This window comes from Rhizobium sp. BR 314 (assembly GCF_047445805.1).
Lineage (GTDB): Bacteria > Pseudomonadota > Alphaproteobacteria > Rhizobiales > Rhizobiaceae > Rhizobium > Rhizobium lusitanum_B.
In genome coordinates this window covers 1-115343 of sequence record NZ_JARWLA010000003.1, presented here as the reverse complement: position 1 = coordinate 115343, position 115343 = coordinate 1, and the positions used below count along the sequence as shown (strand labels likewise).

Below are 115343 nucleotides of genomic sequence, written 5' to 3'. Positions count from 1 at the left end.
TTTTTTCCCTTATGCGGAATAATTCAGCGGAGCTTTGGCGAAATGTCAACCGCCACATCCAAATTTTTGGCAGATTGACTGCAAAATGGCTTGACATTGGGCAACGACCATAGGTTATTTAATTCGCATTCCGATAAAAATACCAGGCCGCAGCCGAGCGGGTTCGTCATTCGGCACCAATCTCATGAAAACAGCAGATCCCGAGCTTATGCGGGCGATAAACCGCTTCAATGTGCTGGATACCATCCGGCGAGCGGGCTCCATCGCACGTATCGAAATCAGCGACCGCACCCAGCTTTCGACCACCACAGTGTCGGCTATCACAGCTTCGCTGCTGGACGACGGGCTGATACTGGCCCGCACCGAAGGCGACCTGCGTGAAGCGGCGACCCGCGGCCGCCCCCGCGTCATGCTGGAGCTTAATCCCGATGCCGCGCGCGTCGTCGGCGCGAAAATCGCCGCCAACCGCATGGTCTTCGTCGTGACGGACTTTTGCGGCGAGGTTCTGTCCACGCTGACGCTGGCACTGCGCGTCGACCGGCAACCGATCGGCGTCATTGCCGATCTTATCGAGGATGGCGTGCGCCGCTGCGTCGTCGATGCCAACCTAGCTCTCGACGAGATCGATTCCGTCTGTCTCGGCCTGCCCGGCGTCATCGAACACCGCACCGGCCATATCCGCACCAGCCCGATCTTCCGCGAGACAGGCATCGATTTCGCCAAGGAAATGTCGGAGCGGCTCGGCGTCACCACCATCGTCGAAAGCGACGCACACGCGATCACGCTCGCGCATCATTGGTTCGGTCAGGCCAGAGACCTCGACGACATGGTGCTGGTGTCGCTGGAGCAGACTCTGGGGCTTGGCGTGCTGCATGGCGGCCAGCTCTTTCGCGGTGCCGGTGGCCTCAGCCACAATCTCGGCGATCTCGTGCTCGGCATGGGTCCGCAGGGCATCATCCGACTGGCGAGTCTCGCCGGCGAAAGCGCCATTCTTGGCGACCAGCCGAGCGGCCGCTTCGCCGAAGCCATCCGCCTCGGCCGCGGAATGGCCCACGCCAAGACGCTGATCGATGCCGAAGACAACACATTGATCGGCTCGGCCATCCGCGCCGGCGAGGCCTGCGGCATGGCACTTGCCAATATCGTCACGCTGTTTGCCCCGCCGCGCGTAATTCTAGTGGGCTCGAGCCTGGCGCTCGGCCAGCCCTTCCTCGACAGCCTGCGGGAGGCCTATTCGCTAGCCATCCCGCCATCGATCAAGGGCGTGACGGAACTGGTGTTCGACCAGTCGACCGACGAGACCTGGGCACAGGGCGCCGCGGTCGTCGCGCTGCGCGAACTCTACGAATCGCCGTGGGGAACGACGGGGCCAGCGCCGGCCCTTTGATCCCCGGAGCAATGCCAGGAAAACTGCGCAGCGGTTTTCCGTTCGGAATTGCGTCGAAACAACAGGATGGAGCAGCTCAGCGTTTCCGTGAGGCACTGAACCGCTCCGGTACAGCAAAGACAATGCATTCGGAGGAAATCTATGAACAAGGTCGGCATCGGCATTATCGGCTGCGGAAACATTTCCGGCGCCTATCTCACCGCCATGAAATCCTTTCCCATTCTCGACATCAAAGGTGTCGCCGACCTCAATCGCGAACTCGCTGAGGCGAAAGCCGCCGAATTCGGCCTGGAAGCGGTTGATATAGTCTCCCTGTTGGCCGATCCCTCGATCGAGATCATCGTCAACCTCACCATTCCGAAGGCGCACGTCGCCGTCGGTCTTCAGGCATTGGACGCCGGCAAACACACCTATTCGGAAAAGCCGCTCGGCATCAATTTCGCCGAAGGCAAGAAGCTTGCCGATGCGGCAGCCGCCAAGGGTCTGCGCATCGGCGCAGCACCCGATACTTTCCTCGGCGGCGGCCACCAGACAGCCCGCGCCCTCATCGACGAAGGCGCGATTGGCATCCCGGTCGGCGGCACAGCTACCTTTATGTGCCCCGGCCACGAGCGCTGGCATCCGAATCCGGCTTTCTATTACGAAGTCGGCGGCGGCCCGATGCTCGATATGGGTCCCTACTACATCACCGACCTCGTCAATCTGCTCGGCCCCGTCTCCCAGGTCGCCGGCTTTGCGGTGACGCCGCGCAAGGAGCGCATCATCACCAGCGAGCCGCGCAACGGCGAGCACATTCCCGTGCATGTGCCGACGCATGTTGCCGGCGTCATGGCCTTTGCCAATGGCGCCGTCGTCCAGATCGGCATGAGTTTCGATGTCGCCGGCCACAAGCATGTGCCGCTCGAAGTCTACGGCACTGAAGGCACGCTGATCGTGCCCGACCCCAACCGGTTCGGCGGCCCGGTGGAGTTCCTCAAGAAGGGTGGCGAATTTGCCGAGCGTGAGATCACCGCCCCCTATGCCGACGGCAATTACCGCTCGCTCGGCGTCGCCGACATGGCGCACGCCATCCGCTCCAACCGTCCGCACCGCGCCAACGGCAGCCTCGCGCTGCATGTGCTCGAAGTCATGGAAGCCTTCCAGACCGCCTCCGACAGCGGGCGCACGGTCACCATCACGACGCAAACCGAGCGTCCCGCCCCTCTGTCCGAATCCCTAGTGGATGGGCAGATCGGCCGCTAACAAAGTAATTTCAGGAGGATCATCATGCGTGAAGCACTTATCGTCTGGGGCGGCTGGAGCGGCCACGAGCCGCAGGAATGCGCCCATATCATCCGCGACATGCTGGAGGAGGACGGCTTCAAGGTCTACCTCGAAAACAGCACCGAGGCCTTCGCCGATCCTTCGATCCACGACCTCAGCCTGATCGTGCCGATCGTCACCATGTCGAAGATCGAGAAGGAAGAGGTGAAGAACCTTGCCGATGCGATCGAAAGCGGCGTCGGCATCGCCGGCTATCACGGCGGCGCGGGCGACTCGTTCCGCGAAAGCGTCGAATATCAGTTCATCATCGGCGGCCAGTGGGTCGCCCATCCCGGCAATATCATCGACTACAAGGTCAAAATCACGCGGCCGGACGACCCGATCATGGAGGGGATCACCGATTTCCCCTACACGTCGGAGCAATATTACATGCATGTCGACCCGTCGAACGAGGTGCTGGCCACCACGACCTTCACCGGCGACCATGCCTACTGGATCGACGGCGTCGTCATGCCGGTTGCCTGGAAGCGCAAATACGGCAAGGGCCGCGTCTTCTATTCATCGCTCGGCCACCAGGCCAAGGAATTCGCCGTGCCGCAGATGAAGACCATCTTCCGCCGCGGCGCCAACTGGGCCGCGCGGTAAAGATTGAGAAGCTGACGGCGCAATTTAAGAGGGGGCGCTAGTGCCCCCTCAAGTGAGAAAACTGGATCGACTCCCACTCAGCTCTTCTTGAGCTTCAGCTTCGCCTTACCTTCATCCACCAGCTTCTGCGCGGCTTCCGCGACGGTGATCTTGCCGAAGGCAAGCTGATCGGCAACGGGCCGCATCACATTGCCGTCGAATTCCTGAGACCCCATCGGGGCAGGCGGCGGATAATCGCCCACCTGGTCTTTCAGCAGCTCGACATATTTCACCGTCAATTGCTCCGTCGGATTGAGCTGCGGCAGGATCGCTGCGCGTACGCTCGGAGACATCGGCACGCCACGCTCGACGCCGAGAATCTTGCCGGCCTCGATGTCATTGACGAAGAAATCGATGAATTTCGCCGCCGCTTCGCCGTTCTTGCTCGTGGCGCCGACGCTCCAGATCAATGCCGGACGATAGTAGTGACCGGAAGGGCCATCCTTCTTTTCGCGCGGCAACATGGTGATCGCCAGCTTGCTCTTGACCACGAGCTGATAGCCGACGAGCTGGTTGGAATAGGCCATGCCCATGGCGGACTTGCCGAGCGCCAGGCAGTTGCTTTCGATGACGTTTTGATCGAGCGTCTGCACATCCGGCGGCACCGTGCCGCCGCGCTTGCGCAGCTCTTCCCAGTAGGAATACCATTCCTTGGCGTCATCGACGCCGAAGCCGAGCTCACCTTCCTTGGTGAAGAGGCTTTTGCCACGCTGGCGCATCCACGCGTCGAGCACATAGTTATAACGCGCGCCGTAGGGACCGCCCCAATAGGCCCGCTTGCCGGCGGCCTTGGTCATCTCGACGGCGAGATCGGCATATTCAGCCCAGGTCGTCGTCGGACCGGGCGGCGTCAGCCCCGTTTTCTTGAAGATCTCCTCGTCGTAAAGGAGCGTGAATGAGTTGAGGCCGAGGCCGACGCCATAGAGCTTGTCGTTGACCGTCGTCAGCTTCAGCATGTCCTTGCCGAACGTATTGACCTTCAACGTCGAGGGCACGAACTGATCGAGCGGAAGGCAGGCGCCGCGCTGCGAATAATCCGAAATGGTGCTCGGCTCGAGCTGGAAGATATCGGCAATATTCTGGCTTGCCATACTTGTCGCGAGCTTGGCCCAATAGCCGTCGCCGCCGAGACTTTCACCGACGACGGAAAGATCGGGATTCTTGCTGTGAAACAGTTCGGCAACCGCGACAGTGCGCTTGCCGCGATCGGGCGAGCCCCACCACATGGCGCGTAGCTGCGTGGCATCAGCAAATGCCGGCAACGCTCCTCCCCCGAAGGCGAGGCCAGCCGCGGTTCCCGCAGCTCCAATCATGAATGAACGGCGATTCATGCGCATGAGATTCCTCCTTCTCTTGCGTTGTCATCCACGGCGATCTCCCCGACGCCTCTGCGGATGTAGTGCGGCGAAGATATGCAACTTCATTGCATCATGCAATAAAAAATCTTTCTATTGCAAATTTGCATGATTTTGCATAACCTTTGCACATGAACGATTTTCGCACCAAACGCATCAGACAGGCCGATATTGCCACCGCGGCCGGCGTCTCCGTCTCGACAGTGTCGCGGGTCCTCACCAATGAGCCCGGCATCAGCGAGACGATCCGCCAGCATATCTTCAAGGTGGCGAGCGACCTCGGTTATCCGTTGAAAACCGCGGCGGAGACAACAACCGGCAGCCTGGCGCTGATTGCCAGCGACAGCGTCACCGGCGGCTTGAGCGTCTTCTACGAGGGCATACTGGAAGGCTTGCGGGCCGGTGCTGCCGAGCGCGGCATGCGCTTCGATATCCGCCTCGTGCGTGAGGCAAGGACGGAGCCGGAGCTGGTGAAGGAATATCTGCAAACCGCCGGCGCCGAAGGCCTCTTTCTCGTCGGCATAGACCCTTCTGAAGACTTATGCCGGTGGCTCGATGCAAGCCGCACACCGACCGTGCTCGTCAACGGCACAGACCCGAAGCTACGTTTCGATGGTGTTTCGCCCTCGAATTTCTTCGGCGCTTATAACGCGACCCGACGCCTGCTCGATGCCGGCCACCGCCGCATCCTGCATCTGACCGGCTCGCATCGTCAGACGATCCGCGAGCGCATCCGCGGTTTCGAGGCAGCGATCGCGTCGGTCGAAGGCGCAGAAGGCCGCATCGTGCCGATGAATTTCCGTGGCAGTTCCAGCCAGGAAGCCCATGACACGACCGCGGCGATCCTGGATGCCGGCGAAGGCTACACCGCGGCCTTCTGCATGAACGATTTCATCGCCGTCGGCGTGCTCGACGCGGCGATCGAGGCGGGCCTGCGTGTACCGGAAGATTTCGCCATCGTTGGCTTCGACGACCTGCCGTGCGCCCTGATGACCAATCCCCGGCTGGCAACGATGCGCGTCGACCGCGCCGCTCTCGGCCGCGAAGCGATCGGCCTGATGATCGCCCGCTTCCGCGATCGCGAGGCGCCGGCCCGCCAGATCTGCCACGGCGTCCTACCGATCGTCGGCGGCACATTACCACCCGAAACCTGAAGCCCAATCCCGCCGCGGAAACGATCGAGAAAGCCGAAACGATGATCTATGCCCCCGTCAGTTCCAATCCGCTCGCCGGCAACCCACTTGCAAATCTCGCCGATATGCGGCGCGCGCTGACCGACCTTTTCGACCCGTTGCTGCCCTATTTTTCCGAAGGCAATGCCCGCGTTCGCATTGATGGCGCCGGGGCGCATTTCGATCGGGCGGCGGCCGACCTCGAGGGCTTCGCCCGCCCGCTATGGGGCCTTGCGCCGCTCGGAGCTGGCGGCGGCGACTTCCAGCATTGGAACCGCTATGCCGAAGGCCTCGCCAGCGGCGTCGACCCCAAGCACCCGGAATATTGGGGAACGGTGAACGGCCGCGACCAGCGCATGGTCGAACTCGCAGCCCTCGGCTTCGCGCTCGCCCTCGTACCGGAAAAGATCTGGGAGCCGCTCGATCAGCGCGCGCGCGACAATCTCATCACCTATCTCAAGCACGCCCGCACCTTCGATTACGCCGATAACAACTGGAAATTCTTCCGCATCTTCGTCGATATCGCGCTCGACCGGCTCGGCGCCTCCTTCGACCGCAGCCTGACGGAAAGATACCTGAACGAACTCGACGGCTTCTACATCGCCGACGGCTGGTATCGCGACGGCGATGTTCGACGCATCGACCATTACATTCCCTTCGCCATGCATTTTTACGGGCTGATCTATTCGAAGCTCGTAGATGACGACCGCGCCAAACGCTATCGCGAACGCGCAATGTTGTTCGCGAGGGATTTCCGCCATTGGTTTGCGCCCGATGGCGCTACCATCCCCTTCGGCCGCAGCCTGACCTACCGTTTCGCCTGCGCCGGCTTCTGGTCGGCGCTTGCCTTTGCCGATGTCGAGGCGCTGCCATGGGGTGAGGTCAAGGGGCTGTGCCTCCGACACTTGCGCTGGTGGGCTGACAAGCCGATTGCCCATCGCGATGGCACCCTGCCGATCGGTTTTGCCTATCCCAATCTGCTGATGTCGGAGAACTACAATTCCGCCGGCTCGCCCTATTGGGCCTTCAAGGCATTCCTGCCGCTGGCAATCCCGGAAACACATCCATTCTGGACGGCAAAAGAGAAGTCACCGGAAAATGAGCCGGCTATCATCCCGCAAAAGCATCCCGGCATGGTGCTGATGCGCAGCAAGGCCGATATCGTCGCGCTTTCTTCCGGCCAGGAAAACCAGCAGATGCGCTTCGGCGCCGAGAAGTATTCGAAATTCGCCTATTCCGCCCGCTACGGCTTCAGTGTCGAAAGCGATGAACGCATCTTCGCCGGCGGCGCCTTCGACAGCATGCTCGCCTTCAGCGACGACGGCCTGCATTACCGTGTGCGCGAAACCAACGAGGAAGCCAAGCTCGCCGGCGATACGCTCTATGCCAAGTGGTCGCCCTATCCGGATGTGACCGTGGAGACATGGCTCGTCCCCGCCGCTCCGTGGCACATTCGCCTGCATCGAATCGGCACGCCGCGGCCGCTGCAGACTGCGGAAGGCGGCTTTGCCATTGCGCGACGCGATCTCGAAGCCGATACGCTCTCATCCGTAACCGGCTCTGCTTACGCCATCGGCGAAGAGGACTTCACCGGCATTATCGACCTCGGCTCGACGATCAGGCGCGAGGGCTTGGCGCAGAAGGCTCCGCCGAACACCAACCTCATCGCTTCCAAGACGCTTGTGCCGCAGCTGCGCGGCACCATTCCGGCAGGAGAGACCATTCTCGTCTCCGCAGTGCTTGCGGAGAAGGATCCCGCAACTTTCGATCACGCCTGGACCAGACCACCGGCCAAACCCGACATCGATGCCCTGCGCGCCCTTATTCAGAATAAGGGCATCTCAGTCAGCGCCATCGAGGCCCCCGGGCGCCTGCCATGACGCAACTTGCCTCCGGTCGTCCGGCCATCGCCCTTGCCATGCAGCCATCGCGCACGCAGCATGTCCTCCCGGATACGCTCATTCAGCGCCTCGATACTGTCGGCCGCGTGCTCGATGCGGCGCCGATGCAACGCTTCGACGACGAGCGCGCGACGAAGCTTCTGGCAGAAACCGAGATCCTGATCACCGGCTGGGGCGCTCCGACGATAGAGGTTGCCGCACTGGCTCGCGCACCGCGCCTGAAGCTGGTCGTCCATGCCGCCGGCACGGTGAAGGGTCTGCTCGGGGAAAGCCTGTTCGATCGGGGCATATTGGTCAGCCATGCGGCGCAAGCCAATGCGCTGCCGGTTGCCGAATTTACGCTTGCCGCCATCATCTTCGCCGGCAAGAAAGTCTTTCAGTTCCGTGACTTTTACGTTGCCGACCGCAATCGCGCGCGGACATTGGCGATGCAGGCGGACGCCATCGGCAACTATCGCCGCACGGTGGGCATCATCGGCGCCTCGCGGATCGGTCGCCGGGTGATTGAGCTTCTGTCGCCCTTCAACTATCGCGTCCTGCTTTACGACCCCATGGTCAGCGACGCAGAAGCCGCCCAAATGGGTGTCGAGAAGACCGAACTGGACGGCTTGATGGCATCGGCCGACATCGTTTCGCTGCATGCGCCCTCCTTGCCCGCAACACGACACATGATCGACGCGTACCGCCTTTCGCTAATGAAGCAAGGAGCGACGTTCATAAATACGGCACGCGGCGCTTTGGTCGATGAAACGGCCCTGATCGCGATATTGCAAACCGGCCGTATCGACGCGATCATCGACGTTACCGATCCGGAAATTCCGGAGGCGGCTTCGGCCTTCTATGACCTGCCGAACGTCTTCCTGACGCCGCATATTGCCGGCGCCGTCGGATTGGAACGGACCCGCCTCGGCGAGATGGCGGTCGACGAAGCCATTCGCTTCATTGAAGGCAAACCGCTGCTCTACGAAATCCGCCGCGAGGACATGGCGCGCATGGCATGACGCGCCGCAGCAGATCCACGAAAACTCCCTGAAATCGCCCCATTTCGGCACAGGCGAACAACCCGTTTTTAATCATTCCGCGCTAGCAATCTCCATGCGCATGACCGCAAAAGTTCGGCTTCGAATTTTTCGCAAAGGATCATGCGCCAACAAAGTTGTTGCTGCGTCCTTTGCGCGCCCGGAAGACGCGCGGCGCAGCAATGAAGAGGTTCTAGTAATGCGTACCCGCGTCCTTTCCATTCTGGCCGTAATGCTGCTCGGCGTGCTCGCGGGCTGTGCGACCGCACCCCATCATACCCGCAACATCTGCGCGATCTTCGATCAGCGCGACGGCTGGTTCAACAACTGGCAGCGAGCCGCGGACCGCACGCAGCGCAAATACGGCGTGCCCGTACCCATCCTGATGGCAACCATCTACACCGAATCCGGCTTCCGGCCGCGCGCCCGCCCGCCGAGGCGCTACCTGCTCGGCTTCATTCCCTGGAAGCGCCCGACGACGGCCTATGGCTATTCGCAGGCGCTCGACGGCACCTGGGACAAATACAAGCGTGAAACGGGCAACTGGGGCGCAAGCCGCACCGATTTCGCCGATGCCATCGATTTCGTCGGCTGGTATCACTACCAGACGCACCTGCAGACCGGCATTCCCCTGAACGATTCCTACGACCTCTACCTCGCCTATTATTCGGGCGCCAAGGGCTACCTTCAGGGATCGTGGCGCGGCAATTCAACCGCGCTGGCCGGCGCCAAGCGCTTCAACGGCATGACGAGAATCTATGCGCAGCAGCTTCCCCGCTGCAGCTGATCCCGACGCCTTCAGGACAAAGCTCCCCTGAGATCGATGAGCCGCGACCTTAAGGCCGCGACTCCAGCAGATTGAGGCCACCATCCGCGCCCCATATGTCGGCGACGGATACTTGCTGGCCCGTGCGGCTGCTCTGCAAGGCAGCGATGCCACACAAGACTGACAGTGCCCCCGCCCGCGATCCCGCACGCTGCTTGAGCTCATCGTTCGGCCCCGAGCGTAGCAGCATGTCGCGCAGCCGGTCGTCGCCGCCATAATGGCCGCCGGACGAATGCGGCACCCAAATGCGCTCGACATCGCCGAAGTTCTTCATGACGACGATCTCGTCGGCAGGCGGCGTCGTCCACTTCTGCTTCTCGTATTGGCGCAGCTCGATGCGCCCCTTATGGCCATTGAAGGCGATATGATGTCCCTCGATCGGCATATAGGTATTGAGGGAATAGGAGACGTTGACGCCGTTGCGATAGCGGATCGAGGCGACCATCGTATCGGGGATATCGATATCCTCGCGGAAGACGCAGGCGTCGCGCACATAGCCGTCGACGGTCGACGGATCCTCGTAGAGGCTTTCGAGCAGCGGCGTGGCGCTGATGTCGAGATAATAGTTGCACTCGCCCTTATACCGACAGGTACGACAGCGCTCGCCGCGGAACGGTCCCTTGCGGCCGTAATGCTTGAGATCGGCAAAGGCGGCGACCGTTTCCGGGTCGGAATCCAGATACCAGTTCAAAAGATCGAAATGGTGTGTCGCCTTGTGAACGAAGAGGCTGCCTGAATTTTCCGTGAAGGCATGCCAGCGGCGGAAATAGTCGGCGCCGTGGCTGGTGTCGAGATACCAATGGAAATCGACTGACGTGACGTCGCCGATGACGCCGGAATTGATCAACTCCTTGATTTTCGCCGAGGTCGGCGCAAAACGGTAGTTGAAAGAAATATCCAGCCGCTTTCCCGTGCGCGCCTCGGCATCGAGGATGCGCTTGATCTTGTCGACGGTCGTCGTCATCGGCTTCTCGCTGATGACATTGGCCCCCGCTTCCATCGCCTTGACGATCAGATCGTCATGGGTGGAATCGCGGGTGCAGACGATGACGAGATCCGGCTTTTCCGTCCGCAACAGCGCGTCGAATTCGGTATAAACAGGCACCGATGCGCCGATATATTCCAGCGCTCGCTTCGCGCGCATGGCATTGAGATCGCAGACGGCGACAAGCTCGACCTCATCACTCCAGCCCTCGACCAGCTCCTTGCCCCACATGGTCGCCCCGCGATTGCCTGTGCCGACCAGGACGTAACGTTTCTTCGATGACTGCATCTGCTCCTCCAGAATCTGCAAACAGCGATGATGAGGCCTTGGCGGCCTGAATTTATCTCAGCGAGGCGCCTATAACTTTGATCAAAGCTCTAAGTCGGCGACCTCTCCATCGCCTCCCAGTCCGGCGAGACCGAAGAGCCGAGACCGACGGCGCCGATGACGGAGCCGATGGCAAGCTGCCCGGCCTCGATCCGCAGCCGCGTGCGGCCATTGCTGACGCGATAGAGATCGGAATGAGCCTTGGCAAAAGCCTCCTGCTCGGCTTCAGGCGCGCCGGCCATGCCGTCGACATAGTGATGCCCGTTGCGCTCGATGTGCGTCATGCCGATTAGCGAGGCGAGCGCCAGATCCTGCTGCACGGCAAGGCCACCCTGCGTGGTCAGGTCCTCAGCCGACATGAAATAGGGAATGCCATCCTCAGCACTCCATTTGGCAACGCGCGCCCGGTTCAATAGCGAGCGATAGAACCCTTTGCACGATTTCGAGGAGATCCCGGTATAGCCGAGCGCCCTTGCCGTAACGAAAGCATCGATATCGGCGTCGGATTCGTCGATTTCCACCGGCTTGAAACCGGCAAGCGCCTTGACCGGCCTCCCGAAGGCATAGGCGCGGGCAATCGGCTGCTCGACGAACAGGATAGAACCGGCAAAGCGTGCCAATCTCGGCTCCTCTTTCACCCGGGCCAGCAGATCGGCAACCGCCTCGGCGGATGAAAACTGCTCATTGCCGTCAAGCGTCACGGAGTAGGCCGGGACCTTGGCGTCTATGACGGCAGAGACGCGGCAGAGACGATCGATATCGGCGTCGGCAACGCCGGAAACCTTGACCTTGAAGAACGTCAGGCGATAGGCGTCGATCGCCTCCTCGAAGCTCTCCGGCAGCCCGTCATTCAGGCGCTCGCTTGCCGGAATATCGCCGGACACGATGGCATCGACAAGTCCAACCGTATGGCGGGCAGCAAGGCTCGCCGCCGGCTCCAAACCCGCCAGGAAGCCGGAGAGGTCGAAGCCTGTGAGGTCACGTGCCGTTGACGCGTCGATGCCGGGGCGGTTGGCCTTGATCGCCTGCGCAACCGCCAAGCCTTCCAGCCGGCAGAGCGCATCGAGGATGGCCCGGTTTGCAAGCGCCAGGCCGAAAGATGCGACCAGGCCGTTCAGCTTCTCAGCCGCTGCCCGCGCATGATGCGAGGTTTCGACGGCCGAGTGCAGGCCGAAAGCCGTTCCCGCCCCCGCTCCGCTTAACGCATCGAGTGCCAGCGCCAACGAACGGCGCAGCTGGTTTTCATTGTCGGCATTGGAAAGCTCGGGCGATTTGTCGAACCACTTCGGCACCATCAGCTCGGCCGCCATCCCCTCCGCAGAGCATCCCTGCGCATCTTCGATGCGCACGCGCAGAAAAATCTGCCGTGCCTCGCGCAAGGTCGCCGCCCCGAAGCGGAAGGGCAGCCGCAGCTTGACCGGGCGCTCGAACGCTTCAGCCTCGACAAGCCTGATTTTCAATGGATCGGTCATGATGCTAGTCGGCTCCCGTGATTGTCAGGCAAGTCTGTTCGCATAGGTGTGAAGGGTCGTTCGTTGCAGAAGCGGTTCTTCAAATCTCCAGCCGGCTCGCATTGCAGCCAACGGATTTCACGCTATCTCCTCCATGCCCGATTCCCTTCAGAATCAGGAAAAGCAAATGCTTGGCCAGTCAAGCAATGTAACCATATAGTTACAAGATCGCGCGTTACCTCCGGCCTTGTCAATCGCCTTTCGGAAATTTCTCGGAAGTCCGGTATTTCGAGCAGTCTATGTGCGAATGGAAGCGAGCGTCACGGCAACAATATGCTCGCCCCAGGCATTCAGCGCATCCGGCGCCGTCAGCTTGCGAGCAAAAATCGTCGACAGCGTATGACGGTTCGACAGATAGAAATAACCAAGCGCCGCGATTGTGAGGTAGACGGAGATCGGATCGACCGCCGGCCGGAAAATGCCGAGCGCCTCGCCACGGCGCAGCACGTCCGCAAGTTCGTCGATAAGATGCGAATGCATGGCGGAGACTTTTTCCGATCGCTGCAGATAATGCGCTTTACGCAGGTTTTCGGTGGCAAGCAGGCTTAGAAACTCGGGGTGTGCGAGGAAGTGCCGCCAGGTGAACAAGGCGAGCTCCCGCATTCCCTCTTCGGGGTCACGGCGCGCGAGATCGAGGTGCTTTTCCGCGTTGCGGATCGTCGCATAGGTCGCCTCCAGCACGGCGAGATAGAGCCCCTCCTTGTCGCCGAAATAGTGATAGAGCATACGCTTGTTGGTCTGTGCACGAGCCGCGATTGCATCTACCCGGGCACCGCCGAAACCATGTGCGGCAAATTCTTCCGTCGCCGCGTCAAGGATCGTCTCCTGGGTCCGCTGCGGATTGCGCGACACCTTCTTCGGTCGTTTCTCCGCCCCCTTGTCAGCATCCATTTGCACTTTATTTTCAGTCTGTTGTCTCGCCCTGCCTGCCATGGACGATCTCCTTCCTGACCGGTGCTTTCAACGACGGATGCCATCGGCTCTCGCATGCCCCGTTTTGACTGCAATGCGATTGGCGCTTGACAGCGGTCGCGTTTCTATCCAACTTGTAACCAAATAGTTATATCATGCAAAGCAGTTCGTAAATCATCGGTTCGCTGGGGAGGAGACCAGGATGACGTTGACGATCGACCGCCGGCAGTTGCTTGCCAGTATGGCAGCGACGCTTGCTATAAGCAGTATGGGACTTTCCCGCGCCAATGCGGCAACCGCGATGCGCCTTCTTTGGTGGGGATCGAAGGAGCGTGCCGACCGTACCTTTGCGGCGGTGAAGGCCTATCAGGCCAAGAACCCTGACATCACCATCGCCGGCGAATCCTTCGGGTGGGACAGCTACTGGACGCGCCTCGCCACACAGACCGGCGGCGGCAATGCGCCCGATCTCATCCAGATGGATTATCGCTACATCTTCGAATATGCCCGCCGCGGCGCGCTGCTCGACATGACGCCCTATCTCGGCAAGAGCCTGGCGATCGACGATTTCGGTGCCGCCAACATCGATTCCGGTAAGGTCGACAACAAGATCTACGGCGTCAGCCTCGGCGTGAATTCCTTCATGGTCGTCGTCAACTCGGCCGCATGGGCCGAAGCAGGCGTCGAGCCGCCGCATGATGCCATGACATGGGAGCAGATCGGCGATGCCTGCGCCAAGGTGACAGCAGCCAAGAAGCGGCGCGGATTCTACGGCACTGGCGATGCAAGCGGCAATGAACCGGCTTTCGAATGCTGGCTGCGCCAGCACGGCAAGGCGCTCTATACCGCAGACGGCAAGCTCGCCTTCGAAGCCAAGGACGCTACCGACTGGTTCGACTTATGGGGCCATATGCGCAAAAGCGGTGCCTGCGTGCCGGCCGATGTTCAGGCGCTCGACCAGCTAACCCTTGAGACCGACATGCTCGTGACCAAGAAGGCCGCGATCAGCTACGCCCATTCCAACCAGTTCGTTGCCATTCAGGGCCTGGTCAAGGAAAAGCTCGAGATCGTCTCCTATCCGGTCGCAGGCCCGGACAGCAAACCAGGCCAATATCTGAAGCCTTCGATGCTGATGTCTGTTTCGGCAACCTCTCCGAACAAGGATGCCGCCGTCGCCTTCGTCAATTATCTGGTCGAAGATCCGGAGGGCACGAAGACGCTTGGTCTCGAGCGCGGCGTCCCCGCCTCGCCGAAAATCCGCGATCTCCTGACCCCGGGTCTGGATGCTGTCAGCAAGCAGGTCGTCGATTATATCGGTCGGCTGACGCCGCATGTCGGACCACTGCCGCCATCGCCGCCGAATGGCGCAGGCGAGAACTCATTCCTGCTGAAGAAGATCGCCGAGGAAGTGGCTTTCGGCAAGACGAGCGCGCAGGACGCTGGAACGAAGTTCGCCGAACAGGCAGCAGCAAACATTACGCGAGGCTGATACCGTGGGTACAAACAGCAAGAGCGTTGCCGGCGGCTTGGCCGTCGGCGCGCGCGCGCCGTTGCGCGTGGAAACCGCCTACAAGGCGCCAGGCGCCTTCGCGCGCAACGCACCCGGCTATCTCTTCCTTCTGCCGTGGTTTATCGGCTTCTTCGGCTTGACGCTGGGGCCGGCGATCGCCTCGCTCTATCTTTCCTTTACCGACTATAATCTGCTCCAGTCGCCAAACCTTGTCGGCATCGACAACTATGTGCGGATCGCGACGGCGGACGACAAGTTCCTGTCGTCGATGAAGGTGACGCTGTTCTACGTCGTCTGTTCCGTGCCGCTGAAGCTCACATTCGCTCTGCTGGTGGCGCTGCTGCTCAATCGCGGCATCAAGGGCCTGCCGGTCTACCGCGCCATTTTCTACCTGCCGTCCCTGCTCGGCTCCAGTGTTGCCATCGCGGTGCTGTGGCGGCAGATCTTCGATGCCGACGGCATCGTCAACACCCTGCTCTGGTATGTCTTCGGCATCAACGGGCCGAGCTGGATCTCCAATCCGGATTATTCGCTCTACACGTTGGTGATCCTCGCCATATGGCAGTTCGGCTCGCCGATGATCATCTTCCTCGCCGGCCTGCGCCAGATCCCGACCGATCTCTATGAGGCAGCCAGCCTCGACGGAGCCTCGAAAGTGCGGATCTTCTTCAAGATCACCCTGCCGCTTCTGACACCGGTGATCTTCTTCAACGCCGTCGTTCAGACCATTGACGCCTTCAAGGCCTTCACACCGGCCTATGTGATTTCGTCCGGCACCGGCGGCCCGATCGACTCGACGCTGTTCTACACGCTCTACCTCTATCAGGAAGCCTTCGGCTACTTCCGCATGGGCTACGCTGCAGCCCTCGCCTGGGTTCTGGTTATTATCATCGCCATCTTCACCACCTTCTCCTTCCTCTCCGCTCGTTATTGGGTCCACTACGATGACTGACGCGAAGCTCACCCATTTTGCCGAGGACATGAAGCCGCCGCGCGAACGCCCGTGGTTCCTCTCCGTCCTCATCCATGTCGCTCTGATCGCAGCATCGATCGTGATGCTCTATCCGCTGCTGTGGATGCTCTCCGGCTCGATCAAGGACCAGAACGAAATCTTCGGCACGGCATCGCTGATCCCGTCGCAGTTCGATTTCAGCGCCTATGCGCGCGGCTGGTTCGGCGGCCAGGTCACCTTCGGCAAGTTCGTCTGGAACTCGGCCGTCATCGCCGTGCTTTCGGTCATCGGCAATGTGATTTCCTGCTCGCTGGCAGCCTATGCCTTCGCGCGGCTGAACTTCTGGGGCAAGAATTTCTGGTTTGCGCTGATGCTCGGCACGTTGATGCTGCCCTATCACGTCACGCTGATCCCGCAATATATCCTCTTCCTGAAGCTCGGCTGGGTGAAGACGCTGCTGCCGCTCGTCGTGCCGAAATTCCTGGCCGTCGACGCCTTCTTCATCTTCCTGATGGTGCAGTTCTTCCGTGGCATCCCGCGTGAGCTGGACGAGGCTGCGATGATGGACGGCTGCAGCGCATGGCGCATCTACTGGCGCATCATGCTGCCCCTGTCGCTTCCCGTTCTGGCGACAGCCGCGATCTTCTCCTTCATCTGGACCTGGGACGACTTCTTCGGACCGCTGATCTACCTCTCCGACATCAACACCTACACGGTGCAGCTCGGCCTGCGTTCCTTCGTGGACTCCACGGGAAGCTCCGACTGGAGCAGCCTCTTCGCCATGTCGAGCCTGTCGCTGATCCCGGTCTTCCTGATCTTCCTCTTCTTCCAGAGGCTGCTGATCGACGGCATCGCAACCGCCGGCCTCAAGCGCTGATTATGAAACTGCAGTCCCGAATGCCCAAGATTTGGGACTACGAACCAACAAACCCATGAAAGGAAATGTCGCATGAGCGCGCTGCGCTTTGCCGCCATCGGCCTCAATCACGATCATATCTACGGCCAGGTCAACGTCATGCTGCGGGCCGGCGCCGAACTCGTCGCCTTCCATGCCGTGGAGGACGATCTCGCCGCCGTCTTCGCCGGACGTTTCCCGCAAGCGAAACGCGTCGCCGACAGAAGAGAAATCCTGGAGGACGGTTCGATCGCGTTGATCGTCAGTGCCGCAATCTCCAGCGAGCGCGCCGGCCTTGCAATCGAGGCCATGCGCCACGGCAAGGACGTGATGCTCGACAAACCCGGCATGGTGACGCTGGATCAACTCGCTGATGTCAAAAAGGTGCAGGCCGAGACAAAGCGCATCGTCTCCATCCTCTATTCCGAACATTTCGAGACGGCATCGACCGTCAAGGCCGGCGAATTGGTGAAGGCAGGCGCCATCGGCAAGGTCATCCACACGACGGGCCTTGGGCCCCATCGGCTTCGCAAGCCGACCCGGCCAGACTGGTTCTTCGACCGCAAGCGCTATGGCGGCATCATCACCGATATCGCTTCGCATCAATGCGAGCAGTTCCTGTTTTTCGCAGATTCCCTCGAAGCCGAAGTGCTGTCGGCAACGGTGTCCAACCGCGCCAATCCCGATACACCGGGCCTGCAGGATTATGGCGACTTCCACCTGCGTACGCCTGACGTGACAGGCTATGTCCGCGTCGACTGGTTCACGCCGGACGGGCTTTCCACCTGGGGTGATGGCCGCCTCTTCATCGTCGGCACCGAAGGCACGATCGAGCTGCGCAAATATATCGACGTCGCCGGTCGCCCCGGCACCGATCACCTCTTCCTCACCGACCGCAAGGGCATGCAGCATATCGACTGCACCGGGTTCGACCTCCCCTACGGCCGCCAGCTTGCCGCCGACATAAGGGACCGCACGGAAACGGCGATGGGTCAGGAACATTGCTTCAAAGCGATGGAGCTGGCGCTGAAGGCGCAGGCGCTCGCTGAGGCAACATCGCTCAAGAACATTCAGAGGTAATTGCGTCATGTCCGACATCAAGAAAGTCGCGATCATCGGCCTCGGCATCGGCCGTTCCCACATTACCGAAGGCTATCTGCCGCATGCCGATCGCTACGAAGTTGCCGTTCTCTGCGATCTCAACGAGGAACGCCTGAACGCCGTCGGCGACGAATTCGGCATCGAGAAGCGCGTCAAGGATTTCTCCGAAGTGCTCAACATGCCTGATATCGACATCATCGATATCTGCACGCCGCCCGGCTCGCATTTTCAGTTGATCATGCAGGCACTATCAGCCGGCAAGCATGTCGTCTGCGAAAAGCCGCTCGTGGGATCGCTCGCGGATGTCGATGCCGTCATCGCCGCCGAAAAGACGGCCAAGGGCCGGCTGATGCCGATCTTCCAGTATCGCTACGGCGACGGCATCCAGAAAGCCAAGCGCATCATCGCTTCAGGCATCGCCGGCAAGCCTTATGTCGCCACGTCGGAAACGCATTGGGTGCGCGGCGCCGACTATTACGCCGTGCCCTGGCGCGGCAAGTGGGACACCGAGCTCGGCGGCGTGCTGATGACCCACTCCATCCATCTGCACGACATGCTCACCTATCTGATGGGGCCGATCGCAGGCCTCTTCGGCCGCGTCGCAACCCGCGTCAACGATATCGAAGTCGAGGATTGCGCCAGCGCCAGTCTGCTGATGGAAAACGGCGCGCTCGCCACCATCAGCGCGACGCTCGGCTCGCAGGAGCAGATCAGCCGCCTGCGACTCGCCTTCGAAAACGTCCTGATCGAGAGCAACCACGAGCCCTACAGCCCCGGCCAGGATCCCTGGAAGATCGTTCCGGCCAATGATGAGATCGGCGCAAAGATCGACGCGCTGCTCGCCGACTGGTCGCCGATCCCGAACCGTTTCAACACGCAGATGAGGCTGTTCCATGAAGCGCTGGTATCGGGCGGACCGCTGCCGGTGACCACAGTCGATGCCCGCCAGGCGCTGGAGCTGGTCACAGCCTTCTACGAATCGTCGGAAACACGCACCGAAGTCCGCTTCCCCGTCGGGCCGGAAGCCAAGAAATACAAGAGCTGGAGGCCGTCATGAACGTTGCCCCGCGAACCACCAGAACCAACAAGGAGGAAGCGCCCATGGCGACAAGCGTATCGCTGCAGAAGGTTATCAAGCGCTATGGCGAGCTCCAGGTGGTTCACGGGATCGACCTGGAAATCGAGCCGGGGGAATTCACCGTCTTCGTCGGTCCCTCCGGCTGCGGCAAGTCCACGCTGCTGCGCATGATCGCAGGTCTCGAGCCGATTTCCGGCGGCGGGCTTTACCTCGACGGCAGCCGCATGAACGATGTCCCTGCCTCCAAGCGCGGCATCGCCATGGTCTTCCAGTCCTATGCGCTCTACCCGCATATGACCGTCTACAAGAACCTCGCCTTCGGCCTCGAAACAGCTGGTATGAAAAAGCAGGACATTCAGCCCCGCGTCGAAAAGGCAGCCGAAATCCTGCAGATCAAGCAGCTGCTGCAGCGCAAGCCGAAGCAGCTTTCGGGCGGCCAGCGTCAGCGCGTCGCCATTGGCCGCGCCATCGTCCGCGAGCCCAACATCTTCCTCTTCGACGAGCCGCTCTCGAACCTCGATGCCGAACTGCGCGTGCAGATGCGCGTCGAGATCGCCCGCCTGCACCAGCGGCTCGGCAACACCATGATCTACGTCACCCACGACCAGACCGAGGCCATGACCATGGCCGACAAGATCGTCGTGCTGAATGGCGGCAAGATCGAGCAGGTCGGCGCTCCTCTCGACCTTTACAACAGGCCGAAGAACAAGTTCGTTGCCGGCTTCATCGGCTCGCCGAAGATGAATTTCCTCGACGCGAAGATCGTCGCCTCCGACGACGGCTCCGCCGTCATCGACCTCGCCGGGCAGACAGTGCGCCTGCCGCGGCGGCTGGGCGGCCTGCAGCCCGGACAACCCGTCACCCTCGGCGCCCGCCCGGAGCATCTGAATGTCGGTGACCGTGGCGTAGGGCTCGGCAATGCCCGTGTCGATCTCGTCGAGCATCTGGGCGGCCAGACGATCCTCTATGTCACGCTGCATGGCGGCCAGGCCCTGACGGTCGCGCTGGAAGATCAGCAAAGCATCCGCGCCGGCGAAACCGTCAGCATCCACATCGATCCCGAGCGCTGCCATCTGTTTGGCCCGGATGGGGTAACTTTGTAGGAGCATGTTGAAGCAGGTGGGGGCCATCTCGCCCCTGGCGGGCGAGATAAGTCTCCGCATTTGCCGTGCCTTGGCTAGACCTCGACGATCCGCCGGCTGCCGATCGAACGAATCTGGCCGGATGGAATGACATCGGCCGGAACGCCTTTCCGCCGATACAGGCGAAGCCGTCTGCTGCCGGGCGCAAGATGAAACCAGTCATCCTCCGCCCGATAGGCTTCCAGATCGATCTGTACCGATTGCGCAAAACGGTCGGTGCTCACATCAAGGAACCAATCCTCGCCCTCTTGCGCCGCCGATGCCGCAATCTCGGCATCGTGGAGCGCCTTGCTCCGCCCCAGCGGGAAGTAAAAGGCCTGAGCGATCACAGCGCCCGTTGCCTGCACCGTCAGCCGCGCGACCGTGACATCATGCGACGGCGGTCCGAAACGGAAGGCATAGGTCGTATCGAAGAAGGCGCCGAAAAGATCAGTGCATGCAATCTTTTGCTTGCTGCGGGCTTCGAGCACCAGATCGCGACCGCCACCAACGACGACCTGACGGCCATCGCGCAGGCAGGAGACCTCGACGGTCAGGTCGAGCGCCGCATCGCTCTCATTGATGACATGCACGTCGAGGCCATTGGTGCCCTCATCCATCAGCAGCACCTGCACCGGCCGGAAGGCGCGGCGCAGCCCATACCAGACCGGCTTCGGCTCGCCGGTCGAGTCGATTACACCCCAGCCGGCGCCGGGAAGCAGGTCTTGCAGCGTCCAGACGAGCGCGCCATTGCAACCGGAACCATGACGACGCCATTCGGCATAGGTCTCTTCAGACACCTCGCCGGTCACGGCGCGGGAAAGATTGAGATAGAGATCGGGATCTTCCCGTCGCAGGCGGTTGGGCTCGAAGCCGTAAAGCTCCTGAAAATAGTGATCGCGCACATCCTCGAAATCCCAGGACGCGCCGCGATCGCGCGGCACGCGCTCTTTCCATAGCGGGCTATGGACTGCGGGAACCGGCAGATGCTGTCCAAGCGTGCGGGCTTGCGGCACATGCGCAAAAGCCAAGCTTTCGGCGGCAAAGCGGACATCGGCACGGCGCGCATCGGCGAGCGGCCGCATATAGGCGCCAACGCCGTAGTAATGCGTCACACCGGCGTTTGGCGAAAACGGCATCGGCCCACCGGAGGGCGAATTGAAGACATAGGGCACATCCGGCCGGAGCGATTGCGCCAGCGGCGGGATGATCTCTTCGACGATCGGGCTCTTCCAGAACTGTTCCGGCAGCCCCATCATGGCGGCCTGCTGGTGGATCTCGCTGCCGCCGCAAAGGACTGCCAGAGATGGCGAGAGGCGTGTGCGGCTCAGAAGCTGCGAAACCTCCGATTCGACATGGGCGTTGAAAGCCTTGTCGTTCTTCGGATAGTCGAAATTGGCGAACATGAAATCCTGCCAAACCAGCAGGCCGAGCTCGTCACAAAGGCGGAAGAATTCCGGCGTCTCGTAAGCCATGGTGCCGCCGATGCGGATCATGTTCATGCCGGCCTCAGCCGCCAGCCGCAGCCAGCTCTGGTAATCGTCGCGGCCACCGGGCAGCCGTGCGATATCCGCTGTGGTCCACACCGCACCCCGGCAGAAAATCCGCTCGCCATTGAGGATCAGCGCGAAATCCTGTCCGTCGGCGCCGCGATCGACCGACAGCCGGCGAAAGCCGGTCTGCCCAAGCGCGTGCTCGACACCATCGACGACGAGAGCAACATCATGAAGCTGCGGCACGCCATGCGTATGCGGCCACCAGGGCATCACGCCGGGAATTTTCAGGATTGCGGTATAGTGGCTAGCCCCGTCTTTCTCAAAAGCCTGCTCGGCCTCTCCGCACTTCAGCACCAGCTCTTCGACATCGCCCTCGATCAAAAGCGAAGCATAGAGCCTGCCCTCGCCATTTTCGAACAGGTCCGGCCGCAGCGAGAGATCGCGGATGACGGGCGCACTCGGCCGCAGCAGCGAAATCGGCCGCCAGGGACCGACCGCCTGAATCTCCGGGCACCAGCCGGGCATATGGCCGAGCAGCGTCGTGCGCACCGTCCGCAAGCCTTGCGGCGTGATCATCTGCGGCCGCCAGCGGGCGCGAGGCCCTGGCTCGGACAACCTCGGCTCCAGCGCACGGAAGCAAAGCGCCAGTTCGTCGCCGCCAAGCAACGTGACGTCGACGTCATGGGCTTCGAACATGCTTTCGGAAACGAGGATTTTTTGGCCGTTAAGGAAGACTTCGCAAAGCGTCGCCAGCCCTTCGAGCCTCAAGACCGCCTCACCGGCCTCAGCATCCACCAGACGGCATATGTACCAGGCATCGCGGTCGTTAAGAGGTTGAGGCTTCGTCCGGTCGAAACGCCCGGCCTTTTCCAGTGCCTCCGCCACCGTGCCCGGCACGGGCGCCGGAATGAAGCCTGAGGTCAGCGGCACATCTGACGGCAAGATGCAGGTGCCTGCATCCGTCAACACCAGATTGCATCCTTCGCTCAGCCGCATTCCGCCGCCGAGATCCGCCAAGCGCCCGCCCATGACATTTTCGGGGGATTTCCCCCGCCCCAATATGTTCAGAAATAACCCAGCCTTATGATGATCGAATGGAAGCCGATCAAAGCTTCCGTTCAAGCTCGCCCATCATGGCATCCCACGCATCTGCGGCCGGATCAAGGGCCGTGCGCAGCGGCTCGAATTTCTTGCGCGTGACGGCGCGGGCCAGCTGGAACTGCACAGACTTCGCCGTCTCGGAGATTTTCCGCGCCTCAGCCGCTGCTTCGGACAGATCGGCCGAGAGCCAGTCGAAATGACTGCCGGCAAGCTCGAAATTGGCGCCGAGCTGACGCAGCGTGTTAAAAGCGTATTTATGGAAGAAGCCGAAAGGCCGTTCAGCGATCGCTTCCACCTGCGTGGGGAAAACCGACGCAAAGGCACGGATCGGATTGGCGCCGGGGCGACGACGGAAATGGAATGACAGAAGCTGCCGCGCAGTCTCACGGATCGCGGCTTCGGCCGGTGCCTTCTCCGGGAATTTCGCAAATTCCGTATAAGGCAGGAAGGGCAGGTCCTCATCCGTCAAATGCAGCTGGAACAGCCCGTCGAAATCCTCACCCGATAGCTGGAAGAACCCGCCATTGTGGAAGTAATCGAGCGTGCGGCCCTCCATGTCGAGCCGGTTGATCGCCACCGTCGTCTTGCCGTGTTCGCGGCGATAGCCGATCCCTTGAGTATCCGGCATGAAGAAGGAATCCATCTCCACCAGACAGAGCCGGCCGCGGCCGATCTGCTCGGCGACATGGTTCTGAACCTTGTCGTAGATCGCAAGTTCGGTACAGCGCACGCCATAGAGCGCTTCCAGATCCTCGAGCGGCACCTTGAAGAAGGTGAACTGGTCGCCCTCGAAATCTTGGCCCACCGTGAAGCCGAGCATGGCTTCCGGCGGCAGCTTCAGGCTCGAAAGCACTTCGATCCAGAGATCGACGTAGCAATTTGTCTCGGGCCACATGCGCTCGCTGTCGTGCAGCGCATGTGGCTTGTAGGCGGCGGGATCCAGTCCCTGAAACACGGAAGCCATGGAAGCGATCAGCCCCACAGCGTCTTGCGTACGCTCTCGGGCCATTCCTTGACGTCGAGACCGTGGGTGTGGAACAGCGCCAGCGCGATGCGCTCCAAGCCGAAGCCGACGCAGGCCGTGTGCGCAACGCTGCCATCGGCAAAGTTCAGGCCCCACTTCGTGCCGAAGGCATCCTGATGGTAATTGAAGCTCATGCAGGCGGTCGGCTTGGCGACGGAGGTGATCGGGATCAGCAGCTCGAACTTCAGATTCTGGTCGCGCTGGTTGTTGGCAAGCATCTTGCCGGCGCGGCCGAAGAACGGGTCGTTGGCGACATCGATGGTCACGTCGAGGCCAACGGCCTTCATCATCTCGACACCGCGATCCATCCAGCTCTGACGGAAATCAGTTACATGCTTCTCGCTGCCCATGCAGACATATTCGCGCATGCGGAACAGCTGCTGACGGGCCGGATCCTTGGAGGGCTCGTGGCGGAAACAATACGACTGCAGGTCGTAGAGGGCGCCGTTTTCCGAAATGGCGCCGCGCTTGGCAACCGTCGGATAAAGCGGATAGCAGGCAGCCGGTGTCAGCACGATATCAGTCGCCTGCTGGTCTTTCGTCCAGTCGTTGCCGACTTCCATGCACTTCAAGAGGCTCATATGGTCGAGCTCGTTGCCGCAGAAGCTGTGCACCGTGCCGGCAAGCTGCGGGAAGCTCTTCATGTAGCCGCTGGTTTCGAAGAAAGCGCGATTCATGCCGGGCGGAAAGCGGATGGCTTCGGCGCCATCGGCACCGCCGAACGTGTCGATCAGACGCTCGAAGGCGGCAATGACGTCTTCGAATTGGCCGCTGCGGCCATAGAGACCGTCAACGCCGGTGTCGATCAGCAAACCGGAATCGAAAAGACGGTCGAGAAACGAGGATTGCATATCCATGACGATTACCCCAACAGGCTGGTATCTTGTTTGTGGACGAGCAGCATGGTCGACGTATTGCCGAGAATGCGGTCGTTCGAGATCATCAATTGCGCCGAATGCGCGTCGCGCAGATGGCGGCCGAGGCTGTAGGGCGTAGCGTTCTTGTAGCCCATGATGCCGCAGATCAACATCGCATGGTTGATGATCGGCAGGATCATCTCCGACGACGCGATCTTGACGTTGTTCATCGCCACGGCAAAGGCCATCGACGACAGACGATCGGCATCAAGCTTCGCCTCTTCATAGGCCTTCAGCCCGGCAACCACATTGGACTTCACCATCTGCAGCATGCTGGAGGCTTCGGCGAGACGCAGCGCGCCGGGCGGCGGTGCACCAGGAGACTTGCGGGCGGCGGCACGCACGAAGGCCTGCGCGCGGGAAACCGCGTCGGCGGCAATGCCGTACCACACGCCGCTCCAGAGAAGATGCGAGCTTGCCAGCATCGATTGCGCGGCGATCTCGGCAAACGGCTTCGGCAGGATCTGCCTGGCCGGAGCCTCGCCCTTGAAGAGGAAGCCGTCGGAGCAGGTGCCGCGCATGCCGAGCGTGTTCCACTCGACCGTGCGCTTGATATCGTATTGATCCCTAAGGAAGCAGGTCAGCACCTGGTCGGAAGAGGCCGCCTCGGCGTGGCTACGCGAAGTGATCAGGATGGCGTCGGCATGGGCGCCATAGGAGATGACGGTCGCATCCTTTTCGAGATAGCAGGTTTCGCCCTCGACCTTGATCGCGCAGATGCTGTTGCGCAGATTGCCGCCGATCCCGCCCTCGGTCGTTGCCGAGGCCAAAAGCAGCTGCTCGCTTGCGATACGGCGCATGAAGTCGCGGTGCCATTCGCTTTCGGCACCATGCTCGACCAGGCTCGAAAGCTTGATGTGATGCATGGCAAAGACCATGGCGCTGGCGGCGCAGGCCTGGCCGAGGATCGAGCAAAGTTCGGCAATCTCCGTGATCGAGGCACCCTCGCCGCCAAATGCAGCGGGGATCTGGATGGAAAGCAGCTTCTCGGCGCGCATGGCGTCGACAGCTTCGCGTGGGAACCGGCCCTCTGCATCGACGGCATCGGCGTGTTGGCTGGCAATCGCCGCGACGCGGGCGGCACGTACTGCCGCTCCCTCGCCCGTCCCAACCTCAATTCGAGCGACCGCCGCAGTCATCACGCGACCTTTCTGCCGTCCAGGATCATGCCGACGGTTCTTTCGATCGCGGCGATGCTGGCAAAGGACTTGCGGTTCAGCAGATTGTCCGGAAACTCGATGTCGAAGGCCTCCTCGATGCCGAGCATCAGCTGAACGGAGGCGAATGAGGATAGCCCCGTTGCATAGAGATCAGCATCGTCTTCGATCTGATCGACAGCGACGGGAAGCGCACCGAACTTGGCCAGCAAATCGCGAATCGTCTTATTCATAGTCTAGTCCCTTCTGGCAATTGCAAGCATAACCGTGGTTACGCAGTCTTATTATCGCCAAGAAGTAACAGGCAAAACAGAACATTCCGCTAATCGACGTGGTAAATACAGCCGACTTATACTTTGTAGAATAATTCTATATTCATCATTTGTTTGATAAAAATTTACTAAACATAAACCAAGCAAACCGCCGTCCACACACACATATTCAATAAACTCAATATTATGTGCTGGCGATTTTACGGAAAGACGGCGCATGCAAGAAGGTTAACGCCCCAACTCGCCGTCTCGTTTTATTTGGGAAATCTCATAACAATCATAGCGTCAGTAAATTACGGAATGGAAGAGCAGGCTCTAGCCTTCGGGCGGATAGACATGCTCGCCGCCGCGATAATCGGAAACAGAGTAACAGCCTTCGCCAACTGCGCGAACCGAGCTCCCGCCGATATCCGCCTTGCCGTAGCCGCCCGGAATATCGAGGATGTAGGTCGGCTGGCAAAGGCCGGAAATCCGGCCACGCAGTGCCTCCACGATCGCCTGCCCCTCCGCGATCGTCAAACGGAAGTGGCTGGTGCCGGGGGCGAGATCGGGGTGATGCAGATAATAGGGCTTCACCCGCGTTTCGACGAAGGCCTTCATCAATGCGGCCAGCACGTCCGGATCGTCGTTGACGCCCTTGAGGAGAACCGATTGGCTGACGAGCACGATCCCTGCATCCACCAATCGAGCGCAGGCAGCTCGTGCCTCGTCCGTCAATTCGCGCGGATGATTGGCATGCAGGGCCACATAAATGGTCTTCCCGCTCTCCTTCAGCGCCGAGATCAAGGCGCCATCGATCTTGGCTGGGTCAACAACGGGAACGCGCGTGTGGAAGCGGACGATCTTCACATGATCGATATCGGCAAGCTGCCTGAGGATCTCTTCCAGCCGACGCGGAGAGAGAATCAACGGATCGCCGCCGGTCAGAATGACTTCCCAAATTTCTTTATGGTCGCGGATATAGGCAAAGGCGCCGTCGAGCGCATCGCCATCCAGCGTGCCCAGGCCTTGCGGCCCGACCATTTCGCGGCGGAAGCAGAAGCGGCAATAGACCGGGCAGACATGCACGGCCTTCAGCAGAACGCGGTCGGGATAGCGATGCACGATGCCCTCGACCGGGCTGTGCGCATGATCGCCGATCGGATCGGCGCGCTCTTCTGGCGTGACGACTAATTCCGCCGCATCGGGAACGAACTGCCGGGCGATGGGGTCGGTGGCATCGGCCGGATCGATCAAGCGCATAACCGATGGCGTCAAAGCCACGGCATAGCGCTCCGCCACAGCTTCAAGCGCGATCGCCTGATCGGCATCGACCAATCCGGCGCGCTCAAGCTCGCCAATGCTCCTGACCGGACGCATCACGTTCATGCGTCATACTCCGTAACGGGGGCCCACAGCACCTGCTCGATGCGCGAGGCGCCGGTTGCCAGCATCACGAGCCGGTCGAAACCGAGCGCGATGCCGCTAGCTTCGGGCATAACGGCAAGCGCCTCCAGAAACTCCTCGTCCAGTGGATAGGTCTCGCCGTAGACGCGCTGCTTTTCGACCATTTCGATCTCGAACCGGCGGCGCTGCTCGGCGGCATTGGTGAGCTCGCCAAAGGCATTGGCAAGCTCGACGCCGCAGGCGTAAAGCTCGAAACGCTCGGCAACGCGATGATCCCGTGCCGACGGCCGGGCAAGTGCTGCCTCGGAGACAGGATATTCGTCGAGGATCGTGGCGCGGCCGAAACCGAGATTGGGCTCGATCTTCTCGACCAGCACCCGACTGAAGAGATCCTGCCAGAGGTCGTCGTCGGCAACGCGGATACCGGCCTTGCGCATATCCGCCGCCAGCTGCTCGCGATCCGTCGAACCGTCGAGGCCGATGGACGCAAAGAGGTCGATGCCGGCATAGCGCTCGAAAGCGGCTGCGACGCTGATGCGCTCGGGCTGCAGGAACGGATCGGTCTCAGCGCCACGATAGGTCAGCTTCTTTGCGCCAACAGTCTCGGCTGCCAGCGCCAAAAGCACCGAGCAGTCGGCCATCAGGGCCTCATAGCTCTCGCCTGCCCGATACCATTCCAGCATGGTGAACTCCGGATGGTGCAAGGGGCCGCGCTCACGGTTGCGATAGACATGGGCAAAGCAGGCGATGCGCTCCTCACCGGCCGCAAGCAACTTCTTGCAGGCAAATTCCGGTGACGTGTGGAGATAGAGAGGCAACGCCCGGCCATCGGTCGTCAACGCCTCGGTCTCGAAAGCGTGGAGATGCGCCTCGTTGCCCGGCGACACCTGCAGCGTCGCCGTATCGACCTCGATGAAATCGTTGCGTGCAAAGAACATGCGCATCGCGGCCTGGATCGCATTGCGGCCGATCAAGAATGGCCGCCGGTCCGCATGGACATTGCGGGTCCACCAGGGGGACGCTTTGCTCGTCGTTGGCTTCATTCCTAGCTTTCTTCGGGGCGCAAGCCGCGTTGGGGGTGGCAATTTCCATTGATTTAGGGTAGTTGCGCCCCCAAGCAAACAATTGCTGCGTCTCGGAGAGCATTTAGACAGTCCCTCTACGACGCAAAGCGCAGCGTTACAAGGAAGTCTTATGGTCAAGGTCATCGCCTCTTCGGTCCGCAAGGGCAACGTTCTCGACGTCGACGGCAAGCTCTACGTCGTTCTCACCGCTCAGAACTTTCATCCGGGCAAGGGCACCCCGGTCACCCAGGTCGACATGCGCCGCATCGTCGACGGCGTGAAGGTTTCCGAGCGCTGGCGCACCACCGAGCAGGTCGAGCGCGCCTTCGTCGAAGACGTGAACTTCCAGTATCTCTATGAAGACGGCGAAGGCTTCCACTTCATGAACCCGGCCACCTACGACCAGGTCGTCGTCGATGTCGACACCATGGGCGACCAGAAAGCCTATCTCCAGGAAGGCATGACCTGCATCCTGTCGATCCACGAAGGCATTCCGCTGGCACTCGAATTGCCGCGCCACGTCACGCTCGAGATCACCGAGACCGAGCCGGTCGTCAAGGGCCAGACGGCATCCTCGTCCTACAAGCCTGCCATGCTGTCGAACGGCATCCGCACTCTGGTGCCGCCGCACATCAACGCCGGCACCCGCGTCGTCATCGCCACGGAAGACAATTCCTACGTCGAGCGCGCCAAGGACTGAGCCTCAAGCTCATAGCTTGCATGAAAAACGCCCCGTCCTCGCGACGGGGCGTTTTGCGTTTTGGCTGGATTGAGATCCCATCGCAGTGGCCGCGCCAGCAGGCAAGATCACGCTATCGCGTGCTGGCTTTTTTTCCGCTCTTTTCTTCGACTTTGGCGGGCTCGGAAGGCACATCTGTTTCGGTGCTGCGTTCATGCGATGCCAAAGCTTGCATATGTAGAACACGCGGCGACATCGCCTGCATATAGGCATCGGAGCGGCCGATATAGATCATGGTCACATCGGTGAGTTCCGCCAGCATGGCGCAAGCCTTCGCCTGAACTTCAGCCTCCAGTCCTTCAAAGGCATCGTCGAGGATGATCCACTTCGGCTTCGCCAGCAGCAGATGCGCAAAGCCAACGGCTTTCTGCTCTTCGGTATCGAGCAATCGATCCCAGCGGGCCTGGGTGTCGAGGCGACTTTTCAGGCGGCCAAGGCCCACCTTGTCCATGATGGCATCGACGGCGGCATCGTCATAGGCGTCCCTGTCGTCCGGGAAGCAAATGGCCTCCCTGAGCGTACCGGTCGGCACATAGGGTGTGTGCGGCACGAACAGCATATCGTCCATCGGCGGCAGGCTGACCGTTCCGGCGCCGCTATACCATTGATGCGCCAATACCTCGAACAGCAATCGCCTGTTCACACCATGATCGCCGTTGATCATGATGTGCTCGCCGGAATTGATCGTGACCGTGCCCTCGGCGATCCGGAAGCCGTTTTCCGTGGCCTCGTCATTGGTCTTCGTCGACACCTCGAGATCCGTCCAGACCATCATACCAGGGGCCGCCTTGTCGAAGGTGAGGGTGTGCGGCATCGGCGGCTTGTCGTCCATCTCGGTCAGCGCCTGACGGAAATCGGTGACGCGCATCAGCGTCGCGCGCCATTCCGCGATCGGGCCGAAATTGGCGACATACCAGCGCAGCGCCGAATTGACCTGATTGAAGGCGCCGACCGCCACCATGAGCTGGCCGAAAGTAAGCCCGCCGGAGAAATAGGCGGGTGCTGCCACCAGGATCGGGATAATCAGCACCAGCCAGCCGTAACCGGCGGAAACCCAGGTGAGGTTGGTATTGGCGATAGCGAGCTGACGGATAACACCAAGCACGGCGGAAATATCGAGATTGATCCGCTTACGCTCGTTCTCTTCACCGCCGGCAATGGTGATCGCCGGCATATGCTCATTGGCATGCATGAGCGCGAAACGCAGTTCGGCTTCCTTCGAATAGCGATCGGCATTCAGTCGCACCAGACGACGACCGACAAACTGGCTGAGGAAGGAGGCCGAGCCGGCATAAAGGATTGCCGCCCAGACCATGTAGCCCGGGATGGAGAAGTTCGCCCCCCTGAAGTGGAAGACCATGCCGCTCGACAGTTCCCACAGCACGCCAATGAAGCTCAGGAGCAGGATCGTTGCCTGCACGAGACCGATGGCAAGTCCGGTCGTGCTTTCGGCGAGGTTGCGGGCATCCTCATGCAGGCGCTGGTCGGGGTTAACGCCGATCAGCCCGGAGGACGCGAGGCGCAGCGCCCGCTTGGCCTGCAACCACTGGTTCACCAGATCTCTCGCCAACCCCTCGCGCATGTAAAGCGCCGTCATCTGGTTCAACCACGCCTGGATGACATTGAGAACCAGAAGCGAGCCGGCGATAATGCCGAAAACGCCGAGCTGGTGGAAGAAGGCGGAGATGTCGCGCCGGGCGAGCGAATCGTAAAACGGAGCATTCCAGCTGTTCAGCAGCACCTGAACGTAAGCGGTGAGCAGGATGATCACCAGCAGCGCCGCGGTCAGCGAAATGATCTTGATGCGAACCGGCGAATTCCAGAAGGCCGAGAACATCATTTTCAGCCGAAAGAAGAGGCTGAAATCGTATCCGACCTGCTCGTTCCCCTGGATATTCGGCTTGGCTTGCGCTTCAACTGCCATCAGCACTTCCCTGCGACGCACTTCCCGTCAGTTAATCATGACCCGCCCTCATGTCCATCCTTGCAACAGATCGGTGCGATCACGTTCCTATATACACGGTTTCGCGTCTTGAACCGAATTAGGTCAGCAATTAGCTTGCCCTCGAAAGATTGAGAAAGCCTTCCGATGCAATTTCAAGGAACTGCCGACTATATCGCAGATAAGGACCTGATGGTCGCTGTCAACGCCGCCATCAGACTGGAGCGTCCACTTCTCGTAAAGGGTGAGCCCGGCACGGGCAAGACGGAACTGGCACGGCAGGTCGCCGCAGCGCTCGGCCTCGACCTCATCGAGTGGAACGTCAAATCGACCACCAAGGCACAGCAGGGCCTTTACGAATACGATGCCGTTTCGCGCCTGCGCGACAGCCAGCTCGGGGATGAGCGCGTTCACGATGTCCGCAACTATATTCGCCGGGGCAAGCTCTGGCAGGCCTTCACCTCGTCTCAAAAATGCGTGCTTCTGATCGACGAGATCGACAAGGCCGATATCGAGTTTCCCAACGACCTGCTGCAGGAACTCGACCGCATGGAATTCCATGTCTACGAGACCGGCGAAACCGTCCGTGCCGCCGTCCGCCCGATCGTCATCATTACGTCGAACAACGAGAAAGAACTGCCGGACGCCTTCCTGCGCCGCTGCTTCTTCCACTATATCCGTTTCCCCGACATGGAGACGCTGACCCGCATCGTCGAGGTGCATTACCCCGGCATCAAGCAGGCGCTGGTGCATGCGGCGCTGACGCAATTCTTCGAAATCCGCGATGTGGCAGGCTTGAAGAAGAAGCCGTCCACCTCCGAAGCGCTCGATTGGATCCGCCTGCTCGTCGCCGATGATGTCGACCCAGCCACGCTGCGCGCCGATGCGAAGAGTGCGCTGCCGAAGCTGCATGGCGCGCTGCTGAAGAATGAGCAGGACGTGCATCTCTTCGAACGGCTGGCTTTCATGGCGCGCGGGCAGGGGAAATAGAACGGCTCTCGCGGAGAACATCTTGAACATCCGTAAGTGGCAACCGACATCAGGGCACGGCCGCCCCCCCCCCCGCAAAGCTTGGCCATTGACCCGCCGCACCAGCAGGTTTATGGATTTCACTCTGTGGTGATTTGGCCGGCCGGCTTGCAGCCACGTTAAATAAGTCGCTAAAGGGCCGCGTGCGGACCGGTAGCGATTCATCGCGGCCGGTTTTTTTGTATTTGGCGAGTGAAACAATGCCCATCAAGATCCCCGATACGCTACCCGCATTCGAAACCCTCCAGAGCGAGGGCGTGCGGGTAATGACCGAAACGGTGGCGTTCCGTCAGGACATCCGCCCCCTTCAGATCGGGCTTCTCAACCTCATGCCGAACAAGATCAAGACCGAGGTCCAGATGGCGCGCCTGGTCGGCGCATCGCCACTGCAGGTCGAGTTCTCGCTGGTGCGCATCGGCGCCCATAAGGCCAAGAACACCTCCGAAGAGCATCTGCTATCCTTCTACCAGACCTGGGAAGAGGTGAAGCACCGCAAGTTCGACGGCTTCATCATCACAGGCGCGCCGATCGAGCTGCTCGAATATGAAGAGGTTACCTACTGGGACGAGATGAAGCAGATCTTCGACTGGACGGCGACCAACGTCCATTCGACGATGAATGTCTGTTGGGGCGCCATGGCCGCCGCCTATCATTTCCATGGCGTGCCGAAGCATACCTTGAAGGAAAAGGCTTTCGGCGTTTATCGCCACCAGAATCTCGCGCCCTCCTCCGTCTACCTCAATGGCTTCTCCGACGATTTCGCCATTCCCGTCTCACGCTGGACGGAAGTACGCCGAGAGGACATCGAGAAGGTTCCGAGCCTGCAGATTCTGATGGAATCGAGCGAGATGGGCGTCTGCCTTGTGCACGAACAGGCCTGCAACCGGCTCTACATGCTCAATCACGTGGAGTATGATTCCACCTCGCTGGCGGACGAATATTTCCGGGATGTGAATGCGGGCGTGCCGATCAAGATGCCGCACAACTACTTCCCCCATAACGACCCGGAAATCCCGCCGCAGAACCGATGGCGCAGCCATGCGCATCTGTTCTTCGGCAACTGGATCAACGAGATCTACCAGACCACGCCTTACGATGTGGAGGAGATCGGCCAGGAAAGGACTTGAGGCTTGTTCATTCCCTTCTTCCTGAAGCTGAAGGAAGCGAAGGTTCCGGTGACGCTCCGGGAATTCCTGTCGCTGCTTGAGGGAATGGAAGAGGGAATTGCCGACTATGACGTCGAGGCCTTCTACTATCTGGCGCGCACGACGCTCATCAAGGACGAGCGCTTCATCGACCGCTTCGACCAAGTCTTCGCCGATTATTTCCGCGGCGTGGAAGCGATCAGCGGCAGTGCCGAGGGGGAAGCGGTCGAAGCAACAGCCATTCCCGAAGAATGGCTGCGCAAGCTCGCCGAACGGCATCTGACCGAAGAGGAAAGACGAGAGATCGAGGCCCTTGGCGGCTTCGAGAAACTCATGGAGACGCTGCGCGAGCGGCTGGCCGAGCAGAAGGGCCGGCACCAGGGCGGCTCGAAATGGATCGGCACGGCCGGTACCTCGCCCTTCGGCGCCTATGGCTACAATCCGGAAGGCGTGCGCATCGGCCAGGAAACCTCGCGCCATCGCCGCGCGGTCAAGGTGTGGGATCGCCGCGACTTCAAGAATCTCGACGACGGCGTCGAGCTTGGCACGCGCAACATCAAGGTGGCGCTGAAACGCCTGCGCCGCTGGGTGCGCGAGGGCGCCGCCGAAGAACTCGATCTTTCCGGCACCATCCGCTCCACCGCCGAGCATGGATATTTAGACGTCCAGACGCGGCCGGAACGGCGCAACGCCGTGAAGCTATTGATGTTCTTCGACGTCGGCGGCTCGATGGACGATCATATCCGCGTGGTCGAGGAGCTGTTTTCCGCCGCGCGATCAGAGTTTCGTCACATGGAATATTTCTACTTCCACAACTGCCTTTATGAAGGCGTATGGAAAGACAATCGCCGCCGCATCGACATCACGGCGACAACCGATCTCATCCGCACCTTCGGCTCCGACTACCGGGTCGTCTTCGTCGGCGACGCCTCCATGAGCCCCTATGAAATCAACCATCCCGGCGGCTCGGTGGAGCATTGGAACAAGGAAGCAGGCGAAGCCTGGCTTGGCCGGGTAACCGGCCATTTCCGTAAATGCATCTGGCTCAATCCCGCGCCGGAAAACCACTGGGGCTACACGACCTCGATCTCCATCATCCGCCGCCTGATGAGCGACCGCATGTATCCGCTGACACTCGGCGGGCTGGAGAAGGCGACGAAGGAATTGTCACGTTGAACGCGATATATTCGTATAGCATGAATCCGGAAAGTCGCGCGCGCGCAAACCGTCCAACTTGACCGTGTGCCATCAAGATGATTTGCCACGTCTTCCTGAACTGAAGGTTTGACAAAAGGCGCACAAGCAAAATGCAAGTCAACAACAGCCTCATCGCAGCGACAACCCTCATGTTGGCGCTATCTGCTTGGGCCGATGTATCATTTTCTTCCAGCCTCACCCCAATGAAAACGGTGCCAGAAGCAACGTGTTTTTCAGCAAGAGGTGAACAGGCTATTGCGCTGTGCACGACTGAGCTCGCTGAGCAAAAGTCGCCTGACGCCTTCGCCAATCGGGCCGAAGCATACGGCTTTACAATGCAATACGACAAGGCTGTGACCGATTACACCAGCGCGATAGAGCTTTCCCAACCCACGGGGGTCATGCTCCCGACATACTATCAAAACAGAGCTGGCGCATATTTTTCCATGAAGAAATATGAGCTGGCGATCCAGGACTACACAAGAGCTTTGGATCTAAATCCAAAGCTCAGCACCGATTTTGTCAGCCGAGGAATGGCCTACGCTGCCTTGAACAAAGACAAGGAAGCGTTTGCGGATTTTGACAGAGCTATGGAAGACGAATTTGCAAAGCCAGTTACCCTTCGTGTCCGGGCCGACCTCTTGTTGACCAGGGGAGAACCGGATCGCGCGATTCAGGATTATCAGGATTGCCTTACACTTCAACCTAAGAATGCTTATGCAATGATTGGAATAGCCAACGCATACTTGAAGAAAAACATGATCGATTCAGCATTTGCTCAATATGATCTTGCCCTCTCCACTCGGCCAATCTGTGCTGAATGTCTGATCGCTCGCGGTGATGCTTTTGCCAAAATTGGTAATCAGGAGAAAGCAATAGCGGACTATAACGCCGCCCTGGCCTTTCCAGATCAGTTCATCGCTCCGGCTACCAAAAGAGATGCGGAAGCCGCACTGCGCAAGCTTCAGTAGCCGGGCGACATTGCGCCTCCAGGTAAGGTAAGTCATCCTACCTCGCAGCATTTCTGCCGATGTATCAGCTTTGACGCGTTGCTGGAAAATAGCTGGGCTACGCAATATTCATCATCGGCTGCCTGATGAGCGAGCGCATGTATCCGCTGACGCTCGGCGGGCCGGAAAAGGCGACGAAGGAATTGTCGCGCTGAGCATTCTTATCGCTCAGCGACTTCAGCCCTGCCACCGCATCCGAGAAAGTCTATGCGCCTGCCCTGCGATAGGCTGCAACAAAGAGCCAGATTGCCGAAAGCAGGAAGTAGAATGCACCGAACCCCACATAGGGAGTGATGTCCAAAATCGTCGGCGCCGCCGTGCCGAGCGATCGGCTGATCATGAAGCCACCGGCAAGGGCCGATTGGGCACCACTCAGGATCATCACCCATTGTGCCCCGTAGTGACGCCAGCGCCTTACCCCGGTGTAGAGCTGCAGCAGCCCCGAAAAGATCGCCCAAATACCGAACACCGCCAGAACGGCATAGGTGCTGTTGCTGACCGCAACGATCACGGCAAGCGTGGTGATCGTGCTGACGATGACATTCAATGCTTGGGACGAATTGGCTTTCAGACCACCGTTTGCCCGGGCGTCAACCAGATTGGCGAGAGCATCCCACGCCGGGTAGATCACGAGCAAGAATGCGGTTGCACCTAGTTGCCCGCGGAAGAGAATGGCAGCGGCAATCCAGGTGATGGAGAAGAGTGCACGGACGAAATAATAGGTTCGCAGCCAGTTGGATTGGCTCAAGGCGTTATTTGACATCGATTGGCTCCAGATTAAGATCTACCTACTAGTAGGAAGGCAAAAATCATAAGTCAATCTGCCGCTCAAACACCTCTTTGTGAAGAGTCGGAAACGCCCTGAAACCTTGACAAACAACCTACCAGAAGGTAGGCAGCAATATGAAATCAATGGCTTCCACGTCCGAAAAAATTCTCGACACCGCACAATCCCTCATCGTCGCGGGTGGCTATAACGGGTTCAGCTATGCTGATATTTCGGCTACGATCGGCATCAGAAAGGCCAGCATCCACCACCATTTTCCGACGAAAGCCGAGCTCGTTTCGGTGCTGGTGGATCGCTACCGGCAGCAGGCGGAAGCCGGTCTGAATTCTCTTTGCGAGCAGTTCTCAAGCCCTCCCGAACAACTGCAGTCCTATATGAATTTCTGGCAGACATGCATTCGAGATGCCTCGCTGCCCTTCTGCGTCTGCGCGATGCTTGCCTGCGAAATGCAAATGCTGCCGGCGGAGGTCGCATCCCGTGTCCGCGCGCATTTCAATAGCCTTGCGCAATGGCTCACCTCGGTGCTGGAAGCTGGAACAAGGGCAAACCTGTTCCGCTTGACTAAACAGCCGGAAGAAGAGTCCCAAATACTGATGGCATCCGTCCATGGAGCGATGCTCTCTGCGAGGGCTCTCGGCGATCCCGAACTGTTCGCCGCGATCGTCTCGCCTCAGATTGCCAGGCTGCTGACTTCGCATAGCTAGCGAGCGGCCAGCCGAAAGGCCCAACAACAGATGCATCTGCCGCACACTCCAACAACCGAAGGCAAATGCAGGAGAGGGCGGCCCCTAACGCCGCCTCTCCTGCTTTCAGCCCTTCAGCAGCATATCTGCATTCTCGAACGGCAGACCCTCGTCGTCTTCGGCTCGTCTCGACAATTCCTCGAACCCAAGGCTCTTGTAGAAGGAGAATGCCTGCGCGTTCTCGGTATAGACTTCCAGCCGCAGCTCGCCTTTCAGCTTCAGAGCATGGGCGACCAAGAGCCTGCCGATGCCATGTCCCTGATATTCCGGTGCGACGAACAGGCCACCGATGAAGGTGCCGAGCAGGCTGATGAAGCCGGCCGGCTTTCCCTGATGGCAGGCGACCCAGGTCTCGGCACTTGGGAGGTATTGTGTTTCGATCAGAATGCGCTGCTCAAGCAGGCGCTCTCTGCCGATGAAGGCGTGGGCGTGAAGGGATGCTTCAAACCAGATGGTCGATAATGCTTGGAGGTCCGTCGCCTCTTCATAGGTACGGATCGATATATCCGGGCTTTTCATGATATGACCTGCAGAAAAAATACAAACAAAGACAGCGTCCGACCGGGACGCTACGAACACCGCCTGGCGCGGTTCAGCTAAAGTCTCTGCGCATAAATCTCCTGCCGTTGGGTGCGCTGCCCAAGGCAAGCACCTGAATGTTTCAATATCAGTTGCGCGCCATTGCGTCACCACCGGCGCCTGCGGTTTATCATCTCCTCCTGGCCGGCTGTCGTACGCCCTGCACATTTGCGGCGCAGGCTGGTCTTCCCAGGCGATGAAGAAATCCGAACGAGGCTTGATCCCTCATCGTCCGCCCCTAACTTTCGCAATCGAATCGGTTGCGGAACGACGCGAATGGGGTAGGGTCTGGCCTTGCCTTTTCGATAGCCATGGATGAGCTGATATGACGGAAAATGCTTTGCAGCGGGAAGTTTTTGGAACGACGGCCGATGGGGAAACCGTTTATCGTGTCAAGATCGTCGGCGGCGGCTTGACCGCGCACGTCATCTCGTGGGGCGCCGTCATCCAGGACCTGCGGCTCGAGGGCCACCAGCCTGCTCTGTTGCTCGGCTTCGACAATTTCCCCGATTATCCCGCCCACTCTTCCTATTTCGGCGCCACGCCCGGCCGCTGCGCCAACCGCATCGGTGCCGGCCGCTTCACGCTTGATGGCAAGCAGTATCAGCTTGAACTCAACGAGAAGGGCGTCACCCATCTGCACGGCGGCAAGGACAATATCGCCAAGCGCAACTGGACCATCGTCGAGCACGATACCGACCGCGTCGTCCTGAAAATCGTCGATCCCGATGGCCGCGCCGGCTATCCGGGCAACTGCACGATCCAGGCGACCTATCGTGTGCATGGCAACGGCGAACTTTCGGTCACCTACGAATCCACCACCGACCAGCCGACGCTCGCCAATGTCTGCCAGCACGCCTATTTCAACCTCGACGGCCGCGACGACACGCTTGGCCACGACATCATGATCGCCGCCGATCACTACACCCCGACCGACGACAGGCAAGTACCGACGGGGGAAATCCGCTCGGTCGAAGGCACGGCGTTCGATTTCCGCGAGATGTCGCCGATGAAGCGCTTCGAAGGATCGGAACAGGCGCTTTACGACCACAATTTCTGCTTCTCCAGCGTCCGTACGGCCAAACGCTCCGTCGTGCTTGCCCGCAGCGTCAATTCCGGCGTGTCGCTGGAAGTGCGCACGACCGAGCCCGGCGTTCAATTCTACACCGCCTTCAAGCTCAATGTTCCGGTTCCCGGTCACGACGGCCAAAAGATCGGACCCTTTGCGGGCTTCTGCCTGGAAACCCAGGTCTGGCCGGATGCCATCAATCATGAGGGCTTCCCCGATGCGGTGCTCCGCCCGGGCGAGGTATTGCGCCAGGAAACGGACTATATCTTCACCAAGAACTGAGCCGGGTATGCCCAACGCTCTCAATCATCGGCCGGGCGCTCCAAACGCCCGGCCGATTCTTTTTTTCCTACGAACAGATTCACCTTGTAAATTGGTTCTAAATAGGTTCTAAATAATATCCATGGATAGAACCAGTTTGATCGCTGAATTGAACAATCGCGGTCTCGGCGAGGGCACCGGGAGCGGGCCGCTCTATAAGCGGTTGGCACGGGCGTTGACGGGGCTCATCCAGGAAGGCCTGCTGAAATCGGGCACGGCGCTGCCGGGCGAGCGCGATCTTGCCGGCGCCCTGCAGATCGGCCGGGTCACGGTCCGCACAGCCTACCGCGACCTTCTGGCCTCCGGCGTGATTGAATCGCGCCACGGCAGCGGCACTTTCGTCTCGCAGCATGTAGAGCGCATCGAGCAGCCGCTCTGGCGACTCTCCTCCTTCTCTGCCGATATGCGCTCTCGTGGGCGCGAGCCGGCCGCCCGCATCCTCCAGCGCACCATCAGCCCGCCAGCGCCCGAAGAAACTTTCCTTCTCGGCCTCGGCCTTGATGAACCCGTTTTGCGGCTCGACCGCCTGCGCCTCGCCGACGGTCAGCCGCTTGCCATCGAGCGCGCCGTCGTTCCGATCAAGTTCCTGGGCGAAGACGCCGTGTCCGAGGGGTCGCTCTACGATGCACTGGCCGCGAGAGGCTTCAAGCCCGTGCGCGCCCAGCAGAGGCTGACCGCCGTGACCCTGGATCCCACCTCCGCGTCGATCCTGACCGTGAAGGCCGGAGCCCCTGCGCTTCTGATCGAGCGCGTCTCCCGCCTCGCAGACCAGCGCGTCGTTGAATATACCCGCTCGCATTACCGCGGCGATGCCTATGATTTTGTTACTGAATTAAGAATTGGAGATGACCTATGAGCAACACCCAATCCCTTATGCTGACGGAAGCCGGCCAGTCGCCCGACGTGGTCGCGACGCTGCTTGAAAAGGAAAAGCCCGCCTTTGCGGAAATCGCAAAGCTCTTCTCCTCCGCCCGCCCCTCGCTGATAACAACGGCGGCACGCGGCTCTTCCGACCACGCGGCAACCTTCTTCAAATATCTGTTCGAAATATCCTGCGGTGTCCCGGTCGCTTCGGTCGGCCCGTCGATTGCCTCTGTCTACAACGCGCCTCTCCACCTGAAGGGCGGCATCCACTTCACCGTATCGCAGTCCGGCGGCAGCCCTGACATCATTGCCCTGCAGGCTGCGGCGAAGAAGGGCGGCGCAACCACAATCGCCGTCGTCAACGTCACCGACAGCCCGCTCGCCCATGAAGCCGACATCGTGCTCGGCCTCAATGCCGGCAAGGAACAGAGCGTCGCTGCAACGAAATCCTTCATCGCTTCCGTTGCCGCTCTTGCCGGCGTCACCGCAGCGATCACGCAGGACAAGGCGCTATCCGCCGGTCTTGCCAACCTGCCGGAAGCGCTTGCAGCAACCTCGGGCATCGACGGCAAGGCCGCCGAGGATGTCCTGTTCAACGCTTCCTCGCTCTATACCGGCGGTCGCGGCCCCGCTTTTGCCATCGCGCTCGAAGCGGCCCTGAAGGCCAAGGAAACGGCCGGCCTGCATGCAGAAGCCTTCTCCCTGGCCGAACTGATGCACGGCCCGATGCGCCTCGTGCAGCCGGGCTTCCCGATCGTCGCCTTCTCACCAGACGATGCTGCCTTCGCCAACAACGCTCAAGCGCTGGAGCGTCTGCAGAAGCTCGGCGCGACCGCCGTCTCCTTCTCGACGGCTCCGCTTGCCGGCATCAACCTGCATATGCCCAGCACCGGCAACGGCCTCCTCGACCCGTTGGTATCGCTGCTCTGCTACTATCGCCTGATCGAAGCGGTAACGCGCCGCAAGGGTTTCGACCCGGATAAGCCGGCTAACCTCCTCAAGGTAACGGAGACCATGTGATGGACTACAAGGTCTTTACAGGTGCGCGCATCTTCGATGGCGACCGCTTTCACGAAGACAGCGCGCTCGTGATTGGCAACGGCCGCATTCAAGCCATCACCGGCGTCAACGATGTGCCCGGCAATGCCGAAACCACTCATTTGAAGGGCGGCGTCCTGTCGCCGGGCTTCATCGACGCGCAGGTGAACGGTGGCGGCGGCCGCATGCTCAACGACGAGCCTTCGCCCGAATCCATGTATCTGATTGCCGAAGGGCATCGCCCCTATGGCACGACCTCGCTGCTACCGACCCTCATCACCGATGTCGCCGCGGCAACCACTGCGGCGATCGAGGCGGCAATCGAGGCAGTAAAGGCCAATCGCGGCGTCGCCGGCCTGCATCTGGAAGGCCCGCATCTGGCGCCCGCCCGCAAGGGCGCGCACCTGGCGGAACTGATGCGCCCGGTCGAAGACAGCGACGTCAGAACCTTCATCCGTGCCCGTGAGGCTATCGGCACCCTATTGGTCACTATCGCGGCCGAGCAGATAACGGAGCGGCAGGTACAGGCGCTTGCCGAAGGCGGCGTCATCGTCAGCATCGGCCACAGCGATTGCACGGCAGAAGCCGCCGATGCGCGCTTCGACGCAGGCGCGCGCGGCGTCACCCATCTTTTCAACGCCATGAGCCAGATGGGCCACCGCGCACCCGGCCTTGTCGGCGCCGCTATCGATCACCCGGCTCCCTGGTGCGGCATCATYGCCGACGGCCACCATGTCGAGCCGACTGCGCTCAGGGTTGCCCTGCGCGCCAAGCGTGGCGAAGGTCGTCTGTTCTTCGYCACCGACGCCATGTCGCTCGTCGGCACGGATCTCCCGAGCTTCACGCTGAACGGCCGCACGGTCTACCGCACCAAGGGCGGCTATTGCTCGAAGCTGACGCTGGACGATGGTACGCTCGCGGGCTCCGACGTCGATATGGCTTCGACCATCCGCTACGGCGTGAACGTGCTTGAATTGCCGCTGGCGGAGGCGCTGCGCATGGCAACCTCCTATCCCGCCCGCTTCCTGCGGCTTACGGATCGGGGCCACCTGACACCGGGAACCCGCGCCGACCTCGTTCACATCAACGACGGCATCGAAGTCACCGAAACATGGATCGCCGGCCAGCCTTCGGCCTGAAACATTGGGGCCTTTCCGCCATTCCTCGAAATGCGGAAAGGCCCCATTTTGTCATTCTCAAGCATTCCTGACCGAATACCGCTGTGCGCGCTCCCAGGAAATGCTCTAAAAATGGAGGCTCGGCATGACCGCAGTCACGGACAGCTATTTCTCCGCCCTCATCGGCCGGCTGGAAACCCTGCGCGAAACGCTTGCCGAGCCCATGTCCAGGGCTTCCGTAGCCATTTGCGCGGCAGCCCGCAGCGATCGCCGCGTCTACATCTTCGGCACCGGTCATTCGCATATGCTGGCGGAAGAGGTGCATTATCGTGCCGGCGGCTTGGCTTTCACCATCCCCGTGCTCATCGGATCCGCGATGCTGCATGAAGGCGCCGTCATCAGCACGGTCTACGAACGCATCGAGGGCCTCATCCGCCCGGTCCTTGAGCGCTACGGCATGCAGCCGGGCGACGTGTTGATCATCGCCTCCAATTCCGGTGTCAATGCCGCTCCGATCGAAGCTGCGGATTACGGCCGCGAGATCGGCGCAACCGTCATCGCCATCACATCGCTCGCCTATTCGGCTGCCATTGCCAATGGACGCAGAAGGCTCGCCGACCTCGCAGATATCGTGCTGGACAATGGCTTGCCGCCTGGTGACGCCATGGTCGACCTGCCGGGCACCGAGCTGAAGGTCGGACCGGCTTCGACGGCTGTCGGCACGACAGTGCTGAACGCCATCTTCGCCGACGTTGCCGCCGAACTCTGCAAGGATGGCAATCCGCCGGTCTATCTCAGCGCCAACATGCCCGGCGCCAAGGAGATCAACCAGCAGCTGGTAAAAAAATATCGGCCACGCAATCCGCACCTCTGAGCGAAGGATAGAAAAGCCCGGCGGGTACTCCGCCAGGCTTTCCATATTGGGCGACCGATGGGAGCAGTCGAGTGATTCCCGTGAAACGCCGAACCGCCTCAATCGCCGTTATTGTGCCGCCGCGTCGTTCGCCAACGGCTCTTCTGCAGCAGTTTCCGCCTGCTTGCGCCGCCGGCGCAGCACGACATAGAACACCGGTGTCAGAAACAGGCCGAACAGCGTCACGCCAAGCATGCCGGAGAAGACGGCCGTGCCGAGCGACTGGCGCATTTCGGCACCCGGGCCGGTGGCGATCATCAGCGGCACGACGCCGAAGATGAAAGCAAACGCCGTCATCAGGATCGGGCGCAGGCGCAAGTGACTGGCTTCGATCGCCGCCTCCACCGCACTCTTTCCCTCAGCCTGTGCCTGCCGAGCAAACTCGACGATCAGGATCGCGTTCTTGGCCGCAAGGCCGATCAGCACGATGAGCCCTATCTGCGTGAGGATGTTGTTATCCATCCCTCTCAGATGCACGCCGATCAACGCCGCAAGTACGGCGAGCGGCACGATGAGGATGATGGCGAGCGGTAAGATCCAGCTTTCATACTGCGCCGACAGGGCCAGAAAGACGAAGATCACCGACAGCGCGAAGATGTAGATCGCCGTATTGCCGGTATGCTTCTCCTGATAGGCAAGTTCCGTCCACTCGAAGGTCGTGCCCGCCGGCAGCAGGTTCTTTGCTATGCCTTCCATGATGTCGAGGGCCGAACCGGTAGACACGCCCGGTCCCGGATTGCCCTGAACGGGAACCGAGACATACATGTTGTAGCGCTGCACCAGCGCCGGCCCGGTGGTGTCTCGAATGTCGACCAAAGTGCCGAGCGGCACCAGCGCGCCCGTCGCCGAGCGCACCTTCAGCGCCAGAATATCGTCGCGATCCATACGATACTGCTGATCGGCCTGGGCCCGCACCTGATAGACGCGGCCGAAGGCATTGAAGTCGTTGACGTAGGACGTGCCGAGGTTGATCGACAGGGTTTCGAAGATATTCGGGATCGGTACGTTGAGCGCACGTGCCTTGTCGCGATCGATCGCCAGGAAATATTGCGGGCTGTTGGCGGAGAAGGTCGTGAAGACGCCGCTCACACCCTTATTCTGCGCAGCAACGCCCATCATCTGATAGGCGAGCGGCAGAACACGGCGCATATCCGCATTTTCCCGGTCCATGATCTGCATTTTGAAGCCACCGGAATTGCCGACGCCGCGGATCGAGGGCGGTGGAATGGCGATGATGAAGGCTTCCTGGATGCCCTGAAGGCTGCCGTAGAGCGCACCGATGATCTTGCTGGCCGAATCCCCTGATTTCAAACGCTCTTCAAAAGGCTTGAACGGCGTGAAGATGACACCGGAATTCGAGGCGTTGGTAAAGGTGGCGCCATTGAAACCGGCAAAGGCCACGGCATTCTCGACGCCCGGCGTCTTGTTGATGATCGCGGTCGCCTTCTGGATCACGGCATTGGTGCGCGCCAGCGACGCGCCGTCAGGCAGCTGCACGACGACGATGGCATAGCCCTGGTCCATTGTTGGAACGAAGCCCTGCGGCACGATCCTGCCCATGTACCAGGTGCCGGCGAGGAGCGCGGCAAAGACAAGAAGCGCGCAGGCAAGCGCCGTCCATGTCGTGACCATGTGGCGCACGATCCAGGAATAGCCGCTGCTCATGCGCTCGAAGCCGCGATTGAACCCATCGCCGAGGGCACGGCCGAAACGCGAGAAGATGTTGTTCGACTTCTTGTGGTCGTGCGGGCGCAACACGATCGCGGCGATGGCGGGCGATAGCGTCAGCGAATTCAGACACGAGATCGCCGTCGCAACCGAGATCGTCACGGCAAACTGCCGGTAGAATTGCCCCGTGATCCCCGGAATGAAGGCCGTCGGCAGAAAGACCGCAATGAGCACGAGCGAGATCGCCAGAACGGCGGTGCCCACCTCGTTCATCGTCACATGCGACGCTTCTTTCGGCGTCATGCCGAGTGCGAGGTTGCGCTCGACATTCTCGACCACGACGATGGCGTCGTCGACGACGATACCGATGGCCAGCACCAGACCAAACAGCGTCAGCATGTTCAGCGAGAAGCCGAAGGCGAGAAGGAAAGCGAAGGTGCCGATCAGCGAAACCGGAATGGCAATGATCGGAATGATCGCCGTCCGCCAGGACTGCAGGAAGACCAGTACGACGATGGCAACGAGAACAGCCGCCTCGAAGATGGTCTTGTAGACCTCGTGGATCGATTCGGCGATAAAGTCTGTGGGGTTGTAGATGATGCGGTATTCCAGCCCCTGCGGAAAATCCTGCGACAGGCTCTGCATAGTCTTCTGGATATCGGCGGCAGCATCGAGCGCATTGGTGCCCGGCCGGGCAAAGACGCCGAGTGCGACCGCCGGACTGCCGTTCAGATAGCTGTTGGTGACGTAGTCCTGCGCGCCGAGTTCGATGCGGGCGACGTCCTGCAGCTGCACGAGACGGCCATTTCCGGTCGCCTTGACGATGACGTAGCGGAATTGCCGCGCATCGGAAAAGCGCCCTTGCGTCGTCACCGTATATTGGAAAGCGTTGGTGCCGGAGACGGGCGGGCCGCCGATCGTGCCGCCCGAAACCTGCACGTTCTGGTCCCGAAGCGCCTGAACGATATCGCCTGCGGTCATGCCGTAGGCGGCAAGCTTTTGCGGATCGAGCCAGATACGCAGCGAATATTGCCGCTCGCCGAAAAGCTGCACGTCGCCCACGCCGTCAAGACGGACTAGGACGTCGCGGAGGCGCGTGCGGGCGTAGTTGGAAATATAGAGCTGGTCGTAGCGATTGTTCGGCGAGAGCAGGTGCACGACCATCATCAGATCGGGCGAGCTCTTGACCGTGGTGATACCGATACGGCGGACTTCATCAGGCAGGCGTGGCTCGGCGATAGCCACGCGGTTTTGTACCAGGACCTGCGCCTTGTCGAGATCGGTGCCGAGCTTGAAGGTGATCGTCAACGACATCGAGCCGTCGGCACTGGAATAGGAGGACATATAAAGCATGTCCTCGACGCCGTTGACTTCCTGTTCGATCGGCGTCGCCACCGTATCGGCAATGGTCTGTGCATCAGCACCGGGATAGGAGGTACGAATAACGATAGTGGGAGGCGCAACCTCGGGATATTGCGCCACCGGAAGCTGGAAATAGGCGATGCCGCCGACGATCAGCAGCACGATTGACAGCACCGATGCGAAAATCGGCCGGTCGACGAAAAAATGGGAGAACCTCATTGATCCGTCCCCTGTGTATCGGCCTGTGCCGGCGGCTCATCGTTCGTCGCCTGCTGCGGCAATTCGATCAGCTGCGGCGCAACCTTGACGCCCGGCCGGATCCGCATCAGTCCGTTGACGATGATGGTTTCGTCGCCGGTCATGCCGTCACGAATGACGCGATAGCCGTAGAGTTTCGGCCCGAGGCGAACGGATTTCGGCGTGATAGTGCCGGCGGTGTCGACGGTGTAAACCACGCGCTGGTTCTGATCCGAGCCAATGGCTTCGTCCGGAACGAGGATTGCCTTGTAGGTGTTGGATCCCTGCACCTGCACGCGCCCGAAAAGGCCGGGCTGAAGGATGAGATCGGGGTTCGGGAAGCGGGCGCGAACGCGGATCGTCCCCGTTTCGTTATCGACGCGGTTTTCGGCGAAATCCAGCTTGCCCTTGAACGGCTTCTGCTTGGGATCGGCGATCGTCACCGTCACATCGAGCCCGCCGCCGCCCTGCTGCAAGGCGCTGCCGTTCTTGCGGGCTTCATCGGCGTAGGAGAGCAGCCGGCGTTCGTCGACATCGAAATAGAAATCGATGGGATCGAGCGACACGATGGTCGTCAGCGCCGTCTGATCGGCCTGCACGAGATTGCCGACCGAAATGAGACGCCGGTCGATACGGCCGCTTAGTGGCGCAGTGATGCGGGTAAAGTCCATATCGAGATTGGCGCGATCGACGGCTGCCTGCGCGCCACGCACATTCGCCTGTGCGGCGAGAAGATCGCGACGACGGTCGTCCAGCGTCGAGGCCGACTGGCTGCCCGTGGTCGAGAGGGATTCCGCCCGCTTGTACTGAGCATCGGCAAGCGTAAGCGACGATTTCGCCACCTCCAACGAGGCGGTCGATTCATTCAGCGTCGTGATGAAGGGTCGCTGATCGATGACGAAGAGCAGGTCGCCCTGCTTGACCAAGGTGCCATCCTTGAAATGCACCTCCTGCAGATAACCGCCGACGCGCGAGCGCACGGAAACTTCATCGACAGCCTGAAAGCGGCCGATGAATTCATCGCTATCGATGACATCGCGAACGACGGGTTTGGCGACAGTTACGGGCGGAGCCGGCGGCGCGCTTTGCGCCAAAACCTGGGCTCCCGAGAAAGCGGCTATGAGACAGCTGAACAAAATGGCACGCGGCAGCACTGGCATGAAGGCCCCCTCGAAAAACCGCGGACAGCAAGATCCACCGCCGCGTTAAGCGTCCAAGATATTTGCCTGCAAATTTTAACGAAGGACCCGTTCGCTTTGGCTGCGAAACTCCAATCAAGTCGCTTCGAACTTCCCCAACATGCGCCACGGGCCACGCCGGCCCGGGGGTATCAACCGGCGCTTTGTCCGGCAACATGCCTTAATGTATAAACGGTTTATCGGATTCGACAACAGGGAATGAAGCAGCTGCAGCCGAGCGCAACCACTTGTTTTTCTTGATGTAGATGGACCCGCATAGGATGAGCTGGCTACGCCTCAGCCCTCCAGCTCCTCGCGCAGCATTTCAAGCTCCAGCCATTCCTCTTCCATCTTGGTCAGGTTCTCACGCAGCTTTTCCATCTCGGCCGCAAGACGGTTGAAGGTGGCGGGATCCTTGGTGAAGAGGTTCGGATCGGCCATCTTCTTTTCGCGCGCAGCGATCTCGGCTTCCGCCTTGGCCATTTCCTTGGGCAGGTTTTCGAGGGCAAACTTCTGCTTGTAAGAGAGCTTGTTCTTGCCTTTCGAGGCGTCGCCGGACGATGATGACGCTTCCGCAGCCTTCGGCTTCTCGGCTGCCTTTTCAGCGCGCTTGCGCTCTTCGATCGCGCCCTTGCGCTGTGCAAGCATATCGGAATAGCCGCCGGCATATTCGATCCAGCGGCCATCGGGATCTTCCGGATTGGCCGGCGCGATCGTCGAGGTCACGGTGCGGTCGAGAAAATCGCGGTCGTGGCTGACGAGGATGACCGTGCCGGAAAAACCGGAGACGATTTCCTGCAGCAGATCGAGCGTCTCGATGTCGAGGTCGTTCGTCGGTTCGTCGAGGATCAGAAGATTGGTCGGCCGCGACAGGATGCGCGCCAACATCAGCCGGGCGCGCTCGCCGCCGGAGAGATTCTTGATCGGCGTGCGCGCCTGTTCCGGTTGGAACAGGAATTCCTTCATGTAGCCGGTAACATGCCGCTGCTCGCCATTGACGAGGAGGTTCTCGCCGCGACCGTCGGTCAGGTAGTTGGCGAGCGTGTCTTCCGGGTTCAACTCCTCGCGCTTCTGGTCGAGCGTGGCGATCTCCAGGTTGGTGCCGAGTTTCACCATGCCGCTGTCAGGCTCCAGCTGGCCGGTCAGCATCTTCAAAAGCGTCGTCTTGCCGGCGCCGTTCGGGCCGACAAGACCGATGCAATCACCGCGATGCACGCGGATCGAGAACGGCGTGACGATGGCGCGATCGCCATAGGTCTTGGTGATCTTGTCCGCCTCGATCACCAGCTTGCCGCTTTCCTGCGCATCGGACGCCGCCGCCTGCACCGTGCCCAGCGCGCCCTTGTGACCGCGATGGCGCGAGCGCATGTCCTGCAATTCGCCAAGACGGCGCATATTGCGCTTGCGTCGGGCGGTCACGCCGTAGCGCAGCCAGTGCTCTTCGCGTTCGATCTGCTTGCCGAGCTTGTGCTGTTCCAGCTCCTCTGCCTCGAGCACTTGGTCGCGCCAGGCTTCGAAATGACCAAAGCCTCTGTCCAGCCGGCGCGACGTGCCGCGGTCGAGCCATACGGTCGCTGTCGAGACCTTCTCAAGAAAACGACGGTCATGCGAGATCAGCACGAGCGCGCTGCGGCTCTTCTGCAGCTCGCCTTCCAGCCATTCGATGGTCGGCAGGTCGAGATGGTTCGTCGGCTCGTCGAGCAGCAGGATATCCGGCTCCGGCGCCATGACGCGCGCCAGAGCCGCGCGACGTGCCTCGCCGCCCGAGAGGTTCTTGGGATCTTCCTCGCCGGTCAGGCCGAGATGCGAGAGGAGATAGGTGACTCGATAGGGATCGTCGCCGGGTCCGAGGCCTGCTTCGGCATAGGCCGCCACGGTCTTGTAACCGGCGAAATCCGGCGCCTGTTCGAGATAGCGCACGGTCGACGACGGATGACGAAACACCTCACCCGACTGCGCTTCAACGATGCCGGCAGCAATCTTCAGAAGCGTCGACTTGCCGGAACCATTGCGTCCGACCAGGCAGATCTTGTCACCCGGCTCGACCTGCAGGCCGGCGCCAGCCAGAAGAGGCGCGCCGCCAAAGCTCAGGAAGATGTCGTCGAGTTTCAGAATAGGAGGGGCCAAGATCAGACTCCGCTGAGATCATAAGGGCGGGCAAGAACGATCGCCCTGCCGCTGCCGAGCGAAAAGCGAACTGCGCCTTCCGCCACATTGGAAATGGTGCGCGACCCGCCGAAGGGCAGATGGAAGTCGCGCAAGGGATAACGGGCATTTTCGATGAAAAGGCCCGTGAGATCGCTGAAACCGAGCACCGAAAACAGCGAGCCGGCCGGCAGATCCAGCTCCAGTTTACCCGGTGGCAGCGGCACGGCCTCCTCGTCGCCCGAAGTCAGCAGCACATCGAAGCCCTTTTCGGCAAGCTGCAGACCATAGAGCAGATGCTGGATCGCATGATCCGAACGCTCGCCGCCCATGGCGCCGGCGAGGATCAGCCTCACGGCGCCGCGGTTGATCGCTTCCGATACGGCAATCTCGCCATCGGTTGCCGCTTTCGCCGCCGGATAGGGCTGCTTCGTCACGTCCGGAAATGCTGCAAGCAGATCCGCTGGCGTGGAATCGAAATCACCGACCCATAGTTCCGGCTCGGCTCCAAGCGCAATGGCATGGCGCATGCCGCCATCGGCGGCAATGAAACGACTACCGGAAACGGCCGTCCGCAGCCGGTCCGTCAGACGAAGCTCGCCGCCAAGCAGAATGGTGAATGTGGTGGACTGGTTCATGGGTCAAGCCCATAGCGCAAAGTCCTACACCTAGGGAAGAGCGCCATTCGCCAGAACAGCCCGCTGGGGCCGATCAGTCGGCGGTTTCACTCAAGTTCGCCTGGAAAATGCGTTCATAGCCGCTGACATAACGATCAAACAGCAGCGAAAAGCTTTCGATATCCTCTGGGGACCAATCGGCGAAAATGCTGCTGATAACGGAATACTTCTGCACCTGGATCTCCGACAGCAGGCGCTGCCCGAGTGCGGTGAGCACGACGACGATGCGCCGGGCATCCGCCTGCGATGCCTTGCGGCGCAAAACACCGCGGGCCACCATGTCGGCAACGATGCGGCTCGCCCGGGAGGGATCGATGCGCAGCAGCTCGGCGATCGTGCCGACGGTCACCTCCCCGGTCCCTTCCGCACGCCGCACGACATCGAGCACATCGAGATGCGATAGCTCGAGCCCAGGCGCAACATGCTGAATGGCAAGCCTGCCGATCATGCGGCGGCCTGTGAGCAAACGCATGCGCATCATCGCCTGGCCGATGCGCTGGAACTTCTCGTCTTCGGCCGGCGTCTGGGCTTCAACTTCACGTGTATTCGTCGCAGATGTCATCCTTCCACCATAGCAGAGGTTGAGAGGAAACAAAACATGCAAATGGCATTCACCTGCCATTGACAATTATATGCTAATAGCACATATGTTTCAACCATGAAGACTGGGCGTCCCGCGCATTCGCTCGATAGCGCAACGTTCCGGCCAAGCTCGGATTTCTTGCCCCATGGACATGCAGACAAAGTTCGCGCCGCTCGTGGCGGACCATAGACGTCGGCTTATTCTCTTCCTGTTCCTGATGACCGCCATGTTCATGGCGACGCTCGACAACCAGATCGTATCGACGGCGCTCCCGACGATCGTCGGCGAATTCGGCCATCTCGAACGCTTCGGCTGGATCGGATCGGCCTATCTCCTCTCCCTTTCCGCCGTCATGCCCGTCTACGGCAAGCTCGGCGATCTCTTCGGCCGCAAATATGTGATGATGACAGCGATCGCAATCTTCACGATCGGCTCCGCCGTCTGCGGCCTTGCGGTTTCYATGAACACGCTGATCGCCGCCCGCGTGCTGYAGGGCTTCGGCGGCGGCGGCATCATGGTCTCGATCTTCGCCGTCAACGCCGATCTCTTCGAGCCGCGCGAGCGCGCCCGCTACCAGAGCTATTCCAGCCTCGTGCTGATGGCCTCCGGCGCCGTCGGCCCGGTCCTTGGCGGCACGATGAGCGATCTGTTCGGCTGGCGCTCGATCTTCCTCGTCAATGTGCCGATCGGCTTCATCGTGCTGGCGGGCCTTGCCACCATGCTGCCCTACCGCAAGCCGGCCCGCCGACCGAAGATCGATTATGCCGGCGCGATCGTCCTTGCCTTGACGACGACAAGCATCGTGCTTGCCGCTGACGGCAGCGAGCTTTTCGGATCGCTCTTGTCGCCGCAATGCCTCGGCATCATCGCTTTCGGCGTCCTCTGCGCGGTCACCTGGGTCTTCATCGAGCGCCGCGCTCCGGAGCCGATCGTCCCCATGTCGCTCTTCCGCAATCCGACATTCGGCCGGCTTCTGGTAATCTCGATCACTAGCGGCGCCGTCGCCATCGGCATGGTCAACTACTTCGCGCTGTTCCTGCAGACCACGACCGGCCTTTCGCCCTCGATGACCGGATTGTTGTTCATTCTTCTGACCGGCGGCCTCGTCTGCGGCTCCCTGTCTGCCGGCCGGCTGATCGCAGCAAGGGGACGCTACAAGCCCTTCGCGGTCGCAAGCGCCACCTGCAGTACCATCGCCTTTGCATCGCTCGCCTTCGTCCATGCCGGAACGCCGATCACCGTCATCGGTGCCTTGATGCTGCTGCATGGCATCGGCATCGGTCTTGCCCAGCAGGTGCCCGTCATCGGCGTGCAGAACGCGGCAGCGGCCCGCGACGTCGGCGCTGCGACCGGCGCCGTCACGCTCTCGCGCATGGGCGGCGCCTCGATCGCCATCTCGATCTACGGCGCCATCATTGCCGCAAAGCTTGGCAATATCGGCGTTTCGATATCCGGTGTGTCCGATATCGAGCAGCTGACTCCGAAGATGATGGCCGCCTTGCCCGAGGCAACCCGCGAAGCCGTCGCCAACGCCTATGCGGGCGCCTTCAGCCCGCTTTTCATGACCGCTGCCGGCATCTGCCTGCTCGGCCTGCTGACCTCTCTTACGCTGAAAAACGTGCAGCTTCCCGGCGCCAGCAAGGCACAGGAAAGCGCCGCCGTCGCAGAAGCTGCCGAGTAGGTCTTCCATGCTGCAATCGACAAGGGAATCATTTCCCTTGTCATCCCTTCGTCACAGGGCTAAATCTGCCGACGCTCTAACGGGGTGCCTTGTGTCCTATCGGATATCTGGCTGAGAGGCTTTCACCGGCCAACCCGCGGAACCTGATCCGGCTAACACCGGCGGAGGGATTAGACGCGTGACGAAATCATAGCGCCCTTTTCCCCTTCAAGACGAAACCAAAGAGGAGGCGCTGCCATGCACGACCGTTCGCTATTGTCATTCATCACCGGCCTGGCGCTCGCCGCCGGAACGACGTTTTTCGCCGTCCAGCCCGCAGCTGCGGCCGACAAGACGCTGACCATCTATACCTATGAGAGCTTCACGTCCGAATGGGGTCCCGGCCCGAAGATCAAAGTCGCCTTCGAAAAGACCTGCGGCTGCACGGTCAATTACGTCAGTGTCACCGATGGCGTTGCGCTTCTCTCCCGCCTGAAGCTCGAAGGCGCCGGCACCAAGGCCGACGTCGTCCTCGGCCTCGACACCAACCTCGTCGACGAAGCCAAGGACACCGGCCTTTTCGACGCAAGCGGTGTCGATACCTCGGCACTCAAGGTTCCCGGCGACTTCAAGAACGATATCTTCGTGCCCTATGACTACGGCCATTTCGCCGTCATCTACGACACACAGACAATCAAGAATCCGCCTAAGAGCATGAAAGATCTCGTCGAGGGCGATCCCAAGCAGAAGATCGTCATCGAGGATCCCCGCACCTCGACGCCCGGCCTCGGCCTGCTGCTCTGGGTAAAATCGATCTATGGCGATAAATCAGCCGATGCCTGGGCAAAGCTCAAGGGCCGCATCCTGACGGTAACGCCCGGCTGGTCGGAAGCCTACGACCTCTTCACCAAGGGCGAAGCGCCGATGGTGCTCTCCTATACGACATCGCCGGCCTACCACATGATCGAGGAAAAGACCGACCGCTATCAGGCCGCCAGCTTCTCCGAAGGGCATTACATCCAGATCGAGGTCGCCGGCCTCATCAAATCGTCGCCCAATAAGGACCTTGCCCACGACTTCCTGAAGTTCATGGTCTCTCCGGGCTTCCAGGACATCATCCCAACAAGCAACTGGATGATGCCGGTCTCGGCCACCTCGACGCCGCTGCCAGACGCCTTCGGCAAGCTCGTCGTGCCGTCAAAGACCTTCCTCATCAGCCCCGATGTCGTCGAAAAGAACCGCAAGGCCTGGATCGACGAGTGGCTGACAGCCACCAGCGGCAACTGATATCGCGACCATGCTCACGGCATCCGAACGAAGGCGCGCCATTTCCGCTGGGGCGCTCGGCCTCGCTGGCATAGCGCTTTTCGTTGGGATCGCCGTGGCAATCCTGCTTGCCGCCGGTATCGAATCCGGCGGCGACAACCCATTGACCGACCCCTACCTGCTGCGCGTGCTGCGGTTCACACTGCTGCAGGCGATCCTATCGACATTGCTTTCCGTCGCCCTTGCCATACCGGTCGCCCGGGCGCTTGCGCGCCAACCGCACTTTCCCGGCCGTCTTTGGCTGATCCGGCTGATGGCCGTACCCATGGGCCTGCCGGTGCTGATTGGCGCGCTCGGCCTGCTTGGCATATGGGGCCGGCAGGGCCTGCTCAATCAGGCGCTTGCCGCCCTCGGCTTGTCGCAGCCCGTCAGCATCTATGGCTTGCCCGGCATTCTGCTGGCGCATGTCTTCTTCAACATGCCGCTCGCCTGCCGGCTGATGCTGGCTGGGTTGGAGCGCGTGCCGGCGGAATATTGGCTGGTGGCCGGCGGCCTCGGCATGAAACCACATTCCGTATTCCGCTTTATCGAATGGCCTGTGCTGCGCGGCCTCATCCCCGGCATTGCCGGCCTGATCTTCATGCTCTGCGCTACCAGCTTCACACTGGTGCTAACCCTCGGCGGCGGCCCGGCTGCAACGACACTGGAAGTGGCGATCTATCAGGCGTTGCGTTTCGATTTCGATCCTGGCCGCGCCGTGATGCTGTCGCTGCTGCAGATCGTCGTCACAGCGATGGTCCTCGGAGCGATGACGCTGTTTCCCTCGGCGGACGACCACGGGCTGACGAGTGGCCGCGCCCTGCGGCGCATCGACGGGCAACTGCGCGGCGCCCGATGGGCCGATGCCGCCATGCTGCTTGCCGCCGCTCTCTTTATCGGCCTGCCGCTCGCATCCGTCATTGTCGCCGGTCTCGAGGGCAATCTTCTCAGGCTCGCCGGTCAGGCGATCTTTCTGCAGGCAGCCATAACCAGCCTCGGAATCGCGCTTGCCGCCGGGCTTTTGGCCGTCGTGATATCGTTTGCCATCATTCATGCCCGCTCGGTGATCTCAGCAGATCGCAAAAAATCGTGGAGCCTGCGCAGCCTTGCGGCCACCCTGACGGGAGCCTCGTCGCTCATTCTGCTCGTTCCGCCGATCGTGCTGGCGACCGGCTGGTTCCTGGCACTCCGCCCGCTCGGCGACCCCAGCCGATTCGCCGCAGTCCTGATCGTCATCATCAACGCGCTGATGGCGCTTCCCTTCGTTATCCGGGTATTGGAGCCGGCCTATGCCGTTCATCGGCGGCGCACCGCGCGGCTGGCTGCAAGCCTTGGCCTTCAGGGCGTAACGCGACTCTGGCTCATTGATTGGCCCGGCCTTCGCAAGCCCCTCTTCACCGCGCTCTCCTTCGCCATGGCACTTTCGCTCGGCGATCTCGGCGCCGTGGCCCTCTTCGGCTCCAGCAGCCTGATGACCCTGCCCTGGCTGGTTTACAGCAAGCTTGGCAGCTACCGCACCAACGACGCCGATGGATATGCCCTGATCCTCGGCATGGTATGCTTTCTCCTCACCATCGCAGGCACGGCGGGCCAGGGCGCTCGCGACGGTGAAGGCAAGCAAAATGACTGACGGCAGCGACATGATCGAACGCAGCATCGCGATGACAGGCGTCGAATTGCGGCTCGGGACGCATGACTTCCGCTTCGATTGCGCATTGCCGCAAAGCAGGATCATTGCGGTTGCCGGACCTTCCGGGGCGGGCAAATCGACCTTCCTCAATCTCTTGGCCGGCTTCGAACAACCCGATCGCGGCCGCGTTCTCCTTGCCGGACAGGACGTGACCGGCAAGCATCCCGCCGAGCGGCCGGTATCGCTCGTCTTCCAGGACAACAATCTCTTTGCCCATCTCGACCTTTTCACCAATGTCGGCCTGGGCATCAACCCTTCACTGAAGCTCTCCGCACAGGACCGGCAGAAGGTCTCGGAGGCACTTGCGCGCGTCGGGCTGGCCGGTTTCGAACGTCGCAAACCTGGAACCCTATCGGGCGGCGAACGCCAGCGTGCCGCTTTCGCCAGAGCATTGGTGCGCGACAAGCCGATCCTGCTCCTGGACGAACCCTTCGCAGCACTCGATCCCGGACTGCGCTCCGGCATGGTTGAATTGCTGAAAACCCTGCACCGGGAAACCCGCAATACGGTGCTGATCGTCTCGCACGATCCTGCGGAGGTACGGCGCCTTGCCGACCATGCTGTCTTTATCGACGGCGGCAAAATCGCACTTTCCGCCCCGATCGAGGCGTTTCTAAACACTGCCGACATCCCGGCACTTACAACATTTCTCCGCCATTAAGTGCGACGCAGCATTATGCCACGGGCTTTGCCTTAATTTCGTCGCGCCGAGCGGCTGAAAGTCCGGGGAAATGCTTGCTAAAATACAACGCTGCCACATTTAAACGGAGTCTCGCTATGCAACCGGTGCCAAAATCGGCTACAGCAAAGGGTGGAGACCGTCCGGGCAAATGCGGATCGATGGGGTAAAGGCAACCTTTATCGGCGCGCGACGATGATCCGCCCGGTCACGATCAACCGGATTTGGCGCCGAGCCGGCATGGCAGCGAAATGAGTGAGACACTGGTAAACAAGCAGAGCGAACGAGCAGAACGAAGGATCAGAGCGACCGTCGCAGCCCGTTTGCGCCGCCTAGCGCCTCTCCTTGTCGCCGCTGCGATGCTGAACAGCTGCCAAACTGTTATGGATCAGTCGTATCAGCCGAGCGTTTCGCCTTCGGCCAACCCGCAGATCGTTTCCGAGGTACAGAAGAACGACCCGCGCGCGCAAATGGGTGCCCGCGAGCATCCGCGGATTCTCGCAAGCTACGGCGGCGAGTATAAGGACGCCAAGACGGAGCGCCTCGTTGCCCGCATTGCCGGCGCCTTGACCAGCGTGTCGGAGAACCCGCAGCAGTCCTACCGCATCACCATTCTCAATTCGCCGTCGATCAACGCCTTCGCGCTGCCGGGCGGCTATCTTTACGTGACGCGCGGCCTGCTGGCCTTGGCCAACGACGCGTCCGAAGTCGCGGCTGTCCTGTCACACGAAATGGCGCACGTCACGGCCAACCACGGCATCGAACGGCAGAAGCGCGAAGAGGCTGAAGTCATTGCCAGCCGCGTCGTTGCCGAAGTTCTGTCGAGCGATCTTGCCGGCAAGCAGGCGCTTGCCCGCGGCAAGCTGCGTCTCGCCGCGTTCTCGCGCCAGCAGGAACTGCAGGCGGACGAGATCGGTATCCGCACGCTCGGCCAAGCCGGCTACGACCCCTACGCCGCTGCGCGCTTCCTCAATGCCATGGAAGACTACAGCCGCTTCATGACGGCCAATTCCGACGCCGATCAGAGCCTGGACTTCTTGTCGAGCCATCCAAGCACGCCACAGCGCATCGACCTTGCCAAGGCGCATGCCCGCCAATTCGGCGAGGAAGGCAAAGTTGGCGACACCGGGCGCGGCTACTATCTGAGCGGCATTGATGGCCTGCTCTATGGCGACAGTCCTGAAGAAGGCTATGTGCGCGGCCAAACATTCCTGCATGGCGGTCTCGGCATCCGCTTCGACGTACCGCCCGACTTTCGCATCGACAACAAGGTCGAAGCCGTCATGGCGACCGGCCCGGGCGACATCGCCATCCGTTTCGATGGTGTAGCCGATACGCAGAACCAGAATCTGACGAACTATATTTCCAGCGGTTGGGTGACGGGCCTCGATCCCACGTCGATCAAGTCGATCACCGTCAACGGCATGCCGGCAGCGACCGCGCGCGCCTCTGCCGATCGCTGGGACTTCGACGTCACCGTGATCCGCGACCGCACACAGATCTTCCGCTTCCTGACGGCAGTTCCGAAGGGAAATATTGCCCAGTTGGATCAGACGGCCAATGTGCTGCGCGCGAGCTTCCGGCACATGACGCCGGACGAGGCAGCATCGCTAAAGCCGCTCCGCGTGCGCGTCGTCACCGTCAAGCCCGGTGATACGATCACCACGCTTGCCGCCCGCATGATGGGCACCGACCGCAAGCTTGACCTGTTCAAATTGATCAATGCCCTGCCCACCGGCGCAAGCATCGCACCGGGCGACAAGGTCAAGATTATCGCCGAATAGAGCAACTCCCGGAAAAGGGCGAAGCGGTTGTCCGCCCGAAATTGCGTAGCCGCAAGAGAGCACATTTTCGCGTTTCGCAGAAAAACGGAAAGGCTGTAGGGGCATTACCTTCTCCCAGCCGGGAGAAGGTCGCTGTCAGGCGTAGCTCGCCATGCGCGGATCGGCATCGACTAAGGCGCAGCGAAGCTTGTCCATCGCACGGCTTTCGATCTGTCGGACGCGCTCCTTGGAGATGCCGAGATCAGCACCAAGCTCCTCTAGCGTCGCCCCGTCTTCGACAAGGCGGCGAGCACGGATGATCTTCATTTCACGCTCATTGAGATGCTTCAGCGCCGATGCGAGCCAGACACGGCGACGTTCGCCATCGATCATGTCGGACACCTGCTCGTCCGGAAGCGGCTCGTCGCTGATCAGGAAATCGATACGCTCGGCGCTTTCGGAATCGCCTGATATCGACGGCGCCTGCAGCGACGTGTCGCTGCCGGAAAGACGCGCATCCATCGTCTGCACATCGGCGAGGCTGACGCCGAGCGTCACGGCGATTTCCTCATGGATGGCCTGGACGGTGACGTTCGAATCGCTTCGCGCCAGCTTCGCGCGCAGGCGGCGGAGATTGAAGAACAGCGCTTTCTGCGCCGAGCTCGTGCCACCGCGAACGATCGACCAGTTGCGCAGGATATAATCCTGAATCGACGCCCGGATCCACCAGCTGGCATAGGTCGAGAAACGCACTTCCCGCTCCGGCTCAAACCTTGCCGCCGCTTCCAACAGACCTACATAGCCCTCTTGTACGAGATCGCTCATCGGCAAGCCGAAATTGCGAAACTTGCCCGCCATCGAAATGACAAGGCGCATATGGGCGGTTGCGATCTGATTGCGGGCGCCGCGATCCTCATGGTCCTTCCAGCGTATGGCAAGGTCATGTTCTTCGTCGCGATCGAGATAGGGAGCAGCCATCGCAACTTTGATCATTCGCCGATCTGCAGACATATTCGTCATATGCATCTCCTAGGTTCGGCCTCAAATCGTCTCTATGCCGCGGTCGACGAGAAGGGCAGCAGTCATCGTTTCCGGACATCGCTGTTCGGATGAAAATCAATTGAGTGAAATGCGAAATTGGAGACCGATCTCCGGCGCGCCGGATGATCGATGACTAGTCTAGTTCGATCTCATCGAACGGGTCTGACGATTGAAGCATCTTCAGATCGCCGGGGAGCTTCGGATGAAAACGCATAGGCCGGTCCTCGTGAACATTCATGAAGCGGCCTGCCTGGAAATTCCCCTACCGGAGAACACCCACACCAACCGCCAACACGAGGTTAAAACGCGGCAGTACGAAAAAGGTTCCAAAGAAAAAACCCGGCGCGAAGGCCGGGTTTTTAAAAGTGGTATAGGGCGCCTTGGCCTTATGCGGCTTCGTCCTGGGAATCGTCGTCCTCGATGACCTTGCCACGCTTCGGACCCTTGTTGAGATTGGTCTCGACAAGGCGGACAGCTTCCGTTTCCGACATCTTGTTGACGGCGGCAATTTCGCGCGCCATGCGATCAAGCGCAGCCTCATAAAGCTGACGTTCGGAATAGGACTGTTCCGGCTGGTTCTCGGCGCGATAGAGGTCGCGAACCACTTCCGCGATCGAGATCAGATCGCCGGAATTGATCTTGGCATCATATTCCTGAGCGCGGCGCGACCACATGGTGCGCTTCACGCGGGCCTTGCCCTGCACGACCTTCAATGCACGATCGACGAAATCCGTCTCGGAAAGCTTGCGCATACCGATGCTCATGGCCTTGGCTACCGGCACCTTCAGACGCATCTTGTCTTTCTCGAAGTCGATTACGAACAGCTCGAGCTTCATGCCCGCAACTTCCTGCTCTTCGATCGCAGTGATCGTACCGACACCGTGGGCCGGATAAACGATCGCTTCACCAGTCTTGAAGCCATGGCGTGCTGCTGAAGGTTTTTTCTGCTGGGTCGTCATTCTTTTCAAAAACTCCCTGTTACGCGCCCGGGTTAAGGGCCGGGGCCGGGTCAGTCAGGCCCGGATGAGACGGAAGCACCGTCAAGGACTTCATCCTGGTCCAGCCAGACTCATGCAAACACTAACCCATCCATCGCGACCCCAGACCCGACACACAAAACGTTGATATGGCAGGGAAACCGCGTACGGATTGGCTATTTGCTTTCGTGATGGTTTTGGGCATGCGAAATGCCGCTGTGGATCAGTATGAGCAAGCTATCACAAAAATCTGAGGAAATCAATAATTTGCTTCACGCGCGCCAAAATGGCCACGTTGACCACCATGCGGCTCAGCCGTGGTGATTCGCTCCGTGCAATATCGACTACACCTTTATGGGCGGCCTGTCACCGCCCCTGATCAATCGCCGGCGCCGGGATTGGTCGAGAAATATTTCTCGAACTTGCCCTGCTCGCCGTCCATCTCCTTGGCTTCCGGAAGCGCGTCACGCTTGACCGTGATATTCGGCCAGATGGATGCATATTCGGCATTGATTTTCAGCCACTTATCGAGGCCAGGCTCAGTATCGGGCTTGATAGCCTCCGCCGGACATTCCGGTTCGCAGACGCCGCAATCGATGCATTCGTCGGGATGGATGACGAGGAAATTCTCACCCTCGTAGAAGCAGTCGACAGGGCAGACTTCTACGCAATCGGTATACTTGCAGCGGATGCAATTGTCGGTCACGACATATGTCATGAAGCACTCCAGGAATGTCTCTAGCTTCCGCAGCTGCGCAACCTGGAACGTCGCGCCTTTCCACGGAGCCGAACGAGCAGACGAATGCGCGATGCGCAGACTCGCCGTCCGGCTTGGTTACCGGCAGGTTGATCGTGAGGTATCGACTTTGTCAGCCAATTTCAAGGACAAACAATCTCCAAAACCGCCAGCGACAGACAGAGTTTTCTAATCATCGTCCGAGATCAGGCGATCGATTGCACGTCGGTCGCGTTTGGTCGGCCTGCCGCTGCCCGGAGCCCGCTGTGCCTGCTCGAAGGGGGTGAGGTGTTTTGTCTCACTCGGCGGTGGCGTCAGGTCGTCATAGAGCAGCTTGGCTTCCTCGAAAGGCCCTCTGCGCTCACCGGCTGCCCGCACGATCAGGATGATGTCGCGACGCTCCAGCGAGAGCTCTATACGGTCGCCGACCTTTAAATTGTAGCTTGGCTGAACGACGCGTTCGCCATTCACCCGCACGCTGCCATTCTGCACATACAGCTGGGCCAGCGAGCGGGATTTCACCATCCGGGCAAAGAAGAGCCATTTGTCGATGCGCTGGCGCGAACCGGAAAATGGCTGCTTCTCGTCCTTCATGGCCTATTTCTTCATCTGCTCCTTGAGGGCAGCGAGCTTTGCGAACGGAGAATCCGGATCGATCGGCTTTTCCTTGCGCGGCGGCTTTGCTTCGAAGCGCAAAGGCTGCGATGCGCCGCGGCTGTTGCGGTCGTTCCGATTGTTGCGATCGTTCCGGTCGCCACGCTCCTGACGATCGTTACGCTCGCCACGCCCGCCTTGCTGCTGCGGACGGCCGCCCTCGCGATTGTTGCCACGCGGACCCTTGTCACCGCTGCGAGCCTCGCGCCCGTCGCGACGATCACGACCCTCGCGGTTGCCTTCGCCGCTTGCTTGCTCGCCGCCAGCGCGACGATTGCCTTGATGGCCGCGGCCTTCGCCCTGCTGGCCACGACGATCGCCGTGACCACGGCCGCCCTGACGCTGCTGCTGATCGCTGCGCCCGCCAAGACGCCAAAGCAGAACCGGCTTCGGCTCGACAGCTTCGGCGGCAACGGCATCGGGAGCCACAGCTTCCGAAACTGCAACGGCTTCAACCGGGGCAGCTTCGGCAGCCGGAGCTACTTCCTGCGCAACGATTTCGGCCTCCTTAGCCGGCTCTTCGCCAGCCGCGTCGGCATCGTCATGGTCAGCATTCTCGCCAGCCGCTTCCGCCACCGGTGCCGGCGCGGCGCTCGCATCCTGCTGCGCCAGGAAAGCAGCTGCCTCCTCCGGCTTCACGGCATCGGCACGATAGCCGAGACCCTTGAGGATCTCTTCCATGTCTTCCAGCGTTGCGCCGAGGATGGAGAGCATCGCCGTGGTCGTCGTGAATCGGCGGCCGTCATAGGCACCTTCCGGGCGCGAAGCCTGGCCGGGCTTCCACTGCAGCAGCGGACGGATCAGGTCCGCCAGGCGCTCGAGAATATCGATGCGCACCGCACGCTTGCCGAGGAACCGGAAGCCCGCGAGCTTGTAGAACATGCGCTCGTAGCTCGGATCCGTGACGACAGACGTGCGGCCTGCGGCCAATACGGGGATCAGATCGCCATAGCCCGGCTTGTCGAGACCGTCGTTCTTCAATGCCCAGAGCAAAGTGATGAGCTCGGCCGGAGCCGGCTTCAGCAGTGCGGGCACGAAAATATGGTAGGCGCCGAAGCGAACGCCGTAGCGACGCATGGAGGCGCGTCCATCCTGATCCAGCGACTTTACCTCTTCGGTAACGTCACGGCGGAACAGAACGCCGAGATTTTCCACCAGCTGGAAAGCAAGGCCCTTGGCCAGACCCTGCAGGTCTTCTGCGCGCTGAAGATCGTCCAGCGGCTTCAGGATCGTGCTGATGTGATGATTCACAAAACGCTCGATACGCGCGGCGACATGATCACGCGCATTGCCCGTCAGCTGCTCGTCGGCGAGCAGGATGACGCGCGGACGCATGATGTGATCGCTGCCCGACAGGCGCGCCACAGGGTCGCCGAGCCAGCGCACCAGGCCATCGGCACTGATCGCAAGATCGCCGTTGCCAGCCGCGTGCATACGGGCGGCACGCGCCTCGAATTCCAGCGCGAGCGCCTTCAGCGAGGCAGCCTGGACAGCCTTGGCGTCCGGCCCCTCGGTTCCCGAGATAGGCGTGAACCGGAATCCGGTCAACTGTCCCACATGATGTCCTTCGACGAAGACATCCCCATTCACACTGATTTCAGCTTCCAGCATCGCATTCTCTCTCAGGCGCTTCATGAGCACAGATGTCCTGCGATCAACAAAGCGTTTCGTCAACCTCTCATGTAACGCGTCGGACAATCGATCCTCGATTTCCCGCGTCTTTTCTTGCCAGTGTGTCGGATCGGCAAGCCAGCCGGGCCGATTCGACACATAGGTCCAAGTCCTTATCTGCGCGATTCGCGCCGAAAGCGTGTCGATCTCGCCATCTGTCCGATCGGCGCGATGCACCTGTTCGGCGAGGAAATCCTCTTTCACCGTGCCATAGCGGACAAGATCGGAAAAGAGGGTGGCGATGAGATCGGCATGCTGGGCAGGCGTAATGCGCCGGTAGTCCGGAAGCGCACAGGCCTCCCATAATTTCTCAACCCGGGCCGGGTTGTTGGCAAGATCGACAATCTCCAGATCGCGTGACAAATATTCCAACGCCTGCTGGTCTACCGCAGGCAGCGCCCGCGTCAAGCCCTGCACGCGTGGCGCGTCTTCCAGACTGGCGCGCAATGCGGCAATTGAGGAGAAATCGAAATCCTTGGTGCGCCACTGCAACACCTTTACCGTATCGAACTCGTGCCCTTCGATCCGGCGCACCAGTTCGTCGTCGAAAGGATCGACCTGGCCGGTCACGCCGAAAGTGCCGTCCTTGAGATGACGGCCGGCACGGCCGGCGATCTGGCCGAGCTCGCCCGGATTGAGATTGCGAAACTGATAGCCGTCGAATTTGCGATCCTGAGCAAAGGCGACATGATCGACATCGAGGTTGAGGCCCATGCCGATCGCATCGGTCGCGACCAGATATTCGACGTCGCCGGCCTGATAGAGCGCGACCTGAGCGTTGCGGGTGCGCGGGCTGAGCGCGCCTAGCACCACGGCGGCGCCGCCGCGCTGGCGGCGAATGAGCTCGGCGATCGCGTAAACTTCGTCGGCGGAAAAGGCGACGATCGCGGTACGCTGCGGCAGACGTGTGATCTTCTTTTGCCCGGCATAGAAAAGGTGCGAAAGCCGCGGCCGCTCAAGAACGGTGATCCCGGGCAGCAGCTGCTCAAGAATCGGCCGCATGGTGCCTGCACCGAGCAGCAATGTCTCGTCCCGACCGCGCAGATGCAGGATACGGTCCGTGAAGATGTGACCACGCTCAAGGTCGCCCGCCAGCTGCACTTCGTCGATAGCAACGAAGGAGGCACGCGTCTCACGCGGCATGGCCTCCACCGTGCAGACCGAATAGCGCGCGTTGGGCGGCGATATCTTCTCTTCACCCGTCACCAGCGCCACATGCTGCGCCCCGACCTTTTCGACCACGCGCGTATAAACCTCGCGCGCCAGCAGCCGCAGCGGCAGGCCGATAACGCCGCTGCCGTGCGCCACCATACGCTCGATGGCATAATGGGTCTTGCCGGTATTGGTCGGTCCGAGCACCGCGGTTACGCCGCGTCCGCTCAGGATCATAGGCTGCAAATTTTTGGTCATTGGTCCGTGCATGGGCGAGAAACTACCGTCTTCCGATCAGCAAGCTCCTCTTGGAAGAAAGGAAGAGATGACGACCATATGTGACAAAGGCAAGACCTGAATGAAAAAACAACTGCCGCAACATTCGATTTCACAACGAGCAAATTCAACCAAAAGCTACATTACCCTTGCAGCCAATGCGAGTCCCGGCGATTCCGGAACAGCCTGAGAACGAATCGGAGACGAATCGGTGACTCAGCGATGTTCTTCATGCGTTCTCTACTATATATGGATTTCGATTGCTAGAGTCCCACCAAATGCTGAATCACATTTTTACCACCCTCTTCCCGGCAAGATGAGTCAAGCGGAGAGTCTGAGGCAGGCCGAAACTCGAATGAATTCGTGGTTAAAGATCTGTAAATAATAGCTATTTCCTCATCGGTGACCTCCTCATTAAGATTCGGGTCAAAGCCTGAACGAATCAGCGACGAATCGGCGATTCCGGCCGATTCCGCCTTTGTTCTACACCATATATGGTGCCTCTCCGCCGGATTCACACAGGACTCTGAAGGGTTGAAGCTGCGAATCGTGCCGAATCCTGGATTGCGATTAATCTTTCAGCGAGTACAAATATAAAAATCGGCGCATGCAACCAAAAGATGTTCATATTAACGCTTCGATCAAAGCCGGAACGAATCGGCGACGAATCATTGATTCATGCGCGTATTTCATTTGTTCACGGCTATATATGGTGGCAACGGACCGATGGCGTCGCGACATGAAGAACTGCGATTGGCAGCAGGCAGCTGACGATGTGCCGCCGTTAGCGATTGAAATGACCGATCTCTACTTTTCGGCGACTATCCGCGGTGCCGATTGGCCGATGCCACGCCTTCATTCGCACACTGGCTTGGGAGCTAAACTCCGGCCCAGACGGCTTCGATTTTAACCAAAGCCCAAATGCAGAACGAATCACCGACGAATCGCAGACGTCGGCCCTTTCTCGTTTCGTTCACCGCAACCAATTGTATTTTAATCATATTTTAACCATAGAGTTAACTCACATGCCGCAGAGGTCTCGGCCAATCCGTGCCCGCGCGTTAATGTTTTGCCGACCATGGAAGCGGTCGGCAGCGAGTATTTTTATTTCTGAGCCGGAACAATTTTCGAGGAAATAAGTTTCTACAGCAGAAATGCCGCAAACTCCGGTCGCACTTCCTGCGAGTGGATCTGGCCGAGACGCTGAAGCAAGTCGCTGGATGGCTTTGTGCTGCCGGGGATACTTCAGCGGCGGACATGGAGGAGACATATCATGCTTGGTACGATATTGCTCATAATACTGATTCTGCTGCTGGTTGGCGCACTTCCTAGCTGGGGTTACAGCCGCGCTTGGGGGTACGGCCCGTCGGGTGGTCTCGGGCTTGTTCTCGTCATTGTCCTTATTCTGCTATTGATGGGGCGGATCTGATCCGCAGATCATCGTTGAAAACCTCGAAACACCAGGGAGCTAACATCATGAAAAAGATCATTGCCGCTATCGCCCTCGTCGGCGCACTGGCATCGTGCACCGCAACGGAAAAGGGCACGGCCATCGGCGCCGGTACCGGCGCCTTGATTGGCGGCGTCGCCACGCATAGCTGGGGTGGTGCGGCGGTCGGCGCAGTCGCCGGTGGCCTCGTCGGCAACCTCATCGGACAGTCCGAAGATCGCCGCGGCTACTGCATCTATCGCGATCGCTACGGCCGCCGCTACGAGGCTCGTTGCCGCTAAGACGAACGTCTTATGACCGGCTGCCTTGCGGTCGGCCGGTCATGATGTCAGCGCCGCAAGACAGTGGCGCGAAACAAGCTCGGGCATGCTGCGCAAAGTATGCGGCGTTTTTGCCGCAACGACATGCGCAAAATCAAAAGCCTGGAGCGCACGAAGCCAATTTTAAAGATCGTAGCGCCGCTTGGCCAACATCATCCTCTTCCCGCACCAACCGGCTGCGGGGAGAGAAATAGCAGTGTTTTGAGAAAGGAACGGCGTTATGGCCGCAATTATCGCAAGCATTGCAGCACTCCTATTCGTCGGCACAACCTTTTACGCGCTCGGCTCCGCCGCAAGAACGCGCGGCAAGGAGAAACGGCGAGTGGCAATCGAAGCTGTCATCCTGGAATTCAAGCCGCGACAACGGCAATCGGCCGGTTCGGGCCGCGGATGATTGCCGGGTTAACCCGGCAATCCCGTCGAAAAACCGCTTAGACGAAAAACTGTCCGCCATTTGCGGTGATGGTCGATCCGGTGATGAAACCGGCATCGTCGCTGGCGAGGAAAACCACAATGCGTGCGATTTCCTCTGGCTCACCCAGCCGTCCGACCGGAATTTGGGGAATGATGCGCTCGTTCAGTACCTTTTCCGGCACGGCAAGCACCATCTCCGTCGCGATATAGCCAGGGCAAATGGCGTTTACCGTGATATTCTTGGCAGCACCCTCTTGCGCAAGCGCCTTGGTGAAGCCGAGGTCTCCGGCCTTGGCGGCGGAATAATTGGCCTGCCCCATCTGCCCTTTCTGACCGTTGATCGACGAAATATTGATCACGCGGCCAAAACTGCGATCGCGCATGCCCTGCCAGACATGGTGGGTCATGTTGAACAGGCCGTTGAGGTTGGTGTTGACAACCTCATGCCATTGCTGCGGCGTCATCTTGTGGAACATGGCATCGCGCGTAATGCCGGCATTGTTGACTAGGATGTCGACGTGGCCGAGATCGTGCTCGACCTTGGCGATCCCCTTGCCGCAAGCCTCGTAATCGGCCACATCCCACCGATAGACGGAAATCCCCGTGACCTCGTGGAAAGCATGAGCTTTTTCCTCGTTGCCGGCATAGGTCGCCGCAACCTTGTAGCCGGCGTTGTGGAGCGCCATCGAAATGGCCGCTCCGATACCGCGCGTTCCACCGGTTACCAATACCACTCTGCTCATGTGCCACTCCCCTTTGTTGCGACGGAGACGTGACAACCGATCGCGAGGTCGCCCGCTCCGCCTCTCTTCACCGATTCCGATAGAAAATCCTGCTTCGAGGCGTCAAAGTGCCTCGAAGCACATGGCGACACCCATGCCGCCGCCGATGCACAGCGTTGCAAGTCCCTTGCGGGCGCCGCGGCGCTTCATTTCGAACAGCAGCGTGTTGAGAACGCGCGCGCCGGACGCGCCGATCGGATGACCGATGGCGATGGCGCCGCCATTGACGTTGACGATCGACGTATCCCAGCCGAGATCCTTGTTGACGGCACAAGCCTGGGCAGCAAAGGCTTCGTTGGCCTCGACGAGATCGAGATCGCCAACGGACCAGCCGGCCTTTTCCAGAGCCCTGCGGGATGCCGGAATGGGGCCTGTACCCATGATCTGCGGATCGACGCCGGCCGTTGCCCAGGAGACGATGCGCGCGAGCGGCTGGATGCCACGGCGCGAGGCTTCCGCCTCAGTCATCAGCACGGTGGCTGCAGCGCCATCATTAAGACCCGATGCATTGCCGGCGGTCACCGTGCCTTCTTTGTCGAAGGCCGGGCGCAGCTTCACCATGCCGTCCAGCGTCGCGCCATGACGGATATACTCGTCAGCATCGACGGTTACGTCGCCCTTGCGCGTCTGGATGGTGAAGGGAACGATCTCATCCTTGAAGCGCCCTGCCTTCTGGGCGGCTTCCGCCTTGTTCTGCGAGGAAACGGCGAACTGRTCCTGCTCCTCGCGGGAAAGCTGCCACTGGCGGGCRACGTTTTCCGCCGTGATGCCCATGTGGTAGCCGTAGAAGGCRTCCGTCAGGCCRTCCTTGATCATGGTGTCGATCATCTTCATGTCGCCCATCTTCGTGCCGGCRCGSAGATKAGCGGCRTGCGGYGCCATCGACATSGATTCCTGGCCGCCGGCGACGATGATCTTGGCATCGCCGGTCAGGATCTGCTGCATGCCGAGCGCGACGGCGCGCAGGCCCGAACCGCAAAGCTGGTTGACGCCCCAGGCGGTCGCTTCCTGCGGAATGCCGGCCTTCATGGCTGCCTGCCGGGCCGGGTTCTGGCCTTCGCCGGCCTGCAGCACCTGGCCGAGGATCACTTCGTCGACTTCCTTTGCCTCGACGCCCGCCCGTTCCAGCGCGCCCTTGATCGCCGTGGCGCCAAGCTCATGAGCCGGAACGGCCGCAAACGCGCCGTTGAAGGAGCCGACGGCTGTACGGGCCGCGCTGGCGACAACGATGGATGAACTGCTCATGGAAGCCTCCTCACAGGATGAACGTGTATATGAGGCGAAACTGTCAAAGCTTTGCGCCGGAGTCAAACTGCAAGAATTTCCGGCATGCAGATTTCATGAAGCCGTCATTGCCCGCAAAAAATCCAATCAAAGGAAAGGGCTTGCCGCATCGCACAAAGCGATTGTCACCAAGCTTCTTTTGCGTCTACACTCAGCGGTGGAGGAGCATTCCATACAATCAGACGGGGCCAGGAGACTGATAATGGCGAAGAATGACGGCCAGATCGTAATCAAGAAATACGCCAATCGCCGCCTATACAATACCGGCACCAGCACCTACGTGACGCTGGACGACCTGGCGGAGATGGTGAAGAAGGGCGAAGAGTTTACCGTCCAGGATGCCAAGAGCGGTGAAGACATCACCCATTCGGTCCTGACGCAGATTATTTTTGAGCAGGAATCGAAGACCGGCAACACGCTGCTGCCTATTTCCTTCCTGCGGCAGTTGATCGGCTATTACGGCGATCAGATGCAGATGGTCGTGCCGAGCTTCCTCGAGCATTCCATGCGCGCTTTCACCGAGCAGCAGACGCAGATGCGCGAGCAGATGAACCGCGCCTTCGGCGAAACGCCGCTTGGCAAGAACCTGCAACTGCCGATGCAGATGGTCGAGGAACAGGTTCGCCGCAACACCGAGATGTTCCAGCAGGCCATGCAGATGTTCTCGCCCTTCATGAAGCCGCCGGCCAAGGAAACCCGCAAGGCCGAAGCCAAGGACATCGACGAGCTGAAAGAACAGCTCCGCGCCATGCAGAGCAAGCTGGATAGCCTTTAAGATCAGACCTCGCATCCATGGTGGATGCGAGCGCCACCAAGGCTTTTCGGACTGGCGAAATCACAATCCGCAAACAAAAAGGCCGGCGAAACGCCAGCCTTTTTTATTCATGCCATCGAGGCAGCGCTGAAATTATGCGCTTTCCTTCGGCGTCAGAACCTGACGGCCGCGATACATGCCGGTCTTCAGGTCGATGTGGTGCGGACGACGCAGTTCGCCGGAGTTCTTGTCTTCGACGTAGGTCGGAGCCTTCAGGGCGTCAGCAGAGCGGCGCATACCGCGCTTGGACGGGCTCGTTTTTCTCTTCGGTACAGCCATTCTCGTTACTCCATGTACGGACGAAACATATCCACGGCCAGCGAGGCGGCCGAAATAGACATGCATCAATTTCGGAAATTGGGCGGGCTTATACATGGCTTGCAGGGCTTTGACCAGTCCCTTCTAGCATTTTTTGCCCGCCGCAGCTGAATCAGACTGAATCGGCGGCTCACGCATCGTCTTCCGGAACGATCCAGGTTTCCTTCAGCGCCGCCTCTTCCCATTTCTTCCAGGCAGGCAGCACCTTCATAGCGGCCATATAGGCCTTTGTCTCGGCCGAGACCGCGACATCGTAGCGTTCCAGGCGGCTGACGACCGGCGCGAACATGGCATCGGCGCCGCAAAAGGCGCCGAACAGGAACGGACCGCCCGAACGGGAGCGGGCTTCATGCCAGATGGTTTCGATGCGCGCGACATCCTTCATGACCTCGCCCGGCAGATCGGGACGGCCAACCGGACGACGCATGTTCATCGGGCAATTGCTGCGCAGAGCACCGAAGCCCGACAGCATCTCCATGCTGTAGGAGCGCGCCAGGGACCGCGCCTGCCGATCCTGCGGCAGCAAACCGGCATCGGGGAAGAGTTCGGCCACATATTCGATGATCGCGAGAGACTCCCAGATCTTGAAGCCGCCATGGTCCAGCATCGGCACCTTGCCGGTCGGAGAAACCTCGCGGATCTGCGGATTGCCCGCCGAAAAATCGAACGGGATCAACACCTCTTCGAAGGCGACACCACAACCCTCCAGCGCGATCCATGGCCGGAACGACCATGAGGAATAATTCTTGTTGCCGATGTAGAGGGTCAACTTGTCCATAAGCCCTGCTTTCCTGTTAGTTTTGAAATTCAAAGACGAGGAGTTCCTCGAAATGGTTCATGTCGCCGAACGAGCAAAAGGCCGGCGGCCGCAATTCCAGAACGGGCACCTCGGCGCGCAGCATCGCCGCGACCTCATCCAGCATAGCTTGCCAGCGCGGCAGCGCCTCGTCCACCAGCCGGTCGATGGCATAGGCAAACGTGATATGAAAAGGATAGGTCTCGTGATCGGGATGGCGATAGCCGAGGAGATCCGCCAGCGCATTTCGCCAGGCGCGCATGGTCTTGCGGTCCGCTTCCGTTGCCCCGTCGACCAGAAGGCCGCTCGGCCGAGCGCGGGTTACTGCCACCTTGAACGGATCGTGCATGGAAAAGGCCTTCAGCCGCTCGCCCATTATCTCGGTCATCTCGTCGATCGGCGTATCGAGCGCGATGTCGGCAGGCCAAAAAGGCCGGCTGCGGCGATATTCGATGATGCCCTGAAACAGGGTCATGTGCAGGCTTGAGACCGGCGTGAAGGCAAATTGTCTGGCCTCCGGCATATCGAGATATCTTTGCCGGGCGGCAACGATCGCACGCTGCGTCTGCGAGCCGTCCTCGACATGGCAGACGATCGTATTGCCCGGCTCGGGCTTGAAGACGCCGGAGCGATCGTAGCGCGTGCCGAGATGAGGAGGCGGCTCCGGATGCCGGCTCTTGGCATATTTGAGCAGCTCGGGAGAGAAAGCGTCGAAATTCATGGGTGCGTCCGATCTTCGTTGGCAGATCATCCGCCCTTACGTCATGGCCAAGAATGCCAGATGACAACAAGCCGATCGAACGACAAGTTCTGATCTCAGTCATAAAGACATTTGATATATGCGTCGGCGTTGCGCGCACGGCGCTGGATCAGCGAGGCAAGCTGGCTGAGTCCACGCCCCGGCCTGCTGGCCACCCGGTCGATCGGGTTGGGGAGAGAAACGGCGAGAAGCGCCGCCTGGCGGCCCGTCAGCTTGGAAGCCGGCACCTTGAAATGATAGCGCGCCGCCGCCTCGATCCCGTAGATGCCTGGCCCCCATTCGGCGATATTGAGATAGATCTCCATCATCCGCCGCTTCGACCAGACCGTCGAGGCCGAGACCGCAAGCGGCAGTTCCATCGTCTTGCGTACAAACGAGCGGCTGTTCCAAAGGAACAGGTTCTTCACCGTCTGCATCGGGATGGTGCTGCCGCCACGCGTCGATTTGCCCCGCATCGTCTCCTGGATAAGCAAGCGCATCTCGCCCCAATCGACGCCGCCATGAAAGCAGAACTGCCCATCCTCCGACACCATGACGGATTTCACCAGGACCGGAGCAATATTCTCCAGCGGAACCCAGCGGCGATCGTATCCCTGGAAGGTTACGGCATCGCCGATCATCAGCGTCGAAACCGGGTGAATGAACGGCAGGACATAGAATAGAATGAAGAGATAAGGCAGAAAAAACAGGCCGATCACCACGAGGACGATACGCTGCCAAAGCGGGCGGGCACGGAAGCGCGCCAACAAGGAGGACCGTCGCGGCACCTCGGCTTCCTCTTCATTGTCCGTCGATATGTCCAATTGCCTGACGTCCACGGTCGCTCCATCCCGGTACACTCTCCATGTATCCGGGAAACGCTCTGATGCTGCACTCGTCATATCGTCTACACAGAGCGATGACCAGAGTGCGACGTCATTCCCCACCCCGCCGTCGACAATTCTCGTTGCCAGCAACCGCCTCTCATGCCAAACAGCCGCCATGGATAGCACCCACTCCTCATTCGAGCGCCGCCTTAAGGATGGTGCCGGCAAGATCGAAGCCCTTCTCAGCCGCCTCTTGGCCGATGCCAGCCTCGATGATGAAGTCGTTCGCCCTGCCCGATTGCTGAGCGCGATGCGCCATGGCGTACTGAACGGCGGGAAGCGCCTGAGGCCGTTTCTGGTGATGGAGTCTGCAGCTCTTCTCGGCGGCAATACCGATGCCGCCCTCCGGGTAGGCGCGGCACTCGAATGCGTTCATTGCTATTCGCTCGTTCACGACGACCTGCCCGCCATGGACGATGACGACCTGCGCCGTGGCCAGCCGACCGTGCATATCGCCTACGACTATGCCACGGCGATCCTGGCGGGCGACAGCCTGCTGACCTATGCCTTCGACATTATCGCCGCCCCGGAAACCGATCTGCCCGCCGACCAGAAAATGGCGCTCGTACTGGCGCTGTCGCGGGCAGCCGGCATCGGCGGCATGGCCGGCGGCCAGGCGCTCGATCTTGCCGCAGAGAAGGAAACGCCCGACGAAGGCGGCATCACGACGCTGCAGGCAATGAAGACCGGCGCGCTCATCCGCTTCGCCTGTGAGGCCGGTGCCATCATCGCCGGAGCCTCCGCCGAAGACCGCAAGCGCCTTCGGACCTTCGGCGAGAAGATCGGCCTCGCCTTCCAGCTCGCCGACGACCTGCTTGACCTCACGGCTGACGCCACCACCATGGGCAAGGCGACCGGCAAGGATGCCGCGCGCGGCAAGGGAACGCTCGTGGGTCTGCATGGTCAGGAATGGGCTGAAGCCACTGTTTCGCGACTGGTGAGCGAAGCAGGCGCCCTGCTAACGATCTACGGCGACAAGGCAGGCACCTTGGTCGAGACGGCCAGCTTCGTGGCGAACCGCAGAAGCTGAGCTTCTCTCGCGCTATTTGCCCGACGTAGGGCCACCCGAAGTCCCTGAATGTCACGGTGACAAGAAATCGCCCGCCCGAGGGTGATTTCCGTTGAGTTCTGTGACAAGTTCCGCATCCGAATTGACTTTCGGACGCGAAATTCTTCGCGTCGGCCGATTTTCCGGGAATGTCACCAATGCGCGAAGCCCTCGCCTATCTGCCGCAGATTCTGCCGGCCTACGTCGCCTACATCATCGCCGTCGCCAGCCCCGGACCGGCCATCATGGCCATCATCGGTACATCGATGACCCACGGCCGCAAGGCGGGCATGACCCTCTCGCTCGGCATCTTCGGGGGATCGGTGACATGGGCAATTGCCGCTGCCGCCGGTCTCGCCACTCTGCTGCAGACCTATGCGATGGCTCTGGAAATCCTGAAGATATTCGGCGGGCTCTATCTGCTTTATCTCGCCTACAAGGCGTTTCGCGCCGTCCGCGCAAACGGAGAGCTGACGGCCGCAGCAGAGGGGCCAAAGATGCCCAGCTTCAAATCGCTGATCCTGCGCGGCTACGGCATCCACGTCACCAATCCGAAGGCGATCTTCGCATGGCTCGCCATCATCGCGCTCGGTATGCCACAGGGCGCCCCCGCCTCAGTCGCGGTGCTGATCATCGTCGTCTGCTGCAGCACCGGCTTCGTGGTGTTCATGGGCTATTCAATCCTGTTCTCCACGCCGCACGCGCTGAAGATCTACCGCAGTGCGCGCCGCTGGATCGAAGGCGCGATGGCCGGCTTCTATTGCTTCGCCGGCATCAAGCTGCTGACGAGCAATTTATAGAACAATCATGGGAAGATCGCATGGCGGTTTGCCATGCGAGATCGCACGAAAGCCAGTCAATAGAACGGCTTAGTCGGCGGATCACTCCGCCGCGACGTTCTTCTGGCCGAACCGCTTTTCGATATAGTCGGTCACCAGCGCCTCGAAATCCGACGCGATGTTCGGGCCGCGCAGCGTCATCGCCTTCTGGCCATCGATGAAGACCGGAGCGGCTGGCGTCTCGCCGGTGCCGGGCAGCGAAATGCCGATATCGGCATGCTTGCTTTCGCCGGGACCGTTGACGATGCAGCCCATGACAGCGACGTTCAGGGCTTCGACGCCCGGATATTTCTCGCGCCAAACCGGCATGTTCTTGCGAATGTCATTCTGGATGTTCTGCGCCAGTTCCTGGAAGACCGTCGAGGTTGTGCGGCCGCAGCCCGGACAAGCCGCAACCACGGGGATGAACTGGCGGAAGCCCATGACCTGCAGCAATTCCTGCGCCACCTGCACTTCGCGGGTGCGGTCGCCATTCGGCTCCGGCGTCAGCGAAACGCGGATGGTGTCGCCTATGCCGTGCTGCAGCACATAGCCCATGGCGGCGGACGATGCGACGATGCCCTTCGAGCCCATGCCGGCCTCGGTGAGGCCGAGATGCAGCGCATGGTCGGAACGCTCCGACAGCATGGAATAGACAGCGATCAGGTCCTGCACCTGGCTGACCTTGGCCGACAGGATGATGCGATTGCGCGGCAGGCCGATTTCCTCGGCGAGATCGGCGGAGATCAGCGCCGACTGCACGATCGTCTCACGCGTCACCTGGCGAGCCGACAGCGGCGAGCCTTCGGCGGCATTCTTGTCCATCAGCGCGGTCAGGAGGTCCTGATCGAGCGAACCCCAGTTGACGCCGATGCGCACCGGCTTGTCGTAGCGGATCGCCATCTCGATGATTTCGGCGAACTGCTTGTCCTTCTTGTCCTTGAAGCCGACATTGCCGGGATTGATGCGGTATTTCGCCAGCGCCTCGGCGCAGGCCGGATGATCCGCAAGCAGCTTGTGGCCGATATAATGGAAATCGCCGATGAGCGGCACGTCCATGCCGAGACGCAGCAGCCGCTCGCGGATCTTCGGCACGGCGGCAGCGCTTTCGTCACGATCGACGGTGATGCGCACGAGCTCGGAGCCGGATTTGTAGAGGGCGGCGACCTGGGCGACGGTCGAATCGATATCGGCCGTATCGGTATTGGTCATGGACTGCACGACCACAGGGGCACCGCCGCCGACGATCACGCCGCCGACATCGACGGCAACGGAGGAACGGCGCGGTTTCGGGTCGAAATCGGTGGCGGACGACATGGAAAGCTCTCGCAGGCCTTTGAAACGGGTGCCTTTCAGGTGGATCACGAAGCGGTCGTTGTCAACCGCTCCGGCGATCTCTTTTGATCGGGCGGAGCTTAGCCGTTACCGAGCAAAAGCGACGAAATTAATGCTTGGTATCTCCAATTCCGTCGGCATAGCGCGCCAGCGACGAGAGGGCGAGCACGACAAGCAGCAGCGCCGGCAACGCCATGAGCACCGGCGAGAAGCCGATATGCTCCGCGGCAAAGCCTATCGCCGACGGCGCCACCAGCATGCCGGAATAGCCGAGCGTGGTGACGACGGAAATGCCGATACCAGGCTGGAGGCCTGGAATATTGCCGGCTGCCGAAAAGGCGATCGGCACCATGTTGGAAATACCGATGCCGCAGAGCGCAAAGCCGAGGATAGCGATCTCGGCATTGGGAGCCAGTGCCGCCGTCAGCATCCCGACGATGGCAAAGACCGTACAGACGCGCAGCGTCCTGATGGCGCCGAGCCAGTCGCGCACGAAATCTCCGGCAAAGCGCATGATCGCCATCGTTGCCGAGAAGGCAGCGAAACCGAAACCCGACAATGCCACCGACGCACCCTTTTCCTGGCTGAGATAGAGCGCGCTCCAATCGAGAACTGCACCTTCCGGCACCATGCAGAACAATGCGACGATGCCGAGCAGCCAGGGCAGCGGGATCATCGGCAACTTTGCCTTCGGCTTGGCTTCATCATGGTGCGGCTGGTCGCTGAGAACCATCGGCCAGGCAACCACCAGGAAAAGGACGGCGATTGCGGTCGAGGCCTCGGCATGGCCGAGAACGCCCCAACGCGAAATCAGCAGGCCGCCGATCGCCGAGCCGAGCAGGCCGCCAAGGCTCCAGAAGGCATGGCATGAGGACATAATCGCCCGGCGCATGGATTTTTCGACCGAGACGGCGTTGGCATTCATCGCCACGTCCATCGCGCCGACGAAGCCGCCGAAGAGGAAGAGCGAGATTGCCGCTGTCCAGACATTCGACGCCAGCGTCAGAGCCAGAATCATCGGCAGCATCAGCACGGCGAGAATCTTGACGACGATATGTGAGCCGCGCACGGCGATCTGCGCGCCGGCAAGCGGCATCATCGTCAACGAGCCGACGCCGAAAACCAGGATCATTAGGCCGAGCTCGAATTTGGACAATTGCAGGCGCTCGGCAAACTCCGGAATCTTCGGCGCCCAGCAGCCAACCATGAAGCCGTTCAGCAGGAACATCAACGAGACGGCCGCACGCGGTTTTGTGAAAAATCCGCTTCGCCGGGCCTCCAGACCCTCCAATCTCGTCATGTCGTCCATAAGAATTCCTCCAAATCGGTGCCGCAGTCTATTTAAATCGATTGAAATCTCAACGACGGAAAAGAGCGGCACCGGTCACATTTCGTCTCCCTCTGTTAAAGCGGAGGCAAAGACGTCACAACCTCAAATAAATAATTCATATGCGTACGGCATTGGTAAAAAGCGCTATTGACGGCGAAAAGGTAGGCTCCTATCGGTTGAGGCCTGAAAGATTCTTCAGTCGGCCTGCTCCGGCTATCCCTTGGTGCTCCCCCGTGAAAAACCCCATCAGCTACGGCATCCTTCTTACGGTGTTTGCCTACATGCTGTTTACCGCCCACGATTCGGCGGTGAAGCTGCTCGTCTCTTCGATCCCGGTCTGGCAGGTCCTGTTCATCCGGAGCTGCACCATCCTCGCCGGCTGCTTTGTTTTCGAAGGCCCCTCCCTCGTTCACAAGGTGGTGCGCTCGCCGATCATCAAGCCGATGATCCTGCGCAGCATCATCATTCTGATCGCCTGGATCTCCTATTATACCGCAGCGTCATATCTGCAGCTCGCCGAAGTGACGACGCTCTACTACGCCGCGCCGATCGTCGGGACCATCCTCGCCACCATCGTGCTGCGCGAAAAGGTCACCTTCGCGCGGTGGATGGCCGTCGGCGTCGGCTTTTGCGGCGTGGTGATCGCCTCCAATCCTGTTGGGCTGTCGATCTCCTGGCCAGTCTATCTTGCGCTGCAGGCGGCCGTCCTCTGGGCAAGCGGCATGGTACTCCTGCGCAAGACCGCGCTTCACGAGAAGAGCCATATCCAGATGGCCGTCTCCAATATCCTCTTCATCATCCTGACCGCCGGTATGGCGATCGCCTACTGGCATACGCCGACGCCGTTCCAGATCGTCCTGCTGCTGCTCACCGGCGTCATCGCCGGCACCGGCCAGCTCGCGCTGTTCGAGGGCATGCGCCAGGCGCCCGTGTCGGTGCTGGCGCCGTTCGAATATACATCGCTCGTCTGGGCATTCCTGCTCGGCTACATCATCTGGGGAGACATCCCCGGCAGCAATACGTTCATCGGCGCCATCCTCATCCTCAGCGCCGGCTTCATCATCATCATCAGCGAACGGATGAAGCGGCGCGCCGCTGCCGCCTGAAGCGCACAAGGACAAACTCTAAAGCGCGTGACGGTCTTTCAGACACGCTTCTCGCGCTTTAGATCCTTGATACCGCTTAAGTCAGTGTAGCAAAGCTGCACCACACCGTTGCGCTACGCACTCTATCGCCAAAGGTGTCGTCGACGAATTTTTCGCGGTAAGGTATGGAACAACCCGCATCCGGCGGGACATTCGCATCCGCCGAGATGATAGAGACAGATGATGATCGACAAGTCCTTTTCCTGGCCGCGTGAGCCGATTGCGATTGTCGCGATCGGCGACTCCGGCGAGGCGCTTCTTTTGAGAGCCATTCTCGAGAGCCTTGGAGCCGTGGTGTTGCTGCATTTACCGGGAACACCCGATGACGTTCTCAAATGCCTTGATCAGGGGGCCGTTGCGCCGGAATACATCATTCTATCCGGCCACGGCGATGACACGGGTTTCGTGCTTGGCGAATTCGTCGAGGGAATCGACACGTCGGCCCTAGTTAAGGGAAGCTTGCCACCCGTCAGTCTCATGAACCGGATCGATCTTCCGGGTAAAGTCGTTTTGAGCACCGCCTGCCTGACGGGCAGCGAGGCTTTCGCGCAGGCTTTTCTTTCCGGCGGCGTACGCGCCTACATTGCTCCCGCCGAATATCCGGATGGCGCCGCTATCCCGCTCTTCGTACACGGCTTTTTCTATCATCTCCTGCAAAAGCAGGCCTCTTTGGAGGAATCCCTCAAGCTGGCGAGCGCGTTCGACGAGGCAGAATTGGCAATAGCGCTCTTCAAAGGGACGAACATCGAAGCTTCCACGGGATCGTAAGCGGCGCTGCCTCGCTTATATGGCTGCGACCACCTCGTTCCATTCGGCCCGCAGAATTCCCATGATCGCAGTATCCCACCGCTCGTCCCCGACCTTTGCGGAGGATCGCCGCACGCCTTCCCTGACAAAGCCGAGTTTTGCGTAAGTGCGGATGGCCGGCTCGTTCCAGGTGTAGACATTGAGCTCCACTCGCTCGATTGCACCTTCCGAGAAAGCCTTATCCAGAACCAACTTCAGCATCGGAGCGGCGAAGCCCTTGCCGCGCATGGCAGGCGCCAGCACCACCCTTGCTATCCGCGCCACCCCGTTCTGCCAATCATAGACCAGCTGAACATGACCCACCGGGCTTGAGCTTTCGTCCTCCGCCATCCAGCAGAGCCGCTCCGGGCGGTCGCCATCGCCCGCCTGAAGCAGGGGAGTAAGCTGCGAAGCGTCAAGCGGATGGCTGAAGCCTGGACCGCCCCATTGAGCCAACTCCCTCTCATTGTCGAACCAGCCGGACAAAACTGCGAAATGCTCGGTCGAGAAGGGTTTCAGCGATAGCATGGTAAGGGTTTCCAAGAGCGGATCGTGTTGTAGTTCAGTTGTCTGCCGCTGCTCAAACGATGTGGACAATGACGAAAGGCCGGAAGCCGAAGGCAAACACCATGTTTGCATCGGCAGTCTATGCTGGCTCATTCATAGAGCCGTAGCGACTGACGATACCGCGAGCAGGAAAGCCCCGATATCGTTTACACGCTCCATGGTTGTTTAATACACCCTCGCCTTGTTTACATCCGAAACTGTGGCGCTCCGATCGGGTTTCTTTTCATCCACCGCCAGCCCGCCATCGGACATGCCGATAGCGCCATCGGTTTTCTCCGTTTTCGCTCTCCGCCCGTCTCTGCCAAGTCTCTCCCTGCGGTCATCAGCTGTAGGAATGAGAAACATGGCACTGAAAGATATAGCGAATTCTAGGATTTTGATTGTCGGCGGCAGTTCGGGAATGGGCTTGGCGCTGGCGACGCAATCGCTTGCCGCCGGAGCAGACGTCATCATCGCCGGAAGGAATGCGGAAAAGCTCGGCCGTGTCAGCGCGGAACTGTCGCATCCGGCACTATCGACGGTGACGATAGACATTTCTCGAGAGGCGGAGGTAGCCGCCATGTTCGATCGCATCGGCACGCTCGATCACATCGTGAGCACCGCTGCCGACATCGAGGGAGCCTATGAGCTTCTGCCCAACGTGGACTTGACCGCTGCCCAAAGGGTCGTAGACAGCAAATTCTTCGGCCCGCTGCTGCTGGCGAAATACGGCACGCCCGCCCTGTCGCCCTCCGGCTCCCTCACCTTCACCTCCGGCATTGCGGCCTATCGCCCCTCGGCGCGCGGATCTGTCGTGGCAGCGATCAATGCCGCGCTGGAAGGGCTGGTGCGTGCGCTTGCAGTCGAACTGGCGCCGATCCGCGTGAATGCCGTATCGCCCGGCTGGGTCGACACGCCGATCTGGGCATTCGTCGCTGGCGACAAGAGAAACGAGACCCTGGATGCCATGGCCAAGCGGCTACCGGCCGGACGTGTCGGGCAGCCCGAGGACATAGCCGACGCCATCGGTTATCTGATGGGCAACGGCTTTACGACTGGAACTGTACTGCATGTCGAGGGCGGGCATCGGTTGATTTAACCGGCGCAAAGCCTTCGCTCGCAGCCGCCAGCAGCAACTTCAGCGGCGGCGGCTGCACGCGCCGGCGCCGCCAGATCATGACAAGCGGAACGGTTTGCGACGGCCCGGGCCAGCGCAGCTCATTGATCTCGCCGCGATCGATGGCATCGGCGACGCCTAGGCGCGGCACCAGTCCCACGCCGGCCCCCGCGGCGACCAGCCTCGCAATCGCGCCGATGCTCCCGGCCTCTGCGGCAAGCCTTGGCGGCGCCAGACCGGCGTCGGCAAAGGCCCTGTCGAACAGGGCTCGATAAACGCATCCAACCTCGGTTGCCAGGAAGTCGATCGTGGCAAGCTCGGCCAGATCCGGCTGTCGCGCGTCAAAGGCGCCGCCCTTGGGTGCCACGAGAACCAGCGCTTCCCTGGCAACCGCACGCTTCACAAAACGCTCATCAAGGCCACCGCCGTCGAAACAGAAGACGACGTCGAGCTCACCGGCTTCGAGCTTGCGCATCAACTCGCCGGTTCCGGCGATCTTCAACCGAAACCCGATGTCTGAATGTGTCGCCTGAAAGTCGGCCAGCCATTTCGGCAACCGGGCGGAGGCAATGGTCTCAAGCGCACCGATGGTGACAGTCCCCTTTTCGGAACCGCCCGTAGCGGCAATGGCTACCCGCGCCTCGTCCGCCAACAACAGGATTTCCTCGGCATAGGAGACCAGGGCGTTGCCGGCCTGCGTTAGATCCAAACCTTGCCGCGAGCGGACGAAGAGCTCGGCGCCTAGCTCCGCCTCCAAGATCTGCATCTGATCGCTGACACTCGATTGCGCGAGGTGAACCTCCTCGGCAGCGCGCGTGAAGCTTCTGTTGCGAGCGACGGCCAGGAATGTCCTGAGAAGTCTCGGATGCATCAATCAGTACCGTAATGATGTCGCAGCGGGCACGCGACGAGCAAGGGGGTAAGGCCGCGTTCAATGTTGCGGAAGGCTGCCACGCCGACCCGACCGACGTCAACGGGCAACGGGCAACGGGCAACGGGCAACGGCTCATACCGGGTATTCATCACCCGTCACGCGCCAATGCACGATGTCCGCTGCATATTGAGAAAAATATTCGCATTTGCCGCTTTCTTTCGCAGTTTTCTACGCTTTCTCGATGCGGTATTTCTGCAATGTATGCCGCATTGATCGAAACCGCTCTCAAGAAACGGAAGAAAACGATGAACTGGTTGAAGACTGTAGCCGCCGCCGCCCTCGTGCAGGCTGCGCTTCTCGTACCCGCCCATGCCGGCGACAATTTCAAGGCGATCCAGGCTGCCGGCGTGCTGAAGGTCGGCACGGAAGGCACCTATGCGCCCTTCACCTATCATGACGAGAGCGGCAAGCTCACCGGCTTCGATGTCGAGATCGCCGAAGCCATCGCCTCCAAGCTCGGCGTCAAGGCGCAGTTCCTGGAAGGCAAATGGGACGGCCTGATCGCCGGTCTCGACGCCAACCGCTACGACACCGTCATCAACGAAGTCGGCGTCACCGATGCCCGCAAGAAGAAGTATGACTTCTCCGACCCCTACATCGCCTCCAAGGCCGTGCTGATCGTCAAGGAAAGCAACAGCGACATCAAGGACTTCCCCGATCTGAAGGGCAAGAAGTCCGCGCAGTCGCTAACCAGCAACTTCGGCAAGATCGCCACCGAAGCCGGCGCCGAACTCGTCGGTACCGACGGCTTCGACCAGTCGATCCAGCTCGTGCTGACCGGCCGCGCCGACGCGACGATCAACGACAGCCTCTCCTTCCTCGATTTCAAGAAGCACAAGCCCGATGCGCCGGTGAAGATCGTCGCCCAGCAGGCCAATGCCGATTTCTCTGCCGCCATCATCCGCAAGGGTGAGCCGGAACTGCAGGCCGCCATCAACAAGGCGCTGGCCGACATCAAGGCCGACGGCACCTATGCCAAGATCTCTGCGAAGTACTTCGGACAGGACGTTTCGAAGTAAGGGAATAGGCAGAAACGCGAATTTGTGAAAAAGATGCGTCCGGGGTCATCTCCGGACGCATTCTCTTATGGAAAGGTCGCTTCTGCGTGGAGCACTGGTTGCAACTGATGTGGGAGTCTTTGGGCACGCTGCTTTGGGCAGGGCTCGTCTTCACTATCCCGCTCACATTGATCACCTTCGTCCTCGGCTTGCTGCTCGGCCTGCTCACGGCCGTGACGAGGCTATTCGGCCCGGCGCCGCTTGTGGCTGTCGCGCGCTTCTATGTCTGGGTGATCCGCGGCACGCCGCTTCTGGTGCAGCTCTTCGTGATCTTCTACGGCCTGCCGAGCCTCGGCATCCTGCTCGATGCATTCCCGGCTGCCGTGATCGGCTTTACGCTCAGCGTCGGCGCCTATACGTCCGAAATCATCCGTGCCGTCATCTCCTCCGTGCCGAAAGGCCAGTGGGAAGCCGCCTATTCGATCGGCATGAATTGGCGCCAGGCCATGAGCCGCACCATCCTGCCGCAGGCAGCCCGCGTTGCCGTGCCGCCGCTGTCGAATACCTTCATCTCGCTGGTCAAGGATACCTCGCTTGCCGCCGCCATCACTGTGCCGGAGCTGTTCCAGGCCGCGCAGCGCATCGTGGCGACGACCTATGAGCCGCTAATCCTCTATATCGAGGCCGCCGTCATCTATCTCGTGCTCAGCACCTTCCTGTCGACGCTGCAGGGCTACCTCGAACGCCGCTTCGCCCGCTCCGGCGGCACGCTAGAGGAGGCAAGGACATGATCGAACTCCAGCATATCGAAAAACGCTTCGGCGACAACGTTATCCTGAAAGATATCAGCCTCGTCTTTCCCGAAGGCACGGTGACGGCGCTCGTCGGCCCCTCGGGCGGCGGCAAGAGCACGCTGCTGCGTTGCATCAACCTGCTGGAGATCCCGACCGCCGGAACAGTCCGCATCGGCGATGAGGCAGCCACCTTCCAGCCGGGCAAGAAGCCGGCTTGGCCGGAAATCCAGAAGATCCGCCGCCAGACAGGCATGGTTTTCCAGAATTTCCAGCTCTTTCCGCACCAGACCGCGATCCAAAATGTCATGGAGGGCCTGACGACCGTCCTGCGCTGGCCGGCAGACAAGGCGCGCACCCGCGCCATGGAACTTTTGACCAAGGTCGGCATGACGCACAAGATGGATGCATGGCCCTCGACACTCTCTGGCGGCCAGCAGCAGCGCGTCGCCATCGCACGCGCGCTTGCGCCCTCGCCGCGCGTGCTGCTCTGCGACGAGCCGACCTCTGCGCTCGATCCGGAACTGGCGGCGGAAGTGGTCGACGTTCTCGGTAAGCTCGCCAGTGAAGGCACCACCATGGTCATGGCGACGCATGATCTGCGCCTTGCCTCGAAGATCGCCAACAATGTCGTCTTCCTGGAAGCGGGCAGCATCGTCGAGACCGGCTCCTCGCGCAACCTCTTCTCCAACCCCTCGCAGCAGCGCACCAAGCAGTTTATCTCGACGCTGAATGCCGGCCACAGCTACGACATCTAGGATTACCCTTTAGAGGGTTCGCCCCGGCGAATAGGCCGCGCATTGACCATGCGCGGCTTTCCGTTTAGCTCTAATGCCCATGAACACGGCATTGGTTCTCGTAGTGGTAGGAAGGCGCATGGGCAGGATGGTGTAACCATCCGGCGAAAGCACCCATGCGCGGTAAGCAGGCTCCTGACGGGGCCTTTTTTATTGCCCGAAATCCGGGCGGCGCCTCGTCAGATTTTCCTCGACTTCCCTTCCACACGACGGACAAGGCCATGACGCGCACCGAAAGCCATATCCAACCTTCACCCAAGCAGGCCGGCGAGGAGACCGTGGCGGGGCAACCAGCCGCGCAGCCGAGGCTGACAACCCTCATCCTGCTCTCGGCGCTTGCGGTGCTGCCCGTCAACATGATCCTGCCGTCGCTGCCGAAGATCGCAGCGGCATTTCATGCCGATTTCGCGCTGGTCAACCTTTCAATCGCCGGCTTCTCCATTGTCACCGCATTCCTAGAAGCCATCGGCGGTGCGATATCGGACCGTTTTGGCCGCCGGCCGGTTGCCCTGACGGCGCTCTCGGTCTTCATCGTCGCATCGATCGGCTGCATTCTTGCGCCGAATATCGGCATCTTCCTTTTATGCCGAATGATGCAGGCGTGCATCGGACCCTGCTACTCCGTGGCGCTCGTCATCATCAAAGAGACATCAAGCGATCGGGAGGCAGCCAGCAAATTCGGCTATCTCGCCATGGGATGGGCACTGGCACCGATGGTCGGCCCGCTGTTCGGTGGCACGCTGGACGAGCTTTTCGGTTGGCAGGCAAGCTTCGTCGTCCTGGCGATCTTCGGCATCGCCGCCTTCGTCCTGTCTCTGCGCGAATTGAAGGGATCAAGAGCGCCATCCTCGGCAGCGCCTGGAAACTACCTCGCCTCCTATGGGCTGCTTCTGCGCTCCGCGCGGTTCTGGGCCCATACACTCTGCATGGCTTGCTCGATGGGCGTGCTCTACATCTTCCTCGGCGGGGCGCCGCTCACAGTCAGCGATACGCTTGGCGGCTCCAGCGCAAGGCTCGGCCTTTTCATGGGGCTGGTTCCGTCCGGTTTCGTTCTCGGCAGCTATCTGGCTGGCCGCTACGGGGCAAGAATTCCGCTCGGCACGATACTGGTCATTGCCCGGCTTCTTACCTGTATCGGCTTGATGTCTGGCATCGCCCTGTCGCTGTCGGGCGCGACATATGCTCTCGCGCTCTTCGGCCCCTGCATCTTCATCGGCATCGGCAATGGTCTCACCATGCCGGCCGCCAACAGCGGCGCGATGTCGGTTCGCTCGGATATGATCGGGACGGCTGCAGGGCTTGCCGCCGCCATGCGGATATCAGGCGGCGCGCTCATCGGCGCCGTTGCGGGTCTATTCCTCGAACAGTTACCCACGATCCATACGCTGTTCGTCCTGATGCTGATATCCGCCTTGCTCGCACTGCTGTCAGCATTTTGGGCCGCCATCATCGAAAAACGCTTTTGCTAACGGGCAACTTCCGGCACGCGCTCCGACGCACTGGCTCGTGAACGAAAAGAGCATCCTCCAGCGGTTCCTCGCGATCAAGGATAGTCAAACTGGCAGAAGCCTATAGCCCGGTGTTTCCCGCGCCACCCGGCCGAAGCCGGTGATGTGGCCGCCGGCAACGATCCAGCCTTCGCGGGCGGCATCCTCCAAAACGGCCATGCGGGTTCCAACCGCCAGCTCGGGATCGAGATCATAGGCTAGTCCGATCTTCGGATCGCCGGGCTGCAGATCCCCCAGATGCAAGGTATCGCCCCAGAGAAGCAGGGAATGGTCGCTGCCGCGAAGCAGATAGCCGATATGGCCGGGCGTGTGGCCCGGCAGCGGACGCGTCTCTATGCCCGGCAGCACTTCGCCTGCCCCGATCCGCCTCATGCGCGGCCCATAGACGCGTAGCAGCTGCTCGGCAATCTTGAAGCCGCCGCGTCTCGCTTCCGGCAGAGCCTCTCGTTCGGCCGGATCGGTGAAAAAGGCCATATCGCGCTCCGACACGAACACGTCTGCATGAGGGAAATATGCCTCGCCACCATCGAACAGGCCGAGCGCATGATCGCCATGGATATGGGTGAGCAAGATACTCCGGATTTCATCCGGCGAGACACCCGCATTACGCAGTGCTGCGCGCGCATGACCGTATTTCGGCCCCCACGACGTGCCCGTACCGGCATCGACCAAAAGAGCCCCGGCAGGCCCGCGCAGGAGGAAGCAGTTCACGTCAACCTGAAGCGTCGACTTGCCCCAGTTTGCGATTGCGTGCTGCCGGGCGACATCGCCATCCGCGTGGATCAACACATCCGCCGGCGCCTCAAAGAGGCCGTCAAGCAGAAGCGTAACGTCGTACTGCCCGACATGCAGGGAATGATTGGTCATGACTGCGCTCCGCCTGAGATTTACAAAAAGAAAAGGGGCGGGCGGATCAGTGAGCCGCCCCTTTCCCCATTCTTAGCTATCCTCAGGCGCCGTAGACGACAAGCAGATCCTTGGCGTCGATCTGGTCGCCGGCGCGCACCAGCACCTCGGAGATCGTGCCGTCCTTTTCGGCGTGCAGCGCCGTCTCCATCTTCATGGCCTCGATCGAAACCAGCACATCGCCCGCCTTGATCGCCTGGCCGGGCGAAACGAAGACGGTGGAGATGACGCCCGGCATCGGAGCACCGACATGGGCTGCGTTACCGACATCGACCTTGCGGCGAACAGCGCTGCCGGAAGCGCCATGGGCACGATCCGGCACCTTGATGCGGCGCGGCTGGCCGTTGAGCTCGAAGAACACGGTCACCATGCCCTTCTCGTCAGTCGCCGTCATCGCCTGGTTGACGATGACGAGGGTCTTGCCCTTCTCGATTTCGGCAAAGAGCTCGTCGCCTTCCTTGAGGCCATAGAAATAAGCCGGCGTCTGCAATACCGAGACCGGACCATAGGTATCGGCCGCAAGTGCATAGTCGGTGAAAACCTTCGGATACATCAGGTAGGAGGCGAATTCGAAATCGTCGACCTTGCGCTCGAGCTTGGTCTCGATGACCTTGCGCTCCGCATCGAGATCCGCTTCGGCGAGCAGAGAGCCGGGGCGCACGGTATAGGGCTTGTCGCCCTTCAGCGCCTTCTTCTGCAGCGCTTCCGGCCATCCGGCCGGCGGCTGGCCGAGATCGCCCTTCAGCATGGAGACGACCGAATCCGGGAAGGCGATATCCTTGGCCGGGTTTTCGACATCGGCAACCGTCAGATCCTGACTCACCATCATCAGGGCCATGTCGCCGACGACCTTGGAGGACGGAGTGACCTTGACGATATCGCCGAACATCTGGTTGGCGTCGGCATAGGCCTGCGCCACCTGATGCCAGCGGGTTTCGAGACCGAGCGAGCGGGCCTGTTCCTTGAGATTGGTGAACTGTCCGCCCGGCATTTCGTGCAGATAGACTTCCGAAGCCGGTCCCTTGAGATCGCTTTCGAAGGCGGCATACTGGTGGCGCACGGCTTCCCAATAGAAGGAGATGCGGCGGATCCATTCGGGATCGAGACCCGGATCGCGCTCGGAGCCTTTGAGGGCCTCAACGATCGAGCCGAGGCACGGCTGCGAGGTATTGCCCGAAAGCGCATCCATCGCCGCATCCACGGCATCGACGCCGGCATCGACCGCAGCCAGCACGGTTGCGGCTGCAATGCCCGACGTATCATGCGTGTGGAAGTGGATCGGCAGCCCGGTCGCCTCGCGCAGTGCCTTGAACAGCACCTTGGCAGCCGCCGGCTTCAACAAGCCTGCCATGTCCTTTAGCGCGATGATATGGGCGCCTGCCTTTTCCAGCTCGACGGCGAGATCGGTATAGTATTTCAGATCGTATTTCGGGCGGGCAGAGTTGAGGATGTCGCCGGTGTAGCAGATCGCCGCCTCACAGAGCTTGTTCTCCTCGGCAACCGCATCCATCGACACGCGCATGTTCTCGACCCAGTTCAGGCAGTCGAAGACGCGGAAGAGGTCGACGCCGCCCCTAGAGGCCTGACGGACAAAATACTTCACGACATTGTCGGGATAGTTCGTATAGCCGACGCCGTTGGCGCCGCGCAGCAGCATCTGGAGAAGCAGGTTCGGCGCGCCCTCGCGGATCAGCGACAGGCGCTCCCACGGGTCCTCCGTGAGGAAGCGCATGGAAACATCGAAGGTGGCGCCGCCCCAACATTCCAGCGACAGGAGCTGCGGCAAAGCGCGGGCATAGGTGCCGGCGATGCCGGCAATATCATAGGTACGCATGCGCGTGGCGAGCAACGATTGATGGCCGTCGCGCATGGTCGTGTCGGTCATCAGCACGCGCTTCTCGTTGCGCATCCACTCGGCGAATTTCTGCGGACCGAGCTTGTCGAGCAGCTGCTTGGTGCCATCGGGCACATTGCTGTCGATATAGGGCAGCACCGGCTCGGCCGCCTTCGGCGAGGGCGCGGGACGGCCGCGGGCTTCCGGATGGCCGTTGACCGTAACATCGGCGAGATAGGTGAGAAGCTTGGTGGCGCGATCCTGGCGCTTTACCTGCTGGAACAGCTCCGGCGTCGTGTCGATGAAGCGCGTCGTGTAGCTGTTGTCGCGGAACTTCGGATGAGTGATGATCGCTTCGAGGAAGGTAAGGTTGGTTGCAACGCCGCGGATGCGGAATTCGCGCAGCGCACGGTCCATGCGGGCGATCGCCTCCTGCGGGTTCGGCGCCCAGGCAGTTACCTTCACCAGCAGCGGATCGTAGTAGCGAGTGATGATCGCGCCGGTATAGGAGGTGCCGCCGTCGAGGCGGATGCCGAAGCCGGACGCGGATCGATAGGCGGTGATGCGGCCGTAATCCGGGATGAAATTGTGCTCCGGATCCTCGGTCGTCACGCGGCACTGCAGCGCATGGCCGTTGAGGCGGATGTCTTCCTGCTTCGGAACACCCGATTCCGGCGTGCCGATGGCAAAGCCGTCGAGGATATGGATCTGCGCCTTGACGATATCGATGCCGGTGACGACTTCGGTCACCGTATGCTCGACCTGGATGCGCGGATTGACTTCGATGAAGTAGAATTTGCCGGTATCGGCATCCATCAGATATTCGACGGTGCCGGCGCCGACGTAATTCGTGGCTTCAGCGATCTTCAGCGAATAGGCGGCCAATTCCTGGCGCTGCGCCTCGGTGAGATAGGGCGCCGGCGCGCGCTCGACGACCTTCTGGTTGCGGCGTTGAACCGAACAGTCGCGTTCGAAGAGATGCACGACATTGCCGTGCGTGTCGCCCAGAACCTGGCTTTCGACGTGGCGGGCGCGCTCGACGAGCTTCTCAAGATAGACCTCGTCCTTGCCGAAGGCGGCCTTCGCCTCGCGCTTGGCCTCCGTCACTTCCTTGGCGAGATCGGCCTCGGAGCGGATGACGCGCATGCCGCGACCGCCGCCGCCCCAGGAAGCCTTGAGCATCACCGGATAGCCGATTTCCTCGGCCATGCGGGCAACTTCCTTTATATCCTCCGGCAGCGGCTCGGTTGCCGGCACGACCGGCACGCCGACCGAGATCGCCAGATTGCGCGCGGCGACCTTATTGCCGAGCTGGCGCATCGTGTCGGCGCGAGGCCCGATGAAGATGATGCCGGCGGCATCACAGGCATCGACGAATTCAGGGCTTTCCGACAGCAGGCCGTAGCCGGGATGGATGGCATCGGCACCGGAAAGCTTGGCGACGCGGATGACCTCCTCGATCGACAGATAGCTCTCGATCGGCCCGAGATCGCGGGCAAGATGCGGGCCGCGACCGACCTGATAGCTTTCATCGGCTTTGAAGCGATGCAGCGCGAGCTTGTCTTCCTCGGCCCAGATGGCCACCGTTTTTATGCCAAGCTCGTTGGCGGCGCGGAATACGCGAATGGCGATTTCGGAACGGTTGGCTACCAGGATCTTGGAAATGGGCAATGCAGTCTCCTCACGGCATCGGAACGGGCAATGCTGCACCCGCGAAGAAAATTCTTAACTTCTTGTCACAAGAAGTGTCAATTTCTCCGATCGTCGGAAATCGAAATTATTGCCGCTACGGAATAAGTCCGTTTCTGAAAGCGATGGCGACAATGTGCTGCCGGTTCTTTGCCTTCAGCTTGTCCTGGATGCTGTTCATGTACCAATCGACGGTGTGGTTGGAGATGACGAGCAGGCGGCTGATCTCGATCGAGGTCATGCCTTCGGCAAGGTGGCTCAGCACCTCCATCTCGCGCTTGGTGAGCTTCGCATCGACATTGGCAGCTTCCTCGAGAGACTGCGCCTCGTCGCGCAGTTCCAGCAGCCGCCAGAACGTCTTTCTGGCCACGGCATCGAAGAGAGACAGCTCCGTCGGGGATAGGTCCACCGCATCGCCGCCGATCGTCAAGCTGCCGAGCAAGCCGTTGCGCCCGTGAATCGGGAAAATGTAGCCGTCGACCAGGCCGTTGGCGCGGGCGTCCGCCATCATCTGCTCCATCCGCCGGCGCAGGGGATCGCTCTTGAGCGCGGTCATGGCGTCGCGCCAGCGGAACGGCCGCTGCGCGCGGCTAAGATGGCGTGCGACCGGATCGACAAGCATGTATCGCTTGTTCTGGTAGGTCAGCGGCCACTTCTCCGGCCAGCGACCGGCCAGCATGAAGCGCCCAAGATCAATATTTGGCCTCGGCTGCTTCAGCAGGCCATAGAAATCGAACTTGTAGGAACGAAGCACCAGCTCTAGTTCGGCAACGACATTCTTGGCAAGCTTGCATTCCTCGATGACCACAAGCAGTTGTAATAACGAATGGATATTCACATCTACCCCTTGGCTTTGCAGCCTGAATTGCTGGCGCCCGGACATTCTCATCGATGTCTCGCCTGGCCTAAAGCGCGTCCAATCGCCGGCAACATACTCAGACCGGAACAAAATTAAACGCTTTTGGCGAAATTTTTATCATTCAACCTTGGATGGCAGATCTTGCGCTGCATGGCAACGCAACACCAAGGTGGCATTAAAGTGTCATATTTTAACCAAAACCGATAGGGTCAACGACATAGGCTCGCGCGCATGACGCGAAAAATCGCTTTGAAAAACAGTGTCGGATTCCGTTAATCGCCGGTTCAGGTAGCGATCTGTAGCATCCCAACATTCCGAGTTTTGCCGATGCAAAGAGGGTGCCAGACGTGTCACTGTTCAAAGTCTATGCGAGAGCCCTGAAGTATCTTGGCGCGTATCGTTATCGCGTTTGGATGGTCGTGATCGCAAACATCGCCTTGGCGATGACCACCATCTACGAACCGGTTCTGTTCGGCCGCATCTTCGATGCGATTGCCAAGAAAGAAGCCGTTACACCGACCATGATGCTGTGGGCCGGCTTCGCAGTCTTCAGTGCCGTAGCCTTCATCGTGGTGTCTCGCGAGGCTGACCGTCTTGCGCATGGCCGCCGCGCATCCCTGCTCACCGAGGCATTTGGCCGCATCATTTCGATGCCGCTGTCCTGGCACAGCCAGCGCGGCACGGCAAGCGCGCTGAACACGTTGCTGCGCGCCTGCGAAGCCCTGTTCGGCCTGTGGCTCGAATTCATGCGCAATCATCTGACGACCGCCGTCGCGCTCGTCGTAATGATCCCGACCGCCATGGCGATGGACCTGCGCCTGTCGGCTGTGCTCATCCTGCTTGGCATCTTCTACTGGAGCATCGGCCGCCTGGTTATGAACCGTACGAAGGACGGCCAGAATTCGGTCGAAGGACACTACAACACCGTCTTCTCGCATGTGAGCGACTCGATCAGCAACGTTTCGGTGCTGCACAGCTACAACCGTATCGAAGCTGAAACCAAGGCCTTGAAGTCCTTCACGGAGAGCCTGCTGGCCGCCCAGTACCCGGTTCTGGACTGGTGGGCGCTTGCCGGCGCGTTGAACCGCACGGCTTCGACCGTCGCCATGATGGCGATCCTGATGATCGGCACCGTGCTGGTCCAGGACGGCAGCCTGAGCCTTGGCGCGCTGATCACCTTCATCGCTTTCGCCAACGTACTGATCGGCCGTCTGGAGCAGCTGCGCAACTTCGCCAACCAGATTTTCGAAGCTCGCGCCAAGCTCGTGGACTTCTACTCTCTGGAAGATTCCGTCCGCGACCGCGAGGAGCCGGCCGGTCTCGCCGAGATCAAGGACGTCAAGGGCGAGGTGGAATTCCGCGACGTATCCTTCGGCTTCGCCAACTCGTCGCAGGGCCTGCACGACATCTCCTTCAAGGTGAAGGCCGGCCAGACGGTCGCCATCGTCGGCCCGACCGGCGCCGGCAAGACGACGCTCGTCAATCTGCTCCAGCGCGTCTTCGACCCGCAGAAGGGCCAGATCCTCGTCGATGGTCACGACATCACCAAGGTGACGCGCAAGTCGCTGCGCCGCTTTATCGCCACCGTCTTCCAGGATGCCGGCCTGCTGAACCGCTCGATCAGCGACAACATCCGCCTCGGCCGCGAAGGTGCGACGCAGGAAGAAATGATCCGTGCCGCCCAGGCCGCCGCCGCCAACGACTTCATCGAGACCCGCGAAGGCGGCTACGATACCCGTGTCGGCGAGCGTGGCAACAAGCTCTCGGGCGGTGAACGCCAGCGTATCGCGATCGCTCGCGCCATCCTCAAGGATGCGCCGATCCTCGTGCTCGACGAAGCCACAAGTGCGCTCGACGTCGAAACCGAAAACCGGGTCAAGACCGCGATCGACAACCTGCGCCAGAACCGCACGACCTTCATTATCGCCCACCGCCTGTCGACGGTACGCGAGGCCGACATGGTCCTCTTCCTCGACAACGGCCGGATCATCGAGAACGGCAGCTTCAACGAGCTCAGCCAGAGCAACGGCCGCTTCGCCGCTCTGCTGCGCGCCAGCGGCATCCTGACGGACGAAGAAGTCCGCAAGGCATACGCCACGGAAAACGAAGCCGCCTGATCTTCGCAAGGGGCCCAAGATCGAAGCCGGGAGAGCACCGCTCTCCCGGCTTTTTGCTGCCGAGGCTTTGAGCCTGGCGACGATTGTCACGCAGGGGCGACGCCGGGTTCGATGTATGCCCCTCACCTCAGGCCCATATGGCCCTCTCCTCGTTGAAACGGAGAGAGGGGGTTTACCGCGTGAGACCAACGTCTTCAGTAGTCGGCATATGCGAGATGGTGCTGCAAACATGGAATAATCCCCTCTCCCTGCAGGCAGGGAGAGGGTTAGGATGAGAGGCTTTGCCTGCTGGAAATTTGCGCCCGGAATACACGGCCACCCAAAACGAAGAAAGGCCCGGCGGGAAAACCGGGCCTTTCCGCTTTCTGATCGGAGGTCAATTCGATTGGGCGGCACCAGGAGTTAGCATCGGCGCCCAACCGGGATCGGATCAGAATTTGCGCTCGAAACGGAGTACGCCAGCCCACTGATCGCGATCGGCAGCATCCCAGTTCGTGTAGGAAACTTCCGGCTGAACCAGAAGGTCCTTCACGGGACGCCAGGCAACATTGGCGGTCGCAGCGAAGATCTTCGAGTCGGTGTAGGCGACCTGAGCATTGGCCTGCAGCTTCGGAGTCAGCTGATAGCTGGCACCGGTCCAGAAAGCCCAATCGCCCCAGCCGCAATCGGCGCCATTGGTCGGGCAAGCGGAGCGGTTGCTGTTGAGGTAGGAGCCGGCATACTTGTTCAGCTTGTCGCCGTCGGTATTCCAGCCGCCCATCAAGAAGGCCTTGAAGGCACCGAAATCGGCATCGACGCGAGCCTTGATCGCGCCCTCTTCGACGACGCTGTCATAGCCGCCGATGACGCGGAGCGTCCAAGCACCCGTCTTGTAGCCGGCACCGAGAACGACGTCCGGAGCGTAGTGATTGCCCTTGCCGGTCTGCCAAGCGCCGCCATAGGACGAGGTATCGCCCGAGGAGTTGGAATCTTCGACCGAGATTACAGCGGTGAAGCCGTTGCCGGCATCATACTTGTAGGTCAGCTGGTTGAGTTCCTTCGGGCCGTCATAGATGACATCGTCGTTGATGACGTTGCCGGCATAGCCCATGTAGGAATTGTACTGCGAGTCCGCCTTACCGACGAGAAAACCACCGAGGCTGATATTGGCCCAGAGCAGCTTCGTGCTGGTCGAGTTACCGTCGTTCCAGTCCCAGCGGACCACCGTGTTGGTCTTCAGCGGACCGTATTCGGTGTCGGTCGCAGTGTCGACCGACAGCTCTGCGCGGGTATGCCAGAGCGTGCCGTTCTTGCTGCGGGCGTTGTAGGCATCGTACCATTCGCCTTCAGTACGGACGCGACCGCCGACCTTGAGGCAGGTTTCCGTGCCGGGAATGAAGAAGTAGCCGGGGCCATAGGCATCACAAATGCGAACATATTGAAGCGGTTCCGGCTCGGCAGCCACGATGGCGTCAGCCGCCTGCGCACCCGATACAGCTGCCAAAGCGGCGGCCGAACCGAGAAGAAGACTTCTGATATTCATAGATTACTCCAATTCAGTATCGATTGGACATGAGCTATCGCGCCGAGAATTCGACGTCCGCACCCATTTCCCTATTTTGACGATCCCCACGAATGCGCGGCTATCCCCCTTGGAAAAACCGGCGACGCGATGGCGGCACTTCCCGAGCGCCGTCACATCGACGATATAACAATTAAATTTTGCACAACAAGATTTTGGGCACTTAAATTTCTGCCGCGGCGCAGCGCAAATATTTTGCGTTGCAGAAAAATCACGTCACACTTCCTTCGCGAAAGTGTCACAAACATTATTTCAAGGAAATCAGATGGTTGAGCCGCGCCATATGCGCGGCTGCGCTGAGGGCTTTTCAGCGGCGCTTCGCGATAAGAGCAACCACCGTCGTAGCTCCCGCCGGTATCTTTGCAGAACGCTGCCCGGCAGCCTGAAGCCGCCTGTTCTCGAGATGATAGGCATAGAGGAACTGCGCAGTGATCCCGATAACGACATAGATCGCACCGACGACCGGGCTCTTGTTTGTCACGTAGAGAAGAACCTGACCGGCCATGGCGAGGATCGTGCCCGCAACGAAGATGTTGAGCGAATGCCGCCCGAGGATCGTCAGCGGATGTTGGGCAGAACGACGCAGGAACTGCGAAATCGCAGGCACGCTGACGATCAGATAGGCCAGCGCCAGCACATGCAGCAGCCGCGGCAGCGACAGGAAGGTCTTGTCGAAGCCGGTGACCACGGTTGGCAAGCCGAGCATCGCCAGATAGTCGCCGAGCACCCAGAGCTTGTCCGTGACCCAGACGAAGGACACGAGAACATAAACAGCGGCAAGCGCGATCAAGGCCGGATGGGCAGGTATCCGGCCGCCCTTCTTCACATGCATGCAGGCGGCAAAGCCGATAACGAACAGGAATTGCCAAGACAGCGGATTGAGGAACCAGAAGCCTTCAAGCAGTGTCGTGTGGGGCGCGATGTAGTAGATGCCCGACACCAGCCAAACGCCGGCAGAAACCAGAAGCAGCAACAGCGGGCTCTTCGCCTCCAGCAGCATGATCAGCGGCAGCATCAGAAACAGGGCGGCGTACATGGGCAGGATATTGTTGTAGCCGATCTGATGCCCAAGCGTGAGCAGCGCCGGAATACCGCCGGCCGGGTCCATCAGCAGGGCAAGGATATTCACCTCGCACAGCAAGCCCTTCTGCTGGAATATCCACGCACCGGAAATGAACAGCACCAAGGTCACGAAAGTCGTGATCATATGCGCGGTATAGAGCGTGAACGCGCGCCTGACCGCCTTCCACGCCACAGACAGCCGGTTGCCAGCAGAAAACGGGGTTCCGTAGGCAAGGCCGACCGATATGCCGGAGATCAGCACGAAAGCTTCGGCGCCATCGGAAAAACCGAAGTTCTTCGAGGTCATGAATTCGAAAATCTGCCCGGGCACATGATTGATGAAGATCATGATCAGAGCCAAGGCTCTGAGGACATCGAGCCGCGTATCCCTCTGAGACATCGGCTTTGGCAGAGTGATCTGCTGTGCCGTTGCCGGGCCGATATTCGCCCTCGAGCTCATGAAACTCTCCTGTTCCGTCCATCAAATGCGATCGAAGCCAAAGAGTTCCCTCCTTGCCGTCGAACGACGACGCAAAACAGTGCAGAAATGCGACTGTCTAATCGGCCATCCCTCCTGAAAGGGATAACCGCCTGCAAATTACGATGACCGAGTATCCCGCCGCATCGGGCGCTTTTGAGACGGAACCAGACATTTTTCCGCCCGGCGGTTCGAGGTCCACCGAAAAGCCACCCCATATCGAAGGCAGCCTCGGCGTAACATGGCGTCCGCCATCTTGATACAACGCCGAAAATGCCTTCGATCGCGACGCGATGCCATCCATCGGCGGCCCCTGCACGTCAGGACCTGCCGCCACGGCCGGTCAGTCTCTCACAACAATAGATATCAGCCGCCGCGAGTCGCGGCTTTACACGATCGATATCGCCCCAATCACGATCGCGTGCAAGGTCGGTCAGGCTTGCATATCGAACAGCAGCCGTTCCTTTCGACAGGATATGGCCGCTTCACACAAAGCAAGCGAAGTGCCTAAGGGCGCGGCAACGACAGCTCTGTCGGCCACGCCTTCAATGCCAATTATTTTGGGAATTAAGTAAGACGATGACCGCTGACGTCGGAACGCTCAGATCGCCTTATCCTCAAGCGGCTTCGATCAGACCACGATGCCGCAAACAATCGCTGCGACAAACAGGAACGCCGCGGAAAACAACACGACGTGAACCGCCGTCTGAATCTTCTGCCGCGTCTTGGCAGCCCGCTTGGAACCGTCGAACTGATTCACATGCGCATTCGAAATGCCCAAATTCGCCATGTGTTGCCTCCGTTCGTTTTTCTTTATGTATCTCGTGTCGAACTCGAAACAGACATTCATACATTTCCTATCAATTAGGTAGAGATGAATTTCCGTCCAGAAGATCGATCGAGAAAAAATAAACCACTGGATTGCTGGGGCTCAAAAGATCGGCACAGCCAAATCAGCAAAGAATGCGTCGAGCCCAAATCAAGCTGCGCTCTATGGCGCTTGCATCGGCAGCCTGCTCTTCGGCAGGTCCGGCCTGGCGGCGGCCCTTGTCATCCGAAAGGGAGGCAGACCGCGCACCTTCCTGCTTCGCCGGGACCGGCGGATGAAGATAGCCCATGGTCATGCCACCCATGAAAAACATACCTGCCTCCACTTGCGTGTGACCCACGATCGGGATCACGAAAGTTAACCGCCATTAACGAGATCATGACAGAATTGCGGCAGGTGTCAATAGTCTATACGATTGGTCGTGTTTCAACGAGGTCTCTACAAGGCCGTTGCGGCACAGGCGAACCAGCTGATTTCCGTCAGGAATTCCATCAAAACATACAGTTAAAGCGGCCCAGCGATTTTGTGAAACGCTGGGCCACTTTAAGTTAACAGGCTGGTTGAAATCGCCGCTCAGGCGCGGACGAAGCCCTTGCTGGCAACCATAAGATTGCGCGTATAGTCTTCCTTGACGTCGCCGGCTGCCAGCTCCTTTGCCGTCAGCCTCTCGACGACTGCGCCATTGCGCATGACGGCCAGACGCTCGCACATGTGGGTGACGACGCCGAGATCGTGGCTGACCATGATGAAAGTCAACTGACGATCCTTGCGCACTTGTTCGAGCAGATTGAGCACTTCGGCCTGTACCGAGGCGTCAAGCGCCGAGGTCGGCTCGTCAAGCAGCAGGATCGACGGCTCGACGATCAGCGCACGCGCAATGGCGACACGCTGACGCTGACCGCCAGAGAGCTGATGCGGGTAGCGAAAACGAAAACCGCTTCCGAGGCCCACCTCATCAAGCGCCCTGGCAATTCGCGTCTCCGCGTCACCGATCCCGTGGATCGACAGCGGCTCCAGCAGCAGCCTGTCGATCGTCTGGCGCGGATGCAGGGAGCCGTAAGGATCCTGAAACACCATCTGCACCTGGCGATAGAAGGCCTTGCTGCGCCTCGCCCCCTTCAACTGCTCACTGCCGACACGGATCGTACCGCCGGTGACGGGAGCAAGGCCTGCCACGGCACGCAGCAGCGTCGACTTGCCGGAGCCGGATTCACCGACCAGCCCGAAGGATTCGCCCTTGTTCACGTCGACGCTGACCGCATCGAGAGCATAGTAACCGTTGTAGACGACGCTGAGGCCGTCAACTGCAAGTGCTGCCGTCATGCCGCCCACTCCGGTTTGCGGTCGAGCACGGGCAGCGGATGCCTGCTTTCGCCGATGACAGGCATGCAGTTCAGCAGGCCGCGGGTATATGGATGCTGGGCGTTGGTAAGCTCGGAGGCCTTGAGCTCCTCCACGACCTTGCCCGCATACATCACGAGCACCCGATCACAGAAGGAGGAAACCAGCCGCAGATCGTGGGACACGAAAATCAGCCCCATGCCGCGTTCCGACACCAGCTTGTCCATGATCTTGAGAACATCGAGCTGCACTGTCACATCGAGCGCCGAAGTCGGCTCGTCGGCGATCAACAGCTCCGGTCCGGCGATCAGCATCATGGCGATCATGACGCGCTGGCCCATGCCGCCCGAGACTTCATGCGGATGCAGGTCATAGACGCGGCCGGGGTCGCGGATCTGAACGGCTTCCAGCATGGCAAGCGCGCGGTCACGCGCCTCCCCCTTGCTGATCTTCTCGTGCGTGCGCAGCGTCTCGGTGATCTGCTTGCCGATGGTCATGACAGGATCGAGCGAATATTTCGGATCCTGCAACACCATGGCGATGCGCTTGCCGCGCAAGGAACGCCGCTGCTTGGCGGAGATCGACAGAAGATCGATCCCACTGAAATTCAGGGTGTCTGCACTGACGAGCGCGTGCGGCGGCGTCAGCCCCATGATGGCCCGGCCGGTCTGCGACTTGCCGGAGCCGCTTTCGCCGACGATCCCGAGCCTTTCGCGGCCGAGCGTGAAAGACACGCCTCGCACCGCCTCGATGACGCCGGTGCGCGTCGGATAGCGAACCCTGAGATTGTCTACGGTCAGCAGCGTTGTCATTGGCCGCTCTCCTTCGGATCGAGCGCGTCGCGCAGGCCGTCGCCGAGCAGGTTGAAGCCGAGGCTGACGATCAGGATCGCGATGCCGGGCATGGCCGCCACCCACCATTGATCGAGATAGTATTTGAAACCGCTGGCGATCATGACACCCCATTCCGGCAGCGGCGGCTGTGCACCGAGGCCGAGGAAGCCAAGGCCGGCGGCGGTCAGGATCACGCCTGCCATATCCAGCGTCACGCGCACGATCACCGAGGAGATGCAAAGCGGCATGATGTGACGGAAGATGATGCGAAGCGACGAAGCGCCCATCAGCTGCACGGCGGAAATATAGTCGGAGTGCCGCACCGTCATCGTCTCGGCTCGCGCCAGGCGCGCATAGGGCGGCCAGGAAGTGATCGCGATGGCGATGACAGCGTTTTCAATGCCGGCCCCGAGCGCGCCGGCAAAGGCAAGCGCCAGTACGAGCTTCGGAAAGGCAAGGAAGATATCGGTGATGCGCATCAGGATCACATCGACCCAGCCGCCCATATAGCCCGACACCATGCCAATGATCAGCCCAATCGGCGCCGATATGATCGCCACCAGAACGACGATATAAAGCGTCCATCGCGATCCGTAGATCAGGCGCGAAAGAATGTCGCGACCAAGATCGTCGGTGCCGAGAAGATAACCCGGCGTGCCGGGTGGTTGCAGATAGGCATTGGTCAGGTCGCCGATGACGGGCGAATGCGGCGCGATGACATCGGCAAATGCCGCTACCACCACGAGCGCGATGATGATCAACAGGCCTATGACGGCCAGGCGGTTGGCGGAAAATTGCCGCCAGGTGACATAGGCGCGCCCGAGTCTTGCCTGCCGGCGTGATTGCGGTCGATCGGACAACAGCCAGTCCCGCAAGCTGGGTTGGGTGGTCTCAGCCGTCATTTACGTCGAGTCCTTGGATCGAGAGTCCGATACAGGAGATCGGAAATAAGGTTGATGCCGATGAAAACCGTGCCGACGATGATTGTGCCGCCGAGGACGGCGTTCATATCGGCATTGCGCAGCGAGCTGGTGATGTAGAAGCCGATGCCGGGCCAGGAGAACACGATCTCCGTCAGCACCGAGCCCTCGAGCAAGCCGGCGTAGGAAAGCGCGATGACCGTGATCAACGGCACCATAGCGCTGCGAAGGGCATGTCCCCAGATCACCCGCGTTTCGGAAAGCCCCTTCGCACGGGCGGCAACGACATATTCCTGACCCAGCTCGTTCAGCATGAAGCTGCGCGTCATGCGGCTGATATAGGCAAGCGAGAAATAGCCGAGCAGCGATGCCGGCAGGATGATGTGGCGGAAGACATCCCAGAAGACGTCCCACTGCCCCTGCAAGGCGCTATCAAGCAAGAAAAAGCCCGTGATCGGCGTGAAGGTATACTCATAGGCGATGTCGATGCGCCCGGGATAGGCCACCCAGTTCAGCTTCGCATAGAAGATGACGAGCGACACCATCGCCAGCCAGAAGACCGGTACCGAGTAGCCGACAAGGCCGATGACGCGAACGATCTGGTCGATGAAACTGTTCCGGCGCACCGCGGCCAGAACGCCAAATGGAACGCCGAACACGGCACCGATGATCGTGCCGACGGTCGCAAGCTCCATCGTCGCCGGAAAGACGCGCTTGATATCGTCCATGACGGGGTTGGTGGTCAGCACCGAGATGCCGAAATCGCCACTCAGCGCGCTGATCAGGTAGTAATAGAATTGCAGATAGAGCGGCGCATCGAGATGCATTTCGCGCCGCAGACGCTCCAGTACCTGCTGTGGCGCATGATCGCCGGCGATCGCCAATGCCGGATCGATCGGGATGACGCGCCCTATGAAGAAGGTAACGGCCAGAAGGCCGAGATAGGTCGTGACCGCTACAGTGAGAAACCGTAGCAGACCCATGAAAAAGGGGGCGGCACGGCCCTTTTGGGGCCGCACCTGCATTTTCCGTTCGACAGTGCTCAAAGAATTAATCCTGCCGGATCATCACTTGGAGATCGGCCAGACGAAGTTGTTGTCGAAGCTCGGACCGAGCTTGAAGTCCTTCACATCCTTGCGATAGCCGGCGACTTCCGTCTGCTGGTAAAGGATGACGAACGGGCTGGCTTCCATGAACTTCTTCTGGATATCCTGATACATGGCGCCACGCTTGGTCGCATCGCCTTCGAAGAGCGCAGCCTTGGCCTGCTTCTCCAGCTCGGGAGAGGTCCAGGTATTGCGCCACACGAGCGTCTTGTTGGTGCTGGTATCGGAATTGTCGTCGTTCGTCGTGAAGGTATCGGCATTGGAATGGGGATCCCAATAGTCCGGGCCCCAGTTGCCGAAATAGATGTCATGACCGCGCGAGCGATACTTCGTCAGCTTCTGCTTGCCGTCGCCGGGGATGATCTCCACCTTGATGCCGGCCTGGCCGAGCGTCTGCTGGATTGCGGTCGCAATGCCCGTGTCCGGCTCGACGCTGCGGACGTCCATGGTCACGGAGAAGCCGTTCGGCAGGCCGGCCTTGGCCAGCAATTCCTTGGCCTTGGCAACGTCGAGCTTGAACGGATTGTCATCCAGCGAGCCGAGCATGCCCTTCGGTTCAAAGGTCTGGTGGATTTCGCCAATGCCTTTGATCAGGGTCTTGCCGATGGCGTCGTAATCGACCAGCGATTTGAACGCCTGCTGCACTTCCGGCTTGGCGAGGTTCGCATTCTTCTGGTTAAGGCTCATGTAGTAGATCGTGCCCTTGGGCGCGCTGGTAGAAGCGAGCTTCGGGTTCTTTTCGATCGCGATAAGATCAGTCGGCGAAAGGTTGCGGGCAACGTCGATATCGCCATTCTCAAGCGCCAGGCGCTGAGCCGAGCTTTCCTTCATGAAACGGTAGATGACGCGGTTCAGCTTTGCCTTGTCGCCATAATAGTTTTCGTTCCGCTCGAGAACGATGGCTTCGTTGGCGCGCCATTCGCGCAGCTTGAACGGACCGGAACCGGCAAAACCGGTCTTCAGCCAGGCATTGCCGAAGTCGTTGTCATACTTGTAGTCGGCCGACGGCGTGACCGGCTTCACATGCTGGAGAACCAGCTTCTTGTCGACCACTTCGGCAACGGTTGCCGTCAGGCAGTTGAGCACGAAGCTCGGCGCATAGGGCTTGTCGACGGTGAAGGTGAAGGTGTTCGGATCGGTGGCCTTGGCCTTCTCCGTGACGTTGCCACCGTTGATGCCGAACTGGGTGAGAATGAAGGCCGGGCTCTTGTCGAGCTTGACGACGCGCTCGAAGGACCATGCAACGTCATCGGCGGTGATCGGATTGCCGGACGCGAATTTCAAGCCGGGCTTCAGCTTGAACGTATAGGTCAGATGATCGTCGGAAACCGACCAGCTCTCGGCGATATCGGCCTTGATCTTGGAGGTATCGTTGATGTCGAGGCGAACGAGCAGGCTGTAGGTGTTGCCGGTGATTTCGGCAGCGGACAGCTCATAGGCTTCTGCCGGATCCATGCTCAGAATGTCGTCGAACGCGAAGCCTTCGACCAGCGTGTCCTTGGGCGTTGCGGCGAAGGCGTTCGGCGCCGCCATCAGCAGAAGCGACAAAGCCGCGCTTGCGGAAAGCGCGCGAAAGCCGCGGTTCATCTTGGTAATCATCATTGTTTTCATTCCCCTTTTTTTAAACTCTACACAATATCAGGACGCACCTGTTCCGCTGTCTTCCTTCCAGGCGGAGGCCAGGATCCGAAGCCAGTTCTCCCTGCACAGCTTTACAAGATCGGTTTCAGCATAGCCAGCCTCGCGAAGGGCAACAATCAGGTTTTGATTGCCCGCCGCATCGGTGATTTCTTCCGGGATGGTCGCGCCGTCGAAGTCCGATCCGAGACCGACGCAATCGATGCCGAGGCGTCCTACAAGATAGTCGACATGACGCACCATGGCCTCGATCGGCGTATCGGCATCCGAACGCGCATCCTCTCGCAGCATGGCCGTCGCATAGTTGAGACCGACAATGCCGCGGCTTTCCCTGATGGCGTCGAGCTGCTTGTCGGTGAGGTTGCGGGCAACCGGCGTCAGCGCATGCGCATTGGAGTGGCTCGCGACGAGCGGCTGGTCCGAGGTCTTTGCGACGTCCCAGAAGCCTTTTTCGGTGATGTGGGCGAGATCGACGACAATACCGAGCCGGTTGCACTCACGCACCAACGCGAAGCCCGCATCCGTCAGCCCCGACCCGGTATCCGGAGAGCTGGGGAAGGCAAAGGGCACACCATGGGCGAAGACGTTATTGCGGCTCCAGACTGGGCCGAGCGAACGCAGGCCGGCGGCATAGAAGGTTTCAAGGGCCGCAAGATCGGCATCGATGGCTTCGCAGCCTTCCATATGCATCACCGCTGCGAAGACACCCTTTTCGATGCAATCGCGAATTTCCGCCGTGGAGCGGCAAAGCTTCCAGGCGCCGGCGCGATCGAGCCTGAGTGCGATCGCCGCCATCTCAAGGGCGATATCGAGCGAAGGCGCCCGCTCCAGGGGAGCGGAAAGCGGCGTCGAGTAGTGGCCATTGCTATCCGGATCGGCAAAGACGAGATCGCCCGACGGGATGTAGATGGCGCAGAGACCGCCAATCAGGCCGCCGGCGCGCGCGCGCGGTCCATCGATATGGCCAGTCGAAATTCCATCCTTGAATTCGGCGATCGGGTCGGCGCCTTCGCGCGCATGATGCCACAGCCTCAAAAGAACGTCGTTATGACCATCGAATACGGATTGCATCGTCTACCCTGAATGAAGCGCCCCGTGGGGCGACTGGAAAGTGGCCAGAATAGAAAAGCTGGCAGGATTCGCCATACCCAAATGAAAAAAATTTGCATTTGCATGGAACGGTCGACTGAAACGAAAAAGGCGGGGTAAGAACCCCGCCTCAAGATCGCTGATAATGTGTCGGGCATTTCAGCGTTTGGCTCGCTTCTTCTGGCGGTAGACGTCGACGGCAACGGCGGCGACAATGATGCCCCCCTTGGCGATGTCCTGATAGTAGGCATTGACGTTGAGGAAGGTGAAGCCCGAGATCATCACGCCGAGAATGACGGTGCCGATCACCGTGCCGGAGATGCGCCCGACGCCGCCGGTGAGCGACGTGCCGCCGATAACGGCAGCCGCGATCGCATCCAGCTCATTGTTCAAACCCATGCCGGCCTGCCCCGTCTGAGCACGCGCGGCGGTGATGATACCCGCAAGCCCTGCCAGAAGTCCGGCAATTGCATAGACCTTGACCAGATGCGCCTCGACATTGATGCCCGATACGCGCGCGGCCTGCACATTGGCGCCGATCGCATAGGTAAACTTGCCGTAGCGGGTGTAGCGCAGCGCGATATGGAAGATGATTGCCACGATCAGGAAGACGGCGACGGGCCAGATGCCGGAGCCGATGAAATTGAACTGATCGGTGAGGCCGGAGACCGGCTGCCCTCTAGTATAGAGCTTCGCCAGGCCGCGCGCCGAGACCATCATGCCGAGCGTAGCGATGAAGGGAGGGATTTTCGTCCGGGTGATGAGCTGGCCGTTGATGAAGCCGGCAAGCAAGCCGATCAGAAGGCCGACGCCGATCGGCACGAAGAAGGGCATGTCCGTCAGCGCCGGATAAACCGCTCTTGCCCAGGTCGACGACTGCGCGAAGCTCGCGGCGACCATGGCCGTAAGACCGACGACTGAACCGGAGGAAAGGTCGATGCCGCCCGTTATGATGACCTGCGTCACGCCGACCGAAATGATGCCGATGACGGAGACCTGCAGGATCATGATCTTCAGGCGCTGGAGGTTCATCAGGAAGCTCTGGCCGACGAAGATCCAGCCGAGGATTTCACAGAGAAGCGCAATGCCGATCAGCACGAGGAAGATGCCGAGTTCGGGCGGAACACGGCGGCGTCTTGGCCGTGTGACTGCCGGAGCGGTCGCCTCTGCAACTTTGGTAACCATGGTTCAATCCTCCCTTGCGACGGTTGGCGGCGTTACTGCGCGGCCAGTTCCATCACCTTCACTTGAGTTGCTTCCGCGCGATCCAGGAATCCGGTCACCCGCCCTTCATGCATCACCATGATCCGGTCGCTCATGCCGAGCACCTCGGGCATTTCCGAAGAGATCATGATGACAGCGACGCCGTTGCGCGCCATTTCGGTAACGAGGCGGTGGATTTCCGCCTTGGCGCCGACGTCGATACCGCGGGTCGGCTCGTCGAGGATCAGGATGCGCGGGTTTGTCAGCATCCACCGGCCGATCAGCGCCTTCTGCTGATTGCCGCCGGAAAGGTTTTCGATGCGCTCATCGAGGTTGGGCGTCTTGACGCGCAGCTTCTTCGCCATCTCCTCGCAGGCCTGCTCGATCGGCCTTTCCTGCACGAAGCCGCCGCGCACGAATTTGTCGTGCAGCACCGCGACCTGCATATTCTCAAGCACGCTGAGGATGAGAAGACAGCCCGTATCCTTGCGGTCTTCGGTCAGGAAGGCCATCCGGTGACGGATGGCGTCCGCCGGCGAGGAAATCGTGGCTGCCTTGCCGAAGAGCTGGATCGTGCCCGACGATGCCGGCGTCACGCCGAAGATGGTTTCCGCGACGTTGGAGCGGCCGGAGCCGACTAGCCCGGCGACGCCGAGGATTTCACCGGCCCTGACATCGAAAGAGACATTCGAGAACACGCCGTCGAGGCTCAGATCCTTGACCGAAAGCACGGTGTCGCCGATCGGCACCTCTTCCTTCGGAAACATCTGCGTGATCTCGCGGCCAACCATCATACGAATGATGTCGTCGCGCGTCACATCGGTAGAAGCGTGCGTGCCGATATATTTGCCGTCGCGGAACACCGAGAATTCATCGGCAATCTCGAACAGCTCGTTCATCTTGTGGGTGATGTAGACGATGCCGATGCCCTGGGTGCGCAGATCGCGGATAATCCGGAAAAGATGCTCGACCTCGCGCTCCGTCAGGGCAGAGGTCGGCTCGTCCATGATCAGCACGTCGGAATTATAGGAGACCGCCTTGGCGATCTCGACCATCTGGCGGCTTGCGACGGAAAGCTCGCGCACCTGGATTTCAGGGTCGATGGAAATGTTCAGGCGATCGAAGAGTTCTTCGGTCTTGCGCCGCATCGCTGCGTGATCGACGAAACCGAAACGGTTCTTCGGTTCGCGCCGGATCCAGATATTTTCCGCCACCGTCATGAAGGGCATCAGGTTGAGCTCCTGATGGATCATGGCGATGCCGTTTTCCAACGCATCGAGCGGTGACTTCAGCCGGATTTCGACGCCCTTGAGGCGCACATCGCCCTGGTCGGGAATATAGATGCCGGCAAGGATCTTCATCAGCGTCGATTTGCCCGCACCGTTTTCACCCATCAGCGCATGCACCGTTCCGCGTTTCAGGTGGAAGGAAACGTCGTCGAGGGCCAGAACGCCAGGAAACTCCTTGCGGATGCCTTCCGCACTCAGCAGATAGGGGGCATTGGGGACAACGCCGCTGGCGCGCACCGCCGCCATGGTGGATGGGCTCACAACCATTTTTCCCTCCTGGGCAGATCGGATTTGTGGGGATGCGAGCTAACTTGCCCGCATCCGTCGATCATCAGCGATCAGTTCTTCTTCACGAAGTCCTTGACGTTTGCCGGCGTCACGAGCTGGAAGGGAATATAGACCTTTTTGTCGATCTTATCGCCCTTGGCGAGCTTCAGTGCGGCATCCACCGCACCCTTGCCCTGACCGGCAGCGTCCTGGAACACGGTGACCTTCAGGTCGCCGGCCTGCATGGCGGCAAGTGCGTCCTGCGTCGCGTCGACACCGGCAACGACGATCTTGTCCAGCGGCTTGCCGGCAGCCTTCAGTGCCTGGATGGCACCGATCGCCATTTCGTCGTTGTTGGAGATGACGGCGTCGAATTCGAGACCACTGGAGAGCCAATTGGTCATCAGGTCGGCGCCCTGGGTACGCTGCCAGTTTGCAGTCTGCTCCTGAACGATCTGGATGCCCTTGCAGGCGTCGGTCGCAAAGACGTCATGGACATCCTTGGTGCGCATGCGCGCCGCCTGGTTGGACAGTTCGCCCATCATGACGACGGCCTTGCCCTTACCGCCGAGAAGACGGCAAACTTCCTTGGCTTCCAGCGTGCCGGATTCCTGCTCGTTGGAGGCGACGAAGGCCTGTCTGTCCGGAAGGCTGTCGACGTTGGCCGGCTCGCGGTTGACGTAGATCAGCGGGATTTTGGCATCGGCGGCCAGCTTGGAGATGGCAGCCGTTGCGTCTGTATCGACCGGGTTGACGATGATGGCATCGACCTTACTGGCGATGAAGTTCTGGATCTGGCTCTGCTGCTTGGCGATATCGTTCTGAGCGTCTTCGACCTGCAGCGTGACGCCGTTCAGGCCCTTTGCATAATCCTGCATGCCGTTGCGCAGAACGGTCAGGAAGTTGTCGTCGAACAGTGCCATCGACACGCCGATGTTTTGGGCGTGAGCGGCAGTCGACAACAGAAGCGCCATCGCCGTGCCAAGAATGAATTTCTTCATGTTTTCCTCCCAGATGCGGTGTCCGGCCACACCCCTCCTTAATGCCGGAGCCCTCGGTCTCGACCGCAGGGCCTGTCATCAATTCAGCCGACACTCCCATGGCGGCCACATTGAAAAAACGGAACAAACAAACCGTAAAACGATAAGTACGGAATATTCATTCCATTTTTCATCACAAAGGTCAATACTAATTTCAGGCGGCATCGCGGGAGGCGAAGAAGGTGGATTTCTTGCAGGCGCCACTGGCATGTATCAGCCCACCGAACCTACATATCGGCACCTCTTCCGATGAAACGGTTATTCCATCGCCACAGGAAGGGGGTAGAATAATGCTGGCCTTGGCCGCCGGGCGGCGGCCCTTGAGTTCTTTCATTGGAGAACAAACATGCCCTCGATGTACAGTTTCTCGGTCCCCGTCTTTCAACGCGGCCTGCAAAACCTTTCGGCCTACCTCGACAAGATCGAAGCCTATGCCGCTGAGAAGGGCATCGAGGCGAGCGAGCTCGTCTCCGCTCGCCTGATCGACGATATGCTGCCGCTCTCCGGCCAGTTCCAGCGTGCGACCGATACCGCCAAGCTCACGATCGCCAGGCTTGCCGGCATCGACGCGCCGCGCTTTGAAGACAATGAAACGACGGTGGCGGATCTGCGCGAACGCCTGAAGAAAACGCAGGATTTCCTGGCGACAATCACACCGGCCACGATGGAAGGCAGCGAAACGCGGGAGGTAACGATCTCGCCGGGAGGCAATAAGATCACCTTCAAGGGCGAGGATTATCTGGCAAAATTCGCGCTGCCGAACTTCTTCTTCCACGTGACCACGGCGCACGACATTCTGCGCAGCCGCGGCCTGCCGGTCGGCAAGCTGAATTATCTTGGCGCGCTTGGCTGATGCCGATCAGGGCCGGCGCGAAACCGGCCCTTTTTCCGTCAGTTCCGTATAGGCGAGCGTCTGATCCAGATGTTCCGCCCGCAGGGAAAGCAGCTTTTCCGCATAGGCAAGCCGCGTTGCCGCATACGCCGCGTCATCTACGACATTTGAAAGCTCCGTCGGGTCCTTCGCCAGATCGAACAAGAGTGGCGGGAGACCGGCGAAATGGACATATTTGAACCGCTCGTCACGAATGACGGCGAGGTTACAGGCATTGGATTTCAATCCGAAATGCCGCTCGAAGGTCTCATCGGCGATATCGCGGAAATCAAACTCCCAGAATGCCGCTTTGCGCCACGTCTCCGGCTCGGAACCGTCCAGGAACGGCAAAAGCGTTTCACCGTCGACGTGGTTTTGCGGCGCGATCCCCAGCCGGTCGCACAGGCTCGGGAAGATATCCGCAGCGCTGGTGAAACGATCCACCTGCCGGCCATGCGTGGCAGGCTGGCCCGGATCGCGAATGACGAGCGGCACATGGTAGCTGCCGTCATAAAAGCCGCCCTTGCCGAGCATCCAGTGATCGCCCATCATCTCCGCGTGGTCGGAGGTGAAGACGATAACGGTATTGTCCCAGGCATCTGCATCTTTCAGCGCCTGCCAGATCCGGCCGAGCTGCGCGTCAACTTCCGCGATCATGCCGTAATAGACGGCGCGGATCGCGGATAGGTCCTCCGCCGTCCACTCATTGACGGAGCCTTGGCCCCCATACATGAACCCGCCTTTGCTGATCTGAGGCAGCGCGAAGGCAAGCAGCGGATGCGCGGACATGTCCGCCTCCCGATCGGCGGTTCGCGCAAAGGCAGGTCCATCCTCCGCCGAGAACATGCGGTTATAGGGTTCCGGCACCGAGAATGGCGGATGCGGCCTCAGGAACGACACATGCGCAAACCAGGGCGCATCCTGCTCGCCGAGCCAGCGGATGAATTCACCCGTCAGGAAGGCTGTCTGCGTCTCATCCTTGGAATAGGCGGGCGCATTGTTGGAAATCTCGCCTGGCGCAGCGCCGACCGGAATATGGATATCGCGGCTGGCGGCATCGGCATGGCCGCGCGAGCGCAACCAGGATAGCCACTGCTTTTCATGCTCTGGCAACAGCTGCCGCGCAGTAAAGCCGGGCAAAACGCCTTCATAGGTTGTCAGATGCGGGTCATGCGGATCGCGGCCGCGCGGATCCGGCGCGGTATCCGTATATCCGAACAGCGTCGGATCGTAGCCGGCTCGGCGCGCCGCGAGCGCGACATTGTCGAAACGTGCATCCAGCGGCGAGCCGTTGCGGCAAACGCGATGGTTCATCTGGTAGAGGCCGGTATACAGCGTCGCCCGTGCCGGCGAGCAGGGTGCTGCACCGGCATAATGGCGGCGGAAAAGCACGCCTTCCTTGGCCAGTGCATCGACATTCGGCGTCCGGACGCATTCATGCCCGACGGCGGAGAGGCAATCTCCCCGCCATTGGTCGGCCGAGATCAGCAGGACGTTCGGACGCTTGCCCCCGGAAGCGCGCTCAGTGCTGGTTGGATTTGGCATGCCAATTCCACGCGGATTCGATGATGCGGGTCAGATCATATTGCGGCGACCAGCCGAGAATGTCGCGAGCCTTGTCATTGTTGGCGACAAGCGTCGTGGAATCGCCCTCGCGACGGCCAACATATTCGACTGGAAACGGCCGGTTCGACACGGTTTCGATCGTTCCGAGCAGTTCCTTCACCGTCGTTCCCGTACCGGTGCCGAGATTGAGAGCAACGGATTCGCCGCCACGCAGCAGGTATTCCACGGCACGGACATGGGCATCGGCGAGATCGAGCACATGGATGTAGTCGCGCACGCAAGTGCCGTCGCGGGTGTCATAGTCGCTGCCGAACACCTTGAAGCCCTGGCGACGGCCGAGAGCCGCCTCGATGGCGAGCGGGATGGCGTGGGTTTCCGGCGTATGCCACTCGCCGATGCGGCCCTCGAAATCGGCGCCGGCGGCATTGAAGTAGCGCAGCACGACGGAGCGCAAATCCTTGTACTGATCGTAATCGGCAAGAGCCTGCTCGACAATGTATTTCGTGCGGCCGTAAGGATTGATCGGCACCTGCCGGTGGCTCTCATCGAGCGGCACGCTCTGCGGCAGACCATAGGTGGCGCATGTGGAGGAAAAGACGAAAGCCTTCACGCCGGCCGCCTGAGCGGCCGAAAGCAGGGTCAGCGTGCCGATGACGTTGTTTTCATAGAAAGATACGGGATCCTTGACCGACTCCCCCACTTCGATCAGCGCGGCGAAATGCAGGATGGCGGCGGGCTTGTATTTGGCAAGCACCTCATCCAGACGCGCCCGATCGCGGATATCGCCTTCCTCAGCCGGTCCCCATTTGACGAACTCACGATGGCCGTTGGAGAAATTGTCGTAGACGACAGGCTGAAACCCCTTATTCGCCAGATCCAGACATGTGTGCGAACCGATATAGCCGGCTCCGCCCACTACAAGTACCGTTTCTCCTGCCATGACTACCCCTTAATAACTACAAGGATTTGCCGCCCCAAGTGCGGCGGACCGGTTCGATCCGACGCGTACACTTAGGGAGCTGTAGCCGACTTGCAAGGCGGGAGAAAGGAGCAAGATTGGCATCGTCAAGAATGGACGAAGGCTGGAAGCTAAGCCGGCTTTGCCTCCGCATTGCCGGCATGCATGAGGATTCCGGCAAGCGCCAGAACCGGCGGAACGAGAAAACACGCCATGCCGACAAGGAGGAAAAGCGCCGCCGCCACGGCACAGCCAAGCGCAAAGCCGCCGACGGCGGCGCCCATGCGGGCAAGTCGCGCTTTCATCGCCGCCTTCTCCTCGGGCTTGGCGCCGCGCAGCAGATCGGCAATGTCGATCATGATCTGCGTCGTCGTGCCCGTCATCATCGTCGTCGGCGGTGTCGAGCCGAGATGAATGCGATGCGCCGTCGTCTGGATGGCCATGGCGGCGACAAGGATCATGCCGGTCAGGATCGCCTGCCAGCCGTCCCCGTCGCCAAACGGGCCGAAACGCAGGGCAAGGATCGCCGCAAGCACGAGCAGGAGGAATTTCAGCGTCAGGACGATCTGCAACGTCGGCAGATTGCGCCGAGAAAGATCACCGCCCAGGAGGCGGGCAAAAATAACGACGATGCAAAAGACGGGCAGCGCCAGAAGCTTGGCGACCGCCCCCGAGGCCCCCAAGGCCAAGGCCGCGCCGAGCGTGACGAAATTGCCCGTGACATGTGCGGTGAACAGGCCGTGCAAGGCCAGAAAGCCGGCGGTATCGACATAGCCGCCGTTGATGCTCAACAAAGTAGGCAGGCTCGGCTTCATGAGGCTCCTCGCGCGCTTTGATCGTCACCGATCTTATCGCGCCGAATAGCTGCCGATGTCGAGATGCTTGCGTGGCAGGGAAACGAAACATCGCCGCGCAACGCCGATCGGACCGCGCAGGCCTGCCGCAGACCAAGTACAAAAATAATTATCGTACATACAAATAATCATTGCGGCCTCGCGCCAATTATTGTACATACAATATATGAAGATCATCTGGGACGAACCGAAGCGCGAAACGAACCTGACCAAGCACGGTCTGGACTTCGCTGACCTCTCCCTTGAGTTCTTCCGCGATGCCAGGATTGGCACAGCAAAAGCTGATCGCTTCGTGGCCATTGGCGAGTTGAACGGTCAAATGGTTATTGCCGTCATCTTCAAGCCGGTCGGATCGGAAGCGATTTCCGTAATCTCCATGCGTCCAGCAAGCTCCAAGGAAAGGAGAGCATGATGGCTATCAAGTTTTCCTCAAAACGCCCCCTCACCGATAAGGAAGAGGCTGAAATTCAGAAGATGATCGCATCTGATCCAGACAATCCGGAACTCACCGATGAGCAGATCGCCAATCTGAAGCCACTCCGGGAGGTTCTTCCCGATCTGGCTGCAAGCATCGATAAGGAGATTGCTAAGCGCGGAAGGCCAAAGGCGGATGTCACCAAGACTCCGGTTACCATTCGCTTGGATCAGGACATCATCGATCGGTATAGGGCCACCGGCAGAGGATGGCAGAGCCGGATGAATGACGATCTCCGGAAGGCGATTAGCGGGTAAGACATCCAGGGCTCAGGTTCGCAGCGGTGCGCGGGGTGCCATCAGGATGCCGCGTTAGCCGTGGCCGCTATTGTCCTGCTGGATGAATTCGAAACCGTTGGCAGAAAAATTATTCTCGTTCATCTACCCCCCTTCTTGATAGGTTGCGCCGCTCGATCGTCATGCGGACATAGGACGGCGCCAGTTGATCGGGATCGGCGGCCATCGGCATGTAGGAAGAATTGCAGGCCATGGGCAGCGAACTGCCCGGCCATGTCGTTGAAGAGCAATTGCAAATGAGGCCGGTACCCCATGGCGCTGTCGCCATCGGCGCTATGGGTTTTCGCGATCGTGGGGTTCGCGCTCTTGCCGCTCCTTGATCGTCATGCCGCTACCTCGAATGGTACGACACTTGCACGGTTACTAAAATTATAACCATGTGAGGGCAAACCGTAATGAATCGGTACACTTCGCATCACTTTCCGGCGATTCGGCTTGTCCTGAATGGCCGACGAAAATACAGGGTGGTTAGAACGGTCAGGGACGCAGCGGAAACGCTCATCAGCGACTGGCCCTCGCATGATGGCGAGCAATACATTATCGCGGTTCGTGCATGCCTGGACGCCTACTACGACGCCGTGCCGGCCATCGAAGTCAGAGAGGCGCTGATTAGGGCTGCCAACGAGGAACACATCCCGCATATTTCGGTCGTCTGCTGAAGACATGTTGCCTGCTCCCATTCGCGCCTGCCGGCGCCGTCGTCGGGTTGGAGGAGATTCGCCGGGGCACCACACCCGGCTCGGATTGTCATCGACCGCTCTTGCCTGTAGCCGCGGGCCAAAGTGGCGGAGCTCCGCAAAGTGATTGGTATCCCTCAATTTGAGGCACAAATTCGAGCATTACATCAACCTTTTCCCAGACCATGAGCAGCGAGCATTCTTGATCCAGACAACAGTTTCTTTGATGTCTGGATCAGGAACATCGATCACGACGCCATGGTCTGGCTTGCTGAACCAAGCCGCACTGCCCTCGATGTCGTAAAGCGTCAGCGTACGAGTTTCACGCCTTTGCCAACCTCCTTCGTCGAGCAACGACGATCGCCAAGATGTGATGGCGGAGCGCGAAACGCCGGATCTGTCGGAGCGCGCGGTTGACGTATTGCATCTCGCTCTCAGTCTTCGGCCGAAAATGTTCAACCGCGTTCCAAGGATCTATAACCAAAACCTTGATGCCATGGCGCAGCACAGCATCGGCGCCGCGTTCCAATAGCCATTCCAGCGTCATGTCCTCGTCGGTCTCGCCGGTCGGATCGGCATCGATGAAAACGAAATGCTGCTGGATAAAAATCATCGGCCTCGAGAACTAGCTAGGGCCAATCTACATTTAGCTTCCCAGGAATGAAAAGGCCTGAATCAATGCGTTGCGGACTTTGTGATTCGGAGCGGATTGATGGGTGTGAAGCGATACGAGTTGAGCAAAGCGCAGTGGCTCTGGATCGCGCCGATGCTGCCGAGAAAAGCGGCCGATCCAGGTCGCACCGGTGCGGATAACCGGTTGTTCGTGAACGGGGTTTTGTGGTTACTGCGCTCGGGAGCCTTCTGGCAGCACCTGCCCGAGCGCTACGGCAAATATAAGAGCGTCCACGCCCGCTTCACCCGCTGGGCCAAGGCGGAGGTTTGGGAGAAAGTTTTCGCCAAACTGATCAAGGATCGCGACAACAAATATCTGATGGTCGACACCACTCTGGTTCGCGTTCATCAACAAGCGGCCGGCGCTGATCGAGCGGCTTTCATGGCGACGCTGATCAAGCTCAACGGTATCGACCCCCAGACTTGGCTTGCCGATATTCTGGCACGGATCGCTGACATGCCGAGGACGCGGCTTGCAGAGCTGTTGCCGTGGAATTGGACAGGTCGGCGTCCGATGGTGGCGTTAGCATCATGAGCGTCGATCGCATCGCCAGGCTACATATCCAACTCGACGATATTGAACCTTCGATCTGGCGCAGAGTCGACGTCCCACTTACGATGAGCTTGAAAGGCCTTCACGACGTCATTCAGGCCGTGATGCTGTTTGAAGACTATCATCTATTCGAGTTCGAAGCTGGTGGGCGCTGTTATGATGTGTCGGATCCGGAAGACCCCTATGAGCGAAAAACTTTTGCGGCTCGAAACATCCGCATCACAGCCCTCATCGAGCGCGGGATCGCCACTTTCAAATACACCTATGACTTCGGAGATAACTGGCAGCACACCATCACGGTCGAGGCAGTGGAGGAGGGCAATCCCGCACTTGAATATCCGCGCTTCATTGATGGCGAACGCAGAGCGCCGCCTGAGGACGTTGGCAGTACCTCGGGGTTCGAGGAATTCCTGAAAGTCATGTCGAAACCTCGACACCCTCAGCATCGAGAGTTCGTGCGTTGGTATGGTGGCCGTTTTGATCCCGTCGACATAAGCGTCGATATCATTCAAGACCGTGTCGCTAAGCTTGCCCGCCGTCGAATGCTTGGAAAGGCTGGCTTTGCGAAGAGCCAAAACAAGCAGCACTGATCAAACTTGAGCCGGAAAACGGGGGATCATGGGTACCACAACTCCGTCCTATATACGCTGAAATACGTGGCAGCGATGCCCGATGAGGATGAAGACCTCTTACGGGAATGTTCGATTGAGATGTTCTCCGAAGATGGCTGCATATCTGCATATGACGACTATCCGGCTTCAGAGCTCACCGAGCACATTGTCTTGTTTACCGTAAGCGGACAGGCCATCCCACGTAGCATCGAGACGCGAAATCGCTCATTTTCAGCATGAATCATGCTGGGAAACCTATGAGTGAAGATATGAATCATGGTCGTACGTTCGAAATTCTGACGGCGGAGCCGGTGCGAACGCGGCGGAAACCGAAGTCGTGGTCAGATGAGGACAAGGCTTTGATTTTGGAGCAAGCTCTGGCTCCTGGCGCTAATGTCTCTGCGGTCGCGCGTGCCCATGGAATGGAC

General features: G+C 60.2%; 105 protein-coding genes and 2 riboswitches. Of the genes, 51 read left to right on the top strand and 54 right to left on the bottom strand.

Going from position 1 to position 115343, the window contains the following annotated elements; translation table 11 throughout:
• Window positions 1–184 precede the first annotated feature (184 nt).
• The 3 genes from QD461_RS05455 to QD461_RS05445 all read left to right on the top strand — a co-directional run bounded on the left by QD461_RS05455 (window position 185) and on the right by QD461_RS05445 (window position 3295).
• Window positions 185–1387, top strand: coding sequence for an ROK family protein (locus tag QD461_RS05455; RefSeq protein WP_414086799.1), 1203 nt, complete (start codon window positions 185–187; stop codon window positions 1385–1387).
• Between the two features lie 141 nt (window positions 1388–1528).
• Complete coding sequence (locus tag QD461_RS05450; RefSeq protein ID WP_414086798.1) at window positions 1529–2629, top strand: Gfo/Idh/MocA family protein; 1101 nt, start codon at window positions 1529–1531, stop codon at window positions 2627–2629.
• 24 nt (window positions 2630–2653) lie between these two features.
• On the top strand, window positions 2654–3295 hold the full coding sequence (locus tag QD461_RS05445) for a ThuA domain-containing protein (protein ID WP_414086797.1): 642 nt from the start codon (window positions 2654–2656) through the stop codon (window positions 3293–3295).
• A 77-nt stretch (window positions 3296–3372) separates the two neighbouring features.
• On the opposite strand, the gene QD461_RS05440 is transcribed toward QD461_RS05445, so the two are convergent.
• The gene (locus QD461_RS05440; protein ID WP_414086796.1) at window positions 3373–4671 is read right to left on the bottom strand and encodes an ABC transporter substrate-binding protein; all 1299 of its coding nucleotides are present in this window, start codon (window positions 4669–4671) and stop codon (window positions 3373–3375) included.
• 149 nt (window positions 4672–4820) lie between these two features.
• Between QD461_RS05440 and QD461_RS05435 the strand changes: the two genes are divergently transcribed.
• The 4 genes from QD461_RS05435 to QD461_RS05420 all read left to right on the top strand — a co-directional run bounded on the left by QD461_RS05435 (window position 4821) and on the right by QD461_RS05420 (window position 9568).
• On the top strand, window positions 4821–5843 hold the full coding sequence (locus tag QD461_RS05435; RefSeq protein ID WP_414086795.1) for a LacI family DNA-binding transcriptional regulator: 1023 nt from the start codon (window positions 4821–4823) through the stop codon (window positions 5841–5843).
• 41 nt (window positions 5844–5884) lie between these two features.
• Window positions 5885–7741 (top strand): DUF2264 domain-containing protein, encoded by a 1857-nt coding sequence (locus QD461_RS05430; protein ID WP_414086794.1) that lies wholly within the window; start codon window positions 5885–5887, stop codon window positions 7739–7741.
• Window positions 7738–8763, top strand: coding sequence for a hydroxyacid dehydrogenase (locus QD461_RS05425; protein WP_414086793.1), 1026 nt, complete (start codon window positions 7738–7740; stop codon window positions 8761–8763). The genes QD461_RS05430 and QD461_RS05425 overlap by 4 nt, the downstream gene beginning before the upstream one ends.
• Window positions 8764–8980: 217 nt before the next feature.
• The gene (locus QD461_RS05420) at window positions 8981–9568 is read left to right on the top strand and encodes a transglycosylase SLT domain-containing protein (RefSeq protein WP_414086792.1); all 588 of its coding nucleotides are present in this window, start codon (window positions 8981–8983) and stop codon (window positions 9566–9568) included.
• 49 nt (window positions 9569–9617) lie between these two features.
• On the opposite strand, the gene QD461_RS05415 is transcribed toward QD461_RS05420, so the two are convergent.
• The 3 genes from QD461_RS05415 to QD461_RS05405 all read right to left on the bottom strand — a co-directional run bounded on the left by QD461_RS05415 (window position 9618) and on the right by QD461_RS05405 (window position 13363).
• The gene (locus QD461_RS05415; protein WP_414086791.1) at window positions 9618–10880 is read right to left on the bottom strand and encodes a Gfo/Idh/MocA family protein; all 1263 of its coding nucleotides are present in this window, start codon (window positions 10878–10880) and stop codon (window positions 9618–9620) included.
• 89 nt (window positions 10881–10969) lie between these two features.
• Complete coding sequence (locus QD461_RS05410; protein ID WP_414086790.1) at window positions 10970–12391, bottom strand: mandelate racemase; 1422 nt, start codon at window positions 12389–12391, stop codon at window positions 10970–10972.
• 276 nt (window positions 12392–12667) lie between these two features.
• Window positions 12668–13363, bottom strand: a complete 696-nt coding sequence (locus QD461_RS05405; RefSeq protein ID WP_414086789.1) for a TetR/AcrR family transcriptional regulator — start codon at window positions 13361–13363, stop codon at window positions 12668–12670.
• A gap of 181 nt (window positions 13364–13544) precedes the next feature.
• Between QD461_RS05405 and QD461_RS05400 the strand changes: the two genes are divergently transcribed.
• From QD461_RS05400 to QD461_RS05375, 6 genes are all read left to right on the top strand, one after another.
• A complete protein-coding gene (locus QD461_RS05400; RefSeq protein ID WP_414086788.1) occupies window positions 13545–14831 on the top strand; it encodes an ABC transporter substrate-binding protein in 1287 nt (428 codons plus the stop codon).
• A gap of 37 nt (window positions 14832–14868) precedes the next feature.
• Window positions 14869–15804, top strand: coding sequence for a carbohydrate ABC transporter permease (locus QD461_RS05395; protein WP_210325566.1), 936 nt, complete (start codon window positions 14869–14871; stop codon window positions 15802–15804).
• Between the two features lie 28 nt (window positions 15805–15832).
• Window positions 15833–16681, top strand: a complete 849-nt coding sequence (locus tag QD461_RS05390; protein ID WP_414087070.1) for a carbohydrate ABC transporter permease — start codon at window positions 15833–15835, stop codon at window positions 16679–16681.
• A gap of 72 nt (window positions 16682–16753) precedes the next feature.
• Window positions 16754–17779, top strand: coding sequence for a Gfo/Idh/MocA family protein (locus QD461_RS05385; RefSeq protein ID WP_414086787.1), 1026 nt, complete (start codon window positions 16754–16756; stop codon window positions 17777–17779).
• Window positions 17780–17786: 7 nt separating this feature from the next.
• Window positions 17787–18857, top strand: coding sequence for a Gfo/Idh/MocA family protein (locus QD461_RS05380; RefSeq protein ID WP_414086786.1), 1071 nt, complete (start codon window positions 17787–17789; stop codon window positions 18855–18857).
• Window positions 18858–18901: 44 nt separating this feature from the next.
• On the top strand, window positions 18902–19981 hold the full coding sequence (locus tag QD461_RS05375; RefSeq protein ID WP_414087069.1) for an ABC transporter ATP-binding protein: 1080 nt from the start codon (window positions 18902–18904) through the stop codon (window positions 19979–19981).
• Window positions 19982–20055: 74 nt separating this feature from the next.
• Here the strand turns inward: QD461_RS05375 and QD461_RS05370 are convergent, their stop codons facing one another.
• From QD461_RS05370 to epmA, 7 genes are all read right to left on the bottom strand, one after another.
• Entirely contained in the window at window positions 20056–22524 is a 2469-nt protein-coding gene (locus tag QD461_RS05370) for a glycoside hydrolase family 2 protein (protein ID WP_414086785.1), read from the bottom strand.
• 76 nt (window positions 22525–22600) lie between these two features.
• Window positions 22601–23560: a DUF1839 family protein gene (locus QD461_RS05365; RefSeq protein ID WP_414086784.1), complete on the bottom strand. Its 960-nt coding sequence runs from the start codon at window positions 23558–23560 to the stop codon at window positions 22601–22603.
• An 8-nt stretch (window positions 23561–23568) separates the two neighbouring features.
• Complete coding sequence (locus QD461_RS05360) at window positions 23569–24477, bottom strand: amino acid--[acyl-carrier-protein] ligase (protein WP_414086783.1); 909 nt, start codon at window positions 24475–24477, stop codon at window positions 23569–23571.
• 5 nt (window positions 24478–24482) lie between these two features.
• Window positions 24483–25676 (bottom strand): acyl-CoA dehydrogenase family protein, encoded by a 1194-nt coding sequence (locus QD461_RS05355; protein WP_414087068.1) that lies wholly within the window; start codon window positions 25674–25676, stop codon window positions 24483–24485.
• On the bottom strand, window positions 25676–25927 hold the full coding sequence (locus QD461_RS05350) for an acyl carrier protein (protein WP_112796009.1): 252 nt from the start codon (window positions 25925–25927) through the stop codon (window positions 25676–25678). Before QD461_RS05350 ends, QD461_RS05355 begins: the two co-directional genes overlap by 1 nt.
• 354 nt (window positions 25928–26281) lie before the next feature.
• Window positions 26282–27334, bottom strand: coding sequence for a lysine-2,3-aminomutase-like protein (locus QD461_RS05345; RefSeq protein WP_414086782.1), 1053 nt, complete (start codon window positions 27332–27334; stop codon window positions 26282–26284).
• Window positions 27331–28395: an EF-P lysine aminoacylase EpmA gene (gene epmA / locus QD461_RS05340; protein WP_414086781.1), complete on the bottom strand. Its 1065-nt coding sequence runs from the start codon at window positions 28393–28395 to the stop codon at window positions 27331–27333. The genes QD461_RS05345 and epmA overlap by 4 nt, the downstream gene beginning before the upstream one ends.
• A gap of 151 nt (window positions 28396–28546) precedes the next feature.
• Here epmA and efp point away from each other — a divergent pair, with 151 nt between their 5' ends.
• Complete coding sequence (gene efp, locus QD461_RS05335) at window positions 28547–29116, top strand: elongation factor P (protein WP_199088411.1); 570 nt, start codon at window positions 28547–28549, stop codon at window positions 29114–29116.
• A 112-nt stretch (window positions 29117–29228) separates the two neighbouring features.
• Here efp and QD461_RS05330 read toward each other — a convergent pair whose 3' ends face one another.
• On the bottom strand, window positions 29229–31079 hold the full coding sequence (locus QD461_RS05330) for an ABC transporter ATP-binding protein/permease (RefSeq protein WP_414086780.1): 1851 nt from the start codon (window positions 31077–31079) through the stop codon (window positions 29229–29231).
• Between the two features lie 165 nt (window positions 31080–31244).
• On the opposite strand from QD461_RS05330, the gene QD461_RS05325 reads away from it, so the two are divergent.
• The 4 genes from QD461_RS05325 to QD461_RS05310 all read left to right on the top strand — a co-directional run bounded on the left by QD461_RS05325 (window position 31245) and on the right by QD461_RS05310 (window position 35439).
• Complete coding sequence (locus QD461_RS05325) at window positions 31245–32087, top strand: AAA family ATPase (RefSeq protein ID WP_414086779.1); 843 nt, start codon at window positions 31245–31247, stop codon at window positions 32085–32087.
• A 116-nt stretch (window positions 32088–32203) separates the two neighbouring features.
• Window positions 32204–32281, top strand: a riboswitch (SAM riboswitch).
• A gap of 45 nt (window positions 32282–32326) precedes the next feature.
• On the top strand, window positions 32327–33253 hold the full coding sequence (metA, locus tag QD461_RS05320) for a homoserine O-acetyltransferase MetA (RefSeq protein ID WP_414086778.1): 927 nt from the start codon (window positions 32327–32329) through the stop codon (window positions 33251–33253).
• A gap of 3 nt (window positions 33254–33256) precedes the next feature.
• Complete coding sequence (locus tag QD461_RS05315) at window positions 33257–34447, top strand: vWA domain-containing protein (RefSeq protein ID WP_414086777.1); 1191 nt, start codon at window positions 33257–33259, stop codon at window positions 34445–34447.
• A gap of 131 nt (window positions 34448–34578) precedes the next feature.
• The gene (locus QD461_RS05310) at window positions 34579–35439 is read left to right on the top strand and encodes a tetratricopeptide repeat protein (protein ID WP_414086776.1); all 861 of its coding nucleotides are present in this window, start codon (window positions 34579–34581) and stop codon (window positions 35437–35439) included.
• A gap of 244 nt (window positions 35440–35683) precedes the next feature.
• Here QD461_RS05310 and QD461_RS05305 read toward each other — a convergent pair whose 3' ends face one another.
• Window positions 35684–36241 carry a DUF308 domain-containing protein gene (locus QD461_RS05305; RefSeq protein ID WP_414086775.1) on the bottom strand — a complete coding sequence of 186 codons (558 nt, stop codon included), beginning with the start codon at window positions 36239–36241 and terminating at the stop codon, window positions 35684–35686.
• 140 nt (window positions 36242–36381) lie between these two features.
• Here QD461_RS05305 and QD461_RS05300 point away from each other — a divergent pair, with 140 nt between their 5' ends.
• The gene (locus QD461_RS05300) at window positions 36382–36969 is read left to right on the top strand and encodes a TetR/AcrR family transcriptional regulator (RefSeq protein ID WP_414086774.1); all 588 of its coding nucleotides are present in this window, start codon (window positions 36382–36384) and stop codon (window positions 36967–36969) included.
• A 105-nt stretch (window positions 36970–37074) separates the two neighbouring features.
• Here the strand turns inward: QD461_RS05300 and QD461_RS05295 are convergent, their stop codons facing one another.
• Window positions 37075–37527 carry a GNAT family N-acetyltransferase gene (locus QD461_RS05295; RefSeq protein ID WP_414086773.1) on the bottom strand — a complete coding sequence of 151 codons (453 nt, stop codon included), beginning with the start codon at window positions 37525–37527 and terminating at the stop codon, window positions 37075–37077.
• 385 nt (window positions 37528–37912) lie between these two features.
• On the opposite strand from QD461_RS05295, the gene QD461_RS05290 reads away from it, so the two are divergent.
• The 5 genes from QD461_RS05290 (at window position 37913) to QD461_RS05270 (ending at window position 42871) form a co-directional block, all read left to right on the top strand.
• Window positions 37913–38938 (top strand): aldose epimerase family protein, encoded by a 1026-nt coding sequence (locus QD461_RS05290; protein WP_414086772.1) that lies wholly within the window; start codon window positions 37913–37915, stop codon window positions 38936–38938.
• Between the two features lie 121 nt (window positions 38939–39059).
• Window positions 39060–39833 (top strand): GntR family transcriptional regulator, encoded by a 774-nt coding sequence (locus QD461_RS05285; protein WP_414086771.1) that lies wholly within the window; start codon window positions 39060–39062, stop codon window positions 39831–39833.
• Complete coding sequence (locus tag QD461_RS05280; protein ID WP_414086770.1) at window positions 39830–40861, top strand: SIS domain-containing protein; 1032 nt, start codon at window positions 39830–39832, stop codon at window positions 40859–40861. Before QD461_RS05285 ends, QD461_RS05280 begins: the two co-directional genes overlap by 4 nt.
• Window positions 40861–42018, top strand: a complete 1158-nt coding sequence (nagA, locus tag QD461_RS05275; protein ID WP_414086769.1) for an N-acetylglucosamine-6-phosphate deacetylase — start codon at window positions 40861–40863, stop codon at window positions 42016–42018. Before QD461_RS05280 ends, nagA begins: the two co-directional genes overlap by 1 nt.
• A gap of 124 nt (window positions 42019–42142) precedes the next feature.
• Window positions 42143–42871: an SIS domain-containing protein gene (locus tag QD461_RS05270; RefSeq protein ID WP_414086768.1), complete on the top strand. Its 729-nt coding sequence runs from the start codon at window positions 42143–42145 to the stop codon at window positions 42869–42871.
• Between the two features lie 108 nt (window positions 42872–42979).
• Here the strand turns inward: QD461_RS05270 and QD461_RS05265 are convergent, their stop codons facing one another.
• The 5 genes from QD461_RS05265 to QD461_RS05245 all read right to left on the bottom strand — a co-directional run bounded on the left by QD461_RS05265 (window position 42980) and on the right by QD461_RS05245 (window position 50739).
• Complete coding sequence (locus QD461_RS05265) at window positions 42980–46159, bottom strand: efflux RND transporter permease subunit (RefSeq protein WP_414086767.1); 3180 nt, start codon at window positions 46157–46159, stop codon at window positions 42980–42982.
• Window positions 46156–47337: an efflux RND transporter periplasmic adaptor subunit gene (locus QD461_RS05260; protein WP_414086766.1), complete on the bottom strand. Its 1182-nt coding sequence runs from the start codon at window positions 47335–47337 to the stop codon at window positions 46156–46158. Before QD461_RS05260 ends, QD461_RS05265 begins: the two co-directional genes overlap by 4 nt.
• A gap of 315 nt (window positions 47338–47652) precedes the next feature.
• Window positions 47653–49482: an ABC-F family ATP-binding cassette domain-containing protein gene (locus QD461_RS05255; RefSeq protein ID WP_414086765.1), complete on the bottom strand. Its 1830-nt coding sequence runs from the start codon at window positions 49480–49482 to the stop codon at window positions 47653–47655.
• A gap of 2 nt (window positions 49483–49484) precedes the next feature.
• Window positions 49485–50138 carry a thiamine diphosphokinase gene (locus QD461_RS05250; protein ID WP_414086764.1) on the bottom strand — a complete coding sequence of 218 codons (654 nt, stop codon included), beginning with the start codon at window positions 50136–50138 and terminating at the stop codon, window positions 49485–49487.
• Window positions 50139–50211: 73 nt separating this feature from the next.
• Window positions 50212–50739 (bottom strand): MarR family winged helix-turn-helix transcriptional regulator, encoded by a 528-nt coding sequence (locus QD461_RS05245; protein ID WP_414086763.1) that lies wholly within the window; start codon window positions 50737–50739, stop codon window positions 50212–50214.
• A 166-nt stretch (window positions 50740–50905) separates the two neighbouring features.
• On the opposite strand from QD461_RS05245, the gene QD461_RS05240 reads away from it, so the two are divergent.
• From QD461_RS05240 to QD461_RS05220, 5 genes are all read left to right on the top strand, one after another.
• Window positions 50906–52441 carry an MDR family MFS transporter gene (locus QD461_RS05240; protein WP_414086762.1) on the top strand — a complete coding sequence of 512 codons (1536 nt, stop codon included), beginning with the start codon at window positions 50906–50908 and terminating at the stop codon, window positions 52439–52441.
• A 70-nt stretch (window positions 52442–52511) separates the two neighbouring features.
• A riboswitch (TPP riboswitch) is annotated at window positions 52512–52628 on the top strand.
• Between the two features lie 50 nt (window positions 52629–52678).
• On the top strand, window positions 52679–53707 hold the full coding sequence (gene thiB, locus QD461_RS05235) for a thiamine ABC transporter substrate binding subunit (protein WP_414086761.1): 1029 nt from the start codon (window positions 52679–52681) through the stop codon (window positions 53705–53707).
• A 10-nt stretch (window positions 53708–53717) separates the two neighbouring features.
• Complete coding sequence (gene thiP / locus QD461_RS05230; protein WP_414086760.1) at window positions 53718–55355, top strand: thiamine/thiamine pyrophosphate ABC transporter permease ThiP; 1638 nt, start codon at window positions 53718–53720, stop codon at window positions 55353–55355.
• Complete coding sequence (locus QD461_RS05225) at window positions 55348–56076, top strand: ATP-binding cassette domain-containing protein (protein WP_414086759.1); 729 nt, start codon at window positions 55348–55350, stop codon at window positions 56074–56076. Before thiP ends, QD461_RS05225 begins: the two co-directional genes overlap by 8 nt.
• 377 nt (window positions 56077–56453) lie before the next feature.
• Window positions 56454–57878, top strand: coding sequence for a M48 family metalloprotease (locus QD461_RS05220; protein ID WP_414087067.1), 1425 nt, complete (start codon window positions 56454–56456; stop codon window positions 57876–57878).
• A 135-nt stretch (window positions 57879–58013) separates the two neighbouring features.
• On the opposite strand, the gene QD461_RS05215 is transcribed toward QD461_RS05220, so the two are convergent.
• The 5 genes from QD461_RS05215 to QD461_RS05195 all read right to left on the bottom strand — a co-directional run bounded on the left by QD461_RS05215 (window position 58014) and on the right by QD461_RS05195 (window position 64346).
• Window positions 58014–58877: an RNA polymerase factor sigma-32 gene (locus QD461_RS05215; protein ID WP_414086758.1), complete on the bottom strand. Its 864-nt coding sequence runs from the start codon at window positions 58875–58877 to the stop codon at window positions 58014–58016.
• A 407-nt stretch (window positions 58878–59284) separates the two neighbouring features.
• On the bottom strand, window positions 59285–59857 hold the full coding sequence (locus QD461_RS05210; RefSeq protein ID WP_414086757.1) for a CarD family transcriptional regulator: 573 nt from the start codon (window positions 59855–59857) through the stop codon (window positions 59285–59287).
• 397 nt (window positions 59858–60254) lie between these two features.
• Entirely contained in the window at window positions 60255–60593 is a 339-nt protein-coding gene (gene fdxA, locus QD461_RS05205) for a ferredoxin FdxA (RefSeq protein WP_004127002.1), read from the bottom strand.
• Window positions 60594–60800: 207 nt separating this feature from the next.
• Window positions 60801–61205, bottom strand: a complete 405-nt coding sequence (locus QD461_RS05200) for an RNA-binding S4 domain-containing protein (RefSeq protein ID WP_414086756.1) — start codon at window positions 61203–61205, stop codon at window positions 60801–60803.
• Between the two features lie 3 nt (window positions 61206–61208).
• Complete coding sequence (locus tag QD461_RS05195; protein WP_414086755.1) at window positions 61209–64346, bottom strand: helicase-related protein; 3138 nt, start codon at window positions 64344–64346, stop codon at window positions 61209–61211.
• 1291 nt (window positions 64347–65637) lie between these two features.
• Here QD461_RS05195 and QD461_RS05190 point away from each other — a divergent pair.
• The 3 genes from QD461_RS05190 (at window position 65638) to QD461_RS05180 (ending at window position 66528) form a co-directional block, all read left to right on the top strand.
• The gene (locus QD461_RS05190; RefSeq protein ID WP_184704651.1) at window positions 65638–65793 is read left to right on the top strand and encodes a DUF3309 family protein; all 156 of its coding nucleotides are present in this window, start codon (window positions 65638–65640) and stop codon (window positions 65791–65793) included.
• A gap of 44 nt (window positions 65794–65837) precedes the next feature.
• Window positions 65838–66095 (top strand): YMGG-like glycine zipper-containing protein, encoded by a 258-nt coding sequence (locus QD461_RS05185; RefSeq protein ID WP_184705035.1) that lies wholly within the window; start codon window positions 65838–65840, stop codon window positions 66093–66095.
• Between the two features lie 259 nt (window positions 66096–66354).
• Window positions 66355–66528 carry a hypothetical protein gene (locus QD461_RS05180; RefSeq protein ID WP_414086753.1) on the top strand — a complete coding sequence of 58 codons (174 nt, stop codon included), beginning with the start codon at window positions 66355–66357 and terminating at the stop codon, window positions 66526–66528.
• A gap of 37 nt (window positions 66529–66565) precedes the next feature.
• On the opposite strand, the gene QD461_RS05175 is transcribed toward QD461_RS05180, so the two are convergent.
• Window positions 66566–67291 carry a beta-ketoacyl-ACP reductase gene (locus QD461_RS05175; protein ID WP_414086752.1) on the bottom strand — a complete coding sequence of 242 codons (726 nt, stop codon included), beginning with the start codon at window positions 67289–67291 and terminating at the stop codon, window positions 66566–66568.
• Between the two features lie 102 nt (window positions 67292–67393).
• Window positions 67394–68575 carry an acetyl-CoA C-acetyltransferase gene (locus QD461_RS05170; protein WP_414086751.1) on the bottom strand — a complete coding sequence of 394 codons (1182 nt, stop codon included), beginning with the start codon at window positions 68573–68575 and terminating at the stop codon, window positions 67394–67396.
• 241 nt (window positions 68576–68816) lie between these two features.
• Between QD461_RS05170 and phaR the strand changes: the two genes are divergently transcribed.
• Window positions 68817–69389 (top strand): polyhydroxyalkanoate synthesis repressor PhaR, encoded by a 573-nt coding sequence (phaR, locus tag QD461_RS05165; RefSeq protein WP_414086750.1) that lies wholly within the window; start codon window positions 68817–68819, stop codon window positions 69387–69389.
• A gap of 132 nt (window positions 69390–69521) precedes the next feature.
• Here the strand turns inward: phaR and rpmF are convergent, their stop codons facing one another.
• The 4 genes from rpmF to mtgA form a co-directional block, all read right to left on the bottom strand.
• Window positions 69522–69707 carry a 50S ribosomal protein L32 gene (rpmF, locus tag QD461_RS05160; RefSeq protein WP_003543812.1) on the bottom strand — a complete coding sequence of 62 codons (186 nt, stop codon included), beginning with the start codon at window positions 69705–69707 and terminating at the stop codon, window positions 69522–69524.
• Between the two features lie 169 nt (window positions 69708–69876).
• On the bottom strand, window positions 69877–70524 hold the full coding sequence (locus tag QD461_RS05155) for a glutathione S-transferase family protein (RefSeq protein ID WP_414086748.1): 648 nt from the start codon (window positions 70522–70524) through the stop codon (window positions 69877–69879).
• Window positions 70525–70540: 16 nt separating this feature from the next.
• Entirely contained in the window at window positions 70541–71263 is a 723-nt protein-coding gene (locus QD461_RS05150; RefSeq protein ID WP_414086747.1) for a DUF1868 domain-containing protein, read from the bottom strand.
• A 95-nt stretch (window positions 71264–71358) separates the two neighbouring features.
• Window positions 71359–72183 carry a monofunctional biosynthetic peptidoglycan transglycosylase gene (gene mtgA, locus QD461_RS05145; RefSeq protein WP_414087066.1) on the bottom strand — a complete coding sequence of 275 codons (825 nt, stop codon included), beginning with the start codon at window positions 72181–72183 and terminating at the stop codon, window positions 71359–71361.
• 100 nt (window positions 72184–72283) lie between these two features.
• On the opposite strand from mtgA, the gene QD461_RS05140 reads away from it, so the two are divergent.
• Window positions 72284–73198 carry a polyprenyl synthetase family protein gene (locus QD461_RS05140; protein ID WP_414086746.1) on the top strand — a complete coding sequence of 305 codons (915 nt, stop codon included), beginning with the start codon at window positions 72284–72286 and terminating at the stop codon, window positions 73196–73198.
• A 176-nt stretch (window positions 73199–73374) separates the two neighbouring features.
• Window positions 73375–74016, top strand: a complete 642-nt coding sequence (locus QD461_RS05135; RefSeq protein WP_414086745.1) for a LysE family translocator — start codon at window positions 73375–73377, stop codon at window positions 74014–74016.
• 81 nt (window positions 74017–74097) lie between these two features.
• On the opposite strand, the gene ispG is transcribed toward QD461_RS05135, so the two are convergent.
• Both ispG and QD461_RS05125 read right to left on the bottom strand, forming a co-directional pair.
• Window positions 74098–75351, bottom strand: coding sequence for a flavodoxin-dependent (E)-4-hydroxy-3-methylbut-2-enyl-diphosphate synthase (gene ispG, locus QD461_RS05130; protein ID WP_414086744.1), 1254 nt, complete (start codon window positions 75349–75351; stop codon window positions 74098–74100).
• Between the two features lie 127 nt (window positions 75352–75478).
• Complete coding sequence (locus QD461_RS05125; RefSeq protein ID WP_414086743.1) at window positions 75479–76678, bottom strand: MFS transporter; 1200 nt, start codon at window positions 76676–76678, stop codon at window positions 75479–75481.
• Window positions 76679–76932: 254 nt separating this feature from the next.
• Here QD461_RS05125 and QD461_RS05120 point away from each other — a divergent pair, with 254 nt between their 5' ends.
• Both QD461_RS05120 and QD461_RS05115 read left to right on the top strand, forming a co-directional pair.
• On the top strand, window positions 76933–77805 hold the full coding sequence (locus QD461_RS05120; protein WP_414086742.1) for a DMT family transporter: 873 nt from the start codon (window positions 76933–76935) through the stop codon (window positions 77803–77805).
• Between the two features lie 219 nt (window positions 77806–78024).
• Window positions 78025–78612: a hypothetical protein gene (locus QD461_RS05115; protein WP_414086741.1), complete on the top strand. Its 588-nt coding sequence runs from the start codon at window positions 78025–78027 to the stop codon at window positions 78610–78612.
• A gap of 15 nt (window positions 78613–78627) precedes the next feature.
• Here QD461_RS05115 and QD461_RS05110 read toward each other — a convergent pair whose 3' ends face one another.
• The gene (locus QD461_RS05110) at window positions 78628–79158 is read right to left on the bottom strand and encodes a GNAT family N-acetyltransferase (protein ID WP_414086740.1); all 531 of its coding nucleotides are present in this window, start codon (window positions 79156–79158) and stop codon (window positions 78628–78630) included.
• 382 nt (window positions 79159–79540) lie between these two features.
• Here QD461_RS05110 and QD461_RS05105 point away from each other — a divergent pair, with 382 nt between their 5' ends.
• A complete protein-coding gene (locus tag QD461_RS05105; protein WP_414086739.1) occupies window positions 79541–80275 on the top strand; it encodes an SDR family oxidoreductase in 735 nt (244 codons plus the stop codon).
• Here QD461_RS05105 and QD461_RS05100 read toward each other — a convergent pair.
• Window positions 80226–81164, bottom strand: a complete 939-nt coding sequence (locus tag QD461_RS05100; protein WP_414086738.1) for a LysR family transcriptional regulator — start codon at window positions 81162–81164, stop codon at window positions 80226–80228. The two genes, QD461_RS05105 and QD461_RS05100, sit on opposite strands and share 50 nt — an antisense overlap.
• Before the next feature lie 308 nt (window positions 81165–81472).
• On the opposite strand from QD461_RS05100, the gene QD461_RS05095 reads away from it, so the two are divergent.
• From QD461_RS05095 to QD461_RS05080, 4 genes are all read left to right on the top strand, one after another.
• Entirely contained in the window at window positions 81473–82246 is a 774-nt protein-coding gene (locus QD461_RS05095) for an amino acid ABC transporter substrate-binding protein (RefSeq protein WP_414086737.1), read from the top strand.
• A gap of 107 nt (window positions 82247–82353) precedes the next feature.
• Window positions 82354–83016 carry an amino acid ABC transporter permease gene (locus QD461_RS05090; RefSeq protein ID WP_414086736.1) on the top strand — a complete coding sequence of 221 codons (663 nt, stop codon included), beginning with the start codon at window positions 82354–82356 and terminating at the stop codon, window positions 83014–83016.
• Entirely contained in the window at window positions 83013–83774 is a 762-nt protein-coding gene (locus QD461_RS05085; RefSeq protein ID WP_414086735.1) for an amino acid ABC transporter ATP-binding protein, read from the top strand. Before QD461_RS05090 ends, QD461_RS05085 begins: the two co-directional genes overlap by 4 nt.
• 260 nt (window positions 83775–84034) lie before the next feature.
• Window positions 84035–85282 carry an MFS transporter gene (locus QD461_RS05080; RefSeq protein WP_414086734.1) on the top strand — a complete coding sequence of 416 codons (1248 nt, stop codon included), beginning with the start codon at window positions 84035–84037 and terminating at the stop codon, window positions 85280–85282.
• Between the two features lie 84 nt (window positions 85283–85366).
• Here QD461_RS05080 and aidB read toward each other — a convergent pair whose 3' ends face one another.
• The 3 genes from aidB to QD461_RS05065 all read right to left on the bottom strand — a co-directional run bounded on the left by aidB (window position 85367) and on the right by QD461_RS05065 (window position 90588).
• Complete coding sequence (gene aidB / locus QD461_RS05075) at window positions 85367–86188, bottom strand: AidB family quorum-quenching N-acyl homoserine lactonase (protein WP_414086733.1); 822 nt, start codon at window positions 86186–86188, stop codon at window positions 85367–85369.
• Between the two features lie 82 nt (window positions 86189–86270).
• Window positions 86271–89732: a pyruvate carboxylase gene (gene pyc, locus QD461_RS05070; RefSeq protein WP_414086732.1), complete on the bottom strand. Its 3462-nt coding sequence runs from the start codon at window positions 89730–89732 to the stop codon at window positions 86271–86273.
• A 115-nt stretch (window positions 89733–89847) separates the two neighbouring features.
• Window positions 89848–90588 (bottom strand): helix-turn-helix transcriptional regulator, encoded by a 741-nt coding sequence (locus QD461_RS05065; protein WP_414087065.1) that lies wholly within the window; start codon window positions 90586–90588, stop codon window positions 89848–89850.
• A gap of 368 nt (window positions 90589–90956) precedes the next feature.
• On the opposite strand from QD461_RS05065, the gene QD461_RS05060 reads away from it, so the two are divergent.
• Entirely contained in the window at window positions 90957–92726 is a 1770-nt protein-coding gene (locus QD461_RS05060) for a glucan ABC transporter ATP-binding protein/ permease (RefSeq protein WP_414086731.1), read from the top strand.
• 430 nt (window positions 92727–93156) lie between these two features.
• Here the strand turns inward: QD461_RS05060 and QD461_RS05055 are convergent, their stop codons facing one another.
• From QD461_RS05055 to QD461_RS04995, 13 genes are all read right to left on the bottom strand, one after another.
• Window positions 93157–94248: a porin gene (locus QD461_RS05055; RefSeq protein ID WP_414086729.1), complete on the bottom strand. Its 1092-nt coding sequence runs from the start codon at window positions 94246–94248 to the stop codon at window positions 93157–93159.
• A gap of 346 nt (window positions 94249–94594) precedes the next feature.
• Window positions 94595–95749, bottom strand: coding sequence for an OpgC family protein (locus QD461_RS05050; RefSeq protein WP_414087064.1), 1155 nt, complete (start codon window positions 95747–95749; stop codon window positions 94595–94597).
• A 709-nt stretch (window positions 95750–96458) separates the two neighbouring features.
• Window positions 96459–96617, bottom strand: coding sequence for a hypothetical protein (locus QD461_RS05045; protein ID WP_184704697.1), 159 nt, complete (start codon window positions 96615–96617; stop codon window positions 96459–96461).
• Window positions 96618–96780: 163 nt separating this feature from the next.
• Window positions 96781–96969: a hypothetical protein gene (locus QD461_RS05040; protein ID WP_414086728.1), complete on the bottom strand. Its 189-nt coding sequence runs from the start codon at window positions 96967–96969 to the stop codon at window positions 96781–96783.
• Window positions 96970–97229: 260 nt separating this feature from the next.
• Complete coding sequence (locus QD461_RS05035) at window positions 97230–97979, bottom strand: ABC transporter ATP-binding protein (RefSeq protein WP_414086727.1); 750 nt, start codon at window positions 97977–97979, stop codon at window positions 97230–97232.
• The gene (locus tag QD461_RS05030; protein WP_414086726.1) at window positions 97976–98809 is read right to left on the bottom strand and encodes an ABC transporter ATP-binding protein; all 834 of its coding nucleotides are present in this window, start codon (window positions 98807–98809) and stop codon (window positions 97976–97978) included. The genes QD461_RS05035 and QD461_RS05030 overlap by 4 nt, the downstream gene beginning before the upstream one ends.
• The gene (locus QD461_RS05025) at window positions 98806–99732 is read right to left on the bottom strand and encodes an ABC transporter permease (RefSeq protein ID WP_414086725.1); all 927 of its coding nucleotides are present in this window, start codon (window positions 99730–99732) and stop codon (window positions 98806–98808) included. Before QD461_RS05025 ends, QD461_RS05030 begins: the two co-directional genes overlap by 4 nt.
• Window positions 99729–100796: an ABC transporter permease gene (locus tag QD461_RS05020; protein WP_184704707.1), complete on the bottom strand. Its 1068-nt coding sequence runs from the start codon at window positions 100794–100796 to the stop codon at window positions 99729–99731. The genes QD461_RS05025 and QD461_RS05020 overlap by 4 nt, the downstream gene beginning before the upstream one ends.
• Window positions 100797–100817: 21 nt before the next feature.
• Entirely contained in the window at window positions 100818–102458 is a 1641-nt protein-coding gene (locus QD461_RS05015) for an ABC transporter substrate-binding protein (RefSeq protein ID WP_414086724.1), read from the bottom strand.
• A 36-nt stretch (window positions 102459–102494) separates the two neighbouring features.
• Window positions 102495–103565: a dipeptidase gene (locus tag QD461_RS05010; RefSeq protein ID WP_414086723.1), complete on the bottom strand. Its 1071-nt coding sequence runs from the start codon at window positions 103563–103565 to the stop codon at window positions 102495–102497.
• 177 nt (window positions 103566–103742) lie between these two features.
• The gene (locus QD461_RS05005) at window positions 103743–104768 is read right to left on the bottom strand and encodes an ABC transporter permease (RefSeq protein ID WP_414086722.1); all 1026 of its coding nucleotides are present in this window, start codon (window positions 104766–104768) and stop codon (window positions 103743–103745) included.
• Between the two features lie 32 nt (window positions 104769–104800).
• Window positions 104801–106342 (bottom strand): sugar ABC transporter ATP-binding protein, encoded by a 1542-nt coding sequence (locus QD461_RS05000; RefSeq protein ID WP_414086721.1) that lies wholly within the window; start codon window positions 106340–106342, stop codon window positions 104801–104803.
• A gap of 71 nt (window positions 106343–106413) precedes the next feature.
• Entirely contained in the window at window positions 106414–107343 is a 930-nt protein-coding gene (locus QD461_RS04995; protein ID WP_414086720.1) for a sugar ABC transporter substrate-binding protein, read from the bottom strand.
• A 385-nt stretch (window positions 107344–107728) separates the two neighbouring features.
• Between QD461_RS04995 and QD461_RS04990 the strand changes: the two genes are divergently transcribed.
• The gene (locus QD461_RS04990) at window positions 107729–108235 is read left to right on the top strand and encodes a DUF1993 domain-containing protein (protein WP_414086719.1); all 507 of its coding nucleotides are present in this window, start codon (window positions 107729–107731) and stop codon (window positions 108233–108235) included.
• Window positions 108236–108241: 6 nt separating this feature from the next.
• On the opposite strand, the gene QD461_RS04985 is transcribed toward QD461_RS04990, so the two are convergent.
• The 3 genes from QD461_RS04985 to QD461_RS04975 form a co-directional block, all read right to left on the bottom strand.
• Entirely contained in the window at window positions 108242–109798 is a 1557-nt protein-coding gene (locus tag QD461_RS04985; protein ID WP_414086718.1) for an alkaline phosphatase family protein, read from the bottom strand.
• Entirely contained in the window at window positions 109776–110759 is a 984-nt protein-coding gene (galE, locus tag QD461_RS04980; protein WP_184704723.1) for a UDP-glucose 4-epimerase GalE, read from the bottom strand. Before galE ends, QD461_RS04985 begins: the two co-directional genes overlap by 23 nt.
• Window positions 110760–110908: 149 nt before the next feature.
• The gene (locus tag QD461_RS04975) at window positions 110909–111592 is read right to left on the bottom strand and encodes a YoaK family protein (RefSeq protein WP_414086717.1); all 684 of its coding nucleotides are present in this window, start codon (window positions 111590–111592) and stop codon (window positions 110909–110911) included.
• A 205-nt stretch (window positions 111593–111797) separates the two neighbouring features.
• On the opposite strand from QD461_RS04975, the gene QD461_RS04970 reads away from it, so the two are divergent.
• The 4 genes from QD461_RS04970 to QD461_RS04955 all read left to right on the top strand — a co-directional run bounded on the left by QD461_RS04970 (window position 111798) and on the right by QD461_RS04955 (window position 113061).
• On the top strand, window positions 111798–112043 hold the full coding sequence (locus QD461_RS04970; RefSeq protein ID WP_414086716.1) for a BrnT family toxin: 246 nt from the start codon (window positions 111798–111800) through the stop codon (window positions 112041–112043).
• Window positions 112043–112363 carry a BrnA antitoxin family protein gene (locus QD461_RS04965; protein ID WP_414087063.1) on the top strand — a complete coding sequence of 107 codons (321 nt, stop codon included), beginning with the start codon at window positions 112043–112045 and terminating at the stop codon, window positions 112361–112363. The genes QD461_RS04970 and QD461_RS04965 overlap by 1 nt, the downstream gene beginning before the upstream one ends.
• Before the next feature lie 230 nt (window positions 112364–112593).
• The gene (locus QD461_RS04960) at window positions 112594–112722 is read left to right on the top strand and encodes a hypothetical protein (protein ID WP_414086714.1); all 129 of its coding nucleotides are present in this window, start codon (window positions 112594–112596) and stop codon (window positions 112720–112722) included.
• A 75-nt stretch (window positions 112723–112797) separates the two neighbouring features.
• Window positions 112798–113061: a DUF982 domain-containing protein gene (locus QD461_RS04955; protein ID WP_414086712.1), complete on the top strand. Its 264-nt coding sequence runs from the start codon at window positions 112798–112800 to the stop codon at window positions 113059–113061.
• Window positions 113062–113401: 340 nt separating this feature from the next.
• On the opposite strand, the gene QD461_RS04950 is transcribed toward QD461_RS04955, so the two are convergent.
• Complete coding sequence (locus QD461_RS04950) at window positions 113402–113692, bottom strand: hypothetical protein (RefSeq protein WP_414086711.1); 291 nt, start codon at window positions 113690–113692, stop codon at window positions 113402–113404.
• A gap of 99 nt (window positions 113693–113791) precedes the next feature.
• Between QD461_RS04950 and QD461_RS04945 the strand changes: the two genes are divergently transcribed.
• From QD461_RS04945 to QD461_RS04935, 3 genes are all read left to right on the top strand, one after another.
• Window positions 113792–114286: an IS5 family transposase gene (locus tag QD461_RS04945; protein WP_414086710.1), complete on the top strand. Its 495-nt coding sequence runs from the start codon at window positions 113792–113794 to the stop codon at window positions 114284–114286.
• Window positions 114283–114894, top strand: coding sequence for a plasmid pRiA4b ORF-3 family protein (locus QD461_RS04940; protein WP_414086709.1), 612 nt, complete (start codon window positions 114283–114285; stop codon window positions 114892–114894). Before QD461_RS04945 ends, QD461_RS04940 begins: the two co-directional genes overlap by 4 nt.
• Window positions 114895–115151: 257 nt before the next feature.
• A partial coding sequence (locus QD461_RS04935; RefSeq protein WP_414086708.1) for a transposase occupies window positions 115152–115343 on the top strand: 192 nt, incomplete at its 3' end.

Excerpts from the sequence above, each read along its gene's own strand:
- QD461_RS05360 (WP_414086783.1), bottom strand. The coding sequence starts at position 24,477 with ATGGATATGCAATCCTCGTTTCTCGACCGTCTTTTCGATTCCGGTTTG.
- QD461_RS05085 (WP_414086735.1), top strand. The coding sequence starts at position 83,013 with ATGATCGAACTCCAGCATATCGAAAAACGCTTCGGCGACAACGTTATC.
- QD461_RS05450 (WP_414086798.1), top strand. The coding sequence starts at position 1,529 with ATGAACAAGGTCGGCATCGGCATTATCGGCTGCGGAAACATTTCCGGC.
- QD461_RS05425 (WP_414086793.1), top strand. The coding sequence starts at position 7,738 with ATGACGCAACTTGCCTCCGGTCGTCCGGCCATCGCCCTTGCCATGCAG.
- QD461_RS05415 (WP_414086791.1), bottom strand. The coding sequence starts at position 10,880 with ATGCAGTCATCGAAGAAACGTTACGTCCTGGTCGGCACAGGCAATCGC.
- QD461_RS05030 (WP_414086726.1), bottom strand. The coding sequence starts at position 98,809 with ATGACAACGCTGCTGACCGTAGACAATCTCAGGGTTCGCTATCCGACG.
- QD461_RS05000 (WP_414086721.1), bottom strand. The coding sequence starts at position 106,342 with ATGGTTGTGAGCCCATCCACCATGGCGGCGGTGCGCGCCAGCGGCGTT.
- QD461_RS05180 (WP_414086753.1), top strand. The coding sequence starts at position 66,355 with ATGGCCGCAATTATCGCAAGCATTGCAGCACTCCTATTCGTCGGCACA.
- QD461_RS05100 (WP_414086738.1), bottom strand. The coding sequence starts at position 81,164 with ATGCATCCGAGACTTCTCAGGACATTCCTGGCCGTCGCTCGCAACAGA.
- QD461_RS05435 (WP_414086795.1), top strand. The coding sequence starts at position 4,821 with ATGAACGATTTTCGCACCAAACGCATCAGACAGGCCGATATTGCCACC.
- QD461_RS05280 (WP_414086770.1), top strand. The coding sequence starts at position 39,830 with ATGAGCAACACCCAATCCCTTATGCTGACGGAAGCCGGCCAGTCGCCC.
- ispG (WP_414086744.1), bottom strand. The coding sequence starts at position 75,351 with ATGTCGTCCGCCACCGATTTCGACCCGAAACCGCGCCGTTCCTCCGTT.
- QD461_RS05355 (WP_414087068.1), bottom strand. The coding sequence starts at position 25,676 with ATGACTGCGGCGGTCGCTCGAATTGAGGTTGGGACGGGCGAGGGAGCG.
- QD461_RS05135 (WP_414086745.1), top strand. The coding sequence starts at position 73,375 with ATGCGCGAAGCCCTCGCCTATCTGCCGCAGATTCTGCCGGCCTACGTC.
- thiB (WP_414086761.1), top strand. The coding sequence starts at position 52,679 with ATGCACGACCGTTCGCTATTGTCATTCATCACCGGCCTGGCGCTCGCC.
- QD461_RS05455 (WP_414086799.1), top strand. The coding sequence starts at position 185 with ATGAAAACAGCAGATCCCGAGCTTATGCGGGCGATAAACCGCTTCAAT.
- QD461_RS05215 (WP_414086758.1), bottom strand. The coding sequence starts at position 58,877 with ATGACGAATATGTCTGCAGATCGGCGAATGATCAAAGTTGCGATGGCT.
- metA (WP_414086778.1), top strand. The coding sequence starts at position 32,327 with ATGCCCATCAAGATCCCCGATACGCTACCCGCATTCGAAACCCTCCAG.
- QD461_RS05115 (WP_414086741.1), top strand. The coding sequence starts at position 78,025 with ATGATGATCGACAAGTCCTTTTCCTGGCCGCGTGAGCCGATTGCGATT.
- QD461_RS05055 (WP_414086729.1), bottom strand. The coding sequence starts at position 94,248 with ATGAATATCAGAAGTCTTCTTCTCGGTTCGGCCGCCGCTTTGGCAGCT.
- QD461_RS05010 (WP_414086723.1), bottom strand. The coding sequence starts at position 103,565 with ATGCAATCCGTATTCGATGGTCATAACGACGTTCTTTTGAGGCTGTGG.
- QD461_RS05365 (WP_414086784.1), bottom strand. The coding sequence starts at position 23,560 with ATGGCTTCCGTGTTTCAGGGACTGGATCCCGCCGCCTACAAGCCACAT.
- QD461_RS05095 (WP_414086737.1), top strand. The coding sequence starts at position 81,473 with ATGAACTGGTTGAAGACTGTAGCCGCCGCCGCCCTCGTGCAGGCTGCG.
- epmA (WP_414086781.1), bottom strand. The coding sequence starts at position 28,395 with ATGAAGCCAACGACGAGCAAAGCGTCCCCCTGGTGGACCCGCAATGTC.
- QD461_RS05045 (WP_184704697.1), bottom strand. The coding sequence starts at position 96,617 with ATGGCGAATTTGGGCATTTCGAATGCGCATGTGAATCAGTTCGACGGT.
- QD461_RS05380 (WP_414086786.1), top strand. The coding sequence starts at position 17,787 with ATGTCCGACATCAAGAAAGTCGCGATCATCGGCCTCGGCATCGGCCGT.
- QD461_RS04975 (WP_414086717.1), bottom strand. The coding sequence starts at position 111,592 with ATGAAGCCGAGCCTGCCTACTTTGTTGAGCATCAACGGCGGCTATGTC.
- QD461_RS04940 (WP_414086709.1), top strand. The coding sequence starts at position 114,283 with ATGAGCGTCGATCGCATCGCCAGGCTACATATCCAACTCGACGATATT.
- QD461_RS05440 (WP_414086796.1), bottom strand. The coding sequence starts at position 4,671 with ATGCGCATGAATCGCCGTTCATTCATGATTGGAGCTGCGGGAACCGCG.
- QD461_RS05400 (WP_414086788.1), top strand. The coding sequence starts at position 13,545 with ATGACGTTGACGATCGACCGCCGGCAGTTGCTTGCCAGTATGGCAGCG.
- QD461_RS05290 (WP_414086772.1), top strand. The coding sequence starts at position 37,913 with ATGACGGAAAATGCTTTGCAGCGGGAAGTTTTTGGAACGACGGCCGAT.
- QD461_RS05090 (WP_414086736.1), top strand. The coding sequence starts at position 82,354 with ATGTGGGAGTCTTTGGGCACGCTGCTTTGGGCAGGGCTCGTCTTCACT.
- QD461_RS05410 (WP_414086790.1), bottom strand. The coding sequence starts at position 12,391 with ATGACCGATCCATTGAAAATCAGGCTTGTCGAGGCTGAAGCGTTCGAG.
- mtgA (WP_414087066.1), bottom strand. The coding sequence starts at position 72,183 with ATGACGAGTGCAGCATCAGAGCGTTTCCCGGATACATGGAGAGTGTAC.
- QD461_RS05345 (WP_414086782.1), bottom strand. The coding sequence starts at position 27,334 with ATGAACGTGATGCGTCCGGTCAGGAGCATTGGCGAGCTTGAGCGCGCC.
- QD461_RS05125 (WP_414086743.1), bottom strand. The coding sequence starts at position 76,678 with ATGGACGACATGACGAGATTGGAGGGTCTGGAGGCCCGGCGAAGCGGA.
- QD461_RS04965 (WP_414087063.1), top strand. The coding sequence starts at position 112,043 with ATGGCTATCAAGTTTTCCTCAAAACGCCCCCTCACCGATAAGGAAGAG.
- rpmF (WP_003543812.1), bottom strand. The coding sequence starts at position 69,707 with ATGGCTGTACCGAAGAGAAAAACGAGCCCGTCCAAGCGCGGTATGCGC.
- phaR (WP_414086750.1), top strand. The coding sequence starts at position 68,817 with ATGGCGAAGAATGACGGCCAGATCGTAATCAAGAAATACGCCAATCGC.
- QD461_RS04945 (WP_414086710.1), top strand. The coding sequence starts at position 113,792 with ATGGGTGTGAAGCGATACGAGTTGAGCAAAGCGCAGTGGCTCTGGATC.
- QD461_RS04955 (WP_414086712.1), top strand. The coding sequence starts at position 112,798 with ATGAATCGGTACACTTCGCATCACTTTCCGGCGATTCGGCTTGTCCTG.
- aidB (WP_414086733.1), bottom strand. The coding sequence starts at position 86,188 with ATGACCAATCATTCCCTGCATGTCGGGCAGTACGACGTTACGCTTCTG.
- QD461_RS05210 (WP_414086757.1), bottom strand. The coding sequence starts at position 59,857 with ATGACGACCCAGCAGAAAAAACCTTCAGCAGCACGCCATGGCTTCAAG.
- QD461_RS05150 (WP_414086747.1), bottom strand. The coding sequence starts at position 71,263 with ATGAATTTCGACGCTTTCTCTCCCGAGCTGCTCAAATATGCCAAGAGC.
- QD461_RS05200 (WP_414086756.1), bottom strand. The coding sequence starts at position 61,205 with ATGAAGGACGAGAAGCAGCCATTTTCCGGTTCGCGCCAGCGCATCGAC.
- QD461_RS05405 (WP_414086789.1), bottom strand. The coding sequence starts at position 13,363 with ATGGCAGGCAGGGCGAGACAACAGACTGAAAATAAAGTGCAAATGGAT.
- QD461_RS05035 (WP_414086727.1), bottom strand. The coding sequence starts at position 97,979 with ATGACGGCAGCACTTGCAGTTGACGGCCTCAGCGTCGTCTACAACGGT.
- QD461_RS05050 (WP_414087064.1), bottom strand. The coding sequence starts at position 95,749 with ATGTCTCAGAGGGATACGCGGCTCGATGTCCTCAGAGCCTTGGCTCTG.
- QD461_RS05295 (WP_414086773.1), bottom strand. The coding sequence starts at position 37,527 with ATGAAAAGCCCGGATATATCGATCCGTACCTATGAAGAGGCGACGGAC.
- QD461_RS05110 (WP_414086740.1), bottom strand. The coding sequence starts at position 79,158 with ATGCTATCGCTGAAACCCTTCTCGACCGAGCATTTCGCAGTTTTGTCC.
- QD461_RS05040 (WP_414086728.1), bottom strand. The coding sequence starts at position 96,969 with ATGTTTTTCATGGGTGGCATGACCATGGGCTATCTTCATCCGCCGGTC.
- QD461_RS05430 (WP_414086794.1), top strand. The coding sequence starts at position 5,885 with ATGATCTATGCCCCCGTCAGTTCCAATCCGCTCGCCGGCAACCCACTT.
- QD461_RS05005 (WP_414086722.1), bottom strand. The coding sequence starts at position 104,768 with ATGGTTACCAAAGTTGCAGAGGCGACCGCTCCGGCAGTCACACGGCCA.
- QD461_RS05105 (WP_414086739.1), top strand. The coding sequence starts at position 79,541 with ATGGCACTGAAAGATATAGCGAATTCTAGGATTTTGATTGTCGGCGGC.
- QD461_RS05260 (WP_414086766.1), bottom strand. The coding sequence starts at position 47,337 with ATGCCAGTGCTGCCGCGTGCCATTTTGTTCAGCTGTCTCATAGCCGCT.
- QD461_RS05250 (WP_414086764.1), bottom strand. The coding sequence starts at position 50,138 with ATGAACCAGTCCACCACATTCACCATTCTGCTTGGCGGCGAGCTTCGT.
- QD461_RS04970 (WP_414086716.1), top strand. The coding sequence starts at position 111,798 with ATGAAGATCATCTGGGACGAACCGAAGCGCGAAACGAACCTGACCAAG.
- QD461_RS05155 (WP_414086748.1), bottom strand. The coding sequence starts at position 70,524 with ATGGACAAGTTGACCCTCTACATCGGCAACAAGAATTATTCCTCATGG.
- QD461_RS05195 (WP_414086755.1), bottom strand. The coding sequence starts at position 64,346 with ATGACCAAAAATTTGCAGCCTATGATCCTGAGCGGACGCGGCGTAACC.
- thiP (WP_414086760.1), top strand. The coding sequence starts at position 53,718 with ATGCTCACGGCATCCGAACGAAGGCGCGCCATTTCCGCTGGGGCGCTC.
- QD461_RS05140 (WP_414086746.1), top strand. The coding sequence starts at position 72,284 with ATGGATAGCACCCACTCCTCATTCGAGCGCCGCCTTAAGGATGGTGCC.
- QD461_RS05420 (WP_414086792.1), top strand. The coding sequence starts at position 8,981 with ATGCGTACCCGCGTCCTTTCCATTCTGGCCGTAATGCTGCTCGGCGTG.
- QD461_RS05350 (WP_112796009.1), bottom strand. The coding sequence starts at position 25,927 with ATGAATAAGACGATTCGCGATTTGCTGGCCAAGTTCGGTGCGCTTCCC.
- QD461_RS05375 (WP_414087069.1), top strand. The coding sequence starts at position 18,902 with ATGGCGACAAGCGTATCGCTGCAGAAGGTTATCAAGCGCTATGGCGAG.
- QD461_RS05370 (WP_414086785.1), bottom strand. The coding sequence starts at position 22,524 with ATGGGCGGGCGCTTGGCGGATCTCGGCGGCGGAATGCGGCTGAGCGAA.
- QD461_RS05390 (WP_414087070.1), top strand. The coding sequence starts at position 15,833 with ATGAAGCCGCCGCGCGAACGCCCGTGGTTCCTCTCCGTCCTCATCCAT.
- QD461_RS05300 (WP_414086774.1), top strand. The coding sequence starts at position 36,382 with ATGAAATCAATGGCTTCCACGTCCGAAAAAATTCTCGACACCGCACAA.
- QD461_RS05080 (WP_414086734.1), top strand. The coding sequence starts at position 84,035 with ATGACGCGCACCGAAAGCCATATCCAACCTTCACCCAAGCAGGCCGGC.
- QD461_RS04995 (WP_414086720.1), bottom strand. The coding sequence starts at position 107,343 with ATGAAGAAATTCATTCTTGGCACGGCGATGGCGCTTCTGTTGTCGACT.
- QD461_RS05385 (WP_414086787.1), top strand. The coding sequence starts at position 16,754 with ATGAGCGCGCTGCGCTTTGCCGCCATCGGCCTCAATCACGATCATATC.
- QD461_RS05325 (WP_414086779.1), top strand. The coding sequence starts at position 31,245 with ATGCAATTTCAAGGAACTGCCGACTATATCGCAGATAAGGACCTGATG.
- QD461_RS05310 (WP_414086776.1), top strand. The coding sequence starts at position 34,579 with ATGCAAGTCAACAACAGCCTCATCGCAGCGACAACCCTCATGTTGGCG.
- QD461_RS05190 (WP_184704651.1), top strand. The coding sequence starts at position 65,638 with ATGCTTGGTACGATATTGCTCATAATACTGATTCTGCTGCTGGTTGGC.
- QD461_RS05245 (WP_414086763.1), bottom strand. The coding sequence starts at position 50,739 with ATGACATCTGCGACGAATACACGTGAAGTTGAAGCCCAGACGCCGGCC.
- QD461_RS05025 (WP_414086725.1), bottom strand. The coding sequence starts at position 99,732 with ATGACGGCTGAGACCACCCAACCCAGCTTGCGGGACTGGCTGTTGTCC.
- QD461_RS05330 (WP_414086780.1), bottom strand. The coding sequence starts at position 31,079 with ATGGCAGTTGAAGCGCAAGCCAAGCCGAATATCCAGGGGAACGAGCAG.
- QD461_RS05015 (WP_414086724.1), bottom strand. The coding sequence starts at position 102,458 with ATGATGATTACCAAGATGAACCGCGGCTTTCGCGCGCTTTCCGCAAGC.
- QD461_RS04960 (WP_414086714.1), top strand. The coding sequence starts at position 112,594 with ATGGGCAGCGAACTGCCCGGCCATGTCGTTGAAGAGCAATTGCAAATG.
- efp (WP_199088411.1), top strand. The coding sequence starts at position 28,547 with ATGGTCAAGGTCATCGCCTCTTCGGTCCGCAAGGGCAACGTTCTCGAC.
- fdxA (WP_004127002.1), bottom strand. The coding sequence starts at position 60,593 with ATGACATATGTCGTGACCGACAATTGCATCCGCTGCAAGTATACCGAT.
- QD461_RS05265 (WP_414086767.1), bottom strand. The coding sequence starts at position 46,159 with ATGAGGTTCTCCCATTTTTTCGTCGACCGGCCGATTTTCGCATCGGTG.
- QD461_RS05220 (WP_414087067.1), top strand. The coding sequence starts at position 56,454 with ATGCTGAACAGCTGCCAAACTGTTATGGATCAGTCGTATCAGCCGAGC.
- QD461_RS04985 (WP_414086718.1), bottom strand. The coding sequence starts at position 109,798 with ATGCCAAATCCAACCAGCACTGAGCGCGCTTCCGGGGGCAAGCGTCCG.
- QD461_RS05445 (WP_414086797.1), top strand. The coding sequence starts at position 2,654 with ATGCGTGAAGCACTTATCGTCTGGGGCGGCTGGAGCGGCCACGAGCCG.
- QD461_RS04990 (WP_414086719.1), top strand. The coding sequence starts at position 107,729 with ATGCCCTCGATGTACAGTTTCTCGGTCCCCGTCTTTCAACGCGGCCTG.
- QD461_RS05270 (WP_414086768.1), top strand. The coding sequence starts at position 42,143 with ATGACCGCAGTCACGGACAGCTATTTCTCCGCCCTCATCGGCCGGCTG.
- QD461_RS05285 (WP_414086771.1), top strand. The coding sequence starts at position 39,060 with ATGGATAGAACCAGTTTGATCGCTGAATTGAACAATCGCGGTCTCGGC.
- galE (WP_184704723.1), bottom strand. The coding sequence starts at position 110,759 with ATGGCAGGAGAAACGGTACTTGTAGTGGGCGGAGCCGGCTATATCGGT.
- QD461_RS04950 (WP_414086711.1), bottom strand. The coding sequence starts at position 113,692 with ATGATTTTTATCCAGCAGCATTTCGTTTTCATCGATGCCGATCCGACC.
- QD461_RS05305 (WP_414086775.1), bottom strand. The coding sequence starts at position 36,241 with ATGTCAAATAACGCCTTGAGCCAATCCAACTGGCTGCGAACCTATTAT.
- QD461_RS05175 (WP_414086752.1), bottom strand. The coding sequence starts at position 67,291 with ATGAGCAGAGTGGTATTGGTAACCGGTGGAACGCGCGGTATCGGAGCG.
- QD461_RS05225 (WP_414086759.1), top strand. The coding sequence starts at position 55,348 with ATGACTGACGGCAGCGACATGATCGAACGCAGCATCGCGATGACAGGC.